Source organism: Pseudomonas yamanorum, from assembly GCF_013386765.1.
Lineage (GTDB): Bacteria > Pseudomonadota > Gammaproteobacteria > Pseudomonadales > Pseudomonadaceae > Aquipseudomonas > Aquipseudomonas yamanorum_A.
Genome location: NZ_JACARE010000003.1, coordinates 388766 through 504108 on the forward strand (window position 1 = coordinate 388766; position 115343 = coordinate 504108).

The following is a 115343-nucleotide window of genomic DNA, read 5'->3' on the forward strand; positions in this document are numbered from 1 at the left end:
GCAGGCAAAGAAAATCAAACAGGCTCGACTTGCTCCATCATCCACTTCACAAAATCCCGCACCTTGGGCACTTCCGCCGAGTGCTCGGGGTAGGCGAGGTAATACGCATCCTGGCTCGGCATCGCGTGCTGCCAGGGGATCACCAGCTTGCCCTCGGCCAATTCCTCCTCCACCAGGAAGCGTGGCAACAGCGCCACACCACAGCCGACCTGGGCGGCACGGATGCACATATAAAAGGTCTCGAAGCGCGGCCCGTGGTAGCTGTGTTCGGTGTGATAACCCTGGGCGGCGAACCAGTCGTGCCAGCCTTGCGGGCGCGAAGCGTTTTGCAGCAGCACCAGTTCGCTGAGTTGCGTGGGGTCGGTAAAGGGTTGCGCGGGCAGGCTGTCGGGCGAGCACACGGGCACCAGTTCTTCGCTGAACAGTTTCAGGCTTTCGGTGCCGGGCCGTGAGCCCTGGCCAAAGTAGAACGCCAGGTCAGCCTTGCCTTGCAGCAACTCGTCGGGCTCCTGTTCGTTGCACAGGTCCAGGTGAATCTGCGGATGGCGCAGCCGCCAGCCCTTGAGGCGTGGCACCAGCCAGCGGGCGCCGAAGGTGTAGGGCGTGGACACCCGCAGCACTTCGGTCTCGCCGCCGTAGGAGCGCAGGTAGTGAGTAGACATCTCCACCTGGGTGAGAATCTTGCGCACTTCCACCAGGTACAGGTCGCCCGCCGGGGTCATCTGCAAGCGGCGGCGCACCCGGCGAAACAGCAGGTGCTGCAGCAGTTCTTCCAGCTGCGCGACCTGTTTGCTGACGGCGCTCTGGGTGAGGTTCAGCTCCTCGGCGGCGCGGGTAAAACTCAGGTGGCGGGTGACCGCTTCGAAACACTGCAAGGCGGTGATCGAGGGCAAATGTCTTTTATTGAGCACGGCACGCCTCTTTTTGTTCTTAGCATGAATAAACGGAATGATATCTCGCCTAATCGTCGTTTGTTGGCAAGTCTTGGGCCAGCTACAAATAAGGTCTGGATCGTCGCGGGAACTGGCGGCGCATATTTTGTATTTGTAGCTTGAAGGAGTGACCCATGGTTGCCGCATTGCTTGATCGTCTCGGGGTAAACCCGGCGCTGTACCAGTCGGGCAAACAGCCCGTGCATTCGCCCATTGATGGCAGCCGGATTGCCAGCGTGCACTGGGAAGGCGCTGCCGAGGTGGAGCAGCAGGTCAGTCGCGCCGAGCATGCATTCGACGCCTGGCGCAAGGTGCCGGCACCCCGTCGTGGTGAGCTGGTGCGCCAGTTCGGCGACGTGTTGCGTGAATACAAGGCCGACCTCGGCGAGCTGGTGTCGTGGGAAGCCGGCAAGATCACCCAGGAAGGTTTGGGTGAAGTGCAGGAAATGATCGACATCTGCGACTTCGCCGTCGGCCTGTCGCGCCAACTGTATGGCTTGACCATCGCCTCCGAGCGCCCAGGCCATCACATGCGTGAAACCTGGCACCCGCTGGGCGTAGTTGGTGTGATCAGCGCCTTTAACTTCCCGGTGGCCGTGTGGGCGTGGAACACCGCGCTGGCGCTGGTATGCGGCAACGCGGTGATCTGGAAACCCTCGGAAAAGACCCCGCTCACCGCCTTGGCCTGCCAGGCGTTGTTCGAGCGCGTGCTGAAGAAATTCGACGGCGCCCCCGAGTACCTGAGCCAAGTGATCATCGGTGGTCGTGACGCCGGTGCCGCACTGGTGGATGACCCACGTGTCGCGCTGATCAGCGCCACCGGCAGCACCCGCATGGGCCGCGAAGTGGCGCCGAAAGTCGCCGCGCGTTTTGCCCGCAGCATTCTCGAACTGGGCGGCAACAACGCCATGATCCTCGGCCCAAGCGCCGACCTGGACATGGCCGTGCGCGCCATCCTGTTCAGCGCCGTCGGTACCGCCGGCCAGCGCTGCACCAGCCTGCGCCGGTTGATCGCCCATGAGTCGGTGAAAGAAGAAATCGTCACCCGCCTCAAGGCTGCTTACTCCAAGGTGCGCATCGGCCACCCGCTGGAAGGCAACCTGATCGGCCCGCTGATCGACAAACACAGCTTCGACAACATGCAGGACGCCCTGGAACAGGCCTTGAGCGAAGGCGGCCGGGTGTTTGGCGGCAAGCGTCAACTGGAAGATAAATTCCCCAATGCCTACTACGTGTCGCCGGCCATCGTGGAAATGCCGGAGCAGAGTGACGTGGTGTGCACCGAAACCTTCGCCCCGATCCTGTACGTGGTGGGCTATACCGATTTCGCCGAAGCGCTGCGCCTGAACAACGCCGTGCCTCAAGGCCTGTCGTCGTGCATCTTCACCACCGACGTGCGTGAAGCCGAGCAGTTCATGTCGGCCGTGGGCAGCGACTGCGGGATCGCCAACGTCAACATCGGCCCGAGCGGCGCGGAGATTGGTGGCGCGTTTGGCGGTGAGAAAGAGACCGGCGGCGGGCGTGAGTCGGGTTCGGATGCATGGCGCGGGTACATGCGTCGCCAGACCAATACCGTGAACTACTCGCTGGAACTGCCGCTGGCCCAGGGCATTACCTTCGACTGAGTCTCTGCTCATGTAGGAGCTGGCTTGCCTGCGATACGCATAACTCGGTACATCAGTTACACCGAGTTGATGCTATCGCAGGCAAGCCAGCTCCTACATTTGATCGGGTTCGCACATCAAAAATAGTGGTTTGTTAGGTCTCATCGGAGTCTGGCAATGGCATTACGCGAAGCATGTTTGTGGGAACAACTCACCCCTGGCCGGCCGGATCGTGCCGCGCTCAAGGGCGAGGTCAACGTGGATGTGTGCGTGATCGGTGCCGGTATCACCGGTTTGTCGGCGGCCATTCACTTGCTGGAACAAGGTAAAAGCGTCGTCGTACTCGAAGCCCATCGCACCGGCCACGGTGGTTCGGGGCGCAACGTGGGCCTGGTCAACGCCGGGATGTGGATTCCTCCGGACGAGATCGAAGCCGGTTTCGGCGAAGCGGTAGGCAGCCAGCTTAACCGCATGCTCGGCGCGGCACCGTCCCTGGTGTTCAGCCTGATCGACAAATACAACATCGACTGCCAACTGCGCCGCGAGGGCACCTTGCACATGGCGCACAACGCCCGTGGCGAGGCGGATCTGCGCAGTCGTGAAGAACAATGGAAGCGTCGCGGCGCCCCGGTGGAGCTGTTGACCGGCGCGGCCTGCGAGCAAGCCACCGGTACCAAAAAGATCGCCGCCGCCTTGCTGGATCGGCGTGCGGGTACCCTGAACCCGATGGCCTACACCAGCGGCTTGGCCAATGCCGCCGTCGGGTTGGGCGGGCAACTGTTCGACCATTCCCCGGTCACCCAACTGGAGCGCCAGGGCCAACGCTGGTCTGTGCAAACTGCCCAGGGCTCGGTGCAGGCCGAACAAGTGGTGATCGCCTCCAACGCCTACACCGAGGGCGAGTGGACCGAGCTGCGCCGCAACTTTTTCCCCGGCTATTACTACCAGGTGGCGTCGGCCCCGCTGACCGACGACGCCGCGCAACAAATCCTCCCCGGCGGCCAGGGCTCCTGGGACACCCGCCAGGTTCTCAGCAGCATCCGCCGCGATGCCGAAGGCCGGCTGTTGCTCGGCAGCCTGGGCAATGGCAACCAGAAACCCGCGTGGTTCCTCAAGGCCTGGGCCGATCGGGTGCAGCAGCACTACTTCCCGTACCTCAAGCCGGTGCAGTGGGAATGCACCTGGACCGGCTGCATCGCCTTCACCCCGGACCACCTGATGCGCCTGTTCGAACCGGCGCCGGGGCTGGTGGCGGTCACCGGTTACAACGGGCGTGGGGTGACGACCGGCAGTGTGGTGGGCAAAGCCTTTGCCGATTACCTGTGTCACCAGGATCCACAGGCGTTGCCGATTCCGTTCGCACCGATGCAGCCCTTGGCCGGTGTCGGCCTGCGCAGCTGTTTGTATGAGGCGGGATTCTCGCTGTATCACGCGGGCCAATGCCTGCGGATCGTGATCTGATCAACGAAATACCGCTCAGAAGCCTGCATTTTCTTAGCCGGCTACTAATCTGTATTGGTGCGAGTCGTAGCAGTAACGCACTGTAAATGTGCACTTCCGTTACGCACGCTGTTACAGGTTCAAGGGTGGCCCTTTAATGGCCGGGTTGCAGTGCTTGATCAGTCGGGTTGCACTTTATGGATCCAATGGTTGCACCCGGCTGAGATAGACGGTTGCACGTCCAATCAAAAGGCCCCCAAAAACCTGCAATAACAATGACACCGTGTCTTTTTGAATAATAAAAACGTAATGGCACGCCGCTTGCTCTGGGCTTTCGCTGAAAGTTTTTGAAGTGAAGCTGCAGTGCCAATTCAACAAAAACCTCGGAGCACCACTCATGTCCCAGACGTTTTACAAGAAAGGTTTTGTAGCCCTCGCAGTTGCTGCTGCGCTGGGTGTTTCTGCGTTTGCTCAAGCTGATGTGAAGATTGGCGTAGCGGGGCCGATGACCGGCGCCAACGCGGCATTTGGTGAGCAGTACATGAAGGGTGCCCAGGCGGCAGCCGATGTCATCAACAAGGCTGGCGGCATCAACGGCGAGCAGATCAAGCTGGTGGCCGGCGACGACGCCTGCGAACCCAAGCAAGCGGTGGCCGTGGCCAACCGTCTGGCAGACCAGGACAAAGTGATCGGCGTGGTCGGGCACTTCTGCTCGTCCAACACTATCCCTGCCTCCGAGGTGTATGCCGATGCGAACATCATCATGATCACCCCGGGCTCCACCAACCCACAGGTCACCGAGCGCGGCCTGTCGGCGGTGTTCCGTATGTGTGGTCGTGACGACCAGCAGGGCATCGTGGCTGGCGACTACATCGTCGACGTGCTCAAGGGCAAGAAAGTCGCGGTTATCAACGACAAGGACACCTACGGCAAAGGGTTGGCTGACGCCACCGCTGCGCAGTTGACCAAGCGCGGCGTGAAGCCGGTGCTGGAAGAAGGCCTGACCCGTGGCGAGAAAGACTTCAGCGCCCTGGTCACCAAGATCCGCTCCACCGGTGCTGACGTCGTGTACTTCGGCGGCCTGCACCCGGAAGCCGGTCCACTGGTTCGCCAGATTCGTGAAGCGGGCCTCAAAGACGTCAAGTTCATGTCCGATGACGGTGTGGTCACCGATGAACTGGTAGCAACCGCCGGCGGTGCACAGTACGTGAACGGCGTGTACATGACCTTCGGCGCCGACCCGCGCCTGCTGCCAGACAGCAAGACCGTCGTGGAAGAGTTCCGCAAAAATGGTACCGAGCCTGAGGGCTACACCCTGTACGCCTACGCTTCGATCCAGGCCCTGGCCGCTGGCTTCAATGGCGCCAAGTCCAACAAGGGTGAAGACGCGGCCAAGTGGCTCAAAGCCCACCCGGTCAAAACCGTCATGGGCGAGAAGAATTGGGACGCCAAGGGCGACCTGAAAGTCTCCGACTATGTGGTTTACCAGTGGGACAAGGACGGCAAGTATCACCAGCTGGAAAAGCAGAAGTAATAGTTAGCGCGATCGGTTAGACGCCACTTGACCCTGTGGGAGCCGGGCTTTTGTGGGAGCTGGCTTGCCTGCGATAGCGTCACCTCGGTTTGACTGACATTGCGAGGTGTCTGCATCGCGGGCAAGCCCGACTCCCACACAAGCCAGCTCCCACACGGGGACTTGGTTGCCAGCCCTTTTGTGTCTGTCTTTTCCTCCTAGAAGATCCGCACACCCACAGGTGTGCAGGCTCTCACTGCGTGAGATTGCGTTATGGATGGTATTTTCCTGCAGCAACTGGTCAATGGGCTGACCCTCGGGTCGGTCTATGGCTTGATCGCCATCGGCTACACAATGGTCTATGGCATCATTGGCATGATCAACTTCGCCCATGGCGAGGTTTATATGATTTCCGCTTACCTCGCGGCGATCAGTCTGGCACTGCTGGCTTACTTCGGCATCGAATCCTTCCCGCTGCTCATCCTTGGCACCCTGATTTTCACCGTCGTCGTTACCGGCGTTTACGGCTGGGTCATCGAGCGTGTCGCCTACAAACCGCTGCGCAACTCCACCCGACTGGCACCGCTGATCAGCGCCATCGGTATCTCGCTGATCCTGCAGAACTACGCGCAGATCGCCCAGGGCGCCAAGCAACAAGGCATCCCGACGCTGCTGGCAGGCGCCTGGAGGGTCGATATCGGCACCGGGTTCGTGCAACTGACCTACACCAAGGTGTTTATCCTGGTGGCCGCGTTCGTCGGCATGGGCCTGCTGACCTACATCATCAAGTACACCAAGCTCGGCCGCATGTGCCGCGCAACCCAGCAAGACCGCAAAATGGCGTCGATCCTCGGTATCAATACCGACCGGGTCATCTCCTACGTATTCGTGATCGGTGCCGCCATGGCCGCGCTGGCCGGTGTGCTGATCACCCTGAACTACGGCACGTTCGACTTCTATGCCGGCTTCATCATCGGCATCAAGGCATTTACCGCAGCGGTACTCGGCGGCATCGGTTCCCTGCCTGGGGCCATGCTGGGCGGGATCATCCTGGGTATTTCCGAGTCGCTGTTCTCGGGGTTGATCAACTCTGACTACAAAGACGTGTTCAGTTTCTCCCTGCTGGTGGTGATCCTGATTTTCCGTCCCCAGGGCCTGCTCGGTCGCCCACTCGTGGCGAAGGTATAACTATGTCTGCTGCCTACTCTATCGATATCAAGAAAAGTGTCGTCGATGCGGTACTCGCCGGGCTGATTTCGCTGATCGTGTTCGGTCCGATCGTCGGCGTGGTCCTCGACGGCTACAGCTTCAACCTGGAACCGGCGCGTGTCGGCATCCTGGTGGCCATTGTGATGGTCGGCCGGTTTGCCATGAGCCTGTTCCTGCAAACCCCCAGGGGCCTGCGGATTCTCCAGGGTTTTGAAAGCACCGGCTCCGGTGTGCATGTACTCAAGCCGGACTACAAATCGCGCCTGCGCTGGATCATCCCGGCGTTGATCGTGATTGCCATCGTGTTCCCGTTCTTCGCCAACAAATACCTGCTGACCGTGGTGATCCTCGGGCTGATCTACGTGTTGCTGGGCCTGGGCCTGAACATCGTGGTGGGCCTGGCCGGGCTGCTCGACCTGGGCTACGTGGCGTTCTACGCCATCGGTGCCTACGGCCTGGCGCTGGGTTATCAATACCTCGGTCTGGGCTTCTGGTCGGTACTGCCGTTGGCGGCCATCTGTGCCGCGTTGGCGGGGTGCATACTCGGGTTCCCGGTGCTGCGAATGCACGGCGATTACCTGGCGATCGTGACCCTGGGCTTCGGTGAAATCATCCGCCTGGTGCTGAACAACTGGCTGTCGTTTACCGGTGGCCCGAACGGCATGCCGGTGCCGTCGCCCACGTTTTTCGGCCTGGAGTTTGTGCGCAAGGCGAAGGATGGCGGGGTGCCGTTCCACGAGTTCTTCGGCATCGACTACAACCCCAACATCAAATTCCTGTTTATCTACATCGTGCTGTTCCTGGTGGTGCTGCTGGTGCTGTACATCAAGCACCGCCTGACTCGCATGCCGGTGGGCCGCGCTTGGGAAGCCTTGCGCGAAGATGAAATCGCCTGCCGTTCCATGGGCCTCAACCACGTGCTGGTGAAGCTCTCGGCGTTCACCATCGGCGCGTCCACTGCCGGTTTGGCCGGGGTGTTTTTCGCCAGCTACCAGGGCTTCGTCAACCCGTCGTCGTTCACCTTCTTCGAGTCGGCGCTGATCCTCGCCATCGTGGTGTTGGGCGGCATGGGCTCCACCGTCGGCGTGGTGATTGCCGCGTTCGTGTTGACCGTGGCGCCGGAACTGCTGCGCAGCTTCTCTGAATACCGCGTGCTGCTGTTCGGCGTGTTGATGGTGGTGATGATGATCTGGCGACCGCGCGGGCTGATCCGCATCAGCCGTACCGGTGTAGTCCCACGTAAAGGAGTGGCGCCATGAGCAAGGAAGTCGTCCTCTCCGTGGAACACCTGATGATGCACTTCGGTGGCATCAAGGCCTTGAGCGATGTGAGCCTCAAGGTCGAACGCAACTCGATCTTCGCCCTGATCGGCCCCAACGGCGCCGGCAAGACCACGGTGTTTAACTGCCTGACCGGTTTTTACAAAGCCTCCGGCGGCAAGATCGAACTCAATGTGCGCGGCAAGCAGACCAACGTGATCCAGCTGCTCGGCGAGCGCTTCAAGGCCACCGACTTTGTCTCACCGAAAAGCTTCTTCAGCCGGGTGTTCTACAAAATGTTCGGTGGCACTCACCTGGTGAACCGTGCCGGTTTGGCGCGCACCTTCCAGAACATTCGCCTGTTCAAGGAAATGTCGGTGGTGGAGAACCTGCTGGTGGCTCAGCACATGTGGGTCAACCGCAACATGCTCGCGGGCATCCTCAACACCAAGGGCTACCGCAAGGCTGAAAGCGACGCCCTCGACCATGCGTTCTACTGGCTGGAAGTGGTGGACCTGGTGGACTGCGCCAACCGCCTGGCCGGCGAACTGTCCTACGGCCAGCAACGCCGCCTGGAAATCGCCCGCGCCATGTGCACCCGGCCGCAGATCATCTGCCTCGACGAGCCGGCTGCCGGCCTCAACCCCCAGGAAACCGAAGCCCTCAGCGCGATGATTCGCCTGCTGCGGGATGAACACGACCTCACGGTGGTGCTGATCGAGCACGACATGGGCATGGTGATGAGTATTTCCGACCACATCGTGGTGCTGGACCACGGCAACGTGATTGCCGAGGGCGGCCCTGAAGCAATCCGCAATGACCCTAAAGTGATCGCGGCTTACCTGGGCGCTGATGAAGAGGAACTGGTATGAGTGAGCCAATCCTCGAACTGAAAGACCTGGACGTGTTCTACGGCCCGATCCAGGCGCTTAAAAAAGTCTCGCTGCACATCAACGAAGGCGAAACCGTGAGCCTGATCGGCTCCAACGGCGCGGGTAAATCCACGCTGCTGATGTCGATCTTCGGCCAGCCACGGGCCGAGTCGGGGCAGATCATCTACCGCGGCGTCGACATTACCCACAAGTCGTCCCACTACATCGCCTCCAACGGCATTGCGCAGTCGCCGGAAGGGCGGCGGGTGTTCCCCGACATGACCGTCGAGGAAAACCTGCTGATGGGCACCATCCCGATTGGCGACAAGTTTGCCACCGAGGACATGCAGCGCATGTTCGAACTGTTCCCGCGGCTCAAGGAGCGGCGTAACCAGCGGGCGATGACCATGTCCGGTGGTGAGCAGCAGATGCTCGCCATCGCCCGTGCGCTGATGAGCCGGCCCAAGCTGTTGCTGCTGGACGAGCCGAGCCTGGGGTTGGCGCCGATTGTGGTGAAGCAGATTTTTTCCACACTGCGGGAGCTGGCGTCCACCGGCATGACCATCTTTCTGGTGGAGCAGAACGCCAACCATGCGTTGCGCTTGTCGGACCGGGCGTACGTGATGGTCAACGGCGAGATCCGCCTCACAGGCACCGGCAAGGAGCTGCTGGTGAATGAGGAAGTGCGTAACGCCTACCTCGGCGGGCATTAAGCCTGGCGCATAACCCTCCTGTGGGAGCCGGGCTTGCCCGCGATAGCATCACCTCGGTTTGCCTGAATGACCGAGGTGTCTGCATCGCAGGCAAGCCAGCTCCCACATTTTTTTGCGTCGCCTGCAGGCTTTCCCAAAATTGTGGACAACAAATCCGGGCACCTGCCAAAGCGCGACATATAGCCGCCGCAAATCCCTGTTTTGTCACAGTTTTGACTTGTCCCCAACCACTGTGGAACCGGCTGTGGGTAACGTGGGAGTAGCTGGCTGGAGGCCTTTGTTTTCGCGGCTTGCAGCGTGGTGGTTGTTTTTTGATCAGCGGTTTTTTCGCGGCCGTCCGCGGGGTTTGTCAACCTGTTTAAAGACACAGGTATATGACCGGAATATGTCACTCCACCCTGTGGATAAGTCTGTGACTAAACTCTGGAAAGAGTGCCGCAGAGGCCGGAATGACTGGCCTGGAGCCATCGTCCTGGTTGCACCGTTTTGAACCGGGCTACATACGGCTGGGCCAAGGTCAAGCAAAAAACTTTTTGAATCGCGCTGGAAGCCTTGTATACCGCGGCTTTCAGCTTTTGCACTTGCCCCCAAAGACTGTGGACGGGGCTGTGGATAACGTGCGCGCACATGGCTGCATGCCACGGCCTGTGTGGGTTTCGAGTGATTGGTTGAATTTTGTACAACATGAGAGGCGTTCACCTCTGTCCACAGCGTGTATCAGTTGCCGCCAGCCCGCGGGCCGGGCATTCTGCTGGCTGATTTTTTACCTCGTAGCCCTGCAAGGAGAACACCATGTCCAATACGCTGTTTATTACTGGCGCGACCTCGGGTTTTGGCGAAGCCTGTGCCCGGCGTTTTGCCGAAGCCGGTTGGAAACTGGTGCTCACCGGCCGCCGCGCAGAGCGTTTGAACGCCCTGTGCGCCGAGCTTTCCAAGCAGACCGAAGTGCACGGCCTAGTGGTGGACGTACGTGACCGCAAGGCCATGGAAGAGGCGATCGCCAACCTGCCGCCATCCTTCAGCACCCTGCGCGGCCTGATCAACAACGCCGGCCTGGCGGTGGGTACCGACCCGGCGCCCAAGTGCAGCCTCGACGATTGGGAAACCATGGTCGACACCAACATCAAGGGCCTGCTGACCACCACCAGCCTGCTGTTGCCGCGCCTGATCGCCCATGGCCGTGGCGCTGGCATCATCAACCTCGGTTCCATCGCCGGCAGCTACCCGTACCCGGGCAGCCACGTGTATGGCGGCACCAAGGCCTTCGTCAAACAGTTCTCGCTGAACCTGCGCTGTGATTTGCAAGGCACGGGCGTGCGGGTGACTAACATCGAGCCGGGCCTGTGTGAAAGCGAGTTCTCCCTGGTGCGCTTTGCCGGTGACCAGGCGCGTTATGACGCGACCTACGCCGGTGCCGAGCCGATCCAGCCGCAGGATATTGCGGACACGATCTTCTGGGTGCTGAACACCCCGGCGCACGTGAACATCAACCGCCTGGAGCTGATGCCGGTGAGCCAGACCTGGGCCGGGTTTGCGATTGAGCGTGGTGCCAAGGGCTAAGCACACCGAGCTTTTGTGGCGAGGGAGCTTGCTCCCGCCGGGCTGCGAAGCGGCCCCAAAAAAGCCAGGGCCGCTCCGCGCCCCAGCGGGAGCAAGCTCCCTCGCCACAGGTTTGTTGTCAGCCTGGAAAATGCGGCAAATCGGCCAAAACAGGACATAAGGTACACTCCACTCCGGAAAACCCCGCCGCGCTCTGCGGTTTCAAGGTTTTGACAGGAGGATATGTGAGTAACCGAGGTGAGCAGTCGCTGCTCAAACAATCGACGATTCTGATGTTCGCGGTCGCGATCGCCGGGATTGTCACGGGTGTGGTGTCGGGCGCCCAATCGATTTTATTCGACGGCTTTTTCTCGCTGATCGCCACCGCCATCAAGGTGTTGATGCTGATCACGGCCAAGCTGATCGCCAAGAAAAGCAACGAGCGTTTCCAGTTCGGTTATTGGCACCTGGAACCCATGGTGCTGCTGATCGAAGGCAGCTTTTTGCTGTTGATCGCCATCTATGCGTTTCTCAACGGCGTGTTCGGCATTATCAATGGCGGGCGCGATATCGAGTTGGGCCTGGTGATCATCTACGCGGCGGTGTTTACCGTTGTCGAGTTCGCCTATTTCTTCTACGTACGCTACCGCAATCGCACGCTCAAATCGTCGCTGATCCAGTTTGACAACATCAGCTGGCTGGTGGACGCCATGCTGTCGGTGGGGCTGCTGGTGAGCTTCCTGGCTGCGCTGTTGCTCAAGTCCCAGGGCTATGGGCAGTGGGCGGTGTATGTCGACCCGCTGATCCTGATCCTGCTGGCGCTGAGCATGCTGGCGCCGGCCTTCAAGATCCTGCGCCCGGCGCTGCGGGATGTGCTGGGGATCGTGCCGGACCAACTGGACGGCAAAGTGCGCGAAGTGATGGAGGCTGCGGTGGCCAGGCATGGTTTCGACGACTACGTGTCCTACGTGCAGAAGCACGGGCGGGCGCGGTTTATCGAGATTCATGTGGTACTGCCGGCGGATTACCCGGTGGATAACGTCGCCACCCTGGACGGGCTGCGCGAAGAGATATCCACAGGGCTGGGCAAGCCAGACGCGGCGCGCTGGCTGACGATCAGTTTTACCGGGGATCGCAAATGGATTGCGTAAGGCCCAGGTAGCACGTGGCCAAGTGGTAAGGCGTGGTCGACGGCATGTCCCGTCGGCTGACTTGCCCCTTGGCATCCAGGCATTCATTCCAGCCTTTGTCGTGCAGGAACCGCTGTTGCAGCGCCAGCAATTGGCGTTGCAGCACGGCTTCGCTGTTGGGCCGCAAGGTCAGCGCCCGCAGGTATTCGGCCTGGGCCCAGATACGCTGGGTGCCGTCGCGTACGCTGCCGTCCAGGGCCAGCATGCCGCTGACCGCGCCTGTCGCGTTATCCACACCCTTCTGCTCGGCATAGCTGAACGCTTTGTTCAGCGATGTGTGCAGCGGTGTGCCACGCAACAGGTCTGAAGATTCCAGCAGGAAGAACCATTCGAACTGGTGCCCCGGCTCAAACCAGTTATCCACAGCGCCCAGGGGTTTCTCCATCATCACGCCGTGCTGGCGGTCGATGAAGCGCTTCTGCATGGCGTTGGCCAGGTCCAGCAAGGCGTCTTGCGTCACGGCGTCTTCACGCACGGCCAGGGTGGCGAGGAAGCCTTCGGCGAGGTGCATCAGCGGGTTTTGCAGGGGGCCGGATTTGAGCGACGACCAGTTACGTTCCAGCACCGCTTCGTACAGGCCGTCGCCGGTGGCGAAGCGTTCGGCGACCACTTCCAGGGCGGCATCGAGCACCGATTCCACCAGCGGCTCACGCACCTTGGCCCAATAGTGGGCGCAGGCGAAGATGATGAAGGCGTGGGTGTAGAGGTCTTTGCGTTTATCCAGCGGCTTGCCGTGGGCGTCGATGCTGTAGAACCAGCCGCCGTGCTCGGCGTCGTGGAAGTGCCGTTGCAGGGAGCGGAACAGCGCGGCGGCGCGCTCTTCGGCAAAGGCTGCGCCGGGCTCGCCGATCAGGCTGGCGAACAGGTACAACTGCCGGGCACAGGCCATGGCGCGATAGCGTTGCGGGGGCAAAGGCCGATGGTCGGCGTCCAGGGCTTCATAAGGCAGCGCCAGGTCGGCATTCCAGCCCGGGCCTTGCCAGAGCGGCACGATCAGGTCGTGGAAGTGCGTCAACACGGCGGTCAATTGAGGCTTGAGGGCGGAGCTTGGAGCGATGGGCATCGGCTGGCGTCGTCACGGCAGGGGTGTTTGCGCGACATGGTATCAGGCTTGAGGTAGGTGGTGGCTGTGAGTCCGTCATCGCGGGCAAGCCCGGCTCCCACAGGAGTACTCAGTCAACTGTGGGAGTCGGGCTTGCCCGCGATGAGGCCATTAGAAACCCCGTAAATCTCAGGCAGCGAGCAACCAGACCCCAGTCGCCGCCGAAGCCGCCCCGGCCACCCGTACCAACGGCGCTGCCGCCGCCGGCAGGAAACGCACCACGGCATAACCCGCCGCATGCAGAACCGCCGTTGCAGCCACAAACCCTGCGGCATACGCCCAAGGGCTGGACATGTCCGGCAGCTCCAGACCATGAGCCACGCCATGGAACAGTGCAAACAGCGCCGTCGCCGCCACCGCCACAAACAACGGCGGCCGTACCGCCAGCGCCACCGCCAGGCCCAGCGCGAGTACCGACGCGGCAATCCCGCTTTCCAGCGCTGGCAATGCCAGGCCTTCAAAGCCCAGCATCCCACCGATCAGCATGGTGCCGACAAAGGTGCACGGCAGCGCCCAGCGCGCCGCACCTTTCTGTTGGGCGGCCCACAAGCCCACGGCGAGCATCGCCAGCAGATGGTCAATACCGCCCAGCGGGTGACTGATACCGGCCACCAGGCCGTTGTCGCCATGCCCGGGGTGGGCGAAGGCGAGGGCGGGGGTGAGCAGCAAGGCTGCGGCGGCGAGAAGTGTGTTGAGGCGCATGGACAGGCTCCTTGTTCAGGTTGATCAGGCTGCAGTCAGCAGGCCCTGGCGTTCAATGAAGGCGACGATTTCTTCCAGGCCGACGCCGGTTTTCTGATTGCTGAAGACAAAGGGCTTACCGCCGCGCATGCGCTGGGTGTCGCTGTTCATCAGCTCCAGGGACGCGCCCACCAGCGGCGCCAGGTCGATCTTGTTGATCACCAGCAGGTCGGATTTGCAGATCCCCGGGCCACCCTTGCGCGGCAGCTTGTCGCCAGCCGACACATCGATCACGTAGATGGTCAGGTCCGACAGTTCCGGGCTGAAGGTGGCCGACAGGTTGTCGCCGCCGGATTCCACCAGGATCAGGTCCAGGCCGGGAAAGCGCCGGTTCAACTGGTCCACGGCTTCAAGGTTGATCGAAGCGTCTTCGCGAATCGCGGTGTGGGGGCAGCCGCCGGTTTCCACGCCGATGATGCGCTCGGGCGCCAGGGCCTGGTTGCGCACCAGGAAGTCGGCGTCTTCGCGGGTGTAGATATCGTTGGTGACCACCGCCAGGTTGTAGCGGTCGCGCAGGGCCAGGCACAGGGCCAGGGTCAGGGCGGTCTTGCCGGAGCCGACCGGGCCGCCGATGCCGACGCGCAGGGGTTGTGTGTTCATGTGATTCTCCAAAATAAGGGGCCCTAAGAACGGAACAGGCGGCTGTACTGGCGCTCATGGGCCATACACGCCAGGGACAGGCCAAACGCGGCGCTGCCGTAGTGATTGGGGTCGAGTTGGCTGGCGCCCTGCTGGGCTTGTTGCAACAGCGGCAGCAGTTCACTGGTCAGGCGCTGGGCGGCTTGCTGGCCCAGGGGCAAGGTCTTCATCAGCACCGCCAGCTGGTTTTCCAGCCAGCTCCACAGCCAGGCGGCCAGGGCGTCGTCGGGGCTGATCTGCCAGGCGCGGGCGGCCAGGGCCCAGCCGAGTGCGAGATGCGGTTCGCCGCGTTGCGCCAGAAAATCCCGAGCGGCGGCGTCCAGCTCCGGCAAGCCGTTGAGCAGTTGCGCCAGGGAATAGCCCATCTGCCGACTTTCCTGATACAGCTCGCGGGTTTCGCGGCTGGCGCGGTGTTCTTCGCACAACTGCGCGAGGCGCGGCCAGTCTTCTTCTGCGCCAGCCTTGCAGTGGGCGAGCAGCAGCGGCGCCTCAAAGCGCGCCAGGTTGAGCAATAATTGATCACTGATCCAGCGCCCGGCACTCGCCGGGTCGGTCACGCGGGCTTGCTCCACGGCCATTTCCAGGCCCTGTGAATAGCTGTAGCCACCAATCGGCAACTGCGGACTGGCCAGACGCAACAGCGCCCAGGCTGGGTTCATGGACGAACGCCGAACTGGTGCAGCTTGGGCGGGTAGTTGAAGTCTTCGTCGCCATGACGGGAGTGATGATGGCCGCCGCCATAGGCGCCGTGTTCCGGCTGGAACGGCGCTGAAAGGGTTTCAGTGGTGGCGCCCAATTGATCCAGCATGGCCTTGAGCACGTAGTCATCGAGCAGGCGCAGCCAGCCGTCACCCACTTGCAGGGCCACGTGGCGGTTGCCTAGGTGATAGGCGGCGCGGGTCAGTTCAAAGGCGTTGCCGCAGGTGACGTGCAGCAGTTGTTCAGGGCGGGCGCACACGCGTACGACGCGTCCGTCTTCAGCCTGTAGGAATTCACCATCGTGCAGCGGCGGCTGGCCGCGCTCCAGAAACAGGCCGACGTCTTCTCCTTCGGCACTGAAACAGCGCAGGCGGCTTTTGCTGCGGGCTTCGAAATTCAGCAGCAACTCGGCGGCCCAGACGGGTTCGGGGGCGATTCGGCGGTGGATCACCAGCATCAGAAAGCTTCCAGCTATGAGCGATAAGCAAGCTAGAGCAAGGGTCTTGCCAACCACGCGGGGAGTGGGAATTCCCTGTAGGCAGGCGGCGTGTGCCACCTCATGGCGCAGGAAATTATTCCAAAATGTTTCATTTTGGTGCGTGAATGGATTTATAGCACCGGATTCGGGCGCTCAGCGTTGAATTCCATTGCTCGCTGCATGAAATTTCTTTCATCTTTTGCGAGTTTTGGTTTCTTAGGACTTTCCCTACGCACTTGCAGGATTTGCCGTGCGTCGAGTTACGCGCTGTTTCATTAGGATTCCGCTCCGTATTTAATCCACAGCGGTTTCCACCATGTTCAAGTCATTTCTCTGTTTATTGATTGTCAGCCTGTCGCTGGCGATTTCATCCGCCTCGGCCAATCTCCAGCGTGCCCCGTCCTTCGCACCATCGTCTTCTATCGACAACGTGATCGAACGCGCCCATTCACTGCTGGGCACGCCTTACAAGCTGGGCGGCACCTCGGTGAGGCAGGGCTTCGATTGCAGCAGCTTCCTGGTTTACCTGTTCAAGACCGAAGCCAACATCCATCTGCCTCGCACCACGACGGCGATGCACCGGTCAACGGCGGCCACGGTCAAGCGCGATGCATTGAAACCGGGGGATGCGGTGTTTTTCCGGGGGAATGGGCGCGGGCAGGTCAGCCACGTCGGGCTCTATATAGGTGAGGGGAAATTCATTCACTCGCCACGCACGGGCAAGAGTGTGCGCATCGATTCGCTCGCCAACAGTTATTGGAGCAGGAACTACACCACGGCCAAGCGTTTCCACTGACGGCTTATTCGGTGCTGCCCAGGCCTTGCCAGTGTTTGAGGCCGATAAAGATAAAGCGCAGTTGCTGAGTGATCTTGGCTTGAGGCGTGAGGTGCGGCGGCAAGGCTTCTGCCGGTGGGTCGATGATGTCGGGCAAGGTGGCGAACACGCTCTTGACGATCAGGTCGGCCATCACGTGCAAACCGTCGGCATCCAGGTGCTGGAGCTTGGGCATCAAGGTCAGATCGGCGGCGAGGTCGCTGGCGATGTCTTCGCGCAAGGCGCCGATGGCCTGGCGAACGGCAAGGCTGCCACCGTATTGCTCACGGGCCAGGAACAGGAATTGCGAACGGTTGGCGGTGACCACATCGAGGAAAATTCGCACCGAGGCGTCGATGATGCCGCCCATCACGAATTCGTTGTGGCGCACCAGGCGGATCGTCGCGCGAAAGGTCTGGCCGACTTCACTGACCAAGACCAGGCCCAACTGATCCATATCGGCAAAGTGACGGTAGAAACCGGTGGGCACAATGCCGGCGGTCTTGGCCACTTCACGCAGGCTCAGGCTGCCAAACCCACGGCCACACTCCATCAGATGGCGGGCTGCGTCCATCAGGGCGAGTCGGGTCTGTTGCTTCTGTTCGGCACGGGGCAGCATTGGCAGGCGGGCTTTGTGGACAAGGACAGCGACGCACTCTAGCAAATCAGCTTTGCCAGCGTCGAACTTCAAAAGGGAGAAGGGCGTTGCGGTTCACACAAAGTCAAAGCCCGATCGGGTGATCGGGCTTTTTTCCAGGGCCAGCACGGGCTTAGCTCTGTGCTTGATGCAGTTCTTGCAGACGGTCAGCACCGCCTTCCACTACGCCGTCAGCATAAGCGCGTTTGTTGGCACGGCTCGAACCGTCTTCAACCAGACCTTTCTGTTCCAGGCGATCACGGCCACCTTCGGCAACAGCGTTGCGTTCCATCAGGCGATCAGCGCCACCTTCAACCAGGCCTTTCTGTTCCAGACGATCACGGCCACCTTCAGCAACGCCTTCGGTGTAAGCGCGTTTGTTGGCTTGTTCCGAACCGTTTTCAGTGATGCTGCCGTTGTAGTCGGTGTTGTTCTTGTCCGAAGCACCGCTGCGGGCCAGGGTCTGGCTTACGTGGGATGCATCGGCTTTCACTTGTGGGGTGGCCTGTTCAGCAGCTGGCAGGGCAAATGCGCTGGTGGCCAGGACGGAAAGTACAAAGCTTGCGAGTAATTGGCGTTTCATGATGGGTTGCTCCTTGGGAGGGCGATAAATTGGGTACAGGGCTAATGCTACTCTTGATAAGTCGATATAAAAGTTCATAAACACAATGGTAATAATCAACAGAATTGATTGTTCCCTGCGAGGGCTCTATCTCGCACGTCTCAAGCCCGCGGTTTTGCACCGTGGTGGGTATTTTCGACACGATCGTGGGTAACAACGGTGCGTCGTTGATGATTGAAGCTGTCCGGTTGATCAGAAAAATCTGTTTTTACGGCTAATTCATCGATGGGGTTAAACCCCCGCGCCGTTTGTCAGTCGTAGCCATATAAGCTGTAGTCAAAACGTGCGCCCCAAGGCGCCCGCTCAGTCGTAACCTGGAGTCCTGTGCAATGACGCGCACTCGTAAAATTCTCGCCTGGAGCTGCGCCAGCTTCGTTTTGTTAATCGCCATCGTGGTGTTGGTGCTGGTGTTCTTCGACTGGAACCGGATCAAGCCGCCGCTCAACGCCAAGGTCTCCGAAGAGCTGCATCGCGACTTTGCTATCAACGGCAACCTGGCCGTGGTGTGGCAGCGCGAGCCTGATGAAGGCGGCTGGCGCGCCTGGATTCCGTGGCCCCATGTGATTGCCGAAGACCTGACCCTGGGCAACCCCGACTGGTCGAAAACCCCGCAGATGGTCACCCTCAAGCGCGTGGAACTGCGTATCTCGCCCCTGGCGTTGCTGGCCCAGCGCGTGGTGATCCCGCGTATCGACCTCACCGAACCGAGCGCGCAATTGCAGCGCCTGGCCGATGGTCGCGCCAACTGGACCTTCAAGTTCGACCCCAAGGACCCCAACGCCGAACCGTCCAACTGGGTGGTGGATATCGGCGCCATCGGCTTCGACAAGGGCCACGTGACCCTCGACGACCAAACCCTCAAGACCCAGCTCGACGTGGTGATCGACCTGCTGGGCAAGCCGATTCCTTTCGGCGAGATCGTCGGTGATGCCGACGCCAAAAAGGCCTTGGAAAAAGGCTCGGCGCCGCAGGATTACGCGTTCGGCCTCAAGGTCAAAGGCCAGTACCACGGCCAGAAACTCGATGGCACCGGCAAGATCGGTGGCCTGCTGGCGCTGCAGGACGCGGCCAAGCCGTTCCCGCTGCAAGCCCAGGCCAGGATCGGCGACACCAGCATCGCCCTGGCCGGCACCCTGACCGATCCGATGAACCTCGGCGCCCTCGACCTGCGCCTCAAACTCTCCGGCAGCAGCCTGGGCAACCTGTACCCGCTGACCGGCGTGACCTTGCCGGATTCGCCGGCCTATTCCACCGACGGCCACCTGATCGCCAAGCTGCATGAGGCCAGCGGTGCGTCGTTCCAGTATGAAAACTTCAACGGCAAGATCGGCAACAGCGATATCCACGGCAACCTGGGCTATGTCGCCAGCCAACCCCGGCCCAAGCTCACGGGTGCGTTGGTCTCCAACCAATTGTTGATGACTGACCTGGCGCCATTGATTGGTGCCGACTCCAACGCCAAACAAAAGGCCCGTGGCGGCGAAAGCAAGCAACCGGCAACCAAGGTGCTGCCGGTGGAAGAGTTCCGCACCGAGCGCTGGCGCGATATGGATGCCGACGTTGAATTCACCGGCAAGCGCATCGTCCACAGTGCTGATTTGCCGTTCACCGACCTCTATACCCACCTGGTGCTCAACGACGGCCAGTTGAGCCTGGAGCCCCTGCGTTTCGGCGTGGCCGGCGGCAAGCTCGACGCGCAGATCCGCCTCAACGGGCGCATCACGCCGATGGAAGGCCAGGCGAAACTTACCGCTCGCAACTTCAAGCTCAAGCAGTTGTTCCCGACCTTCGAGCCGATGAAGACCAGCTTTGGTGAACTCAACGGCGACGCGGACATTTCCGGGCGCGGCAACTCTGTCGCAGCCTTGCTCGGCACCTCGAATGGCGATCTGAAGATGTTGATCAACGACGGCGCCATCAGCCGCAGCCTGATGGAAATCGCCGGGCTCAACGTGGGCAACTACGTGGTCGGCCGCCTGTTTGGCGACAAGGAAGTGAAGATCAACTGCGCGGCCGCCGACTTCGGTATCAAGTCCGGCCTGGCGACGACTCGCCTGTTTGTGTTCGATACCGAGAACGCCATCATCTACATCGATGGCACGGCGAACATGGCCAGCGAACAGTTGGACCTGACCATCACGCCGGAGTCCAAGGGCTTCCGCCTGTTTTCCCTGCGCTCGCCGCTGTACGTCAATGGGCCGTTTATCAAGCCCAATGCGGGGGTAAAGGCCGTGCCGTTGATGTTGCGTGGCGCGGGCATGGTTGCGCTTGGCGTGATTGCCGGACCGGCGGCGGGCCTGCTGGCGCTGGTGGCACCGAGCGGCGACGAGCCGAACCAGTGTGCGCCGTTGCTGCAACAGATGAAGGAAGGCAAGGCACCGAAGACGGTGAAAGGCTAACTGGAGAAGCCGGGACCAAAAAATGTGGGAGCTGGCTTGCCTGCGATGCAGGCACCTCGGTATTTCAGTTGCACCGAGGTGATGCTATCGCGGGCAAGCCCGCTCCCACATGAGTTTTGCGGTGTTAGTTAGAGGTCCTGCAGAATATCCGCCATGTCATCGGCGTGTTCTTCTTCCTGGGCCAGGATGTCTTCGAAGATCCGGCGAGTGGTCGGGTCTTTGTCGCCGATGTACTGGATGATCTCGCGGTAGCTGTCCACCGCGATGCGCTCGGCCACCAGGTCTTCGTAGACCATTTCCTTCAGGGTGTTGCCGGCCACGTACTGCGCGTGGGAGTTCTTCGACAGCAGGTCGGGGTTGAACTCCGGCTCGCCGCCCAACTGCACGATGCGCTCGGCCAGCTTGTCGGCGTGTTCGGCTTCCTGGGTGGCGTGCTCAAGGAATTCCTCGGCGGCGACATGGGCCTTGACGCCATTGGCCATGAAATAGTGGCGCTTGTAGCGCAGCACGCACACCAGTTCGGTGGCCAGGGATTCGTTGAGCAGGCGCAGGATTTCCTGGCGGTCGGCATCATAGCCTTCGGTTACGGCACCGTTTTCGACGTTCTTGCGGGCGCGGTCACGTAAGGTGGCTACGTCAGACAAATGTGAGTCAGTCATCTCGTTCTCCTGGTACTAATCCGGTTTTGCGCCACGCTCTGCCGGCGTGATCGCTCCAAGTTGTGAGTCCCAGGCAACGCAAAAAGTTTTATCGGATTTTACAACGCGTGCCCCGACAGGCGTGCTTCCTCCTGCAACCACGCAAAAAACGCCCGGACCGGCGGGTGCCGTTCACGGCCTGGAACGCACAGGGCCGTGTAGCCGGCGCCGTCGACGCGGATCTGCGGCCGATAGGGCACCAGCAAGCCGCTGGCGACGCTTTCCGAGACCAGGATATTGCTCGCCAACACCAGGCCCTGGCCGGCGATGGCGGCTTGCAGAGCATAGTGCTCTTCGTCGTATTCCCGCAGTGGCGAGGCCGATTGCAGCCAGTCTTCCCCGGCCTTTTTGCACCAGGCCTGCCAGCCCAGGGCGTAGAGCTTGGAGTTGTGCCAGCGCACGCTGATCAGGGTCGGGGTGCGCTCATCGGCCAGGGCGACCTGTTCGGGCGAGCCGTACACCGCAAAACACTCATCGAACAGGCACAGACCGTGGAGGTTCGCGTAGTCGTCGATGCTGTAGCGGATTACCAGGTCGACGCTGGCGTCTTGCTGCAAGTCCACGACCGCGCAGTTGGTGTCCAGGCGCAAGTTGATAGCCGGATGGGCGGCGTAGAAACGTCCCAGTCGCGGCACCAGCCACAAGGCGGCGAACGCGGGCGTGGTAGACAGCGTGAGATGGCCGGCGCTGCGCTGCGGGCGGAGGGTGTCGACGCTTTGCGCTACGTCCAGCAAGGCTCCGTGCAGGCTGTGGAACAATCGCTCGCCACACTCTGTCAGGCGGACCTGACGCGGCAGGCGCTCGAACAGCGGCACGCCGAGCCAGGTTTCCAGGGAGCGAATCTGATGGGACACGGCCGTCGGCGTCACCGACAGCTCCTGGGCGGCGGCCTTGAAGCTCAACAGGCGCGAGGCCGATTCAAAGGTGCGCAGGGCGGTCAGGGGCAGCGAGGCAAACATGTAAGGCTCCATGGATGAATTGATCTCATCCAAAGCAACTATTGCTCATTTGTGAGGCAAGCTGCGCATCTCTAGATTTGTTTGCAGCAGAGGCAGCCATTCAGGTTGCCTGAGTCTAGCGCGTGAAGGTCTACAGATGAAAAAAATGCTTGCGATCCATTCCAGTCCCCGTGGTGAGCGTTCCCATTCCCGGCGCCTGGCCGAGGTCTTTCTCGCTGCGTGGCACACCGCGAACCCCGACGCGTACCTGACCCGCCGCGAAGTCGGCCGTGCCTCGATTCCCCATGTCAGCGAAGCGTTCATTGCCGCCAGCTTCCACCCCGAGCCGCAGTCGATGCCGTTGTCCATGCACGCCGATTTGCAGCTGAGCAATGAGCTGGTAGCCGAGTTGATCGAACATGAGCTGCTGGTGATTTCCGTGCCGATGTACAACTTCGGGATTCCCAGCGGCCTCAAGGCCTGGATCGACCAGGTCGTGCGCATGGGCCACACCGTGGACATCACCCAGGACAGCCAGGGCATCGCCCAGTACCAGCCGTTACTGCTGGGCAAAAAGGCCCTGATCATCACCAGTCGCGGCGGGAGTGGCTTTGGCCCGGGCGGTGAAAACGAGGCGATGAACCATGCCGATCCGCACCTGCGAACGGCGTTGGGGTTTATCGGCATCACCGACGTCACGGTGATTGCGGCCGAGGGCGAGGAGTCTGATCCGCAGGTGTTCCGCCGTTCCTGTGACGCCGTTGAGGGCCAATTGCGCGATCTGGCCGGGAGCTTCTGACGTGTCCTGGTTCTTCCTGTTGATCGCGGCCGGGTTCGAAGTGACGTTCGCCATGAGCATGAAGTACGCCGAGGGGTTCACCCGCCTGTGGCCATCGTTGATCACGGTCATCGCGGCGGTGGGCGGAATTTATTTCCTGACCCTGGCCATGCGTGAGCTGCCGGTGAGTGTTGCCTACCCGATCTGGACGGCCATCGGCTCATTGGGCACGGTCTTTCTCGGCTTTATGTTTTTGGGGGAGAGCCTGACGCTGGTCAAGCTGGTGTCGGTGGGGCTGATCGTCGCCGGTGTGGTGGGGCTTAAGTAGCGTCATGGCAACCGGCAGGCCGGGTTATCGTTCATCGCAGCAAGCCAGCTCCCACACTGGACCGAGTTGTCCGGCTAAATGCCGATCAAATGTGGGAGCTGGCTTGCCTGCGATGGCGTCAGATCAGGCAACACTGACCTTGCTGCGAACCGGCGTCGTCCAGCGCTCCGACAAAATCACCCCGCCCAACGTCAGCAAGCCACCCACCAGGTGATACATCGCCAACTGCTCCTTCAGCACCACCGCGGCAATCAGTGCGGTGATCAATGGCAGCAGGTTGAAAAACAGCGTGGTGCGGCTCGGGCCCAGGGTTTTCACCGAATGCATCCATGCCAACGGCGCAAGCATCGAGGCCAGCAGGCAGGCATACAGCACCAGCGGGATATTCGACCAGCCAAGGCCGGCCTTGTCGGAGAACAGGAACAGTGGAAACAGCACCACCACCGCCACCAGTATCTGCAAATACAGCAACACCAGCGGCGGCAATCGCAGCTGCCATTTTTTCAGCAGGGTGCTGTAGACCGCGTAGGCGAGGGTGGCCACCAGCATCATCGCGTCACCCAGGTTCAGCCCGTGTTGCAGCAGGGCGCTGAGGCTGCCGGCGGAAACCACCACCACCACGCCGGCGAACGACAGCACGGCACCGGTGAGGGCACCAAAGGTCAGGCGCTGGCCGAGGCTGATGATGGCGGCGGTGAGGGCCATCAGCGGCATCAGCGAGAGGATGATGCCCATGTTGGTGGCCGAGGTCAGGTTCGCGGCGTAATACGCCAGGCTCTGATACACCGCCATGCCCAGCACGCCGAGGATGAAAATCTTGCCCAAATTAGGGCGGATCAGCGGCCAGTTGGCGATGACCGGCTTGAGCATGAACGGGGTAAACAGCAACCCCGCCAGCAGCCAGCGATAAAAGCCGATCTCGGCGGGAAAAATCGTCCCCACCGCGAGCTTGTTGACCACGGTATTGCCGGCCCAGATAAAAATGGCCAGTAACGGATAAGCGTATTGCATGGAAAGGAACCCGTTGCGTCTATGAAGGCCAATTATCCTTTGTCTGGATCGAAGCCTATACTTCGATCCAGCCATCCGACCTTTGTATCCAGACAATATGCTCAAGAAGTACATCAACCTTCCCGATTTCGACCAATTGCCGTCCCCGGTGTACTTCCGATATTCGGAGTTCGAGGCCGACACCCACGCCAGCGCCCACCAGCATGCATGGGGCTCTTTGGACTACTCGGCCCGTGGCGTGATGCGCTTTGAAGTAGCGGGCAGCCGCTTCATGTCGCCACCGCAATACGCGGTGTGGATCCCGCCGAACACCCAGCACAGCTCCTACAACGCCCAGGCGATTGTCTATCGCTCGGTGTACCTGGCGCCCGCGCTGTGCGAGCACTTGCCGGCGCAGCCGTGCACCCTGAGCGTCAGCGATATCCTCAAGGCGATCCTCAGTGACTTCGCCGAGCGCGACGTGAATATTCCCGAGAATGAAGCCGATGTGCGCCTGGCCCAGGTGCTGGTCGACCAGCTCCGGCAGGCCCCGGTGCATGATTGTTTCCTGCCGTATGCCAGCCATCCCGGGCTGCTCGGCGTGCTGGAGGGCATGCAGGCCGATCCCGGCGATAACCGCGCGCTGGCCCAGTGGGCGGAACAGGCACATGTCAGCGAGCGCACCCTGGCCCGGCAATTCGTACGCGAACTGGGAATGAGTTTCGGTGAATGGCGCCAACGCCTGCGTTTTCTTGTGGCCATCGAAGCGCTGGACAGCTCGCGCAGCGTCCAGGAAGTGGCGTTTGACCTGGGCTACAGCACCGCCTCGGCGTTCATCGCCATGTTTCAACGCCAGGCGGGCTGCACTCCGGAGCAGTACCGTCGGACGAATATCCGCAGCAGGTGAACGTGTAACAGGGTTTGACTACACTGCTGGAGAGGCCGTGCCCCTCGGCACGGTAACAGGGAGAAAACTCCATGAAGATGCTGCGTATTCCGCTGTTGATGATGGGCTTGCTGTTGTGTTCTCAAGGCTTTGCCGCGACTGCCGCACAGACGGCTCAGCAACAAAAAATGACCTCGTGCAACGCCGAAGCCAAGACCAGTGGCAAGACCGGTGATGATCGCAAGGCATTCATGAAAACGTGCCTGTCGGCCGCCCCGGCCGCCAACGACGCCAAGACCCTCACCCCACAGCAGCAGAAGATGAAAGACTGCAACGCCACGGCGAAAACCCAGGCGCTGACCGGCGATGCGCGTAAAACCTTTATGAGCACCTGCCTGAAGAAATAATGCACAAACCTGTGGGCGCTGGCCTGCCTGCGATCGCGATCTGACAGTCGATGCCTCTGCTGACTGACCCACCGCCATCGCAGGCAAGCCAGCTCCCACATTGGACCGCGTTTAGACTTCTCGCTTGATTTCCCCAAGGCTGGCAGACTGCCCATCCTTTAACGCCGTTCGTTTTGAGGCTGTATGCCAACGTTTTCTCAGCGTCACGTGTTGTTGTTGGTCAGTTGCGTGCTTATTTTTGGCGGGCTGCTGCTGGTTTTGCCGTTGAAGTTGCTGCCGAGCCTGCTGGCCGGGCTGCTGGTGTATGAGCTGGTCAACATGCTCACCCCGCAGTTGCAGCGCTTGATCGAAGGCCGGCGTGCGCGCTGGTTGGCAGTGGCGTTGCTGGGGACCTTGATCGTCAGCATCCTGACCCTGATTTTTGCCGGGGCCATCAGCTTCCTGCTCCACGAAGCGGAAAACCCTGGGGCTTCCCTCGATAAATTCATGGGCGTGGTCGACCGTGCCCGCGGCCAACTGCCGCCGTTCCTTGACGCCTACCTGCCGGCCAGTGCTGCCGAGTTCCGCGTGGCCATTGGCGAATGGCTGAGCAAACACCTCAGCGAACTGCAACTGGTGGGCAAAGACGCCGCGCACATGTTCGTGACCCTGCTGATCGGCATGGTGCTGGGCGCGATCATCGCCCTGCAACGCGTGCCGGACCTCACCAAGCGCAAACCCCTGGCGGCTGCCCTGTTTGATCGCCTGCACCTGCTGGTCCAGGCCTTTCGCAACATCGTCTTCGCCCAGATCAAGATCGCCGCGCTGAATACTGCGTTCACCGCGATCTTCCTCGCGGTGGTGCTGCCGCTGTGCGGGATCCACCTGCCGCTGACCAAGACCCTGATCGTGCTGACGTTCCTGCTGGGCCTGCTGCCGGTGATCGGCAACCTGATGTCCAACACCTTGATCACCATCGTGGCCTTGTCGCTGTCGATCTGGGTGGCGGTGGCGGCGTTGGGTTACCTGATCGTGATCCACAAGGTCGAGTATTTCCTCAACGCGCGGATTGTCGGCGGGCAGATCAGTGCCAAGTCGTGGGAATTGTTGTTGGCGATGCTGGTGTTCGAAGCCGCCTTCGGCCTGCCGGGCGTGGTGGCGGGGCCGATTTATTACGCGTACTTGAAGAGTGAGTTGAAGCTGGCGGGGATGGTGTAGCGATCCGCTTTTTGTGGCGAGGGAGCTTGCTCCCGTTGGACTGCGTAGCAGGCCCAGTTTTTAGGGGCGCTTCGCACCCCAGCGGGAGCAAGCTCCCTCGCCACACAAGCCGTGTAATCAGTAGCCGTAGCGCTTGCTGGCCTCAATCGCCAGGCCACTGCCAATACTGCCAAAGATATTGCCTTCCACATGCTGCGCATTCGGCAGCATCGCCGAGATGCTGTGGCGCAGGGCCGGAATCCCGCTGGAACCCCCGGTAAAGAACACCGTGTCCACCTGGGCCACGTCCACCGAGGCATCGTTGAGCAACTGGGTCACGCTGTTGCGCACGCGCTCCAGCAGGCCGTCGATGGCCGATTCGAACAACGCCCGGCTCAATTCCACGCTCAACCCCGGCTCAACCCGGTCCAGCAGCACATGGCGGCTGTCCTGTTGGGTCAGCTGGATCTTGGTTTCTTCCACTTCCATCGCCAGCCAGTGCCCGGCGCGCTGTTCGATCAGGTTGAACAGGCGGTCGATGCCGCCGGTGTCCTCGATGTCGTAGCGCATGCTGCCCAATGCCAGCTTGGATTTTTGCGAGTACACCGAGTTGATGGTGTGCCAGGTCGCCAGGTTCATGTGGTGGCTGGTGGGCATGTAGGCGCCGCTCTTCATGCGGCTGCCGTAGCCGAACAGCGGCATCATGCCGGCCAGGGAGAGTTGCTTGTCGAAGTCGGTCCCGCCGATGTGCACGCCGCCGGTGGCGAGGATGTCGTCGTGGCGGTTGTCGATCTGGCGACGCTCGGGCGACAGGCGCACCAGGGAGAAGTCGGAGGTACCACCGCCGATGTCGACGATCAGCACCAGCTCTTCTTTCTCGATGGTGGACTCGTAGTCGAACGCCGCGGCGATCGGCTCGTACTGGAACGAGATGTCCTTGAAGCCGATTTTGCGGGCCACGTCCACCAGGGTGTTTTCGGCTTCCTGGTCGGCCATCGGGTCGTCATCGACGAAGAACACCGGGCGGCCCAGCACCACTTCGTCGAACTCACGCCCGGCGGTGGTCTCTGCGCGGCTCTTGAGCTGGCCGATAAACAGCGCCAGCAGGTCGGTGAACGGCATCGCCGTGCCCAATACGCTGGTGTCGTGCTTGATCAGCTTGGAACCCAGCAGGCTCTTGAGGGAGCGCATCAGCCGGCCTTCGTAGTTTTCCAGGTACTCGTGCAGGGCCAGGCGGCCGTACACCGGGCGGCGCTCTTCGAAGTTGAAGAACACCACCGACGGCAGCGTGATCTTGTCGTCCTCCAGCGCGATAAGCGTTTCCATGCCGGGACGAATCCAGCCGACGGTGGAGTTGGACGTGCCGAAGTCGATACCGCAGGCACGGGCTGGGGATGGGTTTTTCATGTCAATCGGGTTCCGGTTGAAAAACGGCCGCGCAGTGTATGCCACCCGCGTGCAGATGCGTAGGCCGACTATCCGCTAAATACAGCACACTTGTTACCTTGAAAGCCCGGTGTTTGCCCCCAAATCCCCTCCATACGGTTGGTGGCTGCAGGATTCTGCCCGCAGCGCCGATAAACTTCTGACGCACCCTTCGGTCACAAGATTGAGATCGGTCAATCCAGACGCCGCAAACAGGCGCATGCTGTGACGCTGGCAGTGCGATATCGATAACGGACGGTGAAACCCCCGATGGACTTCAAAGACTATTACAAGATTCTCGGCGTCGAGCCGACTGCCGACGACAAGACGATCAAGGCCGCCTATCGCAAGCTGGCGCGCAAATATCACCCCGACGTGAGCAAGGAAAAGGACGCTGAAGCCAAGTTCAAGGACGCGTCCGAAGCCTATGAAGCGTTGAAAAGCGCCGACAAGCGCGCCGAATACGACGATTTGCGCAAATACGGCCAGCATGGCCAGCCGTTCCAGGGCCCGCCAGGCTGGCAGAGCCGTGGCGGCTACGGCGGCGGTGGCCAGGACACCGGCGACTTCTCGGACTTCTTCAGCTCGATCTTCGGTTCCCGCGGCAACGGTTTTGGTGGCGCCCAGGGCCGCAGTGCCGGGCGTCGAGGGCAAGATGTGGAAATGGAACTGCCGGTCTTCCTCGAAGAGACCCTGTCCAACGAGTCCAAGCAGGTCAACTTCCAGGTGCCGCAGTACAACGCGGCCGGCCAGCACGTCAGCAACACCACCAAGAGCCTGAACGTGAAGATCCCGGCCGGTGTGACCGACGGCGAGCGCATCCGCCTCAAGGGCCAGGGCGCGCCGGGGATTGGCGGTGGGGCCGCAGGTGATCTGTACTTGATCATCAAGTTCGCGCCGCACCCCAAATTCGATGTGGAAGGCGAAGACCTGATCATCACCCTGCCGCTGGCCCCGTGGGAGCTCGCGCTGGGTACCGAGGTGGCGGTGCCGACCCTCACTGGCAAGATCAACCTCAAGGTGCCCGCCGGCAGCCAGAACGGCCAGCGCATGCGCGCCAAGGGCCACGGCTTGTTGAACAAGGCCGGGCAGCGCGGTTACCTGTTTGTGCAGCTCAAGGCGGTGATGCCGAAAAACACCGACGACGAGGTCAAGGCGTTGTGGCAGGAACTGGCACAAAAAGCCGCCTTCGATCCAAGAGAATCATGGAGTAGCTAACGATGAGCAGTCCCCGTTTGGTTCAAGTGAACATGGCAGAATTCTGTGAGGCCACCGATCTGTCGGTGGCCTACGTGATCGAAATCGTCGAGCACGGCATTGTTGAACCGGTGGGGACGAGTCCGGAGTCCTGGCGTTTCACCGATTACGAACTGGCCCTGGCCAAGCGTGCGTCGGCGCTGCAAAAGGACCTGGAGCTGGAATGGGAAGGCGTCGCCCTGGCGCTGGACCTGCTGGAAGAAGTGCAGCAACTGCGGGCCGAAAACCAGATGCTCAAGCAGCGGTTGGGGCGCCTCGTCGTCGAGTAAGCGCTGCCCGCTACCTGCCCGCTACCTGTCCGCTACATAGTTACGCCCGGCCCTGGAAGGTGGGTGATTAAGGTAATCACCTTTCTCCTCTTCCAAGGAAGGTGTGTATGCCAACCTCTCAAACGCCCGTTTCCGGCGTTCAGCGCCGTCACTACGAACACATCAAGGCTGCCATTCCCCAGAGCCTGATCCACGCCGCCCCGGAACACCCGATCAAGCGTTATGAAACCTTTGACCCGTTCGAGCAGGAGCTGACGCGCCGGCTGAAAAACTGGCCCAAACCGGGCCTCGGTCGCCCAACCATGGTCGAGCCCACGGAGCATCAGCAATTCTTCGCCCGATTCGTGGCGTTGACCGACCAGATCCTGTGGGCCACCAGACTATCCAGCCAAGGGGGGCCGGAACGGTGCTCAAGGGCATTGGGCTTGCAACCCTCATTCAACGTGCAGAGCGCGCGAGCATGACATCACGGCAAGGAAGCACTCCGGACCTGTCCCTGTCCAATCAGGACTTTATTACCCATGCAGTGCCCGAGTGGCTGATCAAGGCATTTGCCCGACAGCGTCTGGAGAAGCAGGTGAATGCGTTTGATCAGTTGCCTTGGTTCCAGGGCCTGACATCCGAGCAACGCCAGACCCTGAAACGCTACACCCGCACCAGCCTGCAATCGCAGCAAGCGGTGGATGGCCGCATGGCCAACGTGCCGGCGGTCGAGGCGTTTGCCAAACCGCTACTGGTCAAGGCGCTCAAGGATCGTTTCAAGGTTGAACTGGATGTCGACGACACCTTTATCAAGCTGGAAAAGTCCGTGAAATTGGGGGTGTTTGACCTCAAGGTCGGGGAGTTCAATGTGTTGAACGTCTCGCTCCTGCACGCGGCCTTGCACAACTTCGAAGCGGACGAAGGCGGCGCGGACTTCTATGACGAGGCGTCCCAATTCGTCACCAAGGACGGTGCGCCGGTCAGTAGCTCGTTGACTATCGAGCAGTTCATCAACTTGTGCCGCAGCCTGGATATTGGCGCGCAGTACCAGGCCTACCTCAAGGACAACCTGGGGACCGAGGAGGCGCACGTCGACACCGTCCTGCGCGAGGCCATCATCACCAGCCAGAAGGATGCGATGAAAGCGGCGGCCTACATGGCCCTGGTCAAGAAAGACATCGAGGCGGATGACTACGCCATGGTGCTGCAGGTCATTAACGGCGAACGCAACCCTACGCTGCGCGGCAAGCCGGTGTGGTTTTCTTCGCTCAGTGTCATGGGGCTCAAGCTCAAGGGCTGCGTGTCGTTCGAGCTCACCGAAAAATACCGCTACGGCGAAGTCTCCATTGTCTACGTGCCCCATGATCCCGAGCATCCGTTCAAGCGTTACAACCGCTTTGATGACTTGAAGAAAGAACTCACCCGCCAATTGCTGTCGACGGACCCGGCCCAGGTCACGGCGGCGACGGGCCCGCAACCCACGCGTTATCAGCGGTTTTTCAGCCAGTTTGTCGACGCCGCCAAGCACCCGTATTACTTCAGTCGGTTTACCCGGGCCGAGTCGAACGCCACTTCAATGCTCAGCACCGTCGTGAAGTCGCCGGTGTTCCAGAGCGTCTTCGACGTGACGAACCCGCTCGCGTCGATGCTGCTCAAGCCTCAGGAATGGCCGCCGGAAAAAACGGCCACACGCCAAACCGATGCGGGGGCTGAACTGCAGCCGATGGTCGTCGCCCGGCATGGGCTGTGGTCGGCCAATGTCGACCTGTGGACTGACTTGTATGAGAGCGGGCGCGACAAGATCATTACCGATGCGCGTCACCAGGCCGTGCCCACCGCCGATGTGGATGCGCGGGTTCGCGCACAGAAACTTGCGCACTGGCTGGAAGGCGGATTTGCGGCGGTTGGCCTGCTGTCGATGTTCGTGCCGGTGCTGGGCGAAGTGATGATGGCGGTGATGGTCGAGCAACTGCTGTACGAGACGTTCGAAGGGGTGATGGAGTGGGAACAGGGTGACCGCGAGGCCGCTCGGCAGCACCTGATCGACGTGGCACAGAACCTGGCCATGCTGGGGCTGATGGCCGGGGTCGGCAAGGGCCTGGCGAAATTGCCCAAGGTTGAGACGCCGCCGTTGATCGACGAACTTCAGCCTGTCAAGTTGCCCAACGGCGAGCAACGCCTGTGGAAACCGGACCTTGTGCCCTATCGCAGCGACGTGAAGCTTCCCGCCGAGTCAGTGCCCGATGAGCTGGGCCTGCATCGCCATGACGGCCAGCACATTCTGCCCCTCGACGGCGGCAACCATGTGGTGGAACAAAACCCGGTCAGTGGCGAGTATCAAATTCCCCATCCAACCCGTGCCGATGGCTACGCGGTGCCCCTGGAACACAACGGAGCGGGTATCTGGACCCATGGCGCTGAAGACCCGCTGACCTGGGACGGCCCGACCCTGATGCAGCGCCTGGGGTATCGCGCCCAGGCCCTGAGCGATGCCCAGCTTGAGCGCGTGCGCACGGCCTGTGGTGCCGACTACGACACCTTGCGCCGCCAGTATGTCGAGCAGGATCGGCCGTCGGCGCAGCTCAGCGACACCCTCAGCCGTTTTCGTATCGAGCATGACCTTGAAACCTTCGCGCAGCAGATCGCCAGTGATGATCCCCGAGTCTTCGCCCAGGCGGACCTGGGCTTGCAGTTCAAAATCATGCGCAGCCAGGGCCTGTTGCCGCAGAAGCCGGCCTGGCGGGTGTTGGACAGCCGGATGAAGGTTATCTGGGAAGACCCGCCCGGGCCGCAAGGAAGCTCCCAGCGCGTCACGTTTGTGGTCAGTGAAGACACCCGTACTCAGGGCTCGTTGCTGGAGAGCATGCTGGTTCTGTTCAAGGCCAACCGAGTGGACATGAGCAGCGTGCCCGGGACCTCGCAGATGAGCGTGGCCGAGAGGGCCCGCGCGTGGCGCAAAGAGATCGCAGCCGATGCGCAGCACAACCGGCTGACGCTTTTTGAATCCCTCTACGATGCGCAGAATACGGCCGCCGACCCCTTGATCGGGCGGGTCAAGGCGCGCTACCGGCACCTGCCGGACGCCGTGGTGGAGCAACTGCTGGAACACGCCACCGAGGCGGAACTGGAAGCCCTCGGCCGCCCCGGTGAACTGCCGCCACGGATCGATCAGTGGGCGCAGTGGTGCCAGCAGGAGCTGCGCCTGACCCGGGCCTATGAAGGGCTGCACCTGGATATTTCCGCCGGTGTCGACAGCGAACGGCTGGCGTTGCGCAGCCTTGAAACCCTGCCCGGCTGGCCGGCGCAGGCGCGGTTTGAATTGCGAGAAGGCGGGCCACAGGGCCGGCTGCTGGACAGCATCGGCGACGCGCAGTCGCCAGTGCGGGGCGTGTTGTCGGTCAACGATGGCTCCGGCTTTGCCCAGGACGGTGCCGGCAGCCTGTATTGCGCGGTGCTGTCCTACCTGTCGCCCGAGGAACGGCAGGCCCTGGGTTTCACCTTGCGCGATGGCCTGCGGATGAAACAGGCCGTGGAACAGGCGCCGTTGCCACGGGATGACTTGCGGTCGGTGTTGCATGAACAGCGGGTGCTCAAGCCTGATCTTGCGCCCGGTTCGCGGCTGATCGGTGGCATGCCCCTGCGTCAGCAACTGGCAAGCCTGTTGCGCACACCACGCGGTCGGATCATCAAGTTGTACCCCGACTTTACCGAGGGTGAAGCCGATGCATTTCTGCAAAACCTGGGCGGCTCTCCCCGTAATGAATTGAGCCGGCTGGAGGGCGAGTTTGCGACCTTGAAACAGGAGTTGTCGGCCTGGGTGCAAGAGCCGGCCTCACAACCTGGCGACCACCGCTGGAAGATCGCGGAAAGACAGGCCATCGCCCTCAAGCTCCAGCGCTGCTGGCAGCGTCGCAGTGGTACGACACTGAACCTGCAATTGGCGAGAGAGTTGCCCCCGTTGAACGCAAGCTTCAACCATATTGAGGAACTGGTCCTTGATGGTTCGACCTTTAAGGATCGCGCCGGTGGGTTCCTCAAGAGGTTTACCCGGCTCAAGCGCCTGCGTATCAAGGTCGCGTTTTTTAGCCGTATTCCCGAGGCGGTTGCCGACATGAAAGAGTTGGCTCACCTGGACTTGAGTGACTGCCTGATTCCCATGAGTGCAAGGGATATCGCCCTGCTGGAGGGGTTGAGTACGCTGCAAACCCTGAACCTGCAGCGAAATGTGTTGATGGGGCGCGTGCTGGATTTCAGCGGGCTGCGCCAATTGCAGAGTCTCAACCTGAGTGACACCGGCATCAGCCAGTGGCCCACTGGGCTTGTGGAACAACCGAACCTGCAACTGGTGGATCTGCGCAACAACCAATTGCGGGAAGTGCCGCCCGCCATCCTCAATCCCGCGCCTGAACAACTGGAGGCGCAAGCCCGCATCAATCGCGTGACCCTGCTGCAAGGAAATCCGTTTTCCTTGGACGGCTATCAGCAGCTCAAGGCGTATTCGCAACGGCTGACAGATACGCGGCCGGAGCTATTGGTGGGCGGGCAGCCCGGCGCCTTTGAGGTACTGGACCCGCTGGCCACCCGGGTTCGCGATCTGTACCCCGAGTTCGACGATGAGCAGGTGCAAGCCTTCCTGCAACCGCTGGAGCAGGCGGAGGCGGAGGCGAAATTGGCAGCCCTGGAGCAAGAGTACGAGCGGTTGAACAGCCAGCTGTCGTCTTGGGCATTCTCCGGAGTGGGCGAGTCGCAAAGATACAGGGCGCTTCGACGGGTAGTACAAGCGGACGCTGCCCAAGAGCATCGGTACCAGGCGATGGGTCGCATCCTGCGCTGCTGGCGGCGCGAGACCGCACAACAACTGGCTAGCGACGGCACTCCGATCGGCCTGGAACTTAACCTGAGCGAACTGCGGTTACCGAGCCTGCCGGACCTGGATGCCGACTTCAGCCATGTGGGTTCGTTGAAGTTGAGGAAAATGGAGCTGAGCAGTTCGCCGGACGGTTTTCTGACGCGATTTCGGCACGTGCGCTGGCTGGACATGGCGGGCAACCAATTGACACGGCTGCCCCAGGCACTGGAGCACATGAACGGCCTGACCCGCCTGAATCTAAGCTTCAACCGCATTCGATTGACCGCTGAAACCGCACGAGTGTTGTCCGAGCGAACCACCCTCAGAGTTTTGTCGCTGCAGAATAATCCCCTGGGCATGGCGCCGGATTTCAGCGCAATCACCGGTATGCGTGGACTCGCTCTCGGCAATACGCAACTTGAGGCGTGGCCGGTGGGTTTGTTTGAGCAACCGTCGCTCGATTGGGTTGTGCTGGACAACAATCGGATCACCACCATTCCCGACAGCGTGGTGGCACCCTCGGCTGAAAACCTGGAGCGGATCGCACGGACCAATAACGTAACAAGCCTCGCCAACAACCCACTGTCCGAGGCAACCCAGCAACGGCTGAATGATTACTGGGATCGCCTTGAGCGAGAGCATCCTGACCTGGCACGTAACCGGGCTGAATCGGGTTTCAGGTTTTATTCCGTGGGCGCCGGCGTGCCGACTCGACCGAACCCTCAGGTTTCTATGCAAATCCTGCGCTGGACTGTCGACCTGCCAGCGGACCAACTGGCGACGCGCGAGGCGCAATGGTCAGCATTGGCCAGGCATGAGAAAGCTGACGGGTTCTTTAACCTGCTCGCGGGCCTGGAAAACGCCGGCGCTGGCGAAGAAGATCTGCAGCAGCGGGTGTGGGCGGTCATCGATACGATTACCCAGGACAGTGTCAAGTCTGAAGCATTGCGCGAGCAAATGTTCGAATGGGCGGGACGCCCGGCGTGTTGTGACCGTGCGTCCTTGTCGTTCAGCAATCTGGAGATCATGTCGCTGGTCTACCGGGCCGAGTCCCAGGCAGAGCAGGGGCAGCAGGCGGCGCAGCTGTTGAAGTTGGCACGTGGGCTGTTCCGCCTGGATGAAGTGGAGAAAATGGCCCTGACGGATATCGAGCGTCGGACGGCGGCGATCCGCAGCACGCCGGGGCTGACGCTTCTGGAACAAGATGCCCGCATTGCCCTGCTGGAAGAAGTCGAAATCCGCCTGGCTTACCGCTACGGCCTCAAGGACCGCCTCAAGCTGCCGGCGGCGCCCAGCCAGGCCAGGTTCATCCAGCTGGGGCAAGTCACTGCGCCGATGCTCAATCAGGCGTACGACGCGGTCATTGCCCTGGACAACTCCCCGGCGGAATTTCAAGCATTGCTGGCGCGGGACTTCTGGAAAGACTATGTGACCAACACCTACCGCCCGCAGTTCGAGGCGAAGCGCAAACCGTTTGATGTGCATCAGGCCAGCCTGCATGATCGCTCTTCATCGGGCGAACTGTCGGGCAGCGCTTATACCGAGCAGGCCGATACGCTGGCAGCGCAGTGGCAGATAGAAGAGTCCGAGTTGATCGAGACGTTGAGCCGAGAGCTGCTGGAAAAGCATCCGCTCTAAGTACACCTGCGTCAGGTGTCGTTCATTGCCGGTGAGCATTTTGATTCACCTACATATCTAGGGACGTTCAGGCAGCGCAATTCGATAGGTTGGATTCTTTACAGCCCGTCATGGATGGCCCGATATGTCAGAACAACCCATTAACCCCACCCCCGAAGGCACGTTCAACGTTGACCTTCGGGGTGTGCATTACGACTTTCTCAAAAACCGCGTCCCAGCCTGGTTTCTCGGGGCCTTGAACCGGCGCCAGGAAGAACTCGCCAACCACCAGATGGAACTGCCCAACTGGTACCTGAACGCCACCCATCAGCAAAAGGCTGACCTGGCTGACAGCCATACCCGTTATCGCGAGGCCCTGAACCAGGTCGAGAACACCCTGGGCGAGATCAGGGACGTAAAGGCGTTTGCCGAGCAGCCGCTTAAAGACGCCATCAAGCAACGCTTCAACCTGGATCTGGACGTCAACAACGTCTATTTCGCCAGCAAGTATGAGGTTAACGCTCGCGGCGATCTGGGCGGTGCGTTTGTCTTCGACCAGCACCGTGGCCCGTCGCAACGCTTTGAGTACCGGGGTATTTCCCTGCTGGAGGCGGCCCTGGCCAATTTCGTTCCCGACGAAGAAAAAGCCAGTGAGTGTGCAGATTGCCAGGTCATCACAACCTGGAGCGCGTATGACGGCGAAATCATCCCGAGCCCCGAGGCGATCAAAGGTGCCGCCCTGGCCATAAACCCCCATGAGTTTGCCCAGCTGTGCCGCACTCTGGACTTGGGCGGTTTGTATCAGAAGCACCTCAAGGCGATTGTCCAACCCACGGATAACAGCCAGCGCGCCGCTCTGGAAACTCAATTGCGAGAGCATCAGCGACAACTGTTGGCGCTGAGCGCCGAGGTGGCGATGCACCAGCCCGAATGGGGGATCAGCGCCGACGGCTATCGCATGATCCAACAGGTCATCACTGACCCGGGCAAGGCCACTCTCGATGGCAAACCCGTGACGTTTGCCGCGCTGAAGGTGTTCGGCAGCGTGCTGGTGGGGCCCTTGCTGATTGGCCCCGCGCGTCTCGACTCTGACAGGGTCGAGCGGCTGCTGGTACACATTCCCCATGACCCACAGCAACCGCTCAAGGAGTATGCGTCCAGTAGCGAGTTCATGGCCGACCTCAGAACCCGCTTGCACGGTGTGTCGTACCGGCGCTTTTTCAGCCGGTTCGTGCCCCAGGGCGACCAGGGCAGGTTTTTCCGGCAATTCAACCTGCTGTACAAACCCGCCAATGGTAACGGCGTGGCGGGTGATTACCCCTTGGCGGCAACGCCCAAGCGATTGCCCATAGAGGAGACGGGCATCAACGGCAACCTGTGGGAACAACTGCGTAAGGCGCAGGTGCGCAAGATTCTGGCCGATGCCCGCGCCGTCGCGGTGCCCACCGGGGATGAAGACCAAAAGGCACGGATCGCGCGACTGGAGGGCTACGTGGATGCGGTGATCAGCGTGTTCAATCTCGCCGCTTTTGTCGTGCCGGGGCTGGGCCCGGTCATGCTGCTCGTGGGTGCGACGCAGATGTGCTTTGAAGTGTATGAAGGCATCGAAGCCTATGAGCGAGGCGATGTGAAAACGATGTGGGCACACTTTTCCAGCGTTGCTCTCAATGTCGCGATGCTGGGCGTCGGGGCCAAGGTGTTGCCGAGTATCAACACAGCGGGAATGGTCGACAATCTGAGGCCCGTCACCCTGGCGTCGGGCAAGCAGCTGCTGTGGAACCCTGACCTGTCGCCTTACAAGGTGCCCATTGAGTTGGGCGCCGATGCAACGCCGGATGAGTTGGGGCTTTACCAGCACAACGGCCAGACCATCCTGGCCCTCGATGGCGATTATTTCCGTGTCGTACAGGACGCTGAAACAGGGCAGCATCATATTCGCCACCCCACCCGAGCCGATGCTTATCAACCGCAGCTTGGGCATAACCATGCCGGTGTCTGGAGCCACGAGGTGGACGCGCCGCTGACCTGGGACCGTCAGACTTTGATCAGGCGCCTGGGGCTTGAACAGACGCCGCTTAGTCCCGAGCGGCTGGAGCAAGCCCGCGCCGCCAGCGGTGTGGAGGATGACGTGTTGCGTCAGGCGGTTGTCGAGCATGAGCCGGTGCCCCTGATGCTCAACGACACCCTCGAGCGCTTCAAGGCCCATCAAGCCTTGACGACCTTTGTCGAGCAAATGAGCAGCGCTGAACCTGCCGAGTACGCCAAGGCCGATCCGGCGCTGCAACTGCAGATTATGCAGCGACACGGCATGTTGCCCACAGACGTGGCGTTGCGGGTCCTGGCCAGTCACGGCAGGGTGCTCTGGCAGAGTGAGGCGCTGGCGTCCTGGCCCACGCGAGTGGTCGTACTCACGGACGAGCAACTGATTCGGGGGCAGTTACTTGAGCAAGTATTGAACACGTTGCAGGGCATTGATCCGCAGCTCAAGGACGTCCCGGGCAGTGCGTTGGACGCGCAGGCGGTACGGGCGGGTAAATTACGTCAGCACATCGCCGACACCGTCGATACGTTCAAAAGCGCGTTGATTGAAGAGCGTTACAAGGCATTGACTGCCTCCGTCGATCCCGACGTGCAGAGGGTGATGGCCAGCCACCCCATGCTGCCGACGTCAGTGGCTGAGCAGTTACTCAGCGGGTTGACGGTCGAAGCGCAGCAGGCGTTTCACGACACCGGCTTGTTGCCACCTCCGCGCATCGAGCAAGCGAAGTGGTATGAGCAGGAAGTGCGGGTGTCGCGTGCCTATGAGGGGCTTCACCTGGACACGCCGGGCAATCTGGACAGCCTGCGCCTGGCCTTGCATAGCGTGGAAACGTTGCCTGGATGGCCGCAAGGAACGCGGATGGAACTGCGCCAATATTCGGCCACGGGGCCGCTGCTGGATGCGATCGGTTCCCCCAACGCGGTGCAGGTCAAGACGCTGGTCCTGAGGGAAGACGGTTTGTTTGAGGCGCCCATGCCCGGGGACGTTTACGCCGCTGCCTGGGATGCCTTGTCTGTCGCGCAGCGTCAGGCCTTGGCGATGACCGACGCACGCCAGTTAAAGCAGGCCGTTACAGCTTCCCCCTTGCCTCGCGAACAGTTGCGTGCTGTGTTGCTGGCCAATCCTGTGCGTAAACCGGCCTACGACCCCTCCATGCGTCTGTTGGGCGGTAGCGGTATTCGAAAGATGGTCGCCGACGTTTTCAGCTCTTCGCGGGCCAGGGCGAAAACCCGGGCCCGGGTACTGTATCCGACCTTAAACGAGGCAGAACTCACCCACTTTATTGCTTCACTGGCGCCCGACCCGCACGCCAGGTTGACGGCGCTGGAACTCGAATACAAAACCCTCCAACGTGACCTGCAGGTCTGGGTGCGAGCCAATGCCCCGAAAAATCCGGTGACTGCGTATGACCGTGCAGGAGGTTGGGCGCGCGGTTTTGCCGATAGGATCGAAAGCTGCTGGCGCCGCAAGACCGACACCCTCTCGTTGCACGCAGGTCCTGAGCAGGAGTTACCGGTGCTGAATGCAGATTTCAGCCATGTTCGGGCGCTTGAGCTGTATGGCATCAAGTGGTCCGATACGGCTCAAGCATTTATCAAGCGTTTCACCCACGTCAAAGAGCTGGGCATTATCAGCGTGGGGCTCACCGAGCTGCCTGATGTGATCGGCGAAATGAACAACCTGACCTTGTTGAATCTGCGCTCCAACCGCATCCGCTTGACCCCGCAAAGCGCCGCAACACTGGGCGCCTTGGGCAACCTTGAAGAACTCGACCTGTCGGGTAATGCGCTGGGCCTGACCCCGGACTTCAGTGGCATGAACCGCTTGAAGAAGCTGAGGTTGAGCAACACGCAACTGGCTCAGTGGCCGACGGGGTTGCAACATCAGACGGGCCTGCAGCTCCTCGACTTGCGTTACAACCAACTAAGGGAAGCGCCCTCCTCACACCTCAACCCGCTGGACGATCAGTTGGAAGCGATGGCCAGGATCAACAACGTGACCTTGCTTCACGGTAATCAATTTCCCTCCGATTATTGGATGAAGTTTGACCGTTACTGGAAACGCCTGGACCTGGTGCGGCCCGAGTTGATGAACGCCGAGCATCTCGACGCGTTTGACAGCCCCAACCCCAGGCTTGAAAGGTTTCGGCGCATCTATCCGAAGAAAACCATTGCGCAACTCAAGCGGTTTATCTGGGGGGCGTCAGAAGACGACCTGCTCAAGATCGAACGGGAATTTGACACGCTGGAAAGACAGCTGAACGCCTGGGCGTTTTCGGGGGGCGGTACGAATCAGCATTACGTTCTCACCTCGGAGCGGGGCCTCAACTTCTCGGCCGCCGACGACAGGTTCATGGCGCGGCAACGGATCCTCCAGTGCTGGCGCAAGGAAGGCCAGCAGGTGAGCGCCTTCGACGGTACACCGATCGGCTATGAATTGGACCTCAGTGGCCTGAGTCTGCCCAGCCTGCCGGATCTGGATGTCGATTTCAGCCATGTGGGCTCGCTCAAACTGAAAAACATGGGCCTGAATGCTTCGCCGGAAGGGTTTCTCACGCGATTCCGACAGGTGCGCTGGCTGGATATGTCGAACAACCGACTCTTGGCATTGCCGCTGGCGCTGGGCGAAATGAATGGCCTCACTCGTTTGACCTTGAACGGCAACCAGATCCGGCTGACCCCGACAGCCGTCGGCATCCTGTCTGGGCGCATCACCCTCAGGGCCTTGTGGCTGTATAACAACCCGCTGGGCCTGGCACCGGACTTCAGCCTGCTGACTGACATACGTACGGTGGACCTGAGAAATACCGGCATTGATACGTGGCCTGCCGGGCTGACCGAGCACACGGGGATTAACGAGATATACCTGAACAATAACCAGATCACGACGATCCCGGATGCGGTCATCGCCCCGTCAGAGGCGAACCTGGGCCGCATGGCCCAGGTGAATAACGTGACCGACGTGAGCAATAACCCTTTGTCGGTGGCCACTGTGCAACAGGTGAGCGCCTACCGTGCCCGCCTTGAACAGGCCCGGCTGGCGACTCCGGATAACCCCAGCCGCCTGGTCGCCACGGCACTGAATAGTTCGACCAGAGCGCCAGTGGGCACGGCTTCGCAAAACCCGTTCCAGCGCTGGGTCCTTGGGTTGCCCGGGGAGCAAGTCACGCTGCGCCGCGCCCAATGGCGTGTATTGCAGGAGCAGGAAGGCGCGGCACCTTTCTTCGAGATTCTGCAGCGCCTGGACCTGACGAAGGCCGACAGCAGCGACCTGCGGCGCCGAGTCTGGGAGGTGATCGACAGCATCAGCGAAAACACCCCCGAGTCCCAACGCCTGCGCAAGGAACTGTTCGACCTGGCCGGCGAGCCGGGTTGCTGCGACCGTGCTGCGTATTCGTTCAGTAACCTGGAGGTCAGGACCCTGCTCTACAAGGCCCGGACGCAGGCCATGGATCAGACCCTGGGCACACAGTTGTCCGAGTTGTCCAAGGGGCTGTTGCGTTTGCATGAGGTCGACAAGATCGCGGCGGCGGACATCCAGCGCAGCGAAGCCATCGTCAACGACCCTGCCGTGTCCACGGCCGATAAACTGCCCCATAGGCAGCGTTTGGCAGAGGAGGTGGAAATCCGTCTGGCCTATCGCTACGGCCTCAAGGACCGCCTGCAATTACCGGGGCAGCCACAGCACGTCACGTTCATCGGCATGGCGGGGGTCACGCCCACGATGCTGGACGGTGCCTATGCCAAGGTGATCGCGTTGGATAACTCCGCCGAAGAGTTTCAGGCGCTGCTGTCTCGGGAATTCTGGCAAGACTATGTCACCCGGAAATACCGCTCGCAGTTCGATGCCCAAGGCGAGCCTTACCAGCAACAGTTGGCCGCGCTGCATGAAAAACAGCAGGCCCAGGAACTGTCGGCGACCGTCTACAAAGAGAAAGCCGATGACCTGCATGCGCAACTGGCAATCAAGGAGGGCGAACTGATCGGCAGGCTGACCCGCCAGGAAATCGCCGAAATGCGGCTCCCCCGGGAACCCCTTGAGGCGCTGGTTGAAGCCGACGCGGTGCCGGGTTTGCAGCTTTCACAGGCGCGTGCCATTGAGTTCAACAAGGCACGGTATTTTATTGCAAGCATGCCGGACGCGGGCGACGGTCAGCATTATCTGTTGTGGGTGCAGAACCCGAATAACCCCTACGAACTGGTCAGCAGCGGCATTGTCGCCAAGCCGGAGGTGGCGGGAGGCTGGACGCGCAGAGGCTTGGCGGGCGGCGGGTCTGACAGTGAATTTGAGGAGGCCGTGGAATCCATGGCGGCGGCGCCCTATACGTCAGACGAACTTCGCACCATGAGGCAGCAAATTCACTTTACGGTCAGGCAACACCCGCCGGGGACTTACGTACGTGCCAACAACGGCAAGTACCCGTTGAGAGATCTCCAGGGCAGGCCGGTGCGTATTCGCAAGCTGGAGAGAAGCATCACCCTGGAGTCCGGTACTCACTACACCTCAGAGCCCATCAAGCCTTACATCAAGTTTGAAGGATATGAGGGCGTCGGCGCGCTGTATGAAGAAAAACTGCAGGTGCGCGCGTTCATTGAGCAGGATATGCAGGTGCCGCAAGAAAAGTCCCTGATAGGACAAAACATGGTCGTTGCCAACCGGCGTATCGCCAAAGGCGAAATAGTCGGTGTGTATGGCGGGACCATTCTTCCCACAGGAATTTTCGGGTCCGAAGGGCACACCTACACCATGCGTGTCGGCGACAGGCCGACCCTCAAGATAGACGTGCTCACCAGTGAGCCGATCTTCCTGTCGGGAGACAACATCCTTTCCAGAATAAACACGGTTCTGGAATATGACGCGGATGGCAAGCCGCTACGCCAGGCTGCCCAGGGCTATAACGTGGAAGCCGTGTCCTTCGAGATTGAGGCGGACCTGATGCTGGGAGTGGGCGAGAGCGCCACACCAAAAAGAAAGGACTACACCCTGCCAGTGGTATTTGCGACGCAAGATATTCCAGCGGGGGCAGAACTGCGCATGAATTACCAATACTCCGACGAGATGATAAAAACGTTGTTCACGTAATATTTTTCACATCGGGAGGCTTGATGCCGCGGTGCGTTCCTCCTGGACACGTGCGTCTTCAGGAGGGACGTGGAGGCACGGAAAGGGGCGTCCAATCCGCGTGAGCTGCTCTGATCGAGCCCTGCTATATAGTTATCACATGCTTCAAAAAACCACTGCATAAGATGGCAACCTTACTCATTACGAGGTTGTCATCCCATGCCGGATCTCACGGTTACCACCCCACCAACCCTCCCGCCCGGAGATAAAGGGCAACATTACACGTTGATCAAACAGGCGATTCCGACCTGCCTCATCAACAGCTCGCCACCGCGTCGCCGGGCCCTCAAAGAAACCTCGCCAGATATTCCTGCTTGGTATGCCGCTGCTTCCCAGGCGCAGAAGGATCAGCTCAGCACGCTGCTGGACGCCCGTTGTGTTTCGCAGAACAAACTGGAGAAATACTTCAGCAGCATCCAACTGCTGCAAGCGTTTGCCCAGCCATTGCTGGAGGCGAAATTAAAAGCGTCCGGCCATGTACTGGACGTCAATCAAACCTGGCTACGCCTGTATTTCCCGGTCGAAAACGCTTTTGGTGCAAAGACCGGCGGTTTCAAGGTCAAGACGTTTTCGTTGCTCAAAGCCGCGCTCTGCAACTTTGAGGCGCGCGAGGCCGAGGAGGATTTTTTCGACAGCGCCTCGGGGTTTATCACGGCACCGAATGAGCAGGGCCATTTCGAGCGCCACACCACAACCCTGGAAATCCATACCTTCGCACAACTGTGCCGTGAGCTGGATCTGGGCGATCAATATCTGACTTACCTGCGGCCAATGTTGCACCATCCCGACGGCCGCAAGCCCTATGTCCGCTATCAGATAGACGCCTTCAAGGTGGCGGCTCACCTGGCGCTGATCAAGGGCGATATCGGCCACAGCGATTACGCGCTGTTGCAGCGCGTGGAAACGGGAGAAAAGCGCATCATGCTCGACGGCAAACGGGTCCGGTACCGCCGCCTCAGCCTGATGAACCTGGCCTTGCGTGAATGCTTGATCATCGCTCCCTGTCGCCAGCCTCGTCTTCCGTGCTGGGTTATTGTCTACATCCCCGATGACCCCGACCATCCCATCAAGCGTTATGAGTCATTCGAGGAATTCAGCAAGGAGCTGACCGATCGCTTGACGGCGAGTGCCAGTAGGACCGCCGACCGCTCCAACGGCTGGACAGCCACGCAGTATCAGCAATTTTTCGCAAGGTTCGTAGCCGACGCGGATCGTGCGTACTACTACCGCAGGCTGACGGAACTGGTGGTGGACGCTCCTCCCCAGCCGTTCGGGGAGCAGTGGTTGCGTTCGGAGTGGGGGCGGTTACTGACGGCGCCGTCTTTTTCCACTGAACCCTCCTATGACGAGCCGCAGCCGTCTGTGCGCGTTTCTGCGACCGACCCCGAATTCAATATCCAGGCCTACGAGCTCAACGGTCTTGTGACGAGCGTGGACCTTTGGGTTTATCGCTATGCCAGCTTGCGCGGGCAGATGCTGGCGGATGCCCGAAACCAGGCGGTGAGCACTGCGGAGGCTGACGAGGCCTCGCGTTCACGGCGAGCGGCGCATTACTTGAGTATCGGCCTGTTTGCCTTGAACCTGGTGGGGATGGCCGTGCCGCCGTTGGGCGTGGTGATGACTGCCGTGACGGCCGGCCAACTGCTCTACGAGATCGTTGAAGGCGTCACCGAACTGAGCCAAGGTGACCGCGAGGCCGGTTGGTCGCACATCACCGATGTGCTGGAAAACCTGGCGTTGCTGGTGGTGCAGGGAGCGGCGCTGCACTTTACGGTCTCGCCTTTCATCGAGCAGCTCAAGGCGGTGACCTTGCCCAGCGGCAAGACCCGCCTATGGAAACCGGACCTGTCAGCCTACGAGCACACCTCGCCGCTACCTGGAACCGCCACGTCTGATGAGCGGGGGTTGCACACCTTCAATGGTAAAACCCTGCTGCTCTTGGAAGGCCGGCGGTATGCGTTGCAGAAAGACCCAGTGCTTGACCGGTACAGCATCACCCATCCCACCCGGTCAGACGCCTACCAACCGAAACTGACGGAAAATGGCGCTGGCCTCTGGAATCATGAGGCAGAGAGCCCGCACAGTTGGGAGGGCGTGAAGCTGATGCGGCGTTTGGGGCCGATGACGGAGGGTTTGAGCGATACCCAGTTGCAGCAGGTTCGACACGTGGCGGATGTGAGCGAGGATGTGCTGCGCCGCGTGCACGTGGAGGGCGAGCCGGTACCGGCCATTTTGCTCGACACGCTGCGCCAGTTCAGGGCCTACCACGATGCTGAACAGGTAGCGCAAGGCATCCGGGCCAACCTGCTCCCCGACGCCTTATGCAGTTACTCGGCCTCTCTTGCAGTGGAAATGCCGAGGTGGCCGAAGGCCAAGGCCATTGAGGCGTTTGTGGCGACGACCCTGGAGGGCGACTCGGTCAAATACGGTAACCAGAGTGCCAGCAGAGCCGAGACCTTGAGGGTCAGCCGTGATGACTTGGTGAACGGCCTATTGCCCAGGCGTATTGTCGAGTTTCTGGATGAACGCGAGCTGGAGGACTTGATAGAGATCTATCCCCCAAAAGACCCGCAGGCGCGCATTGATGCATTGCGCGATCAGCTGGAAAACCATGCCAAAGGCGCCAAGGTGCGCTTGATGCGCAGTATCTACGAGACGCAGCGGCCAAAGGTCGATAGTCCTGTCGCCTTGATTCAACGCGATTTCTCGAGCCTGCCTGGCCTGATGGCGCAAGAGCTGCTGGCAGACGTCCCGCCGAAGCAGTTACAGAAAATGGTCGACAGCCGACGTATTCCGCTGGAGTTGGCTGAAAATGCCAGGGTGATGCAGCGCCGGTTTCGCCTTGCGCTGGCCTATGAGGGGTTGTACCTGGAAGCCATGGCGGGTCCTGACACTGAAGCCCTGGTGCTCAACACCTTACCGGCGTTGCCGGGTTGGTCGGATAACCTGCGCCTGGAAATACGCGAGGCAGGCGTTGAGGGGGTGTTGCGGGCCAGCCTTGGTCCGAAGAACGCGACAGATCGCAAAATACTGGTACGGGTGGGTGATGGGCGCTATCAGGCTTTTGACGGCCGCGGTCAGCAATTACATGGCATCAATGGTCTCTATGGCACGTTGCAACACGCGTTGCCCGATGCTCATCGCAACAGGATCGGTCTGCCCCATGTTGGTCAGGGGGAGGAGTTGAAAGTGTTGGTGATTCAACATGCGATCCCCCGTGAACAGTTGGCTGGCAGCTTGGGTATGCAACCGGCAAGACGGACATCTTTTCGGCCGTGGCAGACCTTCCCTGATGGCCGTCGCGGGTATCCGTTGAGTGGGCGCGGGGGGAATCAATGGGATCAGATCACGCAGGAGCGGGTTCGTAAGCTTTACCCGCATATGGCGCGTGACGAAATGCTCACAATGATCCAGGAGCGGGGCGCCGTTGATCTCACGTGGCTCAAGGCGTTAGAGGATGAGTACAAAACCATGCAATCCACATTGATGAGGTGGATGAGCACACATAAGGAAGGTGTGGAGCGTTTTGGCGCAGAGGACCGCAAGGTGCTTAGCGCCAGACGCAGGATTTATGACACGCTGATTGATGCCTGGAAACGAGTCGGCCCAGGGCACCTCGATGCCCATGGTCGCTATCTGGGGCAGAAAATAGAATGGCACGAAGTGGAGCTGGGTCAGCAGTTGCAAGCGTTGCCTGCGTTAACGGCAAACTTCGATCATGTCACCTACGTCGGGTTGTATGACGTGGATGTGACGGATGCGGACATCGTGCCGTTCCTTGCAAACTTTCGGGGGCTACGTCGATTGAATGTGGAGGCCTGCGAGCTGACTCAACTGCCGGCGGCCATCGAGCAGATGCCACACCTGAGGCGGCTGTCGCTGGGGGGCAACCACATTGTCTTGACGTCTGAAGATGTCCTGCGGCTGAAGGGCTGTGTTCAGTTGAGAGAGTTGGCCCTGAGCATTAACCCGCTTGGCTTGTCACCCGATGTCAGCCGGATGCCCCTGTTGCGCAGACTTTTACTGAATGACACAGGCCTGCAGGAATGGCCCACCGGCGTGTTCCGCGTGCCCCGGCCAGCGGATTTCATCCTGGATATGCAGAACAACCCTCTATCTCGGGTTCCCGAATTTGCGCCCGGCTCCGATAAGGCGCTGATTGTGGCGCGAACCTTCCTCTCCCGCGACGGGTTGGAGCCTGATCAGCTTGCACGGTTCAAGTCGTACATTGAGGCTGCCGGGCGGGATCCGGATCGCCGTATGCCTGCCAGAGGGAGTCTTGACAGTGACCTGTGGAAAACCGGTTATTCGGATGAGGAGTGGCCTTCCAGGCAGCTGTTATGGGAAATGCTTGAGGGAGCGTTTGGCTCGGAAGGTTTTTTCGACGTAATCAGAGCAGTCAGGAATTCCGGCGATGCGCTGGCGCCAGGCGGTCGATGGTTGCCGGAACTGACCGCCAAAGTCTGGCGCATGCTGGAGGCCATGGGTGAAGACGTGTTGCTGCGAGAAGAGTTGTTCTTGATGGCAAGAGACACCACGGCCTGCGTTGATGCTGGCGCACAGTTGTTCAATTCGATGGGGGTTGTGGTACTGCTGCGGTCAGCCTATTTCAGCGAGGATGTGGCCTCAGTGCGCCGGGCTGTGTTCAAACTCGCCCGGGGCAAGTGGCGGTTGGATGAGCTGGGGCGCGTTGCTCATGATCGCGTGGCGCGGCTGCTGGAGCAGGGAGTCAAATTTCCGGAGTATGACGAACAGGGCCAGCGCGTTCAGCATGAAGACGCTCACGGAGAGCCCATCGACGACATCGATGAGGTCGAGATCTATTTGGCGTATACCGTCCCGTTGGCGACCCGGCTGGATTTACCGTGGCAATCCAGGACCATGATGTTTCGCGAGGACTACGTGACCCCGTCGATGGTCGATTCGGCGTTCGAACGCGTAAAAGCGCTCGATCAAGGGGAACAGCTGCGTACCCACTTGCTTGAACAGCCAATGTGGACTGACTTCCTGCAGCGTGCCCATCACGCTGAGTACGCAGTGTTTGCCGAAAAATTCGACGCGTTGATCGATTACCAGGCTGCGCAGAAAAAGTGGGCCGGTGATGCGGGCCTGAGCGAGAGTGCAAGGCAGGCCTTGCGCCAGACTATCGGCCAGGCGGCGCAACGCCTGGGCCGCTCTGGCGCTGACAGTGAGCCTGGGCGGCTAATGTCCGACTCGGAATATCGCGACGCATTCGACCGCATCAATGCCGAGCTGATAACCCTGAACCAGAGGTTGACCGACCAGGCGATCAGTGAAGTTGCCTAGAACAGAAAGTAACGCTGGGCCATCGGCAAAACCTCCGCAGGCTCACACCACAGCAATACACCGTCGGCCTTGACCTGGTATGTCTGCGGATCCACCTCGATATCCGGCAGGTAATCGTTGTGGATCAGGTCGGTTTTCTGCACGCTGCGGCACCCCTTGACCACCGCAATCTGCTTCTTCAATCCCAATTGCTCGGGCAACCCCGCCGCCAATGCCGCCTGGCTGATAAACGTCAGGCTGGTGGCGTGCAGCGAGCTGCCGAAGCTGGCAAACATCGGGCGGTAATGCACCGGCTGCGGCGTTGGGATCGAGGCGTTGGCATCGCCCATCAGGCTTGAGGCAATCGCGCCGCCCTTGAGGATCAAGGTCGGCTTGATCCCGAAAAACGCCGGGCGCCATAGCACCAGATCCGCCCATTTGCCCACTTCGATGGAGCCCACTTCATGGCTGATGCCGTGGGTGATCGCCGGGTTGATGGTGTACTTGGCGATGTAGCGCTTGGCGCGGAAGTTGTCGTTGCCTGCGCCGTCTCCCGGCAGCGGGCCGCGCTGTTTTTTCATCTTGTCGGCGGTCTGCCAGGTGCGGGTGATCACTTCGCCGACGCGGCCCATGGCCTGGCTGTCGGAGCTGATCATCGAGAACGCGCCGAGGTCGTGCAGGATGTCTTCGGCGGCGATCGTCTCACGGCGGATGCGGCTTTCGGCGAAGGCCACGTCTTCGGCAATGCTCGGGTCCAGGTGATGGCAGACCATCAACATGTCCAGGTGTTCGTCGATGGTGTTGCGGGTAAACGGCCGGGTCGGGTTGGTGGAGCTGGGCAGCACATTGGGCAAGCCGCAGGCCTTGATGATGTCGGGTGCGTGACCGCCACCGGCACCTTCGGTGTGGTAGGTGTGGATGGTGCGGCCCTTGAACGCGGCGAGGGTGGTTTCGACAAAGCCGGATTCGTTGAGGGTGTCGCTGTGGATCGCCACCTGCACGTCGTACTCGTCGGCCACGCTCAGGCAGTTGTCGATGGTCGCCGGGGTGGTACCCCAGTCTTCGTGGAGCTTGAGGCCGATGGCGCCGGCCTTGACCTGTTCGATCAACGGCTCCGGCAAACTCGCGTTGCCCTTGCCGGTGAAGCCGATGTTCATCGGGAACGAGTCGGAGGCCTGGAGCATGCGTGCCAAATGCCACGGGCCCGAGGTGCAGGTGGTGGCGTTGGTGCCGGTGGCCGGCCCGGTGCCGCCGCCGATCATGGTGGTGACGCCACTGGTCAGTGCTTCTTCGATTTGCTGCGGACAAATGAAGTGGATGTGGGTGTCGATACCGCCGGCGGTGAGGATCATGCCTTCACCGGCGATCACCTCGGTGCTGGCGCCGACGCAGATGGTCACGCCGGGCTGGATGTCCGGGTTGCCGGCTTTGCCGATGGCAAAGATGCGACCGTTTTTCAGGCCGACGTCGGCCTTGACGATGCCCCAGTGATCGATGATCAGCGCGTTGGTGATCAGGGTGTCGACCACTTCATGGGCGAGCAGTTGGCTCTGGCCCTGGCCATCGCGAATCACTTTGCCGCCGCCGAATTTGACTTCTTCGCCGTAGACGGTGAAGTCCTGTTCGACTTCGACGAACAGCTCGGTGTCGGCCAGGCGGACCTTGTCACCGACGGTGGGGCCGTACATGTCGGCGTAGGCTTGTCTGGAAATCTTCATGTGCATGCCTTGAGATTCAGGAAAGTTTGAAATCGTTCGCTTCGTTCTCTATCGCGGGCAAACCCGCTCCCACATTTGGAACGCATTCCCCTGTGGGAGCTGGCTTGCCTGCGATGAGGCCCGAGCAGACACCAGAAAAACTACAGGTCGCCCATGATCCGTCCGGCAAACCCGAACACCCGGCGCTTGCCGCTCAGCTCCACCAGTTCCACTTCGCGACTCTGCCCCGGCTCAAAGCGCACGGCCGTGCCCGCCGGGATATTCAGGCGCATGCCACGGCTGGCGGCACGGTCGAAGGTCAACGCGTCGTTGGTCTCGAAAAAATGGTAATGGGAGCCGACCTGAATCGGCCGGTCGCCGCTGTTGGCCACGCTCAGGGTAGCGGTACGCCGGCCCACGTTGAGTTCGATGTCGCCAGGCTGGATCTGAAATTCGCCAGGAATCATGCAGGTTGTCCCAGGGTCTTGAAGTAGATGGCGGTCGGGGTGTAGCGCCCGTCCGGGCTTTGGCAGTAGTTGGGCAGTTCACCGATCTTGGTGTAGCGCAGCGACTGGTAGAAGGCTTCGGCGCCGGAGCCGGCTTCGGTGTCCAGGTACAACAGCCCGCGCTTGTATTGGCGGGCGCTCAGTTCCAGCGCGGCCATCAGCTGTTGGCCGAGGCCTCGGCGCCGGGCCTCGCTGTGCACCAGCAGCTTTTGCACTTCGGCACGGTTCAGGCCGTTGGCCTTCAGGCACAGCGCCAACTGCACGCTGGCCACCACCACTTCATCGCGCACCACCACCCACAGCAGCAGGCTGCCGTCCTCGATACTCGCCTGCACGCCGCTGAGGTAACTGCGGGCCTGGGTTTCGTCGAAGTCGGCCATGAAGCCTACCGAAGCGCCGTGCTTTACGGCGTCCAGCAACAGCTCAACCAGGCCCTGGCGGTAATGGGCAAAACTCTCGGCATTGACTCGACGCAGTTGGGCGTTCATCGGTGTCACTCCTTGGGCGGTTCGGCGCCAGGGTTGAGTGTCAGTTGCATGAAGGTCAGGTCCAGCCAGCGGCCGAACTTGGTGCCGACCTGGGGCATCTGCCCGGTGGTGACAAAACCCAGGCGCTCATGCAGGCGGATCGAGGCCTGGTTGCCGCTCTCGATGGCGGCAACCATCACGTGTTTGTCGCAGGTTTTCGCCCGCTCGATCAGTGCCTGCATCAACTGCGGGCCGAGGCCTTTGCCGCGCTGGTCGCTGCGCACGTACACCGAATGTTCGACGGTGTGGCGAAAGCCCTCGAAGGGCCGCCAGTCGCCGAACGAGGCATAGCCGATGACCTGCTCATCCTCGACCGCCACCAGGATCGGGTAAAACTGCGCCTGGCGCGCGCTGAACCAGGCCTGGCGGTTGCCCAGGTCCACCGGCTGTTCGTTCCAGATCGCCGTAGTGTTGAGCACTGCGTCGTTGTAGATATCGCGAATCCCTGGCAAATCGGCGTGCAGCGCATCACGAATCAAAAAGGACATGGCCGGGCCTCAGGCGATAGGTTGGTGGACGGTGACCAGCTTGGTGCCGTCGGGAAAGGTCGCTTCCACCTGGATGTCCGGGATCATTTCCGGGATGCCTTCCATCACTTGTTCGCGGCTGAGGAGGGTGGTGCCGAAGTGCATCAACTCGGCGACCGTGCGGCCATCGCGGGCGCCTTCCATCAGTGCGGCGGAGATGTAGGCGATGGTTTCCGGGTAGTTGAGTTTCACACCGCGCGCCAGGCGCCGCTCGGCCACCAGGCCGGCGGTGAAGATCAGCAGTTTGTCTTTTTCCCGTGGGGTCAGGTCCATGGTTCAGGTGCTCCAGATTCTGGGTGAGACGGCTTCACGGCCCAGCACGGCCGGGCGCAGCAGCCGCCATAAATCAATCAGCCAGCCCCGTGCCTGCAGCGCTTCACTGGCCAGGCAGCGGGCCACCAGCAAGCCGGGCAATTGGGTCAGGTCGCCGCGTACCGCGTGGGGCAGGGAGCGGCATTGTTCGAGTAATTCACTGTCGATTTCACCGGTCACCAGCAAGGTCGCGAACACCGGTTGCCCATCCAGCCCGATGGGCGAGTCGAGCAAACCGTCGGCGCCCACAATGCGCTGGCGCTCATGCCAAATCAACTGGCCGTCGCGGCGAATATCCAGGTGCGACTGGAAGTGCCCGAGGTCGAAACGCTCACCGCTGGCGGGGCGTCCGAGGGCGACCACGTCCCAGTAAAACAGCCGGGCATCGCCTTGCAGGTCGATGCGGGTGGTGAGTTCGGCCTGGGCGGCGCTGAACACGATGGTCTCCTGCGGCAGCCACTCCAGGGTGGCGCCCGCCTCAACCGTCAGCTCCAGTGTTTGAAAGGCCGGGCCATTGGCGCGGTACCACTTGGCTGCGCCGGGGCTGGTCAGTTGTGCCCAGGCACCTTCGGCGACATGGGCCGTGATGTCGAGGCGGTCACCGCCGGCAATCCCGCCCGGCGGGTGCACGATGATGTGTTGGCACACCTCGGGGCCTTCGGCGTACAGGTGCTTTTGCACCCGCAGCGGGCCGAGGTGGCGACGCATCACCGGGCGCGTGGTGTCGCCGAAACGCGCGTAGCCGAGTTCCAGCTCGGCGTGCCAGCTGGGGGTGAACAGCGCGGTGGGGGCAGGTAGAGTCATGGTCAGTGCTTATCGTTAGGACGCTACAGATTAGATCGTAACGAGCCCGCGCACACCCTCGCTTTCCATATTTTCTCCACGCCCCTGCTGGACGATTTCGCCCCGGGACATCACCAGGTATTGGTCGGCCAGTTCGGCGGCAAAATCGTAGAACTGCTCCACCAGCAGAATCGCCATGTCGCCCCGCGCTGCGAGTTTTTTGATCACCGCGCCGATCTCCTTGATCACCGACGGCTGGATGCCTTCGGTGGGCTCGTCGAGAATCAACAGGCGCGGGCGGCTGGCCAGGGCCCGTCCGATAGCCAGTTGCTGTTGCTGGCCGCCGGACAAGTCGCCGCCACGGCGTTGCTTCATTTGCAGCAGCACCGGGAACAGTTCGTAGATGAAGGCTGGCACTTCCCTGGCCTCGGCGCCGGGAAAGCGCGAGAGGCCCATCAGCAGGTTTTCTTCCACGGTCAGCCGGCCAAAAATCTCCCGGCCTTGAGGCACGTAGGCAATACCGGCGTGCACCCGCTGGTGCGGCTTGAAGCCGGTAATGGCCTTGCCTTCCCAGTTCACCGCACCTTCCTTGGCCGGCAGCAAACCCATCAGGCACTTGAGCAAGGTGGTCTTGCCCACGCCGTTGCGGCCCAGCAGGCAGGTGACTTCGCCGACTTTTACCTCAAAGGAAAGCCCGCGCAGGATGTGGCTACCGCCGTAGTACTGGTGCAGCTTGTCGACTTGCAGCATGTTCAAAATCTCCTCAATTCCTTGTGGGAGCTGGCTTGCCTGCGATACAGGCGACGCGGTGTATCAGTGGCACCGTGTCGAGGCCATCGCAGGCAAGCCAGCTCCCACATAAAGCATCAGCGACCTAGGTAAACCTCGATCACCCGCTCATTTTCCTGCACCTGTGCAAGCGACCCTTCGGCCAGCACGCTGCCCTGGTGCAGCACCGTGACGTGGTCGGCAATCGAGCCGACAAAGCCCATGTCGTGCTCCACCACCATCAGCGAGTGCTTGCCCGCCAGGCGCTTGAACAGCTCGGCGGTGAATTCGGTTTCGGCGTCGGTCATGCCCGCCACCGGTTCGTCCAGCAGCAACAGTTGCGGGTCTTGCATCAGCAGCATGCCGATTTCCAGGAACTGCTTCTGGCCGTGGGACAGCAAGCCGGCGGGGCGATTGACCGAAGCGGTGAGACGGATAGTGTCGAGGACTTCGCTGATGCGGTCTTTCTGCTCCCCGCTCAGGCGCGCCCGCAGGCTGGCCCACACCGACTTGTCGGTGTTCTGCGCCAGCTCGAGGTTTTCGAACACGCTCAGGGCTTCGAACACCGTGGGCTTCTGGAACTTGCGCCCGATGCCGGCCTGGGCGATCTGTACTTCGCTCATGCTGGTCAGGTCCAGGGTTTCGCCGAACCAGGCCTTGCCGTGGCTGGGCCGGGTCTTGCCGGTGATCACGTCCATCAGCGTGGTCTTGCCCGCGCCGTTGGGGCCGATGATGCAGCGCAGTTCGCCGACGCCGATGTACAGGTTCAGGTCGTTCAAGGCCTTGAAGCCGTCGAAGCTGACGCTGATGTCTTCCAGGGTCAGGATGGTGCCGTGACGGGTGTTCAGGCCCTTGCCGGCCGACTGGCCGAGGCCGATGGCATCACGGGCGCTGCCCTGGTCTTTGTTCGGTTCCAGAATGGGTTCGAGCATGAATTCCGCCGTCGCTGTGATTCTCATTGGTCGCCCCTTTTCTTCAGCAGGCCGATCACACCCTTGGGCAGATACAGGGTGACGATGATGAACAGCGCACCGAGGAAGAACAGCCAATACTCAGGAAACGCCACGGTGAACCAGCTCTTCATGCCGTTGACCACGCCGGCGCCCAGCAGCGGGCCGATCAGTGTTCCGCGACCACCGAGGGCCACCCACACGGCAGCTTCGATGGAGTTGGTCGGCGACATTTCGCTGGGGTTGATGATGCCCACCTGCGGCACATACAACGCACCCGCCAGGCCGCACAACACCGCGCTCAACACCCACACAAACAGCTTGAAGCCGCGTGGATCGTAGCCGCAGAACATCAGGCGGTTTTCCGCATCCCGCAGCGCGGTCAGTACCCGGCCGAACTTGCTCTGGGCCAGGCGCCAGCCGATGTACAGGCTCGCCACCAACAGCACCACGGTGGCCACAAACAGCGCCGCCCGCGTGCCCGGTTCGGTGATGCCGAACCCGAGGATGCTGCGGAAATTGGTAAAGCCGTTGTTGCCGCCAAACCCGGTCTCGTTGCGGAAGAACAACAGCATCCCGGCAAACGTCAGGGCCTGGGTCATGATCGAGAAATACACGCCCTTGATCCGCGAGCGGAAGGCGAAGAACCCGAACACCAGCGCCAGCAAGCCCGGCGCCAACACCACCAGGCACATCGCCCAGAGGAAGTGGCTGGTGCCGGTCCAGTACCACGGCAATTCGGTCCACGACAAAAAGGTCATGAATGCCGGCAGCTCATCGCCGGACGCCTGGCGCATCAGGTACATGCCCATGGCATAACCGCCCAGCGCGAAAAACAGGCCGTGGCCGAGGGACAACATCCCGGCATAACCCCACACCAGATCCAACGCCAGGGCGACGATGGCGTAGCACAGGATCTTGCCCACCAGCGTCAGCGTGTAGGCGGAAACGTGCAGCGGGTTTTCCGGTGACAGCAGCGAGAACAACGGCAGCGCCAGCAGCAGGATCAGCACCACTGCACCGACCGCGACGGTCACCTTGGGGCCGGCCTTTTGCGCGGCCGTGAGCATCAATGGCTGGTTCATCAGTCGATCACCCGTCCTTTCAGTGCGAAGAGTCCTTGCGGGCGTTTCTGGATGAACAGAATGATCAGCGCGAGGATCAGGATCTTGCCGAGCACGGCACCGATCTGGGGTTCGAGAATCTTGTTGGCTATCCCCAGGCCGAAGGCGGCCATGACACTGCCGGCCAACTGGCCGACGCCACCGAGCACCACCACCAGGAACGAGTCGATGATGTAGCTCTGGCCGAGGTCCGGGCCGACGTTGCCGATCTGGCTCAAGGCAACGCCGCCGAGGCCGGCGATGCCGGAACCGAGGCCGAAGGCAAGCATGTCCACGCGCCCGGTGGGCACGCCGCAGCAGGCGGCCATGTTGCGGTTCTGGGTCACGGCCCGCACGTTGAGGCCCAGGCGGGTCTTGTTCAGCAGCAGCCAGGTCAGCACCACCACGCACAGCGCGAAGGCGATGATCACGATGCGGTTGTACGGCAGCACCAGGTTGGGCAGCACCTGGATCCCGCCGGACAGCCACTCGGGGTTGGCCACTTCAACGTTCTGCGCACCGAACACCAGACGCACCAGCTGGATCAGCATCAGGCTGATGCCCCAGGTGGCGAGCAGGGTTTCCAGCGGGCGGCCGTACAGGTGACGGATCACCGTGCGCTCCAGGGCCATGCCGATGGCGGCGGTGACAAAAAACGCCACCGGCAGCGCGACCAGCGGGTAGAACTCGATGGCCTGGGGCACGTAGCGCTGCATCAGCAACTGCACCACATAAGTGGAGTAGGCGCCGAGCATCAGCATCTCGCCGTGGGCCATGTTGATCACCCCGAGCAGGCCGAAGGTGATCGCCAGGCCGAGCGCGGCCAGCAGCAGGATCGAACCCAGGGACATGCCACTGAAGGCCTGGCCGAGGATCTCGCCCACCATCAGTTTGCGCTTGACCTGGGCCAGGCTGGTTTCGGCGGCGGTGTGCACGGCGGCGTCGGCTTCGACGCCGGGGGCGAGCAGGGCCTCAAGGCGGGTGCGGGCCAGCGGGTCGCCGGTGCCTCCGAGCAAACGCACGGCGGCCAGGCGCACGGCCGGGTCGGCGTCCACCAGTTGCAGGTTGGCCAGGGCGAGGCTCAGGGCCACATGCACGTCGTCGTTGGTTTCGCCGGCGAGTTGCTGGTCGAGGAATTTCAGCTGCGCAGGTGTGGCGCTTTTTTGCAGGGTTTGCGCGGCGCCAAGGCGCACCTTGGGGTCGGCGGCGAGCAGTTGCTGGCTGGCTTGCACGTTGTCGATCAGGCCGCGCAGGCGATTGTTCAGGCGTACGGTCTTGGTTTCGCCGTTGACCGTGATCTGACCTTGTTGCAGGGCGTCCACCAGCTCGATGCGCGCCGGGTCGGGCTGGGCGGCCCAGTCCTGGAGCAGCTTGGCTTGTTGCATCGGGTTGGCGGCAAGGAAGTCTTCGGCGTCGCTGGCGTGTGCGGCGAGGGGCAGCAACAGCAGGGCGGCGAGGATGAAGCGGTGGAGGGCAGTGGGCATATTCTTGGGCCTTGCTCGAACAAATGTGGGAGCTGGCTTGCCTGCGATAGCGGTGCATCAGACCTATCGAGGTGTCCGCATCGCAGGCAAGCCAGCTCCCACAGGGTTTGTGTCGGCTCTCAGGTGCCGACACCCCTTGGTTCAGTTGCTCTTGACGGCGTAATCCGGCTTCTTGTCATTGCCAGGGATGTACGGGCTCCACGGCTGCGCACGAATCGGCTCCTGGGTCTGCCACACCACCGAGAACTGCCCGTCGGCCTGGATCTCACCGATCATCACCGGCTTGTGCAGGTGGTGGTTGGTCTTGTCCATGGTCAGGGTGAAACCGGACGGCGCGGCGAAGGTCTGCCCGGCCATGGCTTCACGCACTTTGTCGACGTCGGTGGACTTGGCTTTCTCCACCGCCTGCGCCCACATATGGATGCCCACGTAGGTGGCTTCCATCGGATCGTTGGTCACGGCTTTGTCCGCGCCTGGCAGGTTGTGGGCCTTGGCATAGGCCTTCCAGTCGGCGACGAATTTCTTGTTCACCGGGTTCTCCACCGACTGGAAGTAGTTCCAGGCGGCGAGGTTGCCCACCAGCGGCTTGGTGTCGATGCCGCGCAGTTCTTCTTCGCCCACGGAGAAGGCGACTACCGGTACGTCGGTAGCCTTCAGGCCCTGGTTCGCCAGCTCTTTGTAGAACGGCACATTGGAGTCGCCGTTCACGGTGGAGATCACTGCAGTCTTGCCACCGGCGGAGAATTTTTTGATGTTGGCCACGATGGTCTGGTAGTCGCTGTGGCCGAACGGGGTGTAGACCTCTTCGATGTCTTTATCCGCTACGCCTTTGGAGTGCAGGAACGAACGCAGAATCTTGTTGGTGGTGCGCGGGTACACGTAGTCGGTGCCCAGCAGGAAGAAGCGCTTGGCGCCGCCGCCTTCTTCGCTCATCAGGTATTCCACCGCCGGGATCGCCTGCTGGTTCGGCGCCGCACCGGTATAGAACACGTTGGGCGACATCTCTTCGCCTTCGTATTGCACCGGGTAGAACAGCAAACCGTTGAGTTCTTCGAACACCGGCAACACCGATTTACGCGACACCGAGGTCCAGCAACCGAACACCACGGCGACCTTGTCCTGGGTCAGCAACTGGCGGCCCTTTTCGGCGAACAGCGGCCAGTTGGAGGCCGGGTCGACCACCACCGGTTCGAGCATCTTGCCGTTCACACCGCCCTTGGCGTTGATCTCGTCGATGGTCATCAGCGCCATGTCTTTGAGCGAGGTCTCGGAGATTGCCATGGTCCCGGACAGCGAGTGCAGGATGCCGACCTTGATGGTCTCGGCGGCCTGCACGGTCCAGGTCATGCCCATGGCGGCAATGGATGCCGAGAGAGTGAAAGCCTTGATCAAGCTGCGACGCTTCATGGTGCGATCTCCAGAACTCAATGTTGTTGTAAGGGCAGATGCTGGAGACATTGCAAGGGGTGTGCCTAGTCGGTTGCAGGTATGTATTCGCCGTTTTTGCCCGATGCGGCCCGGCGGTGGCGCACCACAAAAAGGCAGTGTCTGGTGGTGGTGCGTGACGCTGCTCCGGAACGGGGCGCGCAACGTCGCTTGAGGCAAATCGTTAACTACCTACCGCTTGAGTCGGGTTACCGGTGGCGAAAATGGCCCACGACAACACCGATCCAGCGTTTTTAAAGGGAGTTCGCATGGCCATCAGATTATCGCGGGAACAACGCGCCGCCGGCTCAAACAGGGGCGCTGCCCGACTGCCGGCACTGAGCGACGCATTTGTGCATGAGGCGGATGCGGCTTATTGGGCACACAATAAAATTGGCGGACGCCGCGAACGAGAATACGGCGGCGTAATTGTGCGCGGGCCGACAGGGCTGTACCGCGCCACCGAACCACTGCCTGGCGACGACATGCAGTTCAATTTGCTCAAAGTACTCGCGCTTGGCGACGATGGGTATTACCAGCAGCCCAAGGGCTACACGTGCGTCGCGAGCTACCATTCACACCCGGCGCAACATGAGCGAATCGGGCAACGAAACCCGAGTTTTGATGCCCGAATGGTGAAGGCTTTCCTCGGATTTTTTTCGGGGTCGGACTTTTCTCACGATGTCGATGATCGACTGTTTTTCCAGGCGGCCTATCTCTCGGGGCCGGACGGCTCGCTGATTCGTTACGCGCCGAGTGGCTCGCCGCAAGAGCGCAGTTTTGCGTTGTGGCTGCGGGCGGGAAAGCCGGCGGGGAATAAGGTCGGGGTCTATGGTCCGTTCAGCGAGTTGGTGAAAAAAATCTCCACGCTGGGAGAACTCAGCCTGATCGTACCCACCGATTTGTGGGGTGGTTCGATGGGCGTCGTGCCGGCCGATTGGGTGGTGTTCGAACCCTTCACATCAACAGCCGTTACGAGCCAACCGCTGTACACATCGATTTGTGAGCGGGCGGAGGACGCAATCAAGGCCGCGCAAGCTGAGTCCGTTATCATCCCGGAGGGCCGCACATTCGGTTTTTTGCTCAAACACCGCAACGGCGAACACTACGTGGCAACTTTCCCCAGGGCCGAAAGCACGCCGTTGTTCTCTCCAAAGGGCACATTCCCGCACAAAGGCGATTACGAATGGGCGTTGCCTGCCAACTATGCCCTTGAAGCCATCTACTTCCGTTCGTCGCCTTCGCCCACCGAGACCAGCGCGCGGGAGCCCTGGTTGTATTCCACTTTTATTAAACCGGCCGAGCTGCTCGCAGCTATCTCTCAGGAAAGAGCTACCCGGATAAACCAGGAAACGAGCCGTGGGTTGCAGCTGTATGCGCTGGTCCCGGACGGCGCGCTGCTCAAACTCAAGGTGCCCGCTGTCAGTGCTGCCGGTGACCTGGCCCGGCAGAGTCCCGACGGTGTACTCGATGATAATGGGGCCGAGGCTGAGCTGGTGGCTGGCACGTTGACACCGCGTGATTACGTGCGCCGGGTGCTTGCCGTCACTGAGTTATCGGTGGTGTGGCGTGGTGCGCTGTGGCGCGATGTGGGCCCGGTGGACACGCGTTCGCCATTGCTTGCCGCGTTCCCCAACGCGACCTGGAACGGTCATTTCCGCACCGCCCGTGATGCGGCGGTGTATGCCCATCTACAAATCGGCTCGCGGCGTGGCCGTTACTACGGTGGCTATATTCTCAAGAGTGAAGATGGGCGTTTTGTCGCAACGATCCCCCAGGAAAGTGCGAGCAACCCCTTTGACGGCACGCTGTTCTTCCCCTTGGGCGATCGCGGGCCGCTGATTCCGCAGGTGGGCTATGAGGTGCATGGGCGTTACGGTTCCCACCCGGCCTTGTCGATGGTCGACCCTGCGTGGGTCGAGGCGCGTGGCTGGACGCGCGAAGCGGCGATGATCAATTTGCAGGTGTTTTCCCCCGAGGAAACCGCCTCGATCATCGCTTCACAGCGCCCTGCCTATTTGTCGGCGGGGCAAGACTGCCTGCTGGCCTATACGCCGGGCGGCCCATCCTGGACAGGGCCGTTCGCCGATCCCTCGCTGACGCCTGCCCAGTGGGTCGTACGATTGGCGGCAAGCGGCGATCTGCGCGTGATAGAAGGCAATGCGTTATGGGGCCCACGGGCGAAGATTGGCAGTGACTGGATGCCCCATGCCACCTACTCTCAGCCTCTCGGCCCGCCCGAGTACGTCACCTACGGCGCCCTGTTCGGCACTGCCGATGCCGCCGCACGTAACCTGCATGCCCGCGTGCATGGGAGTAACCGGACAACCCAGGACTGTTTTGCGTTTGTCCTCAAGCACAAGGACCGGGAGCAATACATCGCCACCGAGGTGGTGTGTGTGGAGGGGGCCAATACGTTATTCAAACTCAATAGCCTGTTTGCCGTCGATGGCGCCTCGGGCTTCCGGTTTCCTGAGGGGTTTGTATTGCATGCGTTGTTTCGCTCGCAGCACTGGCAACCCACGGGGCTGAGTACGAGCAGTGCGTGGTTGACGACTTACTTTGTGATGCCGATGGTGCTGTATGTCGCGGTGTACGATTCCGAACGCAGGGGGCGCCAATACAACAAGGGCACAAACCTGCCGGTGTATTTATCGACCCTGGACGGTGCGCTGCTCTGTTACTTGCCCGCGCCAATCGTTATCGGACAGGGCGGGCTGGTGGAAGCCGAATTTACGCAGGCTACTGCATTGCTGGCTTCGGGTCAGAAGACGTCGTTGGATTTTGTCCGCGAGTGGGCTAAACGTGGCCAGCTTCGCGTGGTGCGCACCAGCCAGTGCTGGGACAAGTTGGGCGTGGTGGGTGAAACCTGGTCGGGCTACGAGAACCTGGTGCGACGGCGATTGAGTCCTTCCTTCGCCAACCCCGATGACGCGATACGTCATGTCGCGGCGCAGGTGGGGCCGAGGCTGCGGCGTACCTATGGGGGCGTGGTCCTCAGGCTGGTCAATGGGCTGTTCGCGGCCACCGAGCCGCTGGTGGTGCCGCCCCGGGGGTTCACCACCGACTGGATTTACCCGAACCCAAGCATTTCGATGGGCCTGTACCCGCCCGGCAGTACCGTCGTAGCACGTTACTCCTCGCTGGTGGAACGGGAGGTGCCCATCCTGCTGTCGGCTTCCCAGAAAACCCTCTACACCTCCATGATCCCCAGTGCGGTACTGGCGAACCTGCTGTTTCATGAGGCGCATATCGGCAGCGAATATGTGTTTGGGCCCAACGGTTCGATACTCAGCTACGGAGCGTCCCAGTCTGCCGCGGAGTTGGCCCTAAAACGCGCTCTGGCCGCGCGTAACCTGGTGAGAGGCGACCTTGCCGACAACCAGATTGAGCAGGACATTCGCGAAGGGCGCCTGCTGCCGTCGGACTTTGTCACTCAAGTTGCCAAGGCCGGCACCCTGCGTGTGGTTGAGGACAGCCCGATGTGGGGGCCGGCCAGGACGCTCAAGGGCACGTTTGTTCCCTCCGTCCTGCGACCTGGTCCATTGTCGATCCGAGCCACGAGCGCGGACCCACGCTATAGCCCGATATTTACCCAGGCATTTGACGCGGTGCGGCACGTTCACTTGCAGTACCGCGCCGATACACAGGTGAAGTTTGGCTATGTGTTCAAGTCACAGAAAAAACCGCTGTACATGGCCACCATGCCACTGGTGCGGGAAAACTACGCCCATCTTGCGCAGGTGTTCATCGATGGCCTCTTACCCCAAGGTTTCAGGCTGGAAGGGTTTTACTTGTGCGCTCACGATGAGCCATTCACCGAACCTGGCGATGAGATGGTGTATAGCTTCTTCAGCCCGCAGGACATTGCCAATGCCCTGAACTTCCTCAAGACATCCGGCAATGGACGTATCTCTCCTTTGTACCTGATGTGTGCCGACGGCGCGTTGCTCAGCTATCAGTTGACGGCGCAGAAAGCGGTATTTGGCTTGATGAATAAGGCGCGTAGCGCACGAACCCGCTTGCTGGAGGGTTCCCTGAGTGGGCGTGACTACATCCTCGACCTGGCGACCAAGGGGGAGCTGTATATCCGTGTGACAAGCCGCATCTGGGGCAAGAAGCAACGCGTGACGGAGCGATGGCATCCCCAGTTACCGCCCGACAGCGCCATCAGCGATCCGCACTTTCATTCGTTTTGTGGCCCGCTGTTCGGTCATATCGATGACGCGGCCCGGTCGGCGCTGAGCCGGGTGGGGGCATTCGCCGCAAAAGAGTACATAGGCGCAGTAATGGCGCCGCCCGAGACAGCCGGCTATGTGGCGTTGGACCCGGTGGAAGACGCTGACTGGGGCATTGGCAGCCCGAACAGCCTGGATTTGTTGTTCTGGTCCGATAAGCAGGGTTTCTATGTGCTTCCCACGCATTTGCTATCCACGTACAGCATCGTGGCGATACACGCGTTCTACAAAACGATTGCCTCGACGGTGAGCCGTGAGCCCATTGACCAGGACCTGCTGCAGAGCTTTGTCTCCACGCATGACCTGCGGCGCTATGTGGAGGTGCTGCAGCGCAATTTGCCGCAGGCCCAAAGTTGCTACCTGAGCTGCCGGGGCGGCGCGTTGCTCAAGTACGTGCCCAGTTTCTCCACCCAGGAAACCGCACTGCTGCAACCCAGCTTACCGCCCACCCCCAGCAAGTTAGTGAGTCAACTGAGAAGAGTCGGCCAACTCTCAGTGCTGGACACTGACGCGTTCTGGACACACCAGGGTGCCCTCGGTGAAGAGTGGCAAGTCGAGGACGTGCAGCACCAACCGGAGGATCAGGACGTGCTTGAGCACGATGAGCTCTGACGGTGCGTCTGGGCAATTGTCCAGCGCAGCGGCCTGAAGGCAAGGCGTCAGCGCTTGCGCATCAGCCCGATAAAAAACAGCCCGCCGATGGCCGCCGTGGCCACGCCGATGGGCAGGTCTTCAGGCGCGATCATTGTGCGGGCAGCCACATCGACCCATACCAGAAACACACTGCCCAGCAGCACGCACACCGGCAATAACCGCCGGTGTTCAGCGCCCACAAGACGCCGGGCAATGTGCGGCACCATCAGCCCGACAAAGCCGATGGAGCCGCTGATGGACACCAGCACGCCCGTCATCAGCGAGGCGATCAGGAACACCTTCAAGCGCACATTGCGCGCGTTCAGGCCCAGGGTCACGGCGGTCTGCTCACCGGCCATCAGCGCGTTCAACGGACGCGCCATGCCCAGCAGCAACACCAGCCCCAGCAACACCGTAGCGAAGGGAATTGCCAGCAACTCCCAACGCGCCAGACCGAGGCCGCCGAGCATCCAGAACATCACCGCCGATGCCGCGCGGTGGTCGCCCATGAACAGCAGCAAGTTAGCCACCGCCATCATCACGAACGACACCGCCACGCCACACAGCAGCAGTCGGTCACTCTCCAGCCGACCGTTGCGACTGGCCACTGCCAGCACCACGATCATGCTCAGCAACGCACCGATGAACGCCGCGATGGGCAGGGTCAGCAAGCCGATCACTTCACCCACATGCAGCACCACGATCACCGCGCCGAGGGTGGCGCCGGAGGTCACGCCGAGCAGGTGCGGGTCGGCCAGCGGGTTGCGGGTGACGGCCTGCAACACCGCCCCGATCAACGCCAGCCCGGCGCCCACCAGGGCGCCGAGCAACATGCGCGGCACTCGGATCAGCCACACGATATGTTCCTGCCCCGCGCTCCAGTCCACCTCGCCCATACCGAAGGCTTTATGCAGCAAAATCCGCCACACCACGTCCACCGGCACCCGCGCCGAGCCGAACCCCAGCGAGACCACGCACGAGATCAGCAACAACGCGCCAAGGGCACTCAGCAGCAGGGCATAGCGACGGGTGATCATTCGCCGTGGAACCCCTTGGCCAGGGTTTCAACCGCCAGCACGTTGTCGATGCCCGGTGTGGCCTGCACGTAGGGAATCACAATAAAGCGCTGGTTCTTGATGGCGTCCACCGATTGCAGCGCCGGGTTGTTCAGCAGGAACTGCTCTTTTTGGTCCGCGGTGATTTCGCTGTAGTCGACGATCACGATGACCTGCGGGTTGCGCTCCACCACGGTTTCCCAATTGACGCGGGTCCAGCTGGCGTCCACATCGTCGAGGATATTGCGCCCGCCGGCGGCGTCGATCAGCGCTTGGGGCATGCCCAGGCGGCCGGAGGTCATGGCGCGGTCTTCACCGCTGTCGTAGAGGAACACGCGAGGTTTTTCGGCGGGCAGGGTTTTCTGTACCTCGGCCACTTGCCCCTGCATCTGTGCGATCAGGGCATTGGCGCGGTCCTGCACATCGAAGATCTTGCCCAGGTTGCGCAGGTCGTTATAGGTGTCTTCCAGCGTGGCGGCCGGGCGCTTCATCACGAAGGCGCAGGACTCGGTCAGCTCATAGACGTTGATGCCCAAGGGTTGCAGGGTTTGCGGGGTGAGGTCGCCACCGACGCGCATGCCGTAGTCCCAGCCGGCGAAGAAGAAGTCGACGTTGGCATTCAGCAGGGTTTCCACCGACGGGTATTTGCTCGCAAGCTCCGGCAGGCCGTCGAGGATCTGCGCCATTTGCGGGGTCACCGACTTCCAGCCGGTGACCCCGCTGTAGCCGGCCATGTGCGACTTGAGGCCGAGGGCGAGCATCATCTGGGTCATGTTGATGTCATGGCTGACCGCGTGCTTGGGTGCCTCGGCGAAGGTCACTTCGCGGTTGCAGCTCTGGATTTTCAGCGGGTAACGGGTCGCTTCGGCGAACGCCTGGGAAGTGCCGAGCAACAAAGCGAGAGACAGCAGGGAGCGCAGGATCATGGTTGGGTTATCCAGGTGATTCGGGGGTAGCCGGACAAGGGGTGGGTGTCGATCAATGCTTCAACGCCGAACACTTCGCGCAGCAGTTCGGCGGTCAGCACTTCATGAGGTGTGCCGCTGGCGACGATGCGCCCGTGGTTGATCACGTACAGGCGATCACAGAACGCGGCGGCCAGGTTCAGGTCGTGGATGCTCGCCAGGGTGCCGATGTTCAGGCGCTTGACCAGTTGCAGCAACTGCAGCTGATAGCGTGGGTCGAGGTGGTTGGTCGGCTCGTCGAGGATCAGCAATTGCGGTTGCTGGGCCAGGGCGCGGGCGAGGATCACCCGTTGCTTCTCACCGCCCGACAGGGTGGCGAAGGCATGGTCTTCAAAGCCCAGCAGGCCGACGTTTTCGAGGGCCTGGCGGATCAGGTCCTGGTCTTCAACCGTGTCGCTGTCGAACAGGCCCTTGTGAGGTGTGCGGCCCATGGCGACCACTTCATCCACCCGCAGGCCGAACGCATCGGGAAACTCCTGGAGCACCACGGCGATACGCTGCGCGCACCACTTCGAGGATTGCTTCCACACGTTCTGGTGTTCCAGCAGCACCTCGCCCTCGGCCGGTTTGCTGAACCGATAGGCACAGCGCAGCAGGCTGGTCTTGCCGCTGCCGTTGGGGCCGATCAGGCCGACAAACTCACCGGCGCTCACGTGCAGGCTGGCGTCACGCAGTTGGAACTGGTGATGACAGTGCTCGTGGCCTGGCGGGGTCCAGGCGAGGTCGGTGAGGTTGAGTGAGGTCATCTTTACTCTCAGGTTCGATACGGGCCCCTGTGGGAGCTGGCAAGCCAGCTCCCACACTGGATTTTCGTTGCTTTAGAAGGTGTAGTCCGCTGTCACGAAGAACGAGCGCGGCTCGCCAAGGATCCATTGCTGGCCGTTATTGTATTGGCTGACGGCGTAGGTGCGGTCGAACAGGTTATTCAATTGCAGGCCCAATGTCGTGTTGCGCATGGCTTTCCATGACACGCTGGCGTCGACCACGGTGTAGCTTGGCACTTCGCTGGTGTTGGCGGTGTCGGCATAACGCGCGTCAACGTAGCGCACACCGGCACCGGCACGCACGTCGTCAGTGATCGCCTTGCTCAGCCACAGGTTGGCGGTGCGGCGCGGTACATCGGTGGGGCGGTTGCCGTCGCGGGACACAGCCTGGCCGTTGACCACTTCGGAGAAGTCGTCGTACTGCGCCCGCACGATGGCCGCGTTGGCTTGCAGTTGCCAGGCGTTGGGCAGTTGCAGGTCAAGGCTGGCTTCCAGGCCGTTGGAGGATTGTTGGCCGACTTGTTCCTTGAGGTCGGTGCCTGGCACATCGGTCAGTAGTTTTTTCTTGATGATGTGGTAGGCCGCCAGGGTCCATTCACCACGAGAATCCCAGAAGGCCTGCTTGATGCCGATTTCAGTCTGCTTGGCGGTCGACAGGCCGAACTGTTGCTGGCTCGGGCTCAGCGTGATCAGGCTGCCGACGCCATCGGTGCTGGTGGCGTACTGGCCGTAGACCGAGGTGTCCGGGGTGATCGCGTAGACCAGGCCGGCTTTCCAGTTGTTGCCGGTGAAGGTCTTGTTGGAGTCGCTGTTGTTCTGTGTCAGGTCTTCACGATCGATGTGCAGATAGTCGCGGCGCACGCCGGTGATCAGCGACAGTTTGTCGGTCAGTTGCAGGCGGTTTTCGGCGAACGCGGCAAGCTGTTTGGTGGTGCTGACGGACTGTGGAATGAACGGACTGGCGCTTTCAAACGGCTGCGGTACCGGATGCAGAATGTCCACCGGTTGGCCGTCGCTCAGGTCGTTGAACGGCGAGTTGCTGGCCAGGCGGAAGCGAATGCGGTTGTACTCGACGCCTGTCACGGTCTGGCTGTCGAGGCCGAACAACGTGTGCTTGAAGGTAAAGGTCTGGCGGTCGCCGACCTGTTCCTGGTTGTGCTTGATGCCCAGGTAGCTCTGGCGCACCAGGCCGCCGTCGACAAAGTTGTAGCTCTCGGCGTTCTGCCAGCGGCGCTGGTTTTTCAGGTAGGACAGTTCGTTGGTGGCGGTGACGTTGTCGTTGATCTGCCACTCGCTGGTCAGGCGCGTCCACTGGTCGTTGTAATGCTGGATATCGTTGCTGACGTTGTAGTTCTTGTCCCGCAGGCCCTTGTGCAACTGGCCGTTGATCAGTGGCGTGCCGTAATCGTTTTGCGGGGTCTGGTCGCCGTAGTCGGTGGCCAGGGTGAAGCTCAGGTTGTCGGCTGCCTGCCAGCGCAGGGCACCGCTGACGAAGTCGCTTGCGGACTCGCCACGGTCGATAAAACCATTGCTGCGCAGGCGGTTGATGTTCAGGCGATAGCTCAGGGTATCGGTCAGCGAGCCGCCGCTGTCCAGGGCTTGCTGCTGGCGATCATAAGAACCGTAGCCCAGGCGGATATGGTTTTCGATCTCGCCCTCGAAAGGTTTCTTCGGGATGGTGTTGATCACTGCGCCGGTGGCACCCTGGCCATACATCACCGAGGCCGGACCGCGCAGTACATCCACGCGCTCCACGGACCAGGTGTCGACCGGGAAAGTGGACGTGCCCGCGCCATCGAACATGCGGGCGCCGTCGTAGAGTTGCAGTACCGAACTCTGGCCGGTGAAACCGCGGGCCGACAATGAGGTGCCGCCGTCGCCAGGTGTGCCGGTGCGGCTGATGCCGGTGGCCCGGGAAATGGCGTCCTGCACCGTGGCGTCGCCCCGTGCGCGGATCTGTTCGCCGGTCTGGCTCTCAACGCTGCCCGGAGTTTGCAGGGCTGTGAGGTTCAGGCGCGAACCAGCCGTGGTCGGGGTGTTCAGGTCGACGCGTTCATCGTCCACCGCAGGCGCGGTGACGGGGCTGGCTGGGAGAGTCAGAGCCTGGGCGCTGTTATGCAGGGCGAGCAGGCACAGGCCGGACGCAAGGTACTTGTTCATCGGACGATAAATCGCTTCTTCGAGGCGGTACTTGCCGCAGGGCGCGGCAAGCCGGGAATATACAGCAAGTGTTATACTATAACACTTGCCATGGCGTGGGTGAAAGCCCGCGCAAGACTACCTAACGCCTCTATACAGGGCATCTCGCCTGTTTCATGCCGAACCTGAGGCAGATTCACGTTGTGCAAAAAGGCGTGAAAGCACCAGGCGGTCCAGTGCCCAGACCACGATCAGCGAGGCGCCCACCAGCGGAAAGACAATCGCCAGCCCGAGCATGATCGCCATCGCGGTTTTCCACTTCGGCAAGTCATGGCGCAACGGCGGAACCCCCAGGCCGCCCTGGGGCCGGCGCTTCCACCAGATCACCAGGCCGCTGACGGCACTGAGCAAAATCATCAGGCAAATCAGCAGCACGATGATCTGATTGACCACGCCGAACATCTTGCCCTCATGCAGCATCACGCCGGATTCGGTGACCCGCGCCACGGTGTTGTAGTGCTCCCAACGCACATCGGCCAGGACCTTGCCGGTATATTGGTCCACATGCAGGGTGGCGTCGTTGCGCGGGTCGTTGGCGAACACCGCGATGGTGAACACGCCTTCGGCGGTGGTGGGGAAGGTGATGCTGTAGCCGGGCTCGACGTTGCGCGAGCGCGCCAGGTCCGTGACGTGTTGCAGGCTGATGGTGGGTGCTGCCGGGCCTTTGGTCATGCCGCCATGCTTCATGTGCTCGGCGTGGTCGCCGGACATCGGCATTGGTGTGTTTTCCATGGCCCACGGCACGGTCTGCTGGCTTGCCGTATTGAGGATGCGGGCCTGCTGGTCGGACTGCGGGACGTTGTTCCACATCGCCGCCGGAAATTTATTCCACAGCTCGGCGTATTGCTTGCCCCAGAAGCCGGTCCAGGTCATGCCGCTGAGCAGCATCACCAGCAGAAAGGCCGCACCCCAGAAACCTGCGACCGCATGCAAATCGCGCCAGAACAAGCGACCGCGACTGCCCATTCGTGGCCACAGAATGCCCGCCGCCGACTTGCCCCGCGGCCACCACAAATACAGGCCAGAAATCACCAGCATCACGCCCCAGCCGGCGGCGAGTTCCACCAGGCGATCGCCGACGGTGCCGATCATCAACTCGCCGTGCAGCGCACGGGCGATGGCCTGCAGATTTTTCTTGGCGTCCTGTTCGCCGAGGACGGTGCCGCGATAGGGGTCGACGAATACGCTCACCTCGTGCCCGTCGTTTTGCATGACGAATTGCGCGCTGCTGGTGGCGTCGGCCGGCGGCAGGTACTTGCTGATCTTGCCTTGTGGGTAGGCGGCCTGGGCGCGTTGCAGTTGCTCGTCGGCACTCAGCGTGTGCTCGGCGCTTTGCACGGTCAGCAGGTGGCCGTACATCAGCGGGTCGAGCTGGGGCTTGAACAGATAGATGATGCCGGTCAGGGCCAGCAGCACCATGAACGGTGCGACAAACAGCCCGGCGTAGAAATGCCAGCGCCAGGCCAGGTTGTAGAAGGAAATCTTCGGTGGGTTCATCAGGGTGTGCTCCGCAAAGGCTTGGGTTTTTTGTGTTATCGAGGACGCCATCGCGGGCAAGCCCGCTCCCACAGGGGAATGCAGTTCAACTGTGGGAGCGGGCTTGCCTGCGATGCTCTTAGAAGCTCATGTCCACCTTGGTCCAGAGCGTGCGCCCCGGTTCCTTGATTGCTTGGGGGTCATTGGCCGGGTAGCCGAACCCGGCGTTGCCGGCCAGGTTCAGGTGCTCGGCGTACGCCTTGCCGAACAGGTTGTCGACGCCGGTGCTGACCTTGAAATTCTTATTGATGCGATACGCCGCGTTCAACGAGAACACGCCAAACCCCGAGCTCTTGTCGAAGTCCTTGCCGACTACGTTGCCCTTGTTCTGGTCGATGCGGTTTTGCGCCGCGACCACCCGCCACAAGGCGCCGGCGCTCCAGTCGTCCTGGCTGTAGGTGAGCCCGAAACGCGCATCCAGCGGCGGAATCTGTGGCAGCGGCTTGCCGTCGCTGCTGTTCTTGCCCCAGGCGTAGGCGAAGGTGGCATCGGCCTTCCAGTTGGCGGTCAGCTTGTACGCTGCGCCCAGTTCACCGCCCATGATTCGCGCATCCACATTGCGCGCCTGGGAGGTGGTGCCCATCATTCCCGGTTGGTAGTCGAACAGGATGAAGTCCCGCACCTGGCCGACGTAGCCCGAGGCCCAGGCGTCGAGGTCGGCGGATTTGTATTGCAGGCCGAAATCCAGCTGGGTGGTTTTTTCGGGCTTCACGCCGTCGAAGGCATTCACAGACCCCACCGCGCCGGTGTTCGGCGAAAACAGCTCCCAGTAGTCCGGGAAACGCTCTGAGTGGCCCAGGCCCGCGTACACGGTGGTCGGGCTGTCGGCCAGGTCGTGCTCATAGCGCACGAAGCCCGACGGCAGCGTGTCGGCGCGGGATTTATCGGCGGTAGGGTTGGGGCTGCTCATCATCCCTGAGTCGATGGTTTGCCGGAAATCCTTGGCCGAAGCACGGTCCACACGGGCGCCGGTGATCAGGCGGTCGCGGTCGGCGGCGTACCAGGTCAGCTCGCCGAACACGCCGTAGTTGTGGAAGTTGGCGTCCTTGCTGCGGGGCAGGTCCTTGTAGGTGTCGACGCCCATGGCGCTGCGTTCGCGGTGCTCGTTGGTTTGCGCATCGATGCCGCCGATCAACTGCACATCGGCCCAGCGCCAGGTGGCCTTGATGCGTGCGCCAAGGGTGCGGCGGTCGACGTTGGCCGCCATGGGGCCGGCCATCATCCCGGTGCCCGACGGGACGCGCAGGGTGTAGTTGTCCATCACGTGGTCGGCGTAGTTGTAGTAGACCTGCGCCTCGACCTTGTCCAGCACCTCGCCGATGTTCGACTTCTCGAAGCGCAGCCCGAGGCTTTCCCGCAGAAACTGCGAGCCGTCCATGCCGCGCCCGGCATAACGCGCCTCGCCGTCGCCACGGCCGGCGGTGAGTTCCAGCAGCGTGTCGGCGTCCGGGGTCCAGCCCACGGCTACGTCGCCATTCCACTTGTCGTAGCGCGAGGCGACGGTGTCGTTGTTGCCGTCCTTGTAGTCATCGGCGTGGGCCTGGTTGCCGATCACTCGCACATAACCCAATGGCCCGCCGGCTGCCGCGTCGACGACTTTATCGAAGCGCCCGTTGGAGCCTGCCAGGATGCTGGCGTTGACCCGTGTACCCAAGGTGCCGAACTGCTCGGGCTCGCGCTCGAACAGAATCGTGCCGGCGGAAGCGCCCGGGCCCCAGAGTACGGTTTGTGGGCCTTTGATCACGGTCAGCTTGTCGTAGGTTTCCGGCGAGATGTAGGAGGTGGGTGCGTCCATCCGGCCGGGGCAGGCACCGAGCATCATGCTGCCGTTGGTGAGGATATTCAGGCGCGAGCCGAACATGCCGCGCAGTACCGGGTCGCCATTGGTGCCGCCGTTGCGCACCAGGGCAAAGCCGGGGATGGTCTTGAGGTAGTCGCCGCCATCGCTGGCGGGCACCGGTTGGCGCGGGTCTTTCGGGTTGGTGACGATCGTCAGTGGCGAGCTGGGGGCGATCGCGGTGATCACCGTCGGGCTCAGTTCAGTGTCAGCCTGATCGGCGTGGGCCTGTGGAACCAGCAGCGCGCCGCACAGAACGGCGAAGACGGGAGTGCATCCCAAACGGGTGTCAGCAGAAAACCTGGACATGAAAAATTCCATCAATCAGTCGTAAACAACACGGCCAGCAGCCTGCGGCTGTCTTTTTGAAAGTCGGCCGGTGTGAAGTAACGGTGTGAAGTGCTTACGCGATGATGGGTGGCGCGCGGCTGCGGGCGCCGGGGAACACGGTTTGCCGGGCATGGCCCAGGCGTGGGGCGGGGGTGAGGGCGTTGGCGGGCGGTGGGCTGCCGAGGGTGACAAACGACACGCTGCCAGGCAGCGCCGGGCAACTGAAAAGCAGGCTGCAATAGCCGCACTTTTCCCACAGCACGTGGTGTTCGTCGGGGGCCTTTTGAGGTTTTGCGTCGCCATGGCAGCTCGGCATGTCCATGGACATTGCCATCGACATACCGGCGTGATGATCCATCGGCATCGCTTGGGAAATCAGCGGACCGATAAAGATCATCAGCATGGCGAACAGGCTGATCCAGCTGCCGCGCATAAGGCTCATCGGCTTACGGCGGTGTGCGGGCAACCTGGCGCGTGGGGCGCCCATCAAGGTTTATCTACTGGGCGTGCATGTGCTCGTGGCCGGCCATGGGCGGTTGCTTCTGCACCGACACTTCCACCTTCACGGGGCCGGCCTTCTCGAAATTCAGGGTCAGCGGGAAATGCTGGCCGTCGCGCAATACGCTGCGGTCCTTCAGGTCCAGCAGCATCACGTGGTAGGCCATGGGGGCGAACGTCAGGTCACCTTTGGCCGGCACCGCGACGCTGGTCACCTGTTGCATCTTCATCAGGTCGCCCTGCATCACATGCTCATGCAGCTCGGCCTTGGCGGCCACGGGCGTGTCGACGCTGAGCAGGCGGTCCGCATGCTCGCCCTGGTTATGAATCACGAAATACGCCGCGACGGTCGGCGCGTTGGGCGGCAGCTCCTGGGACCAGGGTTCGCTGACCACCAGCTCGCCGACCTTGAAGACTTCGGCATTGGCAGCAGCACACACCGGCAGCAACAACGCAGCCAGAAGCAGGGAAGATTTGAGCATGGCAGTTCTCCAGAACGGTTCTAAACGCAGTTCACTTGCGAAGAAATCAGACCGTTGGAGAGGCGCGGGGGTTAAGGCTCGGCCATTGCTGGCGCGGGGTAGGGGATTGCAATGACGGCGGCGGGAGGTCTTGCACCGCGTCGAATCGTGCGAAATACAGTGTTGGCGAATGCCCTGGCAGCGCCACCAACGGCGCCGACCCCGAGCAGCACCAGCAATGTTGCATGGTGGAGTGATCGTCCTGCTGCGGCGCCGGAATCTCCAGCTTGCCCAGGGCAATGGCCGTCAGCTTGTTGGCATTGGAGGAGCAGAAACTGCCCCATAGCAATTGCTTGACCGGGTCATCCGCCTGCTGCATCGCACCCGCCAGCGGCATAGCAAACGCATTGAACAGCACTGCAAGGCAGGCTATCCAGGCAATTGCAAAGCGTTGACGGGCCATGGCGGACAATCCGTAGGGTTAAGCGATCAGGTGGGTATTTAGCCTGATCGGGGGGGATAAGTAAAAAGGGACGGTGTGGTTTGGTGTCGCAGTGCTATCAACCAACCGTGGCGTGCAGCTTCAGGCCGAGGGCTTTCATGACCTTCATGATAGTCGCGAACTCGGGATTGCCAGTGCTGGAGAGGGCTTTATATAAACTTTCGCGTCCGAGGCCGGCGTCGCGGGCTACTTGAGTCATGCCTTGGGCGCGGGCGATGTTGTTGAGGGCTGAACGAATAAGCAGTCCGTTACCGGTATCCTCTTCGAAGCACGCTTCAAGATACTCGGCCATATCTTCAGGAGTCTTGAGGTGCTCCGCTATGTCGAAGTCTGTAAATTCAGTCATGGCTTACTCCTTTTTTTCAAAGTCTTCTGCAATTTGCTTAGCGCGCTGGATATCGCGTTTCTGCGTTGATTTATCACCGCCTATCAACAACAGGTAAACCACCTCCTCTCTACGAGTGAAATAAACCCGGTATCCAGGGCCGTAGTGGATGCGCATTTCCGAAACGCCATTTCCTACTGTTTCACAGTCTCCGAAGTTGCCTGATTGTGCGTTATCCAACCTTGCCAGTACGCGTGCACGGGCCGGTTTATTGTTTAACGAATCAAGCCACTCCAGGAAATGCTTGGATTTCTTGAAGTGAATCATCTTTGATCGTATTCCTTGGGATACAGAATGGCAAGTCAAGCTGCGCTGCAAAAGCAGTGCATCCCCATCGCAGACTCTGGTGCAAAACTGCGAGAGGGGAGCTTAGGGCGAGGGCTTTTGGCTGAACCAGCCGGCTGGTTCGGAGGGGGTTGTAAGGCGAATCGGTTTTTAAAGCGGGGTTGTCAAAAGGATGTCGATGATTGAGGCATTTTCCTACGAGGTCATTGCACCTTGCGATACAGGCGACTCGGTCTTCCTGCTGACTCGAGGTGATGCTATCGCAGGCAAGCCAGCTCCCACAGTTTGGATTGTGTTCGATTCGAATGTGGAGGCCCTCCACAGAAATTTCCGACAGCGATTGGCGGTTGTCCTTGGGAAACTCAATCTCTAGTCTCCGTACACCGCTGCAAAATCAGCGGTCGGGCGTCGCGGCCCGGATTTCTTCAGACGCAAAAGCGTCATCGTGTCCTTTCAGTTGGCGCTTTTTTATCGTCTACTGTGCGGCGCTATGGTGGCTGTGCGCGGGATACCTTCGGGTATGCCGGTGTTCTGGAGAGCCGGTCCGCGAACCTGCGTACAGCTGCCACCCCCATCGCATCGCGGCGATCAGTGGTAGCTCCTTTGCACTTCTCCGGAGCTTCACAATGATTAAACCTACCCCAAATCCCCCTTTTCGGCTGTTCACCGTAACCGACGGAATCAGCACCGAAGACTTGCTGGTCAACCTCATCGAAACACTTGCCTCGGCCAACGCGCTGAGTTGCGACTTGGCGTTTAGCCTGGAAGGATCGAAGCGAGAGGAGTTGTTGGGCGTTGCTCAGTTGATCGAACTGGCGGAGTTGCTGGCTGATCGGGTGCACGATGCTGCCGAACAGGCGGCCGCCACGCGGAGCTGACAGCGCGACGCAGGTTAGTGTGGGAGCTGGCTTGCCCGCGATGGCATCGCTGCGGTGTATCTGAACGACCGCGTCGTCTGTATCGCAGGCAAGCCAGCTCCCACCTTTGTTTCGTGTTGCGTCATACAGACTGGAATGCTTCCAGTACCGAGTTGACTGTCGTGAACTCCATATCCACCCCCGCCAACACCGGCCGCCTCAACACCAACACCGGCACCCCACGCTCCCTTGCCACTTCCAGCTTCGGCTCCGTAGCCGTGCTGCCGCTGTTCTTGCTGATCAGCACATCAATCTGCCGCCGCTCAAACAACGCCCGCTCGTCCTCGATCAAAAACGGCCCACGGGCGCCAATCACTTCGCAGCGTTCATTGCCGGGGTACACATCCAGTGCGCGCAACGTCCAGAACTGCTCGGAGGGGATTTCGTCGAGGTGCTGCAACGGCTCGCGGCCCAGCGTGAACAGCGGTCGCTTGAAGGGCTTGAGGGCTTCGATCAACTGCGCCCAGTCACTGACTTCGCGCCAGTCGTCACCGGCCTGTGGCTGCCATGCCGGGCGGCGCAGGGCCCAGCAGGCAACGTCGCACAAACCGGCGGCGCGGGCTGCATTGGCGCTGATCTGTGCGGCATATGGATGAGTCGCGTCCAGCACCAGCTCGATACCTTCATCGCGAATGAACTGCGCCAAGCCTTCAGCGCCGCCATAGCCGCCGACGCGCACCTGGCACCTAAGGTCGGTCGGAACGCGGCCAACGCCCGCCAGGCTGTAGATATGCTCGGGCCCCAGTGTGCGGGCAATGGCCAGGGCTTCCGTCACGCCGCCCAGCAGCAGGATGCGTTTCATAGCGGCTTGGTCACTTCGAGCAAAGTGATCGGCAGCGCCTGGCGCCAGGTATCAAAGCCCCCCAGCGGCTGGGCCTGGGCCACGTGAATGCGGGTCAGCTCGCCGCCGTGTTGTTCGCGCCAGGCCATCAGGGTCATTTCGCTTTGCAGGGTCACGGCGTTGGCCACCAGCCGGCCGCCGGGGCGCAGCTGTTGCCAGCAGGTGTCGAGCACGCCGTCACGGGTTACGCCGCCGCCGATGAAGATTGCGTCCGGCGCTTCGAGGCCTGCGAGGGCGTGGGGCGCAGTGCCGCGAATCAGTTGCAGGCCGGGGACGCCCAGGGCATCACGGTTGTGCTCGATCAGCAGTTGCCGGCCTTCATCGGCCTCGATGGCCAGGGCCCGGCAGCTGGGGTGGGCACGCATCCATTCGATCCCGATGGAGCCGCTGCCCGCGCCCACATCCCACAGCAGTTCGCCGGGCATTGGCGCGAGGCGGGCGAGGGTCATGGCGCGTACGTCACGCTTGGTCAACTGGCCGTCGTGCTTGAACGCCGAATCCGGCAACCCCGCCAGGCGTGACAGGCGCGGTGAGTTGGCGTCAGCCACGCAGTCGATGGCCACCAGATTCAATGCAGCAATCGGCTCGCCCTGCCAGTCCTGGGCGATACCGTCGACGCGCCGCTCATCCGGCCCACCCAGGTGTTCAAACACACTCAGGCGACTTGCGCCAAACCCACGCTCGGCCAACTGCGCTGCAATCGCTGCCGGGCTCTGGTCGTCATTACTCAGCACCAGCAAGCGTATGCCGGTGGCCAGGTGCGCATTCAGCGCCGCCAACGGCCGGGCAACCACCGACAGTGTCACCACGTCCTGCAACGGCCAGCCCAAACGCGCCGCCGCCAAAGACACCGAAGAGGGCGCCGGCAGAATCAGCAGCTCATCGGCGGGCAGCTGCCGCGCCAGGCTTGCGCCCACGCCATAGAACATCGGATCGCCGCTGGCCAGCACGCACACCGCCTCACCACGGCGCGCCAGCACCGGCTCCAGGGAAAACGGGCTGGGCCACAACTGGCGTTCGCCGCGAATGCACAGGGGCAACAAGTCCAGCTGGCGTTGGCCGCCAACTATGCGAGAGGCGCTCAACAGAGCGTGCCGGGCGTTTCTGCCCAGGCCCTTGAAGCCGTCTTCACCGATGCCTACTACCGTCAGCCAGGGCGACATATGAATTCCTTGAACGACATCCGACGGGCAGGCTTTTCATGCCGCCGGACAAAGCAGGCATAATACCGCGCCTTTACCCGTGAACCGGTAGCCCTGTGAAACCAACACCATCGTCCAATACCTTGCGCCCCTCGGCCTGTCCGGGGTTGCTGCGTATTGTCCAGGCGTTGGATGGCGGGATTTGCCGGATCAAACTGGCCGGTGGTTCGATCCGCGCCGGGCAGGCGTTTGCCGTGGCCGACGCGGCCCAGGCCTATGCCGGCGGGGTGATCGAGGCGACCAACCGCGCCAACCTGCAAATCCGCGGAATCGGCGCCGAACAGGACGCATTGATCGCGGCCTTGCTGGCCGCCGACCTGGGCCCCAGAAGCGCCGCCGGGGACGATGTGCGCAACCTGATGCTCAGCCCCAGCGCCGGTATCGACCGCGACATGCTGTTCGACACCCGGCCGTTGGCGGACGAGATCCTCGTCACCCTGGAAACCCACCCGCGCTTTCATGAGTTGTCGGCCAAGTTCGCCGTGCAACTGGACGGTGGTGAAGCCCTGGCGATGCTTGAGCATCACCACGACCTGTGGCTGTCGGCCTTCGACGCCAATGGCCAGACGCTGTTGGCGTTCGGCCTGGCAGGTTGCCCGGCGCAGGACGCGCCCTTGGCGGCCGTGCCTTTGGCGCAAGGGCATGCATTGGTGGTGGCGGTTCTGGAACGCTTCCTTGCACTGGCCCGGCCTGAACAAAACCGCATGCGGCACCTGCTGGCCGAAACGTCTGTGGATAACTTCCTGGGGCAAATAAGCCTGCCGTTGCAGCCTGTCGACGGCTTCTCGCGCCGCGCAAACCCTGCGCCGCTGCACCTGGGAAGTTATCCACAGCACCAAAAAAACCGGGTCTACGTTGCCGGCGTCGCACCCTTGGGCCGCCTCGATTCGGCGATGCTCAGGGGCGCCGCGCAACTGGCCGTCGACCATGGCGACGCCACCCTGCGTGTCACGCCCTGGCAAGGCCTGCTGCTGCCCAATATCCGGGACGCGGCGGCTGTGACCGAACGCCTCGAACAGCTTGGCTTTCTGTGTTCTGTGGACCAACCCCTGGCGCGCCTGATCGCCTGCACCGGTTCCAGCGGCTGCGCCAAAGGCCTTTGCGACACCAAGGCCGACGCCTTGCACCTGGCCACGCTTGCCCCCGGCCACAACGTGCACCTGTCCGGCTGCCCGCGTTCCTGCGCTGCCGCACACACCGCGCCGGTCACCTTGCTGGCGGTGAGCCCCGGCCACTACGACCTCTATTTTCGCGACGCAGGCCTGCCCGGTTTCGGCCGCCTGCACGCGCGCACTCTTTCCATTGAAGCGGCGGGCGCCGTGTTGCGCGCCCACCCACGGAGCAACACCGATGATTGATTACATCCGCGACGGTCAGGAGATCTATCGCAACTCCTTCGCGATCATTCGCGCAGAAGCCAAGCTTGATCGCATTCCTGCCGACCTGGAAAAACTCGCCGTGCGGGTGATTCATGCCTGCGGCATGGTCGACGCCATCGACGGCCTGCAATTTTCCGAGGGCGCGGGCAAGGCCGGGCGCGAAGCCCTGGCCGCCGGCGCGCCGATTCTGTGTGATGCGCGGATGGTCTCCGAAGGCGTAACCCGCACCCGCCTGCCGGCCAACAATCAGGTGATCTGTACCCTGCGCGATGACAGCGTGCCGGAGTTGGCCCGCGAGCTGGGCAACACCCGTTCCGCCGCCGCCCTGGAGCTGTGGCGCCCGCACCTGGAAGGCAGTGTGGTGGTGATCGGCAATGCCCCGACCGCCTTGTTCTACCTGCTGGAAATGCTCGACGCCGGTGCGCCAAAACCCGCGTTGATCCTCGGTTTCCCGGTGGGTTTTGTCGGCGCCGCCGAATCCAAGGCGATGCTGGCTGCAGACAGCCGTGGCGTACCGTTCGTGATCATGCAGGGCCGCCTGGGCGGCAGTGCGATGGCCGCCGCCGCGGTGAACGCCTTGGCCACGGAGGTCGAATAATGCTGGCACGCGGACGTTTGATTGGCCTGGGCGTAGGCCCCGGTGACCCGGAACTTATCACCCTCAAGGCCCTGCGCCTGTTGCGCGAATCGCCGGTGGTGGCGTACTTCGTGGCCAAGGGCAAGAAGGGCAACGCCTTCGGCATCATCGAAGACCATCTGGTGCCACAGCAGACCCTGATGCCGCTGGTGTACCCGGTGACCACCGAAGTGTTGCCGGCGCCGCTGTCCTACGAGCAAGTGATCAGCGACTTCTACGACACCGCCAGTGTCGACGTTGCCGCGCACCTGGATGCCGGGCGCGATGTGGCGGTGATCTGCGAAGGCGACCCGTTCTTCTACGGCTCCTATATGTATCTGCACGACCGCCTGGCCGAGCGCTACGAAGCCCAGGTGATCCCGGGCGTGTGCTCGATGCTCGGTGGCGCCTCGGTGCTGGGCGCGCCGTTGGTGTATCGCAACCAGAGCCTGTCGGTGCTCTCCGGCGTGTTGCCCCACGACGAACTCAAGCGTCGCCTGGCGGATGCCGATGCGGCGGTGATCATGAAGCTGGGGCGCAACTTCACCAAGGTGCGCCAGGTATTGGAAGAACTGGGCCTGGCGAGCCGGGCGTTGTACGTCGAGCGTGCGACCATGGCCAATCAGAAAATCGTCGCCCTGAACGAAGTCGATCCAACGTCCTCGCCATATTTCTCGCTGATCATCGTTCCTGGTGAAAGGTGGCAAGGCTGATGACGAGTCCCGCGATTGTCATCCTCGGGCAGGGCAGCCTCGCCACGGCCCGGGCTATCCAGCAGGTGTATCCCGACGCGCTGATCCACGGCCTGGCCGGGCGGGTCGAGGGCGCAGACCAGTCCTACACCGAGTTCGGCGCAACCCTGCGCCAGTTGTATCAACAGGGCACGTCGATCATTGCGTTGTGCGCCGCCGGAATTGTGATCCGCACCCTGGCGCCGCTGCTGTTGGAGAAAGGCGTCGAGCCTGCCGTGCTGGCAGTCGCCGAAGACGGCAGCGCGGTAGTGCCGCTGCTCGGTGGCCTCGGCGGTGTGAACGTAATGGCGCGTGAAATCGCTGCTGCGTTGGGCGTTGCCGCTGCGATCACCACCAGTGGCGAGCTGCGTTTCGGCACCTGCCTGCTCAACCCTCCCAGCGGTTATCAGCTCGCAGATCTGGAGCTGGGCAAGCGCTTTGTGTCGGACTTGCTGGCGGGCGAATCGGTGCGCATCGAAGGTGCTGCGCCGTGGCTGGATCAGGCCAATTTGCCCCAGGATCAGCAGGCGCGACTGGCGATCCACGTGGGCAGCGCCGAGCGCACGCCTGCGGCGAATGAACTGCTGATTTATCCGAAGAACGTGTTGGTCACCTGCCAGCCAGGGCCGCAATTGGCCTCGCGCATTCGTGCGGCGTTGCAGGATGCAGGGCTCGCCGTGCAGTCACTGGCGTGCCTGCTGGCGGCTGAAACGGAGATGGCTGATTCGTCATTGCACGAAGCTTCAGTCGAGTTGGACGTACCGTTGCGCTTTGCCGATTTGGCGACCCAGGCCGACATCGCGATCACGGTCGCCGATGCCCCTCTGAACCTGTCCCTGATCGGTCGTCCCCGTGGACGCCTGGCGGTCATCGGCCTGGGCCCCGGCGCTGCCGAGCTGATGGTGCCGGCGGTAAAGGCCGAACTGGCCCGCTGCACCGACGTGCTGGGCTACGAAACCTACGTGCGCATGGCCGGGCCATTCCGCCCGGACCAGATCCAGCATTGCACCGACAATCGCGAAGAAATGCAGCGCGCCCGTCACGCCTTTGAACTGGCGGCGCAAGGGCGTTCGGTGGTGGTGGTGTCCTCGGGTGACCCGGGCGTATTCGCCATGGCCGCTGCGGTGATCGAAGCCTTGCACGAATCCAGCGACCCGGCCTGGCATCAGGTCGACCTGGAAATTTTGCCGGGCGTATCGGCATCCCTCGCGACGGCGGCCCAGGCGGGGGCACCGCTGGGGCATGACTTCTGCGTGATATCGCTGTCGGACAACCTCAAGCCCTGGGCGATCATCGAGAAGCGCCTGGACCTGGCGTCCCAGGCCGACCTGGCGCTGGCGTTCTACAACCCGATTTCCCGTGCGCGGCCGTGGCAGTTGGGGCGCGCCCTGGAGATCGTCGCGCAGCACCGCGCGGCCGAGACGCCGGTGGTGTTGGGCCGTGATATCGGTCGCCCGGGGCAGACCCTGCGCGTCACCACGCTGGGGCAACTGACCCCGGAGCAGGTGGACATGCGCACCATGGTGCTCATCGGCTCGTCCACCACCTGCGTATTCCCCCGCGCCGGTGGCGGTGAGTGGGTGTACACGCCACGTTGGTACGGCGAGAAACCGGCCTCCTGAAACACGGTGGCCCCGCAATGGGGCCACCTTGAAAAAGCCATCAGGTGATGGAAGAAAGGTCTGCTTGCCGAGCCGTTCTGGCGCCAGGTCGAGTCTTACCTTTCTCTACGGGCCGAAGAAAAACACCGCATCTTTTCACCGCACAGGTTCATCCCCCGTGTTTGCTCAGCGTCGCCGCGAGCGCTGATTTTTCCTGCGTGCAGCAGCGCGTCCTGTCGTCAATTTCCTGTAGCTCAAGATCTCCGGCAACTCGACTAGTGTTGGCGTTAAGCCCCATGTTGGGGGTTATGGAGAAATGGCTATGGAGCGAAATAACAGACGGATCAACAGCGCAAAAAGGAGGAGGCTGATTTCCGCTTACCGGCTTCCGGGGGCGTCCAGCCTGTCGTCCGGGTCGAGCCCGCCGATAAAGGCTGACGATGATGGTTTGAACGCGGCGGTGGTGAACAACAGCGTCATGTCGTTTGTGGACGGCATGACCAACCTCAACAAGGAGTACACCCGCAAGAGCTATTTGCTGGCGAGCAGCTACGTCAGCGATGTGTTGCGCATCGCCCGGGGAAGCGAGGCCTGGTACGACGAATTCATCAAGGTGATGACCAGCCTTGGCTGGATCCCGGTGAGGAGCAGTTTTGAGCGGGTGTACACGACCCGCAAAGGGCTGTCGGTGCAGTTGGCGGCGCTGAACCTGGTAGCGGCCACGGTGGCTTCGACGTTCCTGTCGGGGCCGCTGATCAGTGCGCTGCCCAAGCTGGTGGGGGATGCGGTGGAAGCCTTGAAGCAGCTTCCGGCCTCGTTCGAGTTGTTCAAACGCAATACCACCACCCGCGACGGTGGTGATTTCGGCTTGGCGTCCTGTTCGGAAACGGCCGGAGAGGTCTCGATGGTGTTGGTGACTTACAGTTCCCACGGGGTCAGCAAGCAGTTGGGCATACCGTTTCTGGAGTGGGACAGTGCCTCCGTTGAAGCCTTCAGTGGCCGCACGTGCCTGGTGCTGAACAGCTCGGTGGTCAACGAAGCCACGATTCAACTGCTGCGGGACAGCGCAGGGGACAAGGTCCGCCTGGCTATCGCCAAATACAGGATTTGAGCGTTACGGCACCAGGTAACCGCGTACACCGGTAAAGATGATTTGCGCGGCCAGGGCACACACAAACAGCCCCATCAACCGGCTGACAATCTGCAAGCCCTGGTCGCCGAGGATGCGTTCGATACGGTTGGACAGGTACAGCACCACGCCCACCGTGAGGCTGGCCAGGGCGATGCTGAGGATGGCGGTGATCTTGTCGTCCCAGTGCGGCTGGCTGACGCCCATCACCAGCAGCGCACCGATGGTGCCGGGGCCGACGGTCAGGGGAATGGTCAGCGGCACGATGGTCACGTCCTGCTGCACGTTGTCGGTCTGCACCGCCGACTTGCCTTGGGCCATGCCCAGGGCCGAGATAAACAGCACACTGCCGGCGCCGATGCGGAAGGCGTCGACGGTGATGCCGAACACACTGAAAATCACCCGGCCGAACAGGTAGAGCAACACGCTCGATACCAGGGTGGCGAGGGCGACTTTCCAGGCCAGGCGCCGCCGCTCTTTGCTGGAGTAGCCGCGGGTCAGGCTGATAAAGCAGGAGAGCACGAAGAAGGGGCTGTAGAGCACCAGCATCTTCAGGTAAACGCTGAATAACACATGGAGCATGGGCGCGGCTCGCGGCGGGGACGTGTGGGGAGTCTATCAGGCGCCACGGAACAAATGTGGGAGCTGGCTTGCCTGCGATGGCGGTGTGTCAGGCATCCATGTTTGTGGCTGATACACCGCCATCGCAGGCAAGCCAGCTCCCACAGGGAGATCCTGTTTCAGGTCAGGTAGGGGCGTGTTCCGGCCGTTGTGCCCGCTGCGCCACCCAATACTCCACCAGCTCGCGCAATTGCGACAGCTCCACCGGCTTGGCCATGTGCCCGTCCATCCCGGCCTGGCGTGCACGCTCTTTATGTTCCGACAGAATGTGCGCCGTCAGCGCCACGATCGGCGTACGAATGCGCTGGTTGCTGACTTCCCACGCCCGCAGTTGCTGGGTGGCGGAGAAGCCGTCGAGGATCGGCATTTCACAGTCCATCAACACCAGGTCGTAGCGTTGGGCCTTCATCGCTTGCAGGGCTTCTTCGCCGTTGCTCGCGGTGTCGGGCTGCAGGTTGAGCTTGCCGAGCATGCCGCGAATCACCTTGGTGGAGATGCTGTTGTCTTCCGCCACCAGGATCCGGAAATCACTCGGCACCGTCACCGGGATGGGCGCGCTGATCGCGGGCTGGCGAGGCTGCACGGTGCCTTTGCTGCGCTGGGTCAACTCGTCGGCAAGCGTGGTCTTGAGGGTATAGCCGGCCACGGGTTTGGCGAGGATGCGTTTGATCCCGCAGTTGCGCGCGATGATCTTGCTCGGCGCGTTGCTGATGCCGGTGAGCATGATCAGCAATATGTCGTGGTTCAGGCTCGGGTCTTCCTTGATCTTCGCCGCCAGTTGCATGCCGGTCATGCCGGGCATGTTCTGGTCCAGCAGCACCACGTCGAAATAGTCCCGCAGGTGCGCCTTGGTGCGCAGCAGCGCCAGGGCTTCCTTGCCCGAAGGCACGGCGCTGACGTTCAGGCCCCAGGCCGTGCATTGCTGCACCAGCACTTTGCGGCAGGTGTCGTTGTCGTCCACCACCAGCACGCGAGCGCCCTGGAGCGGGCCGTCGAGGTCGGAGGTCGGATGCTCCAGGCGTTCCGGGTCCAGCGGCAAGGTCAGCCACAAGGTGCTGCCCTGTTGGCTGCCGCTCTTGATGCCGAATTCGCCATTCATCAACAGGATCAACTGTCGGGCGATGACCAGGCCCAGATGGCCGCTCAGGCGTGTGGCCGAGAGGAAATTCTTGCTGTGCAACTCGCTGTGCAGCAGGGCGTCGCGCTCGGCGGGTTCCATTGGCAGGCCGCTGTCTTGCACGGCGATGCGCAGGCGCGGTTTGCTGCTGCGCTCGTCCAGCGCGACGACGATCAGCACTTCGCCTTCATCGGTTTTTTGCAGGGCGTTTTCCAGCAGGCTCAACATTGCCTGGCGCAGGCGGGTCGGGTCGCCGCTGATCACCCGTGGCACCTGGGGCTGGATAAAGCTGATCAGCTCGACGTTCTGCTGTTCGGCCTTGGCGCGGAAAATACTCAGGCAGTCTTCGATCAGCGCGTTGAGGTCGAATTGCACGTCGTCCAGTTCGATCTGCCCGGACTCCAGCTTGGAGATGTCGAGGATCTCGTTGATCAGGGTGAGCAGTTCATTGCCGGCGCTGTGGATGGTTTGCACATAGTCCCGCTGCTTGACCGACAGCGGCGTGCCCAACAGCAGTTCGGTCATGCCCAGCACGCCGTTCATGGGGGTGCGGATTTCGTGGCTGATCTTCGCCAGGAACTCGGCCTTGGCGGCGATCTCGGCATTGCTGGCCGCCAGGTCGCGGCTGAGGCTGAAGTTGTCTTCGGTGATGGCGCGCTGGCGTTCGCCCAGGGCCAGGCTCATCAACAAGCCGCTGAGGCAGATAAAACCGAGCAAGGTGACGATCAGACCTTGGGGCGCCACCAGTGTCAGGCCCAGCAATGCGGGCAGGATAATCAGGGTGCCAATGTTGAAGATCACCATCGCCAGCATGAACAGCCGCGCCGGGCGATAACCTTTTTGCCAGTGATAAGCCGAAACGAACAACATGCTCAGGCCGGCCAGCGCCACCAGGGCATAGGTGATGATGTTCAGGGGCAGTGTGTTGACGAACAGCAGCAACAGCCCGACCAGGACGATCAGCAGGATGTCGGCCATCAACAGCTTGTTCAGCGGATGCGGGCCCAGGGGCGCAAAGAAACGGTAGGCGAACATCAGTCCGCATGGCGCCGTCAGCAGCAGGGCGAGGTAGGCGCCGGGGGTTTGTACCGCGTGCCAGTTCGGCAGCCATGGCCCCACCACATTGAGCAGCAGCGCCAGGCTGAGCAGCAACAGCACTTCGCAGGCGGCGAGCCACAGGCTGCTGCGGGAGCGATGGTAGGCGTAGCGGGTCAGGTTGTGCAGGATCAGCATCACCAGGCAGCCGAACAGCAGCCCGTAGATCAGCGTCTGGTTCTGGTTGGCCGCCGCCAGTACGGCGGGCTCCAGGGTGATGTACGGGCGCAGTTCGTGTTCCGAGACCAGCCGCAGGTACACGTCCAGCGGCTTCTGGCTCTGAGGCATCGGCAGCATGAAGTCGCTGCTGGGCAGCGGGCGCTCGGCCTGGGGCTGGCGGGTGCCGGTGGCTTGCTGCTCCACCAGGGTGTCGCCGTCGAGCACGTACAGGTTCAGGTGTGACAGGTCAGGGGCGAATACCCGCAGCACTTGCTCGTGCTTGCCGGGTTGCAGCCTGAAACGTACCCACAACGCACCGTCCGGTTGCGCGGCGGTAATCCGGTCCAGTTCGATGGGGCTGAATTGATTGATGTAGCGGGGCGAGCGGATATCGCTCAGTTGCAGATCGGCCTGTTCATCAAGCAATACCGCCCAGCCACTGCCTTGTGCGGCGGCCTGGGCCGGAAGCAAGCAGAGCAAGGTCAGCAGACTGACAGTGAAACCTATGGCGATCCTGAGCCAGCGCACGGCGAAATCCCTTCGTAGGTTGATGCATGGGTATAACTATGCGCGGGGCCACAAGAGTAGGGCAAGGGCAAAACGCCCCTGCCTAACCGAACGGATAGCTGTTTACTGACTTTCGCCACGCTCGCGGGCAATGGCACGGTAGCCAATGTCGGTGCGATAGAAGCAGCCCTTCCAGTCGATTTTTGCCGCCAGCTTGTACGCTTGTTGCTGGGCGGCATCTACGCTGCTGCCCATGGCGGTTGCGCACAATACGCGACCACCGGCGGTGACAACCTTGCCATCCTTGAGCGCGGTGCCCGCATGGAACACCTTGCCTTCCAGCGTAGCAGCCGCATCCAGACCTTCAATCACATCGCCCTTGGCGTAGTCGGCCGGGTAGCCGCCGGCGGCCAGCACGATGCCGACGCTCGGGCGCGGGTCCCACTGGGCTTCTACCTTGTCCAGGGCCTGGGCCAGCGCAGCTTCCACCAGCAGCACCAGGCTCGATTGCAGGCGCAGCATCACCGGTTGGGTTTCCGGATCGCCGAAACGGCAGTTGAACTCGATGACTTTCGGGTTGCCGACCTTGTCGATCATCAAGCCGGCGTACAGGAAACCGGTGTACACATTGCCTTCGTCGGCCATGCCGCGCACGGTTGGCCAGATCACCAGGTCCATCACGCGTTTGTGCACTTCGGCGGTGACTACCGGGGCAGGGGAGTAGGCACCCATGCCGCCGGTGTTCGGGCCGCTGTCGCCGTCGCCAACACGTTTGTGGTCCTGGCTGGTGGCCATCGGCAGCACGTTCTTGCCGTCGACCATCACGATGAAGCTGGCTTCTTCGCCGTCGAGGAACTCTTCGATGACGACGCGCGAACCCGCTTCACCGAAAGCGTTGCCGGCGAGCATGTCGCGTACGGCGTCTTCGGCCTCACTCAGGGTCATTGCGACGATCACGCCTTTGCCGGCGGCCAGGCCGTCGGCCTTGATCACGATCGGTGCACCGACCTCACGCAGGTAAGCCAGGGCTGGCTCGATCTCGGTGAAGTTCTGGTAGTCGGCAGTCGGGATCTTGTGGCGAGCCAGGAAGTCCTTGGTGAAGGCTTTCGAGCCTTCCAGCTGGGCAGCGCCGGCGGTAGGGCCGAAGCAATCCAGGCCACGGCTGCGGAACAGGTCCACAACGCCGGCTACCAGCGGCACTTCCGGCCCGACGATGGTCAGGGAAACATTTTTCTCGGCAAAGTCTGCCAGTTGCTCAAGGGCTAGCACGTCGATGGCGACGTTTTCGCACTTGGCTTCAATGGCGGTGCCGGCGTTGCCGGGTGCAACGAAAACTTTCTGGACGCGCGGGTCCTGGGCAACTTTCCAGGCCAGGGCGTGTTCACGGCCACCGCTGCCAATGATCAAAACATTCATTTCAAAAACCTCGGATGACGCTGAATTCTGAAGACCACGGTGGGTGGCTTTTCTGTGGGAGCTGGCTTGCCTGCGATGCGGGCGCCTCGGTGTATCAGGTGCACCGAGGTGATGCTATCGCAGGCAAGCCAGCTCCCACAGGAGCCAGTGCCCACCAGTCAATTGGATCAGTGGCGGAAGTGACGCATGCCGGTAAAGACCATGGCGATGCCGGCTTCGTCGGCAGCAGCGATGACTTCAGCATCACGCATCGAACCGCCCGGTTGGATCACCGCGGTAACACCGGCTTTCGCGGCGTTGTCCAGGCCATCACGGAACGGGAAGAATGCGTCGGACGCCATTACCGAACCCTGCACCTGCAAGCCGGCGTGTTCCGCCTTGATCGCAGCAATACGTGCCGAGTTCACGCGGCTCATCTGGCCTGCGCCGACACCGATGGTCTGGCGGTTCTTGGCGTAGACGATGGCGTTGGATTTAACGTACTTGGCGACTTTCCAGGCGAAGATCAGGTCGTTGATTTCCTGTTCGGTCGGGGCGCGTTTGGTCACCACTTTCAGGTCTGCGCTGCCGATCATGCCGATGTCGCGGCTCTGTACCAGCAAGCCGCCGTTGACGCGCTTGTAGTCCCAGGCAGCGGCACGCTCGGCCGACCACTCGCCGCAGGCCAGCAGGCGCACATTGGCCTTGGCAGCAACGATGGCGCGGGCTTCGTCGCTCACGGACGGGGCAATGATCACTTCAACAAACTGACGCTCGACGATCGCCTTGGCGGTCTCGGCGTCCAGTTCACGGTTGAAGGCGATGATGCCGCCGAACGCCGACTCGGTGTCGGTGGCGTAGGCCAGTTCGTAGGCCTGGCGGATGCCGCCTTCAGCGTCCGGGCTCACGGCCACGCCGCACGGGTTGGCGTGCTTGACGATCACGCAGGCGGGCTTGACGAAGCTCTTCACACATTCCAGCGCGGCGTCGGTGTCGGCCACGTTGTTGTAGGAAAGTTCTTTGCCTTGCAGTTGGGTTGCGGTGGCGATGCCGACTTCGGCAGGCTTGGCTTCAACGTAGAACGCCGCGCTCTGGTGCGGGTTCTCGCCGTAGCGCATTTCCTGGGCCTTGATGAACTGGCTGTTGAAGGTGCGCGGGAACTGGCTGCGGCCTTCTGTGCTGAGGGTTTCAGCCGCCTGGTTCACGGTGCCCATGTAGTTGGCGATCATGCCGTCGTAGGCGGCGGTGTGTTCGAAGGCCTTGAGCATCAGGTCGAAGCGCTGGGCGTAGGTCAGGCCGCCGGCTTTCAGGCTTTCCAGTACGTTGGCGTAGTCGCTGGCGTTGACCACGATGGCCACGTCTTTGTGGTTTTTTGCTGCGGAGCGAACCATGGTCGGGCCGCCGATATCGATGTTTTCGATGGCGGTCGGCAGGTCGCAGCCTGGCTTGTTGATGGTGGCTTCGAACGGGTAGAGGTTAACGGCCACCAGGTCGATCGGCTTGATGCCGTGCTCGGTCATGATGGCGTCGTCGATACCGCGACGACCGAGGATCCCGCCGTGGATTTTCGGGTGCAGGGTCTTGACCCGACCGTCCATCATTTCTGCGAAACCGGTGTAGTCCGCCACTTCCACTGCGGCCACGCCGTTGTCCTGCAGCAGTTTGAAGGTCCCGCCGGTGGAGAGAATCTCCACGCCCAGGGCTTCCAGCTCCCGGGCAAATTCGAGGATCCCGGTCTTGTCGGAGACACTGATCAAGGCACGGCGGATCGGCAGGCGGGTAGTCTGGTCGGTCATTTCAATTTCCATCAAAAGCAAAGGAGTCAGCAAAAAAGGCGACCGTTTTTACGCGGGCGCCTTTCTGGTTTGATTGAATGCTTACAGCAAATCGTACTGCTTGAGTTTCTTGCGCAGCGTGCCACGGTTCAGACCGAGCAGCTCACTGGCCTTGGTCTGGTTGCCCTTGACGTAGTTCATCACGCTTTCGAGCAACGGCGCTTCGACTTCGGAGAGCACCAGGTTGTACACGTCCGTGACGGCAGCGCCCTCAAGGTGGGCGAAATAATTGTGCAGCGCCTTCTCGACACTCCCGCGAAGGGTCTGGCCTTCTTCGCTCGGCGTGTTGAGGTGCTGTTTCAAATTGACGTTGTCGCTCACGGGTGTTGTTCCACTCACTAAAGTCTCGGTCATCATCGTCATGCGGCCACCCCTTCTCCGTCCCCTGTCACCAGGCTCTTGTAACGCTCGCTGAAGAACTCACGAACGTTGGCGCACTGTGCTTCCGTATCATCCAAACGATTGAAGTGGGCGCGAAACTCCCTGGCGCCCGGCAAGGTTGCGAGATACCAGCCCACATGCTTGCGAGCAATGCGTACTCCCATCACGTCTCCGTAGAAGGCGTGCAGGGCGGCCAGATGCTCTAGCAGAATACGTTCCACCTCGATCAACTCCGGTGCCGGCATGACTTCGCCGGTACGCAGAAAGTGCTCGATCTCACGAAAAATCCACGGCCGCCCCTGGGCAGCCCGGCCAATCAACAGGCCATCGGCGCCGGTCGCGTGCAGCACGCGCCGGGCTTTCTCGGCTGAATCGATGTCGCCGTTGGCAAAGACGGGAATCGACACCGCCTGCTTGATCGCGGCAATGGTGTCGTAATCGGCTTCACCGGTGTAAAGGTCGGCGCGGGTGCGGCCATGCACCGCCAGCGCTGTAATGCCCGCCTGCTCGGCGATCTTCGCCACCGTCAGGCCATTCTTGTTGTCCCGGTCCCAGCCGGTGCGGATCTTCAGGGTGACCGGCACATCCACTGCAGCGACAACGGCATGCAGGATCTCGCTCACCAACTGCTCATCCTTCAACAGGGCAGAACCTGCGGCCTTGTTACAGACCTTCTTGGCCGGGCAACCCATGTTGATATCAATAATCTGCGCCCCCAACTCCACGTTGGCCCGGGCCGCATCCGCCAGCATTTGCGCATCACCGCCGGCGATCTGTACCGAGCGGGGCTCGGGATCACCTTCGTGGATCATGCGCATCCGCGATTTGCGGGTGTTCCACAAGCTCATGTCGCTGGTGACCATTTCCGAGACTACAAGCCCTGCGCCCAAACGCTTGCAAAGCTGACGAAAGGGCTGGTCGGTGACACCCGCCATCGGGGCGAGGATCAAGCCGTTGTGCAATGTGTATGGGCCGATGCGTACCGCCGACATAGGACTTCCCTGTTGTGGGGCCGGATCATTAGAGTTCGAAAAAGGGTTGGCATGATACCCGCTCTCGATGACTGGATAAAGGCTGAATTGGATAAAATCTGAACAGTTATTTTCTTATCGCCGCTGGTTTGGTCCAAGGCCGTGCAGTCAATAATCTGCCGTCAAACCCCGGCCGATGACCCGTTTCACTCGGGGGAGTGGAAGCTCAGGCTGTAATTCACCGCTTTGTTGCCCGGGTCGAGAATGTCCAGGGCAATGTGGATCGGCGTCTGGGAGGGCATCTCGGTCTGGCCTGCCAGCTCGCCGCTGAGGTACTCGGCGGGCTTGAAGCGACGACTGGCGATCATATTCCCGTTCATGTCAGCGAAGCGTAGCTCCAGCAACGGGAACGGTTGGGAGAATGTCGCGCGGTTATAGATGATCGCGTCCACTACCAGGGCGCCGGCGAACTCCGGGTGGCTGCGCACCACCAGGTTGCTGCTCTTGATGTGGGCGATATCAACGCGTGAGGGCACGGTGCAGCCCAGTTTCGGGCACAGTTCCTGGAACCACGGGCGGTAGGCGTCCTGGCGTGCCAGGTCGTCGAATTGGTAGGCGACGTATTGACCTGCCAGGCCGGCGGCGGCCAACAGTACCAACAGGCCCCAGAACAGGCGGCGGCCCCAGCCCGAAGAGCGCTTCTGGGAATACAGGTGCAGTGGGTCGTCTTCCAGGTCCGACAGCAGGTCGTCGTGGGCGCCCGCCTCTGGGCGAGGGCGTTTGCGTTTGGGCTGCGCGCGCTCCGGCAGTTCGGGTTCCGGCGTTTCTGCTGCGGCGGTCACCGGTGGATTGGGTTCGTCATCGACGGCGGCTGCGTGCAGCGGCGGTTCGTCGTCAGGCTCGACCGCTTCAAACGACATCGACGGTTCGGTGCGCTTGGGTTTGCCGGGGCTTGCCTTGGCGGGTTGCGGTTCGTCGTCGCTCGGTTGCGGGGCTTGTGCCCTTTCGTCGCGCGGCTCGCTGAACAGGCTGGCGGCCCATTGTTCTTCCTCGGCCTTGGCGGTGTCGCGGCTGGCGCTGAGGGAGTCTTCCTTTTGCCGACGGTCGGCGCCGGGTTGGCGACGGTCTGCACCCACAGGCTGGGTGTGTTGAATCTCGCGACGTTCCAGCTTGGCCAGTTCTTCGTCGAGGTCCAGGTTATCCAGGTCCAGCTCTTCGGCGGTCCATTGCTTCTGGCTGATGGCCCGCGGTGCTTCGGGTGGCGGTTCTACGGCTGCCGGTGGCTGGGCCGCAGGCGCATTGGCGCGCTGCTCCAGCAATTGGCGAGCGGCGTTGAACACTTGCAGGCACGAGCCACAGCGCACCACGCCACGGGCCACGCTCAATTGAGCATGGCTGACGCGAAAGCGCGCTTGGCAATGTGGGCACTGGGTGACGAAACTGTCGGTCATGCGGCCATCCGATTCATGCAGGCGCTCATTCTAGCGCCGACGACCGCTGATGCGTACCCAGCCGTCGCGGTTGGCGATCGGGTCCAGCTCGAAATCCAGGGCGTAGGCGGCGGCAACGTCTTCGCCCTGTTCGGCGAGGATGCCCGACAGCGCCAGGCGCCCGCCCGGCTTGACCAGGCTCGACAGCTGCGGCGCCAGGGCCACCAGCGGCCCGGCCAGGATATTGGCCACCAGCACGTCGGCCTGCACCTGGGGCAATTGCTCCGGCAGGTACAGCGGGAATTTCTCTTCAGCGATGTTGTTGCGCCCGGCGTTGTCGCGGGAGGCTTCCAGGGCCTGCACGTCGATGTCGGTACCGACGGCTTCCTTGGCGCCCAGCAGCAGGGCGGCGATCGCCAGGATCCCCGAGCCGCAGCCGAAGTCCAGCACGTTGCAGTCTTGCAGTTCCTGGCCGTCGAGCCATTCCAGGCACAGGGCGGTGGTCGGGTGGGTGCCGGTGCCGAATGCCAGGCCCGGGTCCAGCAGCAGGTTCACCGCGTCAGGCTCGGGGGCGGCGTGCCAGCTCGGCACGATCCACAGGCGCTGGCCAAAACGCATCGGCTGGAAGTTGTCCATCCAGCTGCGTTCCCAGTCCTGGTCTTCTATGATTTCGCTGTGATGCTCGGGCAGCGGGCCGCCGGTGAGCAGTTCCATGTGGGCCAGGACGCTGGCGGCATCGGTGCCGTCTTCGAACAAGGCCAGCAGATGGGTGTGGGACCACAGTGGGGTGGTGTTCAGCTCGGGTTCGAAGATCGGCTGGTCTTCGGCGTCCATGAAGGTCACCGACACCGCGCCCACTTCGAGGAACGCGTCTTCGTAGGTTTCGGCTTGTTCTGGGCTGATGGCGAGACGGACTTGCAGCCAAGGCATGGCGGGCACCTTTGAAAAAATGAGTGTGCAGCGGGGTAGGGCTGCGAAAGACGCGCAAGTTTACGCGAGCGAACAGCAGAAGACGACACCACTGACTGAACGCAGGCTAAATGTGGGAGCTGGCTTGCCTGCGATAGCGTCGCCTCGGTCCGGCTGATAAATCGAGGTGTCTGCATCCCGGGCAAGCCCGGCTCCCACAAAAGCCAGCTCCCAGAGGGTTTTGTGGTGTTTTCTGTATCCCACAAACAACAAAACCGCCCGAAGGCGGCTTTGTTGGGTGGAGCACTTCGCTTACTGATTAGCCAGCTTGTGTTCCAGGTAGTGAATGTTCACACCACCTTCGCAGAAGCCTTCATCGCGAACCAGATCCCGATGCAGCGGGATGTTGGTCTTGATGCCGTCTACCACGATTTCGTCCAGGGCATTGCGCATACGGGCCATGGCCTCGTCGCGGGTGGCGCCCCAGGTGATCAGCTTGCCGATCAGCGAGTCGTAGTTGGACGGAACCTTGTAGCCGCTGTACAGGTGCGAATCCACACGTACGCCGTTGCCGCCGGGCGCGTGGAAATGCTTGACCAGGCCAGGGCTTGGGATAAAGGTTTTCGGGTCTTCGGCGTTGATCCGGCACTCCAGCGAGTGGCCGTGGATCTTCACATCATCCTGGGTAAACGACAGCTCGTTGCCAGCGGCGATGCTCAGCATCTCCTTGACGATGTCGATACCGGTGACCATTTCCGAAACCGGGTGCTCTACCTGCACACGAGTGTTCATCTCGATGAAGTAGAAGCGACCGTTCTCGTACAGGAACTCGAAAGTGCCCGCGCCACGGTAGTTGATGTCGATGCACGCCTTGACGCAGCGAGCCAGTACTTCCTGGCGAGCGGTCTCGTCCAGGCCCGGTGCCGGAGCTTCTTCCAGTACCTTCTGGTGACGACGTTGCAGCGAGCAATCGCGGTCGCCCAGGTGGATGGCGTGGCCCTGGCCGTCGGACAGTACCTGCACTTCCACGTGACGTGGGTTGGTCAGGTACTTTTCCAGGTAGACCATCGGGTTGCCGAACCAGGCGGCAGCTTCCGAGCGAGTCTGCTTGGCGGCTTCGATCAGGTCTTCTTCCTTGTGCACCACGCGCATGCCGCGACCACCACCGCCACCGGCGGCCTTGATGATCACCGGGTAACCGACTTCGCGACCAATGCGCAGGGCGGTTGCCTCGTCTTCAGGCAGCGGGCCGTCGGAACCTGGAACGGTTGGCACGCCGGCAGCGATCATGGCGTCCTTGGCCGATACCTTGTCGCCCATCAGGCGAATGGTTTCGGCTTTCGGGCCGATGAAGGCAAACCCGGATTTCTCCACCTGTTCGGCGAAGTCGGCGTTTTCCGCGAGGAAGCCGTAGCCCGGGTGGATGCCATCAGCGCCGGTCACTTCAGCGGCAGCGATGATGTTCGAGACTTTCAGGTACGAGTTCGTGGCCAGTGGCGGGCCGATGCAGATGCTTTCGTCCGCCAGTTTCACGTGCATCAATTCGGTATCGGCCGTCGAGTAAACAGCGACGGTCTTGATGCCCTCTTCCTTACAGGCGCGCAGGATACGCAGCGCGATCTCGCCGCGGTTGGCGATCAGGACTTTTTGCAGTTTCTTCGCAGGTTTCAACATCGAAGGCGCTCCGCGGTTCAAACGATGGTGAACAGCGGCTGGTCGTACTCAACCGGCTGACCGTTTTCTACCAGGATGGATTCGATGACGCCGGCTTTTTCAGCCGTGATGTGGTTCATCATCTTCATCGCTTCGACGATGCAGATGGTGTCGCCCACTTTCACGGTTGCGCCGACTTCAACGAAGGCTGGCGAGGTCGGTGCCGGAGTGCGGTAGAAGGTACCGACCATTGGCGACTTGACCACGAAACCGTTCAGTTTAGGTGCGGCAGGGGCTTCGGCAGCGGCCGCAACCGGAGCAGCCACTGGCGCAGCGGCAGGGGCTGGCGCTTGCATCTGTGGCGCGTAGAACTGTTGGGCCGGGGTCTTGCTGTGACGGCTGATCCGTACGGATTCCTCGCCTTCCTTGATCTCCAGCTCGTCGATACCGGATTCTTCCAGCAGTTCGATCAGTTTCTTAACTTTACGGATATCCATGAATCATCAACTCCCAAAGGGTCGGTCAGGGGCGCTTGGCCGTGTCTTCAAGCTGTTCCAGGGCGGCCTCCAGGGCCAGTCGGTAACCGCTGGCGCCAAGGCCGCAGATCACTCCTACCGCAACGTCGGAGAAGTAAGAGTGATGGCGGAAAGGTTCGCGTTTGTGCACGTTCGATAAATGCACTTCGATGAATGGGATGCTCACCGCCAGCAGCGCGTCACGTAATGCAACGCTTGTGTGCGTAAAAGCGGCGGGATTGATCAGGATAAAGTCCACGCCTTCGCTGCGCGCGGCATGGATGCGATCAATCAATTCGTACTCGGCATTGCTTTGCAGGTAGAGCAGATGGTGGCCGGCATCACGTGCCCGTCGTTCCAGATCGAGGTTGATCTGTTCGAGGGTCACTGCCCCGTAGACGCCCGGTTCGCGGGTGCCGAGCAGGTTCAGGTTGGGTCCGTGAAGAACCAGTAAGGTCGCCATCGGCTGTTCCTTGTTATTGATGTGGGCACGGTAGAACCCGGCGACTATGCCGCAAAGGCTTTGTGACTGTCCAGTTCTATGCAGTAGGCAGCACGATTAGCGAGGATTGCGCAAAATATGTGACCGAGGTGTCAGATTCGGTCACTTGTAGGAGCCGGCTTGCCGGCGATGGCGTCTGTGGGGGTTGCGGTGAATGTTCGGGCCTCATCGCCGGCAAGCCGGCTCCTACAGGGCGTGTATTAGACGCGGAATGCCTGCACGGCGGTATTGAGCTGCCCGCCCAGTACCAGCAAATGCTCTCCCTGGCGGCGGCCCTGGCCAATTCGCAGCAAGTTGTCCTCGCCCAACTGGTGAATTCGCTCACTGTTATCGCGGATTTCACTCACAGCGCCACTTTGCTGGGCGGTGACATCGGCAATCCGCACGGCGGTGTCGGAAATGGTCTGGATCGCCCCGACGATTTCATCCAGCGCGCCGTCGGCGGCCTGGGCTTGCTCGGCGGTGGCTTCGGCGTGTTCGACCTGGGCGCGCATGCCTTCTACCGATTGCCGGGCGGCGGTTTGCAGGCCGGCGATCAGGTGCTGGATTTCGGCGGTGGCGCCGGCGGTGCGCTGGGCCAGGGAGCGAACTTCGTCGGCGACCACGGCGAACCCGCGCCCGGCCTCACCGGCCCGGGCGGCTTCGATGGCGGCGTTCAGCGCCAGCAGGTTGGTCTGGTCGGCAATCGAGCGAATCACCGTGAGTACGCCGCCGATGGTCGCGGATTCCTCGGCGAGTTTTTCGATCATCTGCGCATTGATCTGCACTTCGCCCACCAAGGCGTGCAGCCCGGTCAGGCTCAAGCCGATTACGCGTTGGCCCTGTTCTACTGCTTCGCCTGCGCTGCGGCTGGCCTGGGCAGCCTGGCTGGCGTCGCCGGCAACCTGTTGGATGGTGGCCTCCAGTTCGCCCAGGGAATCGCGAATCTGCGCGGTGTCACCGGCCTGGCGTTCGGCGCCGTCATGCATGCCGCTGCTCAGTTCCGCCAGCGCGCTGCTGCTGCCGGCCACTTGCTCGGCGTTGCCTCTGATGGTGCCCACCAGGTCCACCAGGTAGGCGCGCAGGCGGTTCAGGGATTCTTCGATATCGTGCAGTTCGCGGTTGGTCTTGCCCAAGGCAATGGGCTGGCTGAAATCGCCCTCGGCCCAGGTGGACAAGGCCGGCGCCAGGTTGGTCAGCACCCGTGCCAGGCGCCGCTGCAAGGTGTCTATCAACAGTGCGATCAGCAAAATCAGGCCGATCATCACGCCTTGCATCAGGCGCACTTCGCCCTGGATTTTCCCGTGCTGGGCGCGCACCACGGGCTCCAGCCCGGCGATGGCCTGCTGTACGGCATTGATTTTCAGATGGGTGCTGGTGGCCAGTTCGGTGCGCTGCTGGATTTGCTCGCGGGTGCGTTTCAGCTCGGCGGGGTAGCGGGTCAGCAGGCTGTTGAGCTCGCGCTTGAGGTCGACGCCGGTGTCCTGGGCCACGGTTTTTTCGGTGTTTTCCAGGCCCATCATGGCCGAAAAATCGTCGGTATTGGACTCGCTGCTGGCCGTCACGCCCAGCAAGGGCAATTGCCCCAGCACGTCAGCCTGGCTGCGGATGTTGCTGACTTCGCGCTCCACATCATCAGCCAGTTCGCTGCGCCCGCTGCTCACCAGTTTGTCCCGGGCCAGGGAGAGTTTGGCCAGATGCTGGGACGCGGCCAATAAAGGCGGCAAATAACGCGCAGACTCCGGCGAATTCACCCCGCTGGCGTACTGGTTCAATTGCTCCAGGTTGGCACCCAGTTCGCGTTCGGCTTGCAGCAGCAGGGCTTGCGGGTCGCCGGCCAGTTTGCCGGCGGCCAGCAGGTCGGTCTTGCTGAAGGTATCCAGGTCGGCAAGGCTGGGTCGCAGGTTCTGCGCCAGGTCCGGCGGCAACTCATCCAGGTGCTGCAGCAGGTTCTCCAGGCTCTGGCTGGCGCTGCTCAGGCGCAGGGCGTCGCCGCTGGCGAGGTAATCGTCGATATTGCGCGCGGCCTGGTTCTGAAAGGTCTGCGACAGGCCCAGGTAACGCTCCATCAGCAGGTAAGGCCGTTCCAGGGCGCGTTGCGACCACCAAAGTGTCGCGCCCAGGGCCAGGCAAACGGCGACCAGCAGGAGGGTGTTCAGATTCGTCAGCAGCTTCAGGCGCATGCGTGGTTTCAACCGACAGCAGAAGTAAGTGCCTGAAGTTATTGCGTTTCCATTACAGAGTTATGACGGATTCGGTGGATTCCGGTGAAAAGGTGGCACTTTGCTTTGATGCCCGGGCCGACGCCACCCGGTTACGCCCGGCATCCTTGGCACGGTACAGCGCCTCGTCGGCCTGGGCGGCCATCATCAGGCTGTCGGAGCCGTCGCAGAGCTCCACCACGCCGGCACTGAACGTGCACCACAAATCCTGCGGCTGGGCGGGGTAGTGAATCTCGGCGAAGCGCCCACGGATCTCGTCCAGTACCTGGCAGGCCCTGTCGAGATCGGTGTCGGGCATCACGATGGCAAATTCTTCGCCGCCGTAACGGCCTATATAGTCGGTCTTGCGCAGGCGCTGCTTGAGAAACAGCGCGAGGCTCTTGATCACCCGGTCGCCCATGGGGTGGCCGTGGCTGTCGTTGACCCGCTTGAAGTGGTCGATGTCGAGCATCGCAAAGCTCAGCGGCTTGTTTTCGCGGCGTGCGCGGAAGCTGCAGTCTTCCAGCAGTTGCAGGATGTGGGTGTGGTTGTACAGCCCGGTGAGGCTGTCGCGCACCATCCGCGCCTTGAGGTTGCGCGCCCGCGCCGCGCGGTTGCGCACGGTGGTGATCAGGTGCCGAGGCTTGATCGGCTTGGTGAGGAAGTCGTCGCCGCCTTCGCTCATGGCGTCCAGTTGCTTGTCCAGGTCGTCTTCGGCCGAGAGGTAGATGATCGGCACGCTGACGTAGCGGTCATTGTGGCGGATCACCTTGGCCAGTTCGGTACCGGTGCAGGCCGGCATATACATGTCGAGGATGATCAGGTCGGGCTGGAAGTCCGCCAGCTCGGCCATGGCCTGGATCGGTTCGATCAGGGTGCGGGTGACGATGCCGGCGCTGTTGAGCAGGCGCTCGGTGTGCATGGCCTGGGCCCGGGAGTCATCGATGATCAGCACTTTATAAGGTTCGTACTGGGCGACGCAGGTCAGCACTTCGATTTTTTCCAGCAGGCTCGAGGCCTCCAGGGTTCCGGTGAGGAACTCCTGGCCGCCGGCGCGTACGGCCGCGAGACGCGTGGGCGTATCGGTTTCGTGCAGGCTGAAAAACAGCAACGGCAGTTTTTGCTCAAGGCCTTCCTGGGCTTCGGCGGCAAGCTTGAGGCCGAGGCCGGTGCCGCAGAAATCCACATCCATCACGATAGCCGCGGGCAAGCGCTCGGCCATCGAGGCGCGAAACGCCGCCACGCTGTCGAGGGACTGGGCGCTCAATCCAAAAAACTCCAGCTGCTTGGCCAGGCGCTCGGCGCGGTCGTGGTCGGCCAGCATCACGTAGATCGGCTTGCGCATCGGCGGCAGGAGCGTTTGCTCAAGCTGGTCGCCCTGGCGCAGGCCGGTGCGGGACAGGCGCTGCATCAAACGGTTGAGTTCGGTGATCAGGTGGCTGCTGAGGCGACCGCGGTTGTCGTCCACGGCCTTGAGTGAATCGCTGATCAGGTGCGCCAGCTGGCCGTGTTCCGGCTGCTCGAAGCGTTCGGCAAAACGCAGCAGGCGCAGGTTGGCCTCACTGAGCTCGGACAAGTCAGTGGTCGACCATTCGCTGCGTTGCAGGCGCTGCCAGATCTCAAGAATTTGACGTGCCTGATGAATTACCCGCTGGGCAAAATGGTGCTTGAGACGCTCACGGCTGGGGTCTTCTGGCTCGGTCATATCCTGACTACTAGTTAGGCTGCATGCTGAGGTCGAACTGATGGCTCTATGCTAGCACCTCTTTTCCTTTGCACGAGTGTCATACGTCAATTAACTGCGAGGTCCTGGATATTCATTTGTCGACCCTGCAGTCGCGCGGGCGTAAAAAGCGTGCATCCTTTATAGTCGAGCCGCGCATACGCGCCACCCCGACTAAAAGCGCCCCGATGCTCGGCACGATGGGGTAGGGTTGTGGTCGTAGCTATTGAACTCAAGTGATTGAAAGGATATCGCCATGCTGGACTGGAAAAACCGCGCAGGCAGTGCAAAGGGCCCGGCCCCCGAGACCAAGTCGGCCCCCCGCAGCTATTTCCGTAACCTGCTGATGAGCCGTGCGTTGCTCTCGCTGGTTGCGTTGTACCTGTTGGTCACCGGTGCCCTGGGCTGGTACTGGAGCGAAGAGCCCGCGTTGTTCCCGGTGCAGCAGAACGCGCAGATTGCCGCCGAGAAGGATGGCAAGCAGATGGTGGTGGGTTTCACCACCGTCGAAACCCTCAAGACCGTAGTCGGCACCTTGTTGAACAAGCCGGGTGGCTACATTTCCAACGACCGTTTCCCGCCGGGCCTGTGGATGGACAACATGCCCAGCTGGGAATACGGCGTGCTGGTGCAGGTGCGTGACCTGACCCGTGCCCTGCGCAAGGACTTCGCCCGTTCGCAGTCGCAGTCGGCGGAAGACGCAGATTTGGCCAAGGCCGAGCCGCGCTTCAACTTCGACAACAAGAGCTGGGTGCTGCCGTCCAGCGAGTCGGAATACCAGGAAGGCATCAACTCCCTGAGCCGCTACGAAGCGCGCTTGTCCGACCCGAATCAGCGCGGCGCACTGTTCTATGCGCGTGCCGACAACCTGAACAACTGGCTGGGTGATGTGGCGACCCGTCTGGGTTCGCTGTCGCAACGGCTGTCGGCCAGTGTGGGCCGGGTCAAGCTCAACACCGCGCTGAAAACCGAAGCGCTGGCGCCAGGTGAAGTGCCGCAGGTCGATGAAGAAGTGGTGGAAACCCCATGGATGCAGATCGACAACGTGTTCTACGAGGCCCGTGGCCAGGCCTGGGCCTTGTCCCACCTGCTGCGCGCCATCGAAGTCGACTTCGCCGACGTGCTGGCCAAGAAGAACGCCACCGTCAGCGTGCGCCAGATCATTCGTGAGCTGGAAGCCTCGCAGGAACCTGTGTGGAGCCCGATGATCCTGAACGGCAGCGGTTTTGGCATCCTGGCCAACCACTCGCTGGTCATGGCCAACTATATTTCCCGGGCCAACGCTGCAGTGATCGACTTGCGTCAGCTCCTGAACCAGGGTTGATGATGGACGCTTCCACCCGAGAGGCGGCGCACCGCGCCGCCTCCGACGCCGAACTGATCGCCTGGGTCGACGAGCAGGACAACCTGCTCGGCTCCCTGGTGCGTTCCGATTTGCGCCAGCGCGGGCTGATCGGGCGCTGCACCTTTATCTTCCTGTTCAACTCGGCCGGTGAGCTGTGTGTGCACCGGCGCACCCTGAGCAAAGCCATGTACCCGGGGTTCTGGGACACGGCGGCGGGCGGGATGGTAGCGGCCCACGAGTCCTACGCCGAGTCGGCGGCCCGGGAGCTGGAAGAGGAATTGGGCGTCAGCGGCGTCGAACTCACCGCTCACGACCATTTCTATTTCGAAGACGGCGACAGCCGGCTCTGGTGCACTTCGTTCTCGGCCGTGTGGGACGGGCCGCTGCGGATCCAGCCGGAAGAAGTCATGGAAGCCCGCTTTCTGCCACTGGCGACGGTGCTGGAGGAGGCCGAGCAAAAGCCCTATTGCCCGGATGCCCAGGAAGGGTTGCGTCGTTATTTGGCCCTGCGTCGCTAAAGTTGCATAAATTGGCGCCATTAGGCTCTTAGCAAGGGGCCTTTTTGCCGTTACACTGCGCGACTTTTCAAGCTGAACCGCTATTGTTCCACCCTGTAGGAGCGAGCTTGCTCGCGAAAAACGTAAGCACGACGCGTGCTGCCTGAATGCCCGCGTTATCGTTGACGACCTTCGCGAGCAAGCTCGCTCCTACAATGGGTTGAATGCCTGCGGTTCAGTAGCGCTGCCCCTGCCTGAGTGGGGCTTCGCGGTCGGTGATCGCACCGATCAGTCTTTGTCCTCCCAAGAGGATTGCCGGTGGCCAAAAAAGCCGCATCCTTCGCCGCCCTTGGTGGCCTGGTATTTTCCACCGACGCAGGTCGACACTGCCCGGACTGTCGTCAGCCCGTGGACGCGTGTACCTGCAAAACAACCCTGATTCCCGAAGGCGATGGTATTGCCCGCGTACGTCGCGAGAGCAAGGGCCGTGGCGGCAAGACGGTGACCACCATCACCGGCGTGCCCCTGGCCGAGGATGCCCTGAAGGAGCTGGCCACCACGCTGAAAAAGCGCTGTGGCACCGGTGGTGCCCTCAAAGACGGCATCATCGAGATTCAGGGCGACCACGTCGAGTTGCTGTTGGCCGAGCTGATCAAGCTGGGTTACAAGGCGAAGAAATCCGGCGGCTAGCAGCCTCTGTGAAAACCACCCCGATGACCCGCTTGCTGAACGCGAACTGTCGTCCCCATGGTTTTCACAGAGCCTGTTCCTGACCGGTGTCTAAACTCTGTCCTGCAAGTGGGGTCTACCCCTCTCACAGGCAAATCGTCATTTTCATTCTTTAGACTGCGCCAGCCTCTGATCAGGCCGGTGCACTTCGACTTCATTTATAGGGGACTTCGATGTCCGTACGACGCACACGCAAAGACGATGGCAGCCAATGGACAGTTGCGGACAGCCGCAGTGTTTACGGGATTCGCCATTGGGGGGCCGGGTATTTCGCGATCAATGATGCCGGTCGCGTTGAAGTCCGTCCGAACGGCCCGAACAGCACGCCCGTCGACCTGTACGAGCAAGTCGACGAGCTGCGCAAAAGCGGCCTGTCCTTGCCGTTGCTGGTGCGCTTCCCCGACATCCTGCAAGACCGCGTGCGCCAGTTGACCGGTGCCTTCGACGCGAACATCGAGCGCCTGGAATACCAGAGCAAATACACCGCGCTGTACCCGATCAAGGTGAACCAGCAGGAAGCGGTGATCGAGAACATCATCGCCACCCAGGACGTGTCCATCGGCCTGGAAGCCGGCTCCAAGCCCGAGCTGCTGGCCGTGCTGGCCCTGGCCCCGAAAGGCGGCACCATCGTCTGCAACGGTTACAAAGACCGTGAGTTCATCCGCCTCGCGCTGATGGGCCAGAAGCTCGGCCACAACGTGTTTATCGTGATCGAGAAAGAATCCGAAGTCGGCCTGGTGATCGAAGAAGCCGCCAACCTCAAGGTCAAGCCACAGGTGGGCCTGCGGGTGCGCCTGTCGTCCCTGGCGTCGAGCAAGTGGGCAGACACCGGCGGTGAGAAATCCAAATTCGGTTTGTCGGCGGCGCAACTGTTGTCGGTGGTCGAGCGCTTCCGCGCGGCCGGCCTGGACCAGGGCATCCGCCTGCTGCACTTCCACATGGGCTCGCAGATCGCCAACCTGGCCGACTACCAGCACGGGTTCAAGGAAGCCATTCGTTACTACGGCGAACTGCGCAACCTCGGCCTGCCGGTAGACCACATCGACGTGGGCGGCGGCCTGGGCGTGGACTACGACGGTACGCACTCGCGTAACGCCAGCTCCATCAACTACGACATGGACGACTACGCCGGTGTGGTCGTGGGCATGCTCAAGGAATTCTGCGATGCGCAGAGCCTGCCGCACCCGAACATCTTCTCCGAGAGCGGCCGTTCCCTGACCGCCCACCACGCCATGCTGGTGGTGCAGGTGACCGACGTCGAGAAACACAACGACGACGTGCCGGTTATCGAGAACAAGGAAAGCCTGCCGGAAACCGTGCAATGGCTTGTGGACCTGCTGGGCCCGACCGACATTGAAATGGTCACCGAAACCTACTGGCGTGCCACCCACTACATGAGCGACGTGGCCACCCAGTACGCCGACGGCAAGATCACCCTGGCCGAAAAAGCCCTGGCCGAGCAGTGCTACTTCGCCGTCTGCCGTCGCCTGCACGACTCTCTCAAGGCCCGCCAGCGTTCCCACCGCCAGGTGCTGGACGAGCTCAACGACAAGCTGGCCGACAAGTACATCTGCAACTTCTCGGTCTTCCAGAGCCTGCCGGACACCTGGGCCATCGGCCAGGTACTGCCGATTCTGCCGCTGCATCGCCTCGATGAAGAGCCGCTGCGCCGTGCCGTGCTGCAAGACCTGACCTGCGACTCCGACGGCAAGATCAAGCAGTACGTCGACGAGCAGAGCATTGAGACCAGCTTGCCGGTGCACGCGGTGAAAGAAGGTGAGGATTACCTGCTGGGGATCTTCCTGGTGGGCGCCTACCAGGAAATCCTCGGTGACATGCACAACCTGTTCGGTGACACCGACTCGGTGAACATCTACCAGCGTGACGACGGTTCGGTGTACAGCGCCGGGATCGAGACCCACGACACCATCGAAGACATGCTGCGCTACGTGCACTTGTCGCCGGAGGAGTTGATGACTCACTACCGTGACAAGTGCGCCAGCGCGAAGATCACGGCGGCGGAGCGGACTCAGTTCCTGGATGCGTTGCGTCTTGGGCTGACGCGTTCGTCGTACCTGTCCTCGTAAGGACACCGCTCCAAAGGTCGACCCGGCTCTAATGTAGGAGCCGGGCTTGCCCGCGATGGCGGTGGGTCAGGCAGCCAATGGGCTGGCTGACCCACCGCCATCGCAGGCAAGCCAGCTCCCACATTTGATCAGCGTTTCGGCAGTACCCTCTTTATAGGGCCTGAACGATGTCGAGCAAACTCCTGCAAGTGTTCACCCTGGCCATCGCGACTCTGCTCGCGGCCTGCTCCCCGATCAAAGTGCTCAACGCACTCACACCCTCCAGCACCTTCACCAAAACATCCTCCATTGCCTACGGCGACGACCCCCGCCAGAAACTCGATATCTACCGTCCCGTCACCGCCTTGCCCGATGCGCCGGTGGTGGTGTTTTTCTATGGTGGCAGCTGGAACAGCGGCTCAAAGGATGACTACGGTTTTGTCGGCGAAGCCCTGGCCTCGCGCGGCATCGTGGTGGTGATTGCCGATTACCGGCTTTACCCGCAAGTGCGCTACCCAGCGTTTTTGCAGGATGGCGCCCAAGCGGTCGCCTGGGCGCACCAGCACAGTGCCGAGTACGGCGGCGATCCCCGCAAGCTGTATGTGATGGGCCACAGTTCCGGTGCCTACAACGCCGCAATGCTGGCGCTGGATCCACAGTGGCTGGCCGGGGTCGGCATGTCGCCGTCAGTCTTCAAAGGCTGGATCGGCCTGGCCGGGCCGTATGATTTCCTGCCAATTGAAAACCGCGATGTGCGCCCGGTGTTCTTCTATCCGGATTCGCCGCCCGACTCCCAACCCATCAACCACGTCAGCGCAAGCGCACCACCAAGCCTGTTGATTGCTTCTGTGGACGACAACCTGGTCAACCCCAAGCGCAACACCGCCGGCCTGGCGAACAAGCTGCGGGCGGCGGGTGTGCCGGTTGAGGAGTTCTACTTCACCAAAACCAGCCACGCGACATTGGTAGCGTCCATGTCCCGGCCGTTGCGCTGGCTGGCGCCGGTGCTGGACCGGGTCACCGCGTTTATCAAGTTCACGCCGGGCCAGTAAGCCAGCGGTCCTGTTTGTTCAGGCGCCAGGCAATCGCCCACAGCGTGAGGCTGCGCAGGGCCATGAACAGCAGGAAAGTTATCCACAGCCCGTGGTTGCCCAGCCCCTGCAAGGCCCAGGCGAACGGCAGCACAATCACCACCGTCAGCAGCATGCCGTTGCGCATTTCCCGGGCGCGGGTGGCGCCGATGAACAAGCCGTCCAACAGGTAGCTCCACACTGCAATCAACGGCAGCACGGCCAGGTAAGGCAGGTAGATGTCGGCGGTTTCGCGCACGCTCGGGATGTCGGTTTGCATGGCGATAAACAGGTGGCCGAACACGGCGAACAGGATCGCGAAACCGACGCTGGCCAGCAACGACCAACCACAGGCCACCACCAGCGAGCGGCGCAAGGCCTGGCGGTCGTGGGCGCCGATGGCGTGGCCGCACAACGCTTCCACGGCGTGGGCCAGTCCGTCCAGGGCGTGAGCCGTCAACAGTAAGCCGTTTAGCAGCAGCGCATTGGCCGCTACCGTCGCATCACCCAATCTGGCGCCTTGCACGGTGATCATGAAAAACACCGATTGCAGGGCCAGGCTGCGGATGAAGATATCGCGGTTCACCGCCAGCAACGGGCGCCAGCTTTGCCACAGTTTGAGGGCGGCCCAGGCGATATGGCCCGGGTAGGCGCGCAGGGCTTTTTGGGTGAGGGCCAGGCCGAGCAGGGCGCCGGTCCATTCGGCGATCACCGAGGCGCGGGCCGAGCCGACCACGCCCCAATCCAGACCCAGGACGAACCACAGGTTGAGAGCGATGTTGACGAGGTTGGTGGTGAGCAGGATCGCCAGCGGCGCGCGGGCGTTCTGGGTGCCGAGGAACCAGCCCACCAGCGCGTAGCTGGCGAGGGCCGCGGGCAGGCCGAAGAGGCGGGTGTGGAAGAATTCGCGGGTCAGTTGGTTCAGCTCGGGCGAGGGCTGCATCCAGTCCAGCACCAGGCCGCTTAAGGGAATGCCGATGCTGCCGAGCAACATCGCCAGCCCCAGCGCCAGCAACAGTCCTTGCAACAGAATCTGCCGCAGCGCCGCACCATCACCGCGCCCGGCGGCCTGGGCGGCAAAGCCGGTGGAGCCCATGCGCAAAAAGCCCATGGCCCAGGCGAGGAAGGTATAGAGGCTGGCGCCCACGGCCACGGCGCCGAGTTGATGGGCGTGGGGCAGGTGGCCGATGACCATGCTGTCCACCAGCGCCACCAGCGGCACGGAGATGTTCGACAGGATCATCGGCGCGGCGAGGGCCCACACGCGGCGGTGGGTGGGGCGGTCGCGCCAGTCGGTCAGCAGGGAAGTCATGCGGGCTCCTTTGGGGAGCGGTAGTGTAACTGGCCGTTAGCGGCGACGCAGGGCCAATGTAGGGAGTGGGTTTCCTACAGGTGAAACCTTGATGGACGTGAGGCTATTCGGTTTATTCAAGAACCTAGCCGTACGGTCAGTTGTTTGGTCTCGGGCTGTTCAGCAACATCCTTTTGACGCCATACCGGCGCTATCCCGTCACTGATCAATCAACACCCTTGTGGTGCTCAGGCGCGCTTGGGCGCGAGAAAAGGTCAACGCAGCGCAAGGGTGGTAGATGGACGCAGCAAAAATTGCTTGCTTGGTAAAAAGCTTGGGCCGTACTTACGGCGAGTTATGCGGCGAAAATCTACTTCGTGACGGATCGATAAAGCCGCTATTTGCAACGGGTGAAAATACATATTTCATCGATAAGCCAGAGCCAGGTGTTGAGCTGTGGTTTTGGGCGCAGACGATGCGATTAGAGCGGATAGTTTTTTGTTTGATCCCGCTTGCCAAGAGAGAGCCACCTTATACAGGAGATCTGCCCGCGCCTTTTACCCGCGTTATGAGCCAAGAGAGTCTCCACAAGATGCTTGGGGTGCCTCACGAGTCTAAACCGCCGATGAAATTGCCATTGCCGATTGGAGTCACAGGAGGATGGGACTCCTATCGTCTCAGCGCAGAGATTCACTCGAGTGCGAAGGTAGGTGCGCAATATTCGCCAGATAAGTCCGTCTGTGGTTTGGCGGTCACCTTGGTTGATATGGGGCCCGACTGACGCCGCAGTCATTACACAATGGGTCAAAAAATTGGGCCGCCCCTATGAAACATGACTGATCTCCTACGTAGCTGGACTGCCACTGGCCGTTAGCGGAGACGGAGGGCCAATGTAGGGAGTGGCTTTCCTACAGATGACACTTTGATGGGCGTGGCGTTATTCGTTTTTTGCAAGAACCTAGCCGAACGGTCAGTTGTTAGGTCCTGGGTTGTTCAGCAACATCCTTTTCACGCCATACCGGCGCTATCCCGTCACTGATCAATCAACACCCTCGCGGTGTTCGAGCCCGCTTGGGCGCCAGAAAAGGAAAGCAATATGGAAAATGCAGAAACGGAAGGCCAACGCCTGATGGACGAATTCATGGCCAAGCAAGCAGCGCGTCCAGTCAAAGCGACCTATCACTATGCAACATTGGGTTCCAAGACTCGTATGGGCGGCGAGATAGTTACTGCCAGCACCGGCATAAAGATTCACGAACACCGTGTCGCCTGCGTCGGCGACTGGGTGCGTTATCCGGACGGCACTGAAACCGAGATAGTGTCGGGCGCGGGTTTCGCGGCAGCCTTCAAGGGGCGACCGATTGTGATTGTGGGCAGTGCCACTGACAACGGCGACACGGTGACCTGCAGTCTTCAAAGGGATGTATTGATTGTTGAATACGCAGACGGCGAAAGTATTCCGGGGCTTCTACAGCCTGGCTACTTGATAGAGAGCCAGATGTGAGGCGCTACAACATCACAGACGGTGCGAAAACCACGGCAGACGGTGTGGTTAAGGCCGGCCTTGATGGCGCAGAAATCGAAGGGAAATTGATTGCCCGGGAAGGTGACAAAGTCGAGTGCCCTGCGTGCAAAAGCCTGGGCGTTATCGAATGCATCGGCCCTCGTCTGGTTCAAACGTGGGAAGGGCGCAACACGGCTCTGGACGGCGATCTGTGCCGGTGTAAATGCAGCCCCCCGCCCACGTTGATCGCCAATCAAAACCTGATGTATCAGAACATCGAGCCGGCCCCGCAGCCCCGTGTTGCTCAACCGAGCATACCGCCCGCTACCAGCCCGCCGTTTTCCGGTTTCGCCACACCCGCGATGACGAGTCCGCCGGCAAGCATGTGCGTATTCGCCAAGTCCTGCGTGTCAGTGCCGGTTGGTTCGACAGCCGCTGGAGAGACTCCTGAACGTGCAGCCAATTTTGGCGCTGTAGCACTGATGGGCTCGACAGGTACGGGTGGCGCAGTTGGGCGTGTTGCGGGAACGCTGGGCGCGGATATTGGTGCCTGGGCTGTTCGTGGACTTACCGGGGCTGCTGCCGGAGCCAGCTCGGCGTTGAATGTCGTGATGTTGGCGTTTTGGCCACGGGATATCGGTGATTCAACGCTGTATAGCCCGGAGCAACTGGCGAGCATGCAAGTTGCCAGTACCCGGGTGCGCTTCCAGTTTCGTCTGGATGAGGCGGGTGAAATAAGGGTTTACGGCCTGCATACAAGGCCCGGTACTGGTACGGATCGTGTGCCGGTGACAGAGGCCCGATGGAACGCCGACAAGAGCGCGATGGTGGCGGTGCTGGACGGTATTTCCATCACCTGGACGCCAAACAACGGCCCAGTGGTGAATGCGCCGACGCCTTATCCCGGCACGCCTGAGAGGCTGGATAACCTGCTGGTGCATCCGATTCCGGTGGGGCGGGATACGGGAATTACGCACTACCCTGGGCGGGCTGCTGAGGATGTTACCTGGCAGGATACGATCATCACGTTTCCTGCTGATTCGGGTGTGCTGCCGTTGTATTTGGTGTTTGCCAAGCCGGCAGTAACGCCTTTGGAGGTGGGTATTTACGGTGACCTCAGCTCACGAAGCCAACGAGACGGGCTGGATATTGATCACATACCTTCGCAGAAAGCGCTTGAACTCAGCTTGAAGGAGGCCTTCCCGGGAATCACCGATCAGGAAATTCAAACCTATCTGAAACAGGCTCCCGCTATTGCAATACCCGCCCGTGTCCACCAGAAGTACAGTGAGACTTATGGCGGCCGCAACACCAAGGCCAGACAACTGCAGGATGTTGCAGGCCTGCGCATAGCAGTAGATAGGAATTTTGACGCAATCAAGCGTGGGTTGTTGGAGGAAGGCTTCGCCGAAGACAGTATCGAAGCTGCCCGGGAACAATTGCATAAACTCAGTCAGGAACAGGGGTGGTATTGATGGACGCCAAAACCATTGCATATTGGATGAAGAGCCTTGGTCGCCACTACGAGGCCTTAGTGGCTGAGGGAGCAATACCCGACACCCCCCTAAGTGAACTCTACACAGGGCGAGACTTGCTGACCCTTAAACCGGGAAATGGGCTTGAGCTGATTTTTTGGGCGCAGACCATGCGCTTGGAAACCCTCAATATCGTCTTACTTACGACGATGGAAGGCATGACATCTTACGAGGGCGAGTTACCTACACCCTTTTTGCCTGTGATGGACCGCTCAAGTGTGCGCGCGGCTTTTGGGCCTCCGATGGCCTCGAAGGGCTTCACAAGGCTGCCCCTCAACACGTCTATTGGAGGTTGGGATGCCTACCTGCTTGGCCCCGGCACAGCCCTTAATACCAAGCTGATACTTACTTATGCAGACACCCTGCAGGTGAAAACACTCACGTTCACCTTGGTCGATAAAGGCCATGACTGAGTTCTCCTGCGGTTAAGGCAAAAGGAGAGTGCATTTTTAAATCGAAAACTCAGAGGCATCGAATTGGGGGCGTGTTTATTTAACCGAAAATAAACGCGCCCCTGTTGCATCTAAACTTTACGCGGATGCAGGCATTCGATGGATCGGTCGACAGTAGTCTTGTCAATTTCCAGCAAGTGCCACACGGCCAGGATCTTTGCCTGATGTGGACTTTCCAGCAGCTCGCCGCAATCAAGCGCGGTGGCCGACGCACTGCTCAGCAGGCTGGCGGTGTACAGCAGGGAATCTTCGAAGCTCAGGTCTTCGTTGATGGTGTGGAAGCCCTGCGACGGCAGATTGAAGAGGGCTTCGTCACGGGGGACCTCGAAGAAGCACTCGCCAAGATGCATGAGATCAACCAGAAACAGGGGTGGTACTGATGGATGTTGCAATGATCAATAATTTGGTTGCAGGGCTTGGTTGCACCTACAGCAAACTTCTGGTTGGTGGTGCGATTTCGAATGTCCCTCTAGAACCCTCTATAAAAGGAGGCGACAACGAGTATCTGATACAGAGACCTGAGACGGGAGTGGAGCTATGGTTTTGGGCAGAAACAGCAACCCTTGAAAAAATCCTCTTTTCGCTGATCAGGATGGTCGATGGTGCATCTGTTTATACCGGGGAGTTGCCCTCGCCATTCATGCATAACATGCACCGCCTAGGCGTTAAGGCGATTCTTGGGGAACCTTTTGAGTCGAAAGAGCCGATAAAGATACTGCGGTCCAGGGGTTATGGTGTTGGGGAGGCCTATCGTCTGGCGGCTGCGCCCTTGGTGAATACGAAAGTGGCCTTTCAATACCGTAATGACGATAAGGTTTGTTCCATGGGGTTTTCACTGATTAATTCTGGCCGCTGACGTCAAAGAGCGCGTATTTACTTGTGAAATCAAAGGCGCGTTCCGCCTTGTTTTTGATGCGTTGATGCGTTGATGCGTTGATGCGAGGCTAAAAACCTGTTGTACATTAGTAAATGGGCACTGCGAGGCCGAGGTGAAGATATTCCTTTTCAAGGTGCACAACACCAATCAGGAATAAGAGTGCTACTGATGAATGCCATAACGATTAGCCAATGGATTAAGAGTCTGGGCCGTAACTATGATGAATTAGTTAGCCAGAATGTAATCCCTGATCAGGCACTGGTTCCGTTGCAGGCTGGGGAAGACAATGATGAATTGATTCTATATCCCGTTGTTGGAGTAGAGCTGTGGTTTTGGGGGACAGCCAGAAAGCTTGAGAAGATTCTCTTAACACTGATTCCAACGGGCGAAGGGGACGAAGTTTATAAGGGTAGTTTGCCTTTACCGTTCGAGCTAAGCATGAGTAGATCCAGCGTCCGTGGTCAGCTAGGCACACCTATGGCGTCCAGGGAGGCAGCCAGGATTCCGGGGAGTGGGGGACAAATGTTCGGGGGGTGGGATGCCTACCGTTTAGATGAAATCGCGCACCCCAATACTCGGGTGGGATTCAGTTACTCCGCAGACCTGATGGTTAAATCGCTCGCGTTCGCGCTGATTGATACAGGCCATAACTGACATTGCGACTCCGGCGCGGGCACCAAAGGCGACGCAGATCCAATGTGGGAGCGGGCTTGCTCGCGAAAGCGGTGTGTCAGTCGCCGGATGTATTGGCTGATACACCGCATTCGCGAGCAAGCCCGCTCCCACAGTTTTGACCGCGTAGTGTCAGGGTTTGCGGGGGTGCAGGCACTCGATGGATCGGTCGACAGTAGTCTTGGCAATTTCCAGCAAGTGCCACACGGCCAGGATCTTCGCCCGCTGTGGACTTTCCAGCAGCTCGCCGCAATCAAGCGCGGTGGCCGAGGCGCTGCTCAGCAGGCTGGCGGTGTAGAGCAGGGAATCTTCGAAGCTCAGGTCTTCGTTGATGGTGTGGAAGCCTTGCGATGGCAGGTAGTGTTCGAGGGCGCGATTGAAGGCGGCGCGGTCGTTGAGGATGTCGCTGGGTGGATCGGGGACTAGTTTATTCATGGCGTAGCTCCTGTCTAATTAAGGAGCCGGCCCTGTCGCGACTAAACGAAGGGTGGCGGCTATACGCAGGTTAGTCGACCGGTCAGACAGGAAAACTCCGGCGCACCCGAGGGTGCCCTGCGCACAGCCACCATAAAACCTCATGGGAGACATGCGCCTGTCTGAACTCGGGCGACTAAACCCGATCACTGATATGCAGTGAAGGAGCGAAGACTAGCCACCGGTCCTGGCAGGCACAAGGCCGAAAGATTGTCTCGGAAACGTCCGTCAAATTAAAGGGATTTACCCTGCTGGCCCTTTTAGCGAACCACCCAGCTCAACAACCACAACCCCAGCATCAACCAGATAATCCCCATGATGATCGACGCCCGCATGAACGCGCGCACCGCGGAGTACAGCAGCATCAGGCCGATAATCAGGGTGAGGATGCTGATGATCGAGGTGTCCATGCCCAGCGTATGCGACAGCCCGTCGATAAAATTCCCGCCCGCGTGGGTCAGCGCATTGAACAACCCGCTGAGCCCGTCGACGATAAAGCGGATCACGGAACCGAGCGCCTGGCCCAGCCATTCGAAGAAGCTTTCTACCTGCATGTGTGTGTCCTGATGAAAAGGTGGGCGTAGCTGAGGCTTTGGTCGTTAATACTCAACCCTAGTTCCCTACTAGCATAGAGGTTTACGCGTTACAGGGATTCACTTGCCTTCGCGCGGCTTGCGCCCGAAGCTATGCACCTTCAGGAGCGCCCCATGAATCTCGAACACCTCACCGAACGCCTGCACCGCATCCGCGATACCAACGACTGGAAGCAGTTCCACAGCCCCAAGAACCTGGCGATGGCCGCCAGTGTTGAAATGGCCGAGCTGGTGGAGATTTTCCAGTGGTTGAGCGAAGACCAGTCGCGCCAGTTGCCCGCCGACAAACTCGCCCATGCCGGCCAGGAAGTCGGTGACATCGTGCTGTATCTGCTGCTGTTGTGCAGCGAGCTGGGGTTGGACATGGATCAAGTGGTACAGGCCAAACTGGCCGACAGCGAACGGCGGTTTGCCAAATGAGCGACCGTCATTTCGACCAGTTGGCCACCCGTTTCGCCGAGAAGATCTACGGCGGCGCCAAAGGTGCGATTCGCCTGGCCGTGCTCCAGGCCGACCTGATTGAAGCGCTGCCGGACCGCCCGCTGCGGGTGCTGGATATCGGCGCGGGCCTGGGCCATATGTCGCTGTGGCTGGCCGAACGTGGTCACGACGTGACCCTGGCCGAACCCGCCGAGCCGATGCTCGAAGGCGCCCGCCAGCGTTTCGCCGAAGCCGGGCAGACGGCCACTTTCATTCAAGCACCGTGGCAGGATCTGCTGGGCCAACTCACCGAACCCTACGACCTGGTGCTGTGCCACGCCGTACTGGAATGGCTGGCCGAGCCCCACGCGATCCTGCCGGTGTTGCACCAGTTGACCGCCCCCGGTGGCTGGCTGTCCCTGGCGTTCTATAACCGCGACGCCTTGATTTACCGCAACCTGCTCAAAGGCCATTTCCGCAAAATGCGCAAGAACGACATGGCCGGCGAAAAACAGAGCCTCACGCCGCAACAACCCTTGGACCCACGGGAGTTGGCGACGCAACTCGAGGGCCTGTGGCAGGTCGAAACCCAGAGTGGCGTGCGGGTGTTCCACGACTATATGCCGGTGGAATTCCAGGCCCGCGCCGAATTGCAGGACTTGTTGGAGATGGAGCTCGCACACCGTCGTCACCCAAGCTTTGCCGGACTTGGGCGTTATTTGCACTGGATCTGCCGTCCGGTTTAAGCGGCCCAGTCTGCGGAGGTCGAAATGAAGCGCTGTCTTGGACTGATCCTGCTGGGCCTGGGCCTGGCGGGTTGCCAAAGCCCCAACCCGTATGTGGCGGCGTCTGCCCCGATGCCACCGGCGCCTGCCCAGGCGGCCAATACCTTTGATGCCAGCGCCTACCCGGCGCCGGTGCGCGACTATGGTGCCTACCGCAGTTGGGCCTGGCTCAACAACCAGTTGCCGGCGGGTTCGGCCTGGGCCGATTCGGCGCAGATTGCCGAAGCGGTCAGCGGCGCCCTCGACCAGCGTGGCCTGCGCCCCCTGCATGACAACCGTACCCCCGACCTGCTGGTGAGCGCCGATGTGCGCCTGGAAAAACGCCTGCGCCAAGTCCAGGACGATTATGGCTACGGCTACGGCGGCTATAACCGCTATGGCAACGGCTACGGCATGTACAACAGCGTGCCGGTGGTACGCACCTATGAAGTGACGGTGGCGGTGGCACGCATCAGCCTGTTCGATGCCCGCACCCGCCAGCCGGTATGGAGCACCAGCGCAGAAACCGCGAGCCAGGGCAGCCTCGGCGAGCGCGCCGATGCCCTGCGTGAGGCGATGCAAAAGGCAATGACTGCCTACCCGCCCAGTTAGCAGCTATTCTCATCTCAGGCTCGGATCGTCTTTTGGAGAACAACCATGCTTCGTCGTATCGCTGCACTTGCTGTTGTTGTGTTGCTGGGCGGTTGCCAGACCAGTCAGGTCAACCACGATTTTGACGCCAGCCGGGACTTTGGTGCGTACCGCAGCTGGAGCTGGAAAGAACCCGCGTTGCAATACCGCCCGGATGACCCGCGGATCAAGAGTGACCTCACCGAGCAGCGCATCCGCCAGGCCGTGGGCGAGCAACTCGACCAGCGCGGCCTGCGCCCTGCGGCGCCGGGCACCAAGGCTGACCTGAATGTACAGACTTACCTGATCGTCGAAGACCGCCAGCAACAAGTCACCACCAACTACGGCGGCGCCTGGGGCGGCCCGTGGAATGGTTACTGGGGCGCGCCGATGTACAACGAAACCCGCAACATCACCTACAAGGTGGCGACCATCCAGATTGATTTGCTCGACGGCAAGGACGGCAAGCTGGTGTGGCGTGGCAGCGATGAGCAGATCCTCGCCAGCTCGCCTGAACCACAAGACCGTAGCGCGGCTATTCGTGCGACGGTGACCAAGGTGCTTTCCAACTACCCGCCGCACTGAGATCCGGCCAGCACGCCACGCAGCCTTGTCTACACTCAACCTCAACACAGGAGAGTAGGCGCCCGGCATTGAGCCGGCAAAGGAGTGCTTGATGTCTCCCCGAGTTCGTTGCGGCCGCGTGGCCGGGCCTGCTGGGCAGCGTGGTGCGATTGGCTTGATGGCGGCCGCGACCCTGGGCATCGCCTTGGTGTTTCTGCTGCTGGTCGTCGA

At 61.4% G+C, this 115343-nt stretch carries 97 protein-coding genes and 1 pseudogene (1 of these 98 cut by a window edge); 45 read left to right on the forward strand and 53 right to left on the reverse strand.

What is annotated here, in order from left to right; genetic code table 11:
- Nucleotides 1-14: 14 nt before the first annotated feature.
- Complete coding sequence (locus tag HX875_RS02350) at nt 15-911, reverse strand: LysR family transcriptional regulator (protein WP_177041313.1); 897 nt, start codon at nt 909-911, stop codon at nt 15-17.
- A gap of 155 nt (nt 912-1066) precedes the next feature.
- Here HX875_RS02350 and amaB point away from each other — a divergent pair, with 155 nt between their 5' ends.
- The 9 genes from amaB to HX875_RS02395 all read left to right on the forward strand — a co-directional run bounded on the left by amaB (nt 1067) and on the right by HX875_RS02395 (nt 12232).
- Entirely contained in the window at nt 1067-2557 is a 1491-nt protein-coding gene (gene amaB, locus HX875_RS02355) for an L-piperidine-6-carboxylate dehydrogenase (RefSeq protein ID WP_177041315.1), read from the forward strand.
- Nucleotides 2558-2713: 156 nt separating this feature from the next.
- Nucleotides 2714-3997, forward strand: a complete 1284-nt coding sequence (gene amaA / locus HX875_RS02360) for an L-pipecolate oxidase (RefSeq protein ID WP_177041317.1) — start codon at nt 2714-2716, stop codon at nt 3995-3997.
- Nucleotides 3998-4373: 376 nt separating this feature from the next.
- Entirely contained in the window at nt 4374-5510 is a 1137-nt protein-coding gene (locus tag HX875_RS02365; RefSeq protein ID WP_177041319.1) for a branched-chain amino acid ABC transporter substrate-binding protein, read from the forward strand.
- A gap of 252 nt (nt 5511-5762) precedes the next feature.
- Entirely contained in the window at nt 5763-6677 is a 915-nt protein-coding gene (locus tag HX875_RS02370; protein ID WP_003217447.1) for an ABC transporter permease subunit, read from the forward strand.
- Nucleotides 6678-6679: 2 nt separating this feature from the next.
- Nucleotides 6680-7957, forward strand: coding sequence for a high-affinity branched-chain amino acid ABC transporter permease LivM (gene livM, locus HX875_RS02375; protein WP_177041321.1), 1278 nt, complete (start codon nt 6680-6682; stop codon nt 7955-7957).
- Complete coding sequence (locus HX875_RS02380; RefSeq protein WP_010173909.1) at nt 7954-8829, forward strand: ABC transporter ATP-binding protein; 876 nt, start codon at nt 7954-7956, stop codon at nt 8827-8829. The genes livM and HX875_RS02380 overlap by 4 nt, the downstream gene beginning before the upstream one ends.
- A complete protein-coding gene (locus HX875_RS02385; protein WP_003217439.1) occupies nt 8826-9542 on the forward strand; it encodes an ABC transporter ATP-binding protein in 717 nt (238 codons plus the stop codon). Before HX875_RS02380 ends, HX875_RS02385 begins: the two co-directional genes overlap by 4 nt.
- A 792-nt stretch (nt 9543-10334) precedes the next feature.
- On the forward strand, nt 10335-11102 hold the full coding sequence (locus HX875_RS02390) for an SDR family oxidoreductase (RefSeq protein WP_169386496.1): 768 nt from the start codon (nt 10335-10337) through the stop codon (nt 11100-11102).
- Nucleotides 11103-11326: 224 nt separating this feature from the next.
- The gene (locus tag HX875_RS02395) at nt 11327-12232 is read left to right on the forward strand and encodes a cation diffusion facilitator family transporter (RefSeq protein WP_177041323.1); all 906 of its coding nucleotides are present in this window, start codon (nt 11327-11329) and stop codon (nt 12230-12232) included.
- Here the strand turns inward: HX875_RS02395 and HX875_RS02400 are convergent.
- The 5 genes from HX875_RS02400 to ureE all read right to left on the reverse strand — a co-directional run bounded on the left by HX875_RS02400 (nt 12204) and on the right by ureE (nt 15909).
- A complete protein-coding gene (locus HX875_RS02400; RefSeq protein WP_177041324.1) occupies nt 12204-13334 on the reverse strand; it encodes an AGE family epimerase/isomerase in 1131 nt (376 codons plus the stop codon). The two genes, HX875_RS02395 and HX875_RS02400, sit on opposite strands and share 29 nt — an antisense overlap.
- A gap of 168 nt (nt 13335-13502) precedes the next feature.
- The gene (locus tag HX875_RS02405) at nt 13503-14075 is read right to left on the reverse strand and encodes a HupE/UreJ family protein (RefSeq protein ID WP_177041325.1); all 573 of its coding nucleotides are present in this window, start codon (nt 14073-14075) and stop codon (nt 13503-13505) included.
- A gap of 24 nt (nt 14076-14099) precedes the next feature.
- A complete protein-coding gene (ureG, locus tag HX875_RS02410) occupies nt 14100-14714 on the reverse strand; it encodes an urease accessory protein UreG (RefSeq protein WP_003217431.1) in 615 nt (204 codons plus the stop codon).
- 23 nt (nt 14715-14737) lie between these two features.
- On the reverse strand, nt 14738-15412 hold the full coding sequence (locus tag HX875_RS02415; RefSeq protein WP_177041327.1) for an urease accessory protein UreF: 675 nt from the start codon (nt 15410-15412) through the stop codon (nt 14738-14740).
- Nucleotides 15409-15909 carry an urease accessory protein UreE gene (gene ureE, locus HX875_RS02420; RefSeq protein ID WP_177041329.1) on the reverse strand — a complete coding sequence of 167 codons (501 nt, stop codon included), beginning with the start codon at nt 15907-15909 and terminating at the stop codon, nt 15409-15411. The genes HX875_RS02415 and ureE overlap by 4 nt, the downstream gene beginning before the upstream one ends.
- A 337-nt stretch (nt 15910-16246) precedes the next feature.
- Here ureE and HX875_RS02425 point away from each other — a divergent pair, with 337 nt between their 5' ends.
- Nucleotides 16247-16726: a C40 family peptidase gene (locus tag HX875_RS02425; RefSeq protein ID WP_177041331.1), complete on the forward strand. Its 480-nt coding sequence runs from the start codon at nt 16247-16249 to the stop codon at nt 16724-16726.
- A gap of 4 nt (nt 16727-16730) precedes the next feature.
- On the opposite strand, the gene HX875_RS02430 is transcribed toward HX875_RS02425, so the two are convergent.
- Both HX875_RS02430 and HX875_RS02435 read right to left on the reverse strand, forming a co-directional pair.
- Nucleotides 16731-17363, reverse strand: coding sequence for a TetR family transcriptional regulator (locus HX875_RS02430; protein WP_177041333.1), 633 nt, complete (start codon nt 17361-17363; stop codon nt 16731-16733).
- Between the two features lie 151 nt (nt 17364-17514).
- The gene (locus HX875_RS02435; protein WP_177041335.1) at nt 17515-17964 is read right to left on the reverse strand and encodes a hypothetical protein; all 450 of its coding nucleotides are present in this window, start codon (nt 17962-17964) and stop codon (nt 17515-17517) included.
- A 368-nt stretch (nt 17965-18332) separates the two neighbouring features.
- On the opposite strand from HX875_RS02435, the gene HX875_RS02440 reads away from it, so the two are divergent.
- Nucleotides 18333-20402, forward strand: a complete 2070-nt coding sequence (locus tag HX875_RS02440; RefSeq protein WP_177041337.1) for an AsmA family protein — start codon at nt 18333-18335, stop codon at nt 20400-20402.
- A gap of 128 nt (nt 20403-20530) precedes the next feature.
- On the opposite strand, the gene HX875_RS02445 is transcribed toward HX875_RS02440, so the two are convergent.
- Nucleotides 20531-21061: a ferritin-like domain-containing protein gene (locus HX875_RS02445; protein WP_177041339.1), complete on the reverse strand. Its 531-nt coding sequence runs from the start codon at nt 21059-21061 to the stop codon at nt 20531-20533.
- A 98-nt stretch (nt 21062-21159) separates the two neighbouring features.
- Nucleotides 21160-22071, reverse strand: a complete 912-nt coding sequence (locus HX875_RS02450; protein WP_177041532.1) for a LysR substrate-binding domain-containing protein — start codon at nt 22069-22071, stop codon at nt 21160-21162.
- Nucleotides 22072-22195: 124 nt separating this feature from the next.
- On the opposite strand from HX875_RS02450, the gene HX875_RS02455 reads away from it, so the two are divergent.
- Nucleotides 22196-22837 (forward strand): FMN-dependent NADH-azoreductase, encoded by a 642-nt coding sequence (locus tag HX875_RS02455; RefSeq protein WP_177041341.1) that lies wholly within the window; start codon nt 22196-22198, stop codon nt 22835-22837.
- 1 nt (nt 22838) lies between these two features.
- Nucleotides 22839-23144, forward strand: a complete 306-nt coding sequence (locus tag HX875_RS02460) for a DMT family transporter (RefSeq protein ID WP_177041343.1) — start codon at nt 22839-22841, stop codon at nt 23142-23144.
- 123 nt (nt 23145-23267) lie between these two features.
- On the opposite strand, the gene HX875_RS02465 is transcribed toward HX875_RS02460, so the two are convergent.
- A complete protein-coding gene (locus HX875_RS02465; RefSeq protein WP_177041345.1) occupies nt 23268-24155 on the reverse strand; it encodes a DMT family transporter in 888 nt (295 codons plus the stop codon).
- Nucleotides 24156-24252: 97 nt separating this feature from the next.
- Between HX875_RS02465 and HX875_RS02470 the strand changes: the two genes are divergently transcribed.
- From HX875_RS02470 to HX875_RS02480, 3 genes are all read left to right on the forward strand, one after another.
- The gene (locus HX875_RS02470; protein ID WP_177041347.1) at nt 24253-25041 is read left to right on the forward strand and encodes an AraC family transcriptional regulator; all 789 of its coding nucleotides are present in this window, start codon (nt 24253-24255) and stop codon (nt 25039-25041) included.
- A 71-nt stretch (nt 25042-25112) separates the two neighbouring features.
- Nucleotides 25113-25427 (forward strand): PsiF family protein, encoded by a 315-nt coding sequence (locus HX875_RS02475; protein WP_177041349.1) that lies wholly within the window; start codon nt 25113-25115, stop codon nt 25425-25427.
- 183 nt (nt 25428-25610) lie between these two features.
- Nucleotides 25611-26624 carry an AI-2E family transporter gene (locus tag HX875_RS02480; protein WP_003217402.1) on the forward strand — a complete coding sequence of 338 codons (1014 nt, stop codon included), beginning with the start codon at nt 25611-25613 and terminating at the stop codon, nt 26622-26624.
- A 117-nt stretch (nt 26625-26741) separates the two neighbouring features.
- Here HX875_RS02480 and HX875_RS02485 read toward each other — a convergent pair whose 3' ends face one another.
- Complete coding sequence (locus HX875_RS02485; RefSeq protein ID WP_093202293.1) at nt 26742-28010, reverse strand: Hsp70 family protein; 1269 nt, start codon at nt 28008-28010, stop codon at nt 26742-26744.
- Nucleotides 28011-28298: 288 nt separating this feature from the next.
- Between HX875_RS02485 and HX875_RS02490 the strand changes: the two genes are divergently transcribed.
- From HX875_RS02490 to HX875_RS02515, 6 genes are all read left to right on the forward strand, one after another.
- Nucleotides 28299-29246: a DnaJ C-terminal domain-containing protein gene (locus HX875_RS02490; protein WP_177041351.1), complete on the forward strand. Its 948-nt coding sequence runs from the start codon at nt 28299-28301 to the stop codon at nt 29244-29246.
- A gap of 2 nt (nt 29247-29248) precedes the next feature.
- Nucleotides 29249-29554, forward strand: coding sequence for a chaperone modulator CbpM (locus HX875_RS02495; RefSeq protein ID WP_177041353.1), 306 nt, complete (start codon nt 29249-29251; stop codon nt 29552-29554).
- Between the two features lie 107 nt (nt 29555-29661).
- A complete protein-coding gene (locus HX875_RS02500; protein WP_177041355.1) occupies nt 29662-30018 on the forward strand; it encodes a hypothetical protein in 357 nt (118 codons plus the stop codon).
- Nucleotides 30015-36023, forward strand: coding sequence for a dermonecrotic toxin domain-containing protein (locus HX875_RS02505; RefSeq protein WP_177041357.1), 6009 nt, complete (start codon nt 30015-30017; stop codon nt 36021-36023). The genes HX875_RS02500 and HX875_RS02505 overlap by 4 nt, the downstream gene beginning before the upstream one ends.
- Before the next feature lie 124 nt (nt 36024-36147).
- Nucleotides 36148-43125: an NEL-type E3 ubiquitin ligase domain-containing protein gene (locus HX875_RS02510; RefSeq protein WP_177041359.1), complete on the forward strand. Its 6978-nt coding sequence runs from the start codon at nt 36148-36150 to the stop codon at nt 43123-43125.
- A gap of 198 nt (nt 43126-43323) precedes the next feature.
- Complete coding sequence (locus HX875_RS02515; RefSeq protein ID WP_177041361.1) at nt 43324-48471, forward strand: dermonecrotic toxin domain-containing protein; 5148 nt, start codon at nt 43324-43326, stop codon at nt 48469-48471.
- Here the strand turns inward: HX875_RS02515 and ureC are convergent.
- From ureC to urtA, 11 genes are all read right to left on the reverse strand, one after another.
- Entirely contained in the window at nt 48468-50168 is a 1701-nt protein-coding gene (gene ureC, locus HX875_RS02520; RefSeq protein WP_177041363.1) for an urease subunit alpha, read from the reverse strand. The two genes, HX875_RS02515 and ureC, sit on opposite strands and share 4 nt — an antisense overlap.
- A gap of 140 nt (nt 50169-50308) precedes the next feature.
- On the reverse strand, nt 50309-50614 hold the full coding sequence (locus tag HX875_RS02525) for an urease subunit beta (RefSeq protein ID WP_177039716.1): 306 nt from the start codon (nt 50612-50614) through the stop codon (nt 50309-50311).
- On the reverse strand, nt 50611-51141 hold the full coding sequence (locus tag HX875_RS02530; RefSeq protein ID WP_010173956.1) for a GNAT family N-acetyltransferase: 531 nt from the start codon (nt 51139-51141) through the stop codon (nt 50611-50613). The genes HX875_RS02525 and HX875_RS02530 overlap by 4 nt, the downstream gene beginning before the upstream one ends.
- A 5-nt stretch (nt 51142-51146) precedes the next feature.
- Nucleotides 51147-51668, reverse strand: coding sequence for a GNAT family N-acetyltransferase (locus tag HX875_RS02535; protein ID WP_177041365.1), 522 nt, complete (start codon nt 51666-51668; stop codon nt 51147-51149).
- 9 nt (nt 51669-51677) lie between these two features.
- Nucleotides 51678-51980, reverse strand: coding sequence for an urease subunit gamma (gene ureA / locus HX875_RS02540; protein WP_032878149.1), 303 nt, complete (start codon nt 51978-51980; stop codon nt 51678-51680).
- Nucleotides 51981-51983: 3 nt separating this feature from the next.
- The gene (locus HX875_RS02545) at nt 51984-52823 is read right to left on the reverse strand and encodes an urease accessory protein UreD (protein WP_177041367.1); all 840 of its coding nucleotides are present in this window, start codon (nt 52821-52823) and stop codon (nt 51984-51986) included.
- A gap of 30 nt (nt 52824-52853) precedes the next feature.
- On the reverse strand, nt 52854-53552 hold the full coding sequence (gene urtE, locus HX875_RS02550; RefSeq protein WP_010173963.1) for an urea ABC transporter ATP-binding subunit UrtE: 699 nt from the start codon (nt 53550-53552) through the stop codon (nt 52854-52856).
- A 116-nt stretch (nt 53553-53668) separates the two neighbouring features.
- Complete coding sequence (urtD, locus tag HX875_RS02555) at nt 53669-54529, reverse strand: urea ABC transporter ATP-binding protein UrtD (protein WP_371132039.1); 861 nt, start codon at nt 54527-54529, stop codon at nt 53669-53671.
- On the reverse strand, nt 54526-55605 hold the full coding sequence (gene urtC, locus HX875_RS02560) for an urea ABC transporter permease subunit UrtC (RefSeq protein ID WP_003217376.1): 1080 nt from the start codon (nt 55603-55605) through the stop codon (nt 54526-54528). The genes urtD and urtC overlap by 4 nt, the downstream gene beginning before the upstream one ends.
- Nucleotides 55605-57107, reverse strand: coding sequence for an urea ABC transporter permease subunit UrtB (gene urtB / locus HX875_RS02565; RefSeq protein ID WP_177041369.1), 1503 nt, complete (start codon nt 57105-57107; stop codon nt 55605-55607). The genes urtC and urtB overlap by 1 nt, the downstream gene beginning before the upstream one ends.
- A 141-nt stretch (nt 57108-57248) precedes the next feature.
- Nucleotides 57249-58514 carry an urea ABC transporter substrate-binding protein gene (urtA, locus tag HX875_RS02570; protein ID WP_177041371.1) on the reverse strand — a complete coding sequence of 422 codons (1266 nt, stop codon included), beginning with the start codon at nt 58512-58514 and terminating at the stop codon, nt 57249-57251.
- A gap of 242 nt (nt 58515-58756) precedes the next feature.
- On the opposite strand from urtA, the gene HX875_RS02575 reads away from it, so the two are divergent.
- On the forward strand, nt 58757-63382 hold the full coding sequence (locus HX875_RS02575) for a DUF4329 domain-containing protein (protein ID WP_256348018.1): 4626 nt from the start codon (nt 58757-58759) through the stop codon (nt 63380-63382).
- 47 nt (nt 63383-63429) lie between these two features.
- Here HX875_RS02575 and HX875_RS02580 read toward each other — a convergent pair whose 3' ends face one another.
- From HX875_RS02580 to HX875_RS02630, 11 genes are all read right to left on the reverse strand, one after another.
- Nucleotides 63430-64440: a FecCD family ABC transporter permease gene (locus tag HX875_RS02580; protein ID WP_177041373.1), complete on the reverse strand. Its 1011-nt coding sequence runs from the start codon at nt 64438-64440 to the stop codon at nt 63430-63432.
- On the reverse strand, nt 64437-65384 hold the full coding sequence (locus HX875_RS02585) for an ABC transporter substrate-binding protein (protein ID WP_177041375.1): 948 nt from the start codon (nt 65382-65384) through the stop codon (nt 64437-64439). The genes HX875_RS02580 and HX875_RS02585 overlap by 4 nt, the downstream gene beginning before the upstream one ends.
- On the reverse strand, nt 65381-66169 hold the full coding sequence (locus tag HX875_RS02590; protein WP_177041377.1) for an ABC transporter ATP-binding protein: 789 nt from the start codon (nt 66167-66169) through the stop codon (nt 65381-65383). The genes HX875_RS02585 and HX875_RS02590 overlap by 4 nt, the downstream gene beginning before the upstream one ends.
- Before the next feature lie 72 nt (nt 66170-66241).
- Nucleotides 66242-68347, reverse strand: a complete 2106-nt coding sequence (locus HX875_RS02595; RefSeq protein WP_177041378.1) for a TonB-dependent receptor — start codon at nt 68345-68347, stop codon at nt 66242-66244.
- A gap of 153 nt (nt 68348-68500) precedes the next feature.
- On the reverse strand, nt 68501-69883 hold the full coding sequence (locus HX875_RS02600) for a PepSY-associated TM helix domain-containing protein (RefSeq protein WP_177041379.1): 1383 nt from the start codon (nt 69881-69883) through the stop codon (nt 68501-68503).
- A gap of 118 nt (nt 69884-70001) precedes the next feature.
- Nucleotides 70002-72068: a TonB-dependent copper receptor gene (locus tag HX875_RS02605; RefSeq protein ID WP_177041380.1), complete on the reverse strand. Its 2067-nt coding sequence runs from the start codon at nt 72066-72068 to the stop codon at nt 70002-70004.
- 94 nt (nt 72069-72162) lie between these two features.
- Entirely contained in the window at nt 72163-72522 is a 360-nt protein-coding gene (locus HX875_RS02610; protein WP_177041381.1) for a DUF2946 domain-containing protein, read from the reverse strand.
- Nucleotides 72523-72586: 64 nt separating this feature from the next.
- On the reverse strand, nt 72587-73069 hold the full coding sequence (locus HX875_RS02615) for a copper chaperone PCu(A)C (RefSeq protein ID WP_177041382.1): 483 nt from the start codon (nt 73067-73069) through the stop codon (nt 72587-72589).
- A 46-nt stretch (nt 73070-73115) separates the two neighbouring features.
- Nucleotides 73116-73511, reverse strand: a complete 396-nt coding sequence (locus tag HX875_RS02620) for a DUF2946 domain-containing protein (protein ID WP_008439034.1) — start codon at nt 73509-73511, stop codon at nt 73116-73118.
- Between the two features lie 97 nt (nt 73512-73608).
- On the reverse strand, nt 73609-73896 hold the full coding sequence (locus tag HX875_RS02625; RefSeq protein ID WP_177041383.1) for an addiction module antidote protein: 288 nt from the start codon (nt 73894-73896) through the stop codon (nt 73609-73611).
- A gap of 3 nt (nt 73897-73899) precedes the next feature.
- Nucleotides 73900-74202, reverse strand: coding sequence for a type II toxin-antitoxin system RelE/ParE family toxin (locus HX875_RS02630; protein WP_177041385.1), 303 nt, complete (start codon nt 74200-74202; stop codon nt 73900-73902).
- 644 nt (nt 74203-74846) lie between these two features.
- Between HX875_RS02630 and HX875_RS02640 the strand changes: the two genes are divergently transcribed.
- Nucleotides 74847-75098: a DUF6124 family protein gene (locus HX875_RS02640; RefSeq protein ID WP_177041387.1), complete on the forward strand. Its 252-nt coding sequence runs from the start codon at nt 74847-74849 to the stop codon at nt 75096-75098.
- Between the two features lie 121 nt (nt 75099-75219).
- On the opposite strand, the gene HX875_RS02645 is transcribed toward HX875_RS02640, so the two are convergent.
- Both HX875_RS02645 and cbiE read right to left on the reverse strand, forming a co-directional pair.
- On the reverse strand, nt 75220-75939 hold the full coding sequence (locus HX875_RS02645; protein ID WP_177041389.1) for a cobalt-precorrin-6A reductase: 720 nt from the start codon (nt 75937-75939) through the stop codon (nt 75220-75222).
- On the reverse strand, nt 75936-77141 hold the full coding sequence (cbiE, locus tag HX875_RS02650; RefSeq protein ID WP_177041391.1) for a precorrin-6y C5,15-methyltransferase (decarboxylating) subunit CbiE: 1206 nt from the start codon (nt 77139-77141) through the stop codon (nt 75936-75938). The genes HX875_RS02645 and cbiE overlap by 4 nt, the downstream gene beginning before the upstream one ends.
- A gap of 95 nt (nt 77142-77236) precedes the next feature.
- Here cbiE and cobG point away from each other — a divergent pair, with 95 nt between their 5' ends.
- The 5 genes from cobG to HX875_RS02675 all read left to right on the forward strand — a co-directional run bounded on the left by cobG (nt 77237) and on the right by HX875_RS02675 (nt 82618).
- On the forward strand, nt 77237-78538 hold the full coding sequence (cobG, locus tag HX875_RS02655; protein ID WP_371321465.1) for a precorrin-3B synthase: 1302 nt from the start codon (nt 77237-77239) through the stop codon (nt 78536-78538).
- Nucleotides 78531-79157: a precorrin-8X methylmutase gene (locus tag HX875_RS02660; protein ID WP_010174005.1), complete on the forward strand. Its 627-nt coding sequence runs from the start codon at nt 78531-78533 to the stop codon at nt 79155-79157. Before cobG ends, HX875_RS02660 begins: the two co-directional genes overlap by 8 nt.
- Nucleotides 79157-79888, forward strand: coding sequence for a precorrin-2 C(20)-methyltransferase (locus HX875_RS02665; protein WP_177041394.1), 732 nt, complete (start codon nt 79157-79159; stop codon nt 79886-79888). The genes HX875_RS02660 and HX875_RS02665 overlap by 1 nt, the downstream gene beginning before the upstream one ends.
- A complete protein-coding gene (cobJ, locus tag HX875_RS02670; protein WP_177041396.1) occupies nt 79888-81528 on the forward strand; it encodes a precorrin-3B C(17)-methyltransferase in 1641 nt (546 codons plus the stop codon). The genes HX875_RS02665 and cobJ overlap by 1 nt, the downstream gene beginning before the upstream one ends.
- A gap of 301 nt (nt 81529-81829) precedes the next feature.
- Entirely contained in the window at nt 81830-82618 is a 789-nt protein-coding gene (locus HX875_RS02675) for a hypothetical protein (protein WP_177041397.1), read from the forward strand.
- Nucleotides 82619-82621: 3 nt separating this feature from the next.
- Here the strand turns inward: HX875_RS02675 and HX875_RS02680 are convergent, their stop codons facing one another.
- The 13 genes and pseudogenes from HX875_RS02680 to HX875_RS02740 form a co-directional block, all read right to left on the reverse strand.
- Nucleotides 82622-83218, reverse strand: coding sequence for a MarC family protein (locus HX875_RS02680; protein WP_003217330.1), 597 nt, complete (start codon nt 83216-83218; stop codon nt 82622-82624).
- A gap of 163 nt (nt 83219-83381) precedes the next feature.
- Complete coding sequence (locus tag HX875_RS02685) at nt 83382-86156, reverse strand: hybrid sensor histidine kinase/response regulator (protein ID WP_177041400.1); 2775 nt, start codon at nt 86154-86156, stop codon at nt 83382-83384.
- A 102-nt stretch (nt 86157-86258) separates the two neighbouring features.
- Nucleotides 86259-87551 carry a phosphoribosylamine--glycine ligase gene (gene purD / locus HX875_RS02690; protein WP_177041401.1) on the reverse strand — a complete coding sequence of 431 codons (1293 nt, stop codon included), beginning with the start codon at nt 87549-87551 and terminating at the stop codon, nt 86259-86261.
- A gap of 167 nt (nt 87552-87718) precedes the next feature.
- Entirely contained in the window at nt 87719-89326 is a 1608-nt protein-coding gene (gene purH / locus HX875_RS02695; RefSeq protein WP_010174016.1) for a bifunctional phosphoribosylaminoimidazolecarboxamide formyltransferase/IMP cyclohydrolase, read from the reverse strand.
- 81 nt (nt 89327-89407) lie between these two features.
- Nucleotides 89408-89728 carry a DNA-binding transcriptional regulator Fis gene (gene fis, locus HX875_RS02700; RefSeq protein ID WP_003186237.1) on the reverse strand — a complete coding sequence of 107 codons (321 nt, stop codon included), beginning with the start codon at nt 89726-89728 and terminating at the stop codon, nt 89408-89410.
- A complete protein-coding gene (gene dusB / locus HX875_RS02705) occupies nt 89725-90738 on the reverse strand; it encodes a tRNA dihydrouridine synthase DusB (protein WP_177041403.1) in 1014 nt (337 codons plus the stop codon). The genes fis and dusB overlap by 4 nt, the downstream gene beginning before the upstream one ends.
- A gap of 185 nt (nt 90739-90923) precedes the next feature.
- Nucleotides 90924-92168, reverse strand: coding sequence for a DUF3426 domain-containing protein (locus tag HX875_RS02710; protein ID WP_177041405.1), 1245 nt, complete (start codon nt 92166-92168; stop codon nt 90924-90926).
- A 30-nt stretch (nt 92169-92198) separates the two neighbouring features.
- A complete protein-coding gene (gene prmA, locus HX875_RS02715; protein ID WP_177041407.1) occupies nt 92199-93077 on the reverse strand; it encodes a 50S ribosomal protein L11 methyltransferase in 879 nt (292 codons plus the stop codon).
- Nucleotides 93078-93368: 291 nt separating this feature from the next.
- Nucleotides 93369-94730: an acetyl-CoA carboxylase biotin carboxylase subunit gene (accC, locus tag HX875_RS02720; protein WP_177041409.1), complete on the reverse strand. Its 1362-nt coding sequence runs from the start codon at nt 94728-94730 to the stop codon at nt 93369-93371.
- Nucleotides 94731-94747: 17 nt separating this feature from the next.
- Complete coding sequence (accB, locus tag HX875_RS02725; RefSeq protein WP_177041411.1) at nt 94748-95206, reverse strand: acetyl-CoA carboxylase biotin carboxyl carrier protein; 459 nt, start codon at nt 95204-95206, stop codon at nt 94748-94750.
- 25 nt (nt 95207-95231) lie between these two features.
- Nucleotides 95232-95687, reverse strand: a complete 456-nt coding sequence (aroQ, locus tag HX875_RS02730) for a type II 3-dehydroquinate dehydratase (protein WP_003217307.1) — start codon at nt 95685-95687, stop codon at nt 95232-95234.
- A gap of 239 nt (nt 95688-95926) precedes the next feature.
- A pseudogene (locus tag HX875_RS33045) lies at nt 95927-96421 on the reverse strand (methyl-accepting chemotaxis protein); the annotation flags it as partial.
- Nucleotides 96422-97940: 1519 nt separating this feature from the next.
- Nucleotides 97941-99611 (reverse strand): response regulator, encoded by a 1671-nt coding sequence (locus HX875_RS02740; protein ID WP_177041415.1) that lies wholly within the window; start codon nt 99609-99611, stop codon nt 97941-97943.
- Between the two features lie 274 nt (nt 99612-99885).
- Between HX875_RS02740 and HX875_RS02745 the strand changes: the two genes are divergently transcribed.
- The 5 genes from HX875_RS02745 (at nt 99886) to HX875_RS02765 (ending at nt 105318) form a co-directional block, all read left to right on the forward strand.
- The gene (locus HX875_RS02745; protein WP_063033321.1) at nt 99886-100953 is read left to right on the forward strand and encodes a DUF2333 family protein; all 1068 of its coding nucleotides are present in this window, start codon (nt 99886-99888) and stop codon (nt 100951-100953) included.
- 2 nt (nt 100954-100955) lie between these two features.
- Nucleotides 100956-101492 (forward strand): NUDIX hydrolase, encoded by a 537-nt coding sequence (locus HX875_RS02750; protein WP_063034071.1) that lies wholly within the window; start codon nt 100956-100958, stop codon nt 101490-101492.
- Nucleotides 101493-101789: 297 nt separating this feature from the next.
- On the forward strand, nt 101790-102161 hold the full coding sequence (locus tag HX875_RS02755) for a translation initiation factor Sui1 (protein ID WP_167664869.1): 372 nt from the start codon (nt 101790-101792) through the stop codon (nt 102159-102161).
- 212 nt (nt 102162-102373) lie between these two features.
- Nucleotides 102374-104287: an arginine decarboxylase gene (speA, locus tag HX875_RS02760; RefSeq protein WP_177041417.1), complete on the forward strand. Its 1914-nt coding sequence runs from the start codon at nt 102374-102376 to the stop codon at nt 104285-104287.
- A gap of 167 nt (nt 104288-104454) precedes the next feature.
- Nucleotides 104455-105318 carry an alpha/beta hydrolase gene (locus HX875_RS02765; protein WP_177041419.1) on the forward strand — a complete coding sequence of 288 codons (864 nt, stop codon included), beginning with the start codon at nt 104455-104457 and terminating at the stop codon, nt 105316-105318.
- Here HX875_RS02765 and HX875_RS02770 read toward each other — a convergent pair.
- Nucleotides 105302-106648: an MATE family efflux transporter gene (locus HX875_RS02770; RefSeq protein ID WP_177041421.1), complete on the reverse strand. Its 1347-nt coding sequence runs from the start codon at nt 106646-106648 to the stop codon at nt 105302-105304. The genes HX875_RS02765 and HX875_RS02770 overlap by 17 nt on opposite strands.
- Before the next feature lie 277 nt (nt 106649-106925).
- Here HX875_RS02770 and HX875_RS02775 point away from each other — a divergent pair, with 277 nt between their 5' ends.
- The 4 genes from HX875_RS02775 (at nt 106926) to HX875_RS02790 (ending at nt 110079) form a co-directional block, all read left to right on the forward strand.
- On the forward strand, nt 106926-107408 hold the full coding sequence (locus HX875_RS02775) for a DUF6392 family protein (protein ID WP_177041423.1): 483 nt from the start codon (nt 106926-106928) through the stop codon (nt 107406-107408).
- Between the two features lie 315 nt (nt 107409-107723).
- On the forward strand, nt 107724-108131 hold the full coding sequence (locus HX875_RS02780; RefSeq protein ID WP_177041425.1) for a PAAR domain-containing protein: 408 nt from the start codon (nt 107724-107726) through the stop codon (nt 108129-108131).
- Nucleotides 108128-109606 carry an S-type pyocin domain-containing protein gene (locus tag HX875_RS33050; RefSeq protein ID WP_177041427.1) on the forward strand — a complete coding sequence of 493 codons (1479 nt, stop codon included), beginning with the start codon at nt 108128-108130 and terminating at the stop codon, nt 109604-109606. Before HX875_RS02780 ends, HX875_RS33050 begins: the two co-directional genes overlap by 4 nt.
- Nucleotides 109606-110079, forward strand: coding sequence for a DUF6392 family protein (locus HX875_RS02790; protein WP_177041429.1), 474 nt, complete (start codon nt 109606-109608; stop codon nt 110077-110079). The genes HX875_RS33050 and HX875_RS02790 overlap by 1 nt, the downstream gene beginning before the upstream one ends.
- 110 nt (nt 110080-110189) lie before the next feature.
- Here HX875_RS02790 and HX875_RS02795 read toward each other — a convergent pair whose 3' ends face one another.
- The gene (locus tag HX875_RS02795; protein ID WP_177041431.1) at nt 110190-110468 is read right to left on the reverse strand and encodes a DUF6124 family protein; all 279 of its coding nucleotides are present in this window, start codon (nt 110466-110468) and stop codon (nt 110190-110192) included.
- Between the two features lie 41 nt (nt 110469-110509).
- On the opposite strand from HX875_RS02795, the gene HX875_RS02800 reads away from it, so the two are divergent.
- Together HX875_RS02800 and HX875_RS02805 are read left to right on the forward strand one after the other, a co-directional pair.
- On the forward strand, nt 110510-110974 hold the full coding sequence (locus HX875_RS02800; RefSeq protein WP_177041433.1) for a DUF6392 family protein: 465 nt from the start codon (nt 110510-110512) through the stop codon (nt 110972-110974).
- Between the two features lie 189 nt (nt 110975-111163).
- The gene (locus tag HX875_RS02805; protein ID WP_177041435.1) at nt 111164-111649 is read left to right on the forward strand and encodes a DUF6392 family protein; all 486 of its coding nucleotides are present in this window, start codon (nt 111164-111166) and stop codon (nt 111647-111649) included.
- Between the two features lie 150 nt (nt 111650-111799).
- Here HX875_RS02805 and HX875_RS02810 read toward each other — a convergent pair whose 3' ends face one another.
- Together HX875_RS02810 and HX875_RS02815 are read right to left on the reverse strand one after the other, a co-directional pair.
- Nucleotides 111800-112102 (reverse strand): DUF6124 family protein, encoded by a 303-nt coding sequence (locus HX875_RS02810; RefSeq protein ID WP_177041437.1) that lies wholly within the window; start codon nt 112100-112102, stop codon nt 111800-111802.
- A 299-nt stretch (nt 112103-112401) separates the two neighbouring features.
- On the reverse strand, nt 112402-112695 hold the full coding sequence (locus HX875_RS02815) for a hypothetical protein (protein WP_177041439.1): 294 nt from the start codon (nt 112693-112695) through the stop codon (nt 112402-112404).
- A 153-nt stretch (nt 112696-112848) separates the two neighbouring features.
- Between HX875_RS02815 and HX875_RS02820 the strand changes: the two genes are divergently transcribed.
- The 5 genes from HX875_RS02820 to HX875_RS02840 form a co-directional block, all read left to right on the forward strand.
- Nucleotides 112849-113154, forward strand: a complete 306-nt coding sequence (locus HX875_RS02820; RefSeq protein WP_177041441.1) for a MazG-like family protein — start codon at nt 112849-112851, stop codon at nt 113152-113154.
- A complete protein-coding gene (locus HX875_RS02825; protein ID WP_076017967.1) occupies nt 113151-113900 on the forward strand; it encodes a methyltransferase domain-containing protein in 750 nt (249 codons plus the stop codon). Before HX875_RS02820 ends, HX875_RS02825 begins: the two co-directional genes overlap by 4 nt.
- A 24-nt stretch (nt 113901-113924) precedes the next feature.
- Complete coding sequence (locus HX875_RS02830) at nt 113925-114530, forward strand: DUF4136 domain-containing protein (protein ID WP_177041443.1); 606 nt, start codon at nt 113925-113927, stop codon at nt 114528-114530.
- A 45-nt stretch (nt 114531-114575) separates the two neighbouring features.
- Nucleotides 114576-115133, forward strand: a complete 558-nt coding sequence (locus HX875_RS02835) for a DUF4136 domain-containing protein (RefSeq protein WP_003212927.1) — start codon at nt 114576-114578, stop codon at nt 115131-115133.
- 91 nt (nt 115134-115224) lie between these two features.
- Nucleotides 115225-115343: the 5' portion of a pilus assembly protein TadG-related protein gene (locus HX875_RS02840; protein ID WP_256348019.1), read on the forward strand. 1906 nt of this gene lie beyond the right edge of the window; the window shows 119 of its 2025 coding nt (coding positions 1-119); it begins with the start codon at nt 115225-115227; the stop codon falls past the right edge of the window.

Excerpts from the sequence above, each read along its gene's own strand:
- HX875_RS02450 (WP_177041532.1), bottom strand. The coding sequence starts at position 22,071 with ATGGAGCCTTACATGTTTGCCTCGCTGCCCCTGACCGCCCTGCGCACC.
- HX875_RS02600 (WP_177041379.1), bottom strand. The coding sequence starts at position 69,883 with ATGAACCCACCGAAGATTTCCTTCTACAACCTGGCCTGGCGCTGGCAT.
- HX875_RS02645 (WP_177041389.1), bottom strand. The coding sequence starts at position 75,939 with ATGAAACGCATCCTGCTGCTGGGCGGCGTGACGGAAGCCCTGGCCATT.
- HX875_RS02515 (WP_177041361.1), top strand. The coding sequence starts at position 43,324 with ATGCCGGATCTCACGGTTACCACCCCACCAACCCTCCCGCCCGGAGAT.
- HX875_RS02665 (WP_177041394.1), top strand. The coding sequence starts at position 79,157 with ATGCTGGCACGCGGACGTTTGATTGGCCTGGGCGTAGGCCCCGGTGAC.
- HX875_RS02500 (WP_177041355.1), top strand. The coding sequence starts at position 29,662 with ATGCCAACCTCTCAAACGCCCGTTTCCGGCGTTCAGCGCCGTCACTAC.
- HX875_RS02405 (WP_177041325.1), bottom strand. The coding sequence starts at position 14,075 with ATGCGCCTCAACACACTTCTCGCCGCCGCAGCCTTGCTGCTCACCCCC.
- cbiE (WP_177041391.1), bottom strand. The coding sequence starts at position 77,141 with ATGTCGCCCTGGCTGACGGTAGTAGGCATCGGTGAAGACGGCTTCAAG.
- HX875_RS02810 (WP_177041437.1), bottom strand. The coding sequence starts at position 112,102 with ATGAATAAACTAGTCCCCGATCCACCCAGCGACATCCTCAACGACCGC.
- HX875_RS02590 (WP_177041377.1), bottom strand. The coding sequence starts at position 66,169 with ATGACCTCACTCAACCTCACCGACCTCGCCTGGACCCCGCCAGGCCAC.
- urtC (WP_003217376.1), bottom strand. The coding sequence starts at position 55,605 with ATGAACCAGCCATTGATGCTCACGGCCGCGCAAAAGGCCGGCCCCAAG.
- HX875_RS02820 (WP_177041441.1), top strand. The coding sequence starts at position 112,849 with ATGAATCTCGAACACCTCACCGAACGCCTGCACCGCATCCGCGATACC.
- HX875_RS02430 (WP_177041333.1), bottom strand. The coding sequence starts at position 17,363 with ATGCTGCCCCGTGCCGAACAGAAGCAACAGACCCGACTCGCCCTGATG.
- HX875_RS02835 (WP_003212927.1), top strand. The coding sequence starts at position 114,576 with ATGCTTCGTCGTATCGCTGCACTTGCTGTTGTTGTGTTGCTGGGCGGT.
- HX875_RS02830 (WP_177041443.1), top strand. The coding sequence starts at position 113,925 with ATGAAGCGCTGTCTTGGACTGATCCTGCTGGGCCTGGGCCTGGCGGGT.
- HX875_RS02680 (WP_003217330.1), bottom strand. The coding sequence starts at position 83,218 with ATGCTCCATGTGTTATTCAGCGTTTACCTGAAGATGCTGGTGCTCTAC.
- HX875_RS02675 (WP_177041397.1), top strand. The coding sequence starts at position 81,830 with ATGGAGCGAAATAACAGACGGATCAACAGCGCAAAAAGGAGGAGGCTG.
- HX875_RS02580 (WP_177041373.1), bottom strand. The coding sequence starts at position 64,440 with ATGATCACCCGTCGCTATGCCCTGCTGCTGAGTGCCCTTGGCGCGTTG.
- HX875_RS02425 (WP_177041331.1), top strand. The coding sequence starts at position 16,247 with ATGTTCAAGTCATTTCTCTGTTTATTGATTGTCAGCCTGTCGCTGGCG.
- HX875_RS02495 (WP_177041353.1), top strand. The coding sequence starts at position 29,249 with ATGAGCAGTCCCCGTTTGGTTCAAGTGAACATGGCAGAATTCTGTGAG.
- accB (WP_177041411.1), bottom strand. The coding sequence starts at position 95,206 with ATGGATATCCGTAAAGTTAAGAAACTGATCGAACTGCTGGAAGAATCC.
- prmA (WP_177041407.1), bottom strand. The coding sequence starts at position 93,077 with ATGCCTTGGCTGCAAGTCCGTCTCGCCATCAGCCCAGAACAAGCCGAA.
- HX875_RS02470 (WP_177041347.1), top strand. The coding sequence starts at position 24,253 with ATGCTCAAGAAGTACATCAACCTTCCCGATTTCGACCAATTGCCGTCC.
- HX875_RS02610 (WP_177041381.1), bottom strand. The coding sequence starts at position 72,522 with ATGCGCGGCAGCTGGATCAGCCTGTTCGCCATGCTGATGATCTTTATC.
- HX875_RS02435 (WP_177041335.1), bottom strand. The coding sequence starts at position 17,964 with ATGAAACGCCAATTACTCGCAAGCTTTGTACTTTCCGTCCTGGCCACC.
- urtB (WP_177041369.1), bottom strand. The coding sequence starts at position 57,107 with ATGCCCACTGCCCTCCACCGCTTCATCCTCGCCGCCCTGCTGTTGCTG.
- HX875_RS02740 (WP_177041415.1), bottom strand. The coding sequence starts at position 99,611 with ATGACCGAGCCAGAAGACCCCAGCCGTGAGCGTCTCAAGCACCATTTT.
- HX875_RS02805 (WP_177041435.1), top strand. The coding sequence starts at position 111,164 with ATGAATGCCATAACGATTAGCCAATGGATTAAGAGTCTGGGCCGTAAC.
- HX875_RS02815 (WP_177041439.1), bottom strand. The coding sequence starts at position 112,695 with ATGCAGGTAGAAAGCTTCTTCGAATGGCTGGGCCAGGCGCTCGGTTCC.
- HX875_RS02775 (WP_177041423.1), top strand. The coding sequence starts at position 106,926 with ATGGACGCAGCAAAAATTGCTTGCTTGGTAAAAAGCTTGGGCCGTACT.
- HX875_RS02400 (WP_177041324.1), bottom strand. The coding sequence starts at position 13,334 with ATGCCCATCGCTCCAAGCTCCGCCCTCAAGCCTCAATTGACCGCCGTG.
- amaA (WP_177041317.1), top strand. The coding sequence starts at position 2,714 with ATGGCATTACGCGAAGCATGTTTGTGGGAACAACTCACCCCTGGCCGG.
- HX875_RS02535 (WP_177041365.1), bottom strand. The coding sequence starts at position 51,668 with ATGTCCTTTTTGATTCGTGATGCGCTGCACGCCGATTTGCCAGGGATT.
- HX875_RS02530 (WP_010173956.1), bottom strand. The coding sequence starts at position 51,141 with ATGAACGCCCAACTGCGTCGAGTCAATGCCGAGAGTTTTGCCCATTAC.
- HX875_RS02490 (WP_177041351.1), top strand. The coding sequence starts at position 28,299 with ATGGACTTCAAAGACTATTACAAGATTCTCGGCGTCGAGCCGACTGCC.
- ureG (WP_003217431.1), bottom strand. The coding sequence starts at position 14,714 with ATGAACACACAACCCCTGCGCGTCGGCATCGGCGGCCCGGTCGGCTCC.
- HX875_RS02640 (WP_177041387.1), top strand. The coding sequence starts at position 74,847 with ATGATTAAACCTACCCCAAATCCCCCTTTTCGGCTGTTCACCGTAACC.
- HX875_RS02545 (WP_177041367.1), bottom strand. The coding sequence starts at position 52,823 with ATGACTCTACCTGCCCCCACCGCGCTGTTCACCCCCAGCTGGCACGCC.
- livM (WP_177041321.1), top strand. The coding sequence starts at position 6,680 with ATGTCTGCTGCCTACTCTATCGATATCAAGAAAAGTGTCGTCGATGCG.
- HX875_RS02660 (WP_010174005.1), top strand. The coding sequence starts at position 78,531 with ATGATTGATTACATCCGCGACGGTCAGGAGATCTATCGCAACTCCTTC.
- HX875_RS02795 (WP_177041431.1), bottom strand. The coding sequence starts at position 110,468 with ATGCATCTTGGCGAGTGCTTCTTCGAGGTCCCCCGTGACGAAGCCCTC.
- urtE (WP_010173963.1), bottom strand. The coding sequence starts at position 53,552 with ATGCTGCAAGTCGACAAGCTGCACCAGTACTACGGCGGTAGCCACATC.
- fis (WP_003186237.1), bottom strand. The coding sequence starts at position 89,728 with ATGACGATGATGACCGAGACTTTAGTGAGTGGAACAACACCCGTGAGC.
- ureA (WP_032878149.1), bottom strand. The coding sequence starts at position 51,980 with ATGGACCTGACCCCACGGGAAAAAGACAAACTGCTGATCTTCACCGCC.
- HX875_RS02800 (WP_177041433.1), top strand. The coding sequence starts at position 110,510 with ATGATCAATAATTTGGTTGCAGGGCTTGGTTGCACCTACAGCAAACTT.
- HX875_RS02370 (WP_003217447.1), top strand. The coding sequence starts at position 5,763 with ATGGATGGTATTTTCCTGCAGCAACTGGTCAATGGGCTGACCCTCGGG.
- HX875_RS02745 (WP_063033321.1), top strand. The coding sequence starts at position 99,886 with ATGCTGGACTGGAAAAACCGCGCAGGCAGTGCAAAGGGCCCGGCCCCC.
- HX875_RS02765 (WP_177041419.1), top strand. The coding sequence starts at position 104,455 with ATGTCGAGCAAACTCCTGCAAGTGTTCACCCTGGCCATCGCGACTCTG.
- urtD (WP_371132039.1), bottom strand. The coding sequence starts at position 54,529 with ATGAGAATCACAGCGACGGCGGAATTCATGCTCGAACCCATTCTGGAA.
- HX875_RS02780 (WP_177041425.1), top strand. The coding sequence starts at position 107,724 with ATGGAAAATGCAGAAACGGAAGGCCAACGCCTGATGGACGAATTCATG.
- purH (WP_010174016.1), bottom strand. The coding sequence starts at position 89,326 with ATGACCGACCAGACTACCCGCCTGCCGATCCGCCGTGCCTTGATCAGT.
- HX875_RS02380 (WP_010173909.1), top strand. The coding sequence starts at position 7,954 with ATGAGCAAGGAAGTCGTCCTCTCCGTGGAACACCTGATGATGCACTTC.
- HX875_RS02750 (WP_063034071.1), top strand. The coding sequence starts at position 100,956 with ATGGACGCTTCCACCCGAGAGGCGGCGCACCGCGCCGCCTCCGACGCC.
- HX875_RS02415 (WP_177041327.1), bottom strand. The coding sequence starts at position 15,412 with ATGAACCCAGCCTGGGCGCTGTTGCGTCTGGCCAGTCCGCAGTTGCCG.
- HX875_RS02585 (WP_177041375.1), bottom strand. The coding sequence starts at position 65,384 with ATGATCCTGCGCTCCCTGCTGTCTCTCGCTTTGTTGCTCGGCACTTCC.
- HX875_RS02480 (WP_003217402.1), top strand. The coding sequence starts at position 25,611 with ATGCCAACGTTTTCTCAGCGTCACGTGTTGTTGTTGGTCAGTTGCGTG.
- HX875_RS02710 (WP_177041405.1), bottom strand. The coding sequence starts at position 92,168 with ATGACCGACAGTTTCGTCACCCAGTGCCCACATTGCCAAGCGCGCTTT.
- HX875_RS02390 (WP_169386496.1), top strand. The coding sequence starts at position 10,335 with ATGTCCAATACGCTGTTTATTACTGGCGCGACCTCGGGTTTTGGCGAA.
- HX875_RS02505 (WP_177041357.1), top strand. The coding sequence starts at position 30,015 with ATGACATCACGGCAAGGAAGCACTCCGGACCTGTCCCTGTCCAATCAG.
- HX875_RS02385 (WP_003217439.1), top strand. The coding sequence starts at position 8,826 with ATGAGTGAGCCAATCCTCGAACTGAAAGACCTGGACGTGTTCTACGGC.
- HX875_RS02790 (WP_177041429.1), top strand. The coding sequence starts at position 109,606 with ATGGACGCCAAAACCATTGCATATTGGATGAAGAGCCTTGGTCGCCAC.
- HX875_RS02485 (WP_093202293.1), bottom strand. The coding sequence starts at position 28,010 with ATGAAAAACCCATCCCCAGCCCGTGCCTGCGGTATCGACTTCGGCACG.
- HX875_RS02575 (WP_256348018.1), top strand. The coding sequence starts at position 58,757 with ATGGCCCACGACAACACCGATCCAGCGTTTTTAAAGGGAGTTCGCATG.
- ureE (WP_177041329.1), bottom strand. The coding sequence starts at position 15,909 with ATGCTGGTGATCCACCGCCGAATCGCCCCCGAACCCGTCTGGGCCGCC.
- HX875_RS02440 (WP_177041337.1), top strand. The coding sequence starts at position 18,333 with ATGACGCGCACTCGTAAAATTCTCGCCTGGAGCTGCGCCAGCTTCGTT.
- HX875_RS02465 (WP_177041345.1), bottom strand. The coding sequence starts at position 24,155 with ATGCAATACGCTTATCCGTTACTGGCCATTTTTATCTGGGCCGGCAAT.
- HX875_RS02770 (WP_177041421.1), bottom strand. The coding sequence starts at position 106,648 with ATGACTTCCCTGCTGACCGACTGGCGCGACCGCCCCACCCACCGCCGC.
- HX875_RS02525 (WP_177039716.1), bottom strand. The coding sequence starts at position 50,614 with ATGATTCCTGGCGAATTTCAGATCCAGCCTGGCGACATCGAACTCAAC.
- HX875_RS02455 (WP_177041341.1), top strand. The coding sequence starts at position 22,196 with ATGAAAAAAATGCTTGCGATCCATTCCAGTCCCCGTGGTGAGCGTTCC.
- HX875_RS02605 (WP_177041380.1), bottom strand. The coding sequence starts at position 72,068 with ATGTCCAGGTTTTCTGCTGACACCCGTTTGGGATGCACTCCCGTCTTC.
- HX875_RS02615 (WP_177041382.1), bottom strand. The coding sequence starts at position 73,069 with ATGCTCAAATCTTCCCTGCTTCTGGCTGCGTTGTTGCTGCCGGTGTGT.
- HX875_RS02825 (WP_076017967.1), top strand. The coding sequence starts at position 113,151 with ATGAGCGACCGTCATTTCGACCAGTTGGCCACCCGTTTCGCCGAGAAG.
- HX875_RS02625 (WP_177041383.1), bottom strand. The coding sequence starts at position 73,896 with ATGACTGAATTTACAGACTTCGACATAGCGGAGCACCTCAAGACTCCT.
- HX875_RS02595 (WP_177041378.1), bottom strand. The coding sequence starts at position 68,347 with ATGAACAAGTACCTTGCGTCCGGCCTGTGCCTGCTCGCCCTGCATAAC.
- purD (WP_177041401.1), bottom strand. The coding sequence starts at position 87,551 with ATGAATGTTTTGATCATTGGCAGCGGTGGCCGTGAACACGCCCTGGCC.
- dusB (WP_177041403.1), bottom strand. The coding sequence starts at position 90,738 with ATGTCGGCGGTACGCATCGGCCCATACACATTGCACAACGGCTTGATC.
- HX875_RS02475 (WP_177041349.1), top strand. The coding sequence starts at position 25,113 with ATGAAGATGCTGCGTATTCCGCTGTTGATGATGGGCTTGCTGTTGTGT.
- aroQ (WP_003217307.1), bottom strand. The coding sequence starts at position 95,687 with ATGGCGACCTTACTGGTTCTTCACGGACCCAACCTGAACCTGCTCGGC.
- HX875_RS02445 (WP_177041339.1), bottom strand. The coding sequence starts at position 21,061 with ATGACTGACTCACATTTGTCTGACGTAGCCACCTTACGTGACCGCGCC.
- cobJ (WP_177041396.1), top strand. The coding sequence starts at position 79,888 with ATGACGAGTCCCGCGATTGTCATCCTCGGGCAGGGCAGCCTCGCCACG.
- speA (WP_177041417.1), top strand. The coding sequence starts at position 102,374 with ATGTCCGTACGACGCACACGCAAAGACGATGGCAGCCAATGGACAGTT.
- HX875_RS02510 (WP_177041359.1), top strand. The coding sequence starts at position 36,148 with ATGTCAGAACAACCCATTAACCCCACCCCCGAAGGCACGTTCAACGTT.
- accC (WP_177041409.1), bottom strand. The coding sequence starts at position 94,730 with ATGTTGAAACCTGCGAAGAAACTGCAAAAAGTCCTGATCGCCAACCGC.
- HX875_RS02620 (WP_008439034.1), bottom strand. The coding sequence starts at position 73,511 with ATGGCCCGTCAACGCTTTGCAATTGCCTGGATAGCCTGCCTTGCAGTG.
- ureC (WP_177041363.1), bottom strand. The coding sequence starts at position 50,168 with ATGAAGATTTCCAGACAAGCCTACGCCGACATGTACGGCCCCACCGTC.
- amaB (WP_177041315.1), top strand. The coding sequence starts at position 1,067 with ATGGTTGCCGCATTGCTTGATCGTCTCGGGGTAAACCCGGCGCTGTAC.
- urtA (WP_177041371.1), bottom strand. The coding sequence starts at position 58,514 with ATGAAGCGTCGCAGCTTGATCAAGGCTTTCACTCTCTCGGCATCCATT.
- HX875_RS02365 (WP_177041319.1), top strand. The coding sequence starts at position 4,374 with ATGTCCCAGACGTTTTACAAGAAAGGTTTTGTAGCCCTCGCAGTTGCT.
- HX875_RS02630 (WP_177041385.1), bottom strand. The coding sequence starts at position 74,202 with ATGATTCACTTCAAGAAATCCAAGCATTTCCTGGAGTGGCTTGATTCG.